This is a genomic window from Mesorhizobium album, from assembly GCF_033977205.1.
GTDB classification, from domain to species: Bacteria; Pseudomonadota; Alphaproteobacteria; order Rhizobiales; family Rhizobiaceae; genus Mesorhizobium; species Mesorhizobium album.
On the sequence record NZ_JAVIIW010000030.1, the window covers coordinates 1 to 81,011 of the forward strand.

An 81,011-nucleotide genomic window follows, 5' to 3' on the forward strand; every position below is an offset into this window, starting at 1 on the left:
CCCATCCCGTCTCCGTGCTGCCCCCTCATCAATGACGAACAAAACCTGTGGCAAAAGACATAGGGCGAAAAAACGTCATCCCTCATTCTTGACCACGGTCATAAGAGTTAGGCGCTTCCAATCGCAGCCGCTTCATCCTGCGATGCACTGTGGTGCGGTCGACGCCGAGACGCCGGGCGGCTTCGGAAATGTTCCAGCCTGCCGCCACAAGCGCGTTCAACAGCGCCTCTCGCTCTTCATCAGGCGAGGGCGGCCGCAGCGCAACGATCCTCGCCGGCACAGGCGATGTCGCCGCATGCGCGAAGTCGGGCAGGTCGGAGGGCTGGATCGTTCCGTCTTCGCAAAGCGCCACCGCCAGATCGATGGCGTTGACGAGCTCGCGGATATTGCCGGGCCAGTTGTGGCGGATCAGCGCCAGCCTCGCCGCCGGCGACAGCCGTGCCGGCCGCCTGGCAAGGCGCGCGCGCTCGTCCATCAGCCGGTCCAGCAGCCATTCGAAATCGGTGCGTTCGCGCAACGCCGGCAAGGTCAGCGAGGCGGCGTTCAGCCGATAGAACAGGTCCTCGCGGAAACGGCCCTCGGCAACCAGCTTGCGCAGGTCATGATGCGAGGCCGAGATGACCTTGATGTCGATCGCTCGCGGTTCAGTGCTGCCGACTGGGATCAATTCGCGCTCGGCGATCACTCTCAGGAGCCGCGATTGCAGCGCATAGGGCATATCGCCGATCTCGTCGAGGAAGAGCGTGCCGCTGTCGGCGCTCTCGATCAGCCCTTTGCGTCCTTTGGCCGAGGCGCCGGTGAAGGCGCCCGCGGTGTGGCCGAAAAGCTCGCTCTCGATCAGGTGTTCCGGGATGGCCGCGCAGTTGATGGCCACGAAGGGGCCGGTGCGCACGGAGCTGTCGTGGATCGCGCGGGCGAGAACCTCCTTGCCGGAGCCGGTCTCGCCATGGATCAGGATCGGAATTGACGTCCGCGCCAGCTTGGCGGCTTTGAGCTGCATCGCCGCCATTGCCGGGTCGCCGCCCGAAAGTTCGGCGATCGGCTTCGGCAGCAGTTCGACGGGAGCGCGACGTCCGCTCGCCGGCTGTGGTTCGATCGCGTGCGCAAAGAGGGCGCTGCCGTTGCGGCCGAACACCAGCCGCTCCTCGGTGGGGCGCCCGCGCGTCAGATTCGGCAGGTCGTCGATGCCCATGTCGAGATAGCGCGAGATCGGCTGGCCGATCGGCGATGGCGAATGCCTCCAGTCGATGCCGCCGGCTTGCGCCAGAAGCAGGGCCCCGCCGCGCGTCGTGCCGAGGATGCGACCGGAGGCATCGAGCGCGATCGCCGCGTCCGGATCGACGTCGAGGAACTCCGGCGAGCGGGAAAAGCGCAGCACCCATTCGGAGTGCATCTGCGCCATCAAATTGGCGAGCTCGATGCGTCGCGCGGAGGCCGTCACCAGGTGCAGCGCGAGGTTCTGGCTGACCTTCGGCTGCGGCGAACGCAGCAGCGAAATGTCGAGCACGGCGGTCAGTTCGCCCTTGGTATCGAAGATCGGCGCGGCGGTGCAGGAAAGCGGCGTGTGGGTGGTGTCGAAATGATCGGTCTGATGAATGGTCATCGCCTCGCCGGTGACGATGCAGGAACCGACGCCGCAGGTTCCGGTGCGGCTCTCCGACCATTCAGAGCCGAGGTAGAGCCCCGCCTTGCGCAACTGGTCCATGAACAGCGGATCGCCGAGAAAGTCGACGGTCACGCCCTTGGCGTCGGCAAGCAGCAACACGTAGTTCTGGCCCGCCACCTGCTTGAACAATGTCTCCAGGCCGCTGCGGGCGATCGCAATCAGCCGCTCCGATTGCTCGCGGTGCTCGCGCAACTGAGTGTCGGGAACAATGTAGGCCTCGGTCGGCCGGGCCGGATCGAGCCGGTGCGTGTCGACGCAGCGCAGCCAGGATTGAACCACGATGTCGTCGCGGGCCGACCGCGCGCCCGACAAGACCTGCTCGATTTCGCGGATATGCTCTCGTTCGCCAGCCATGCGTCCTCCTCGCAGCCAACGTCCTTTTGCAACCGCATAGTGGTTGCTCGGCGGCACCCGCTCAACTGTACTATGGTAGCGCGACTATCGTTCGCGCGCTGGCGCCGATTTTCACGGGCGGGTGAAATCGCGCGTCACCCCATTGACGAGCCCGCATTTTGGCCCTTATTGTCCGCGCCCATGAAAACAGCACTCATTCTCGTAGGCTGGCGCGTGGGCAAGGCGGTGTAACCGCCGGGCGAAAACCTCCCATGCGCATCCCACAGGCTCCCTCGGGGGCCTTTTTTATTGCCCAAAACCCAACTAAACGACCAGCAATCGCCAGGCGGCGAACAATACGGGACCCAAACCGATGAGCAGTGGACAGAACGAGCGGCGTGAAATGACGGGCGCCGAAATGGTGGTGCAGGCGCTGAAGGACAACGGCGTCAAGCACGTCTTCGGCTATCCGGGTGGCGCGGTTCTCCCAATCTACGATGAAATTTTCCAACAGGACGAGGTCGAGCACATTCTGGTCAGGCACGAGCAGGGCGCCGGGCACGCGGCGGAAGGCTATGCGCGCTCGACCGGCAAGGCCGGCGTGCTGTTGGTCACGTCCGGCCCCGGTGCCACCAATGCGGTGACGCCGCTGCAGGACGCGCTGATGGATTCCATTCCGCTGGTGTGTCTCACCGGCCAGGTGCCGACCTCGCTGATCGGCTCCGACGCCTTCCAGGAATGTGACACGGTCGGCATTACGCGGCCCTGCACCAAGCACAACTGGCTGGTGAAGGATGTCAACGATCTCGCTGCCACCATCCACGAAGCCTTCCATGTCGCGACCACCGGGCGTCCCGGCCCGGTCGTGGTCGACATTCCGAAGGACGTGCAGTTCGCCAAGGGCATCTACGTGCCGCCGCAGACGGCGCCGCGCACCAGCTACCAGCCCAAGGTCCAGGGCGACCTGGAGAAGGTGAAGGCAGCGGTCGAGCTGATGGCCTCCGCGAAGAAGCCGATTATCTATAGCGGCGGCGGCGTCATCAATTCGGGTCCGGAAGCCAGCCATCTGCTGCGAGAGCTGGTCGACCTCACCGGTTTCCCGATCACCTCGACGCTGATGGGTCTCGGCGCCTACCCGGCCTCGGGCAAGAACTGGGTCGGCATGCTTGGCATGCACGGCACCTACGAGGCCAACATGGCCATGCACGACTGCGACGTGATGGTCTGCATCGGCGCGCGTTTCGACGACCGCATCACCGGCCGGTTGACCGCCTTCTCGCCGAACTCGAAGAAGATCCACATCGACATCGATCCGTCCTCGATCAACAAGAACGTCCATGCGGACGTGCCGATCCTGGGCGATGTCGGCCGGGTGCTGGAGGATCTGGTGCGGCTGTGGCGGGCGACCGCCAAGGCCGACAAGAAGGCGCTCTATCCGTGGTGGGAGCAGATCGCGAAATGGCGCGCGCGGGACTCGCTCGCCTACAAGATGAACAGCGACGTGATCATGCCGCAATATGCGATCCAGCGGCTCTATGCGCTGACCAAGGATCTCGACACCTACATCACCACCGAGGTCGGCCAGCACCAGATGTGGGCGGCACAGCACTACCATTTCGACAAGCCGAACCGCTGGATGACTTCGGGCGGACTGGGAACGATGGGCTACGGCCTGCCGGCGGCGCTCGGCGTGCAGATCGCGCATCCCGATGCGCTGGTCATCGACATCGCCGGCGACGCCTCTGTCCAGATGACGATGCAGGAGATGAGCTCGGCGGTGCAGTACGAGGCGCCGATCAAGATCTTCATCCTCAACAACCAGTATATGGGCATGGTGCGCCAGTGGCAGCAGCTGCTGCATGGCAACCGGTTGTCGCATTCCTATACCGAGGCGATGCCGGACTTCGTCAAGCTGGCGGAAGCCTATGGCGGTCACGGGATACGCTGCGAGAAGCCGGACGAGCTGGATGACGCGATCCGCGAAATGATCTCGGTGAAGAAGCCGGTGCTCTTCGACTGCCGCGTGGCGACTTTAGCCAACTGCTTCCCGATGATCCCGTCGGGCAAGGCGCACAACGAGATGCTTCTGCCGGACGAGGCGACCGACGAAGCGGTGGCCAACGCCATCGACGCCAAGGGCAGGGAACTGGTGTAGCCGCGAGTTAACGTCGCGGCTGGAAAGCCGTGTGGAAACAGAGTGTTATATCCAAAAGATTGAAGTCGAGATTCACGTCATGAACGCACAGCTCCAGCCGACCGGCTCCGCCTATTTCATCGCCAAGGAAACCGAGAAGCCGGAAACGCACACGCTTTCCGTGCTGGTCGACAATGAGCCGGGCGTGCTTGCCCGCGTCATCGGCCTGTTCTCGGGACGCGGCTACAATATCGAAAGTCTCACGGTGTCCGAGACCGAGCACGAAAAACATCTGTCGCGCATCACCATCGTGACGCGCGGCACGCCGCATGTACTGGAGCAGATCAAGCACCAGCTCGAGCGCATCGTGCCGGTGCACCGCGTGGTCGACCTCACCGTGCGCTCGCATGAGCTCGGCCAGGAGCGGCCGCTGGAGCGCGAGCTTGCGCTGGTCAAGGTCGCCGGCACCGGTGACGCCCGCGTCGAGGCGCTGCGGCTCGCCGACGCCTTCCGCGCCTCGGTCATCGACGCCAACACCGAGCATTTCATCTTCGAGATCACCGGCAAGGGTTCCAAGCTCGACCAGTTCATCGCCATCATGAAGCCGCTCGGCCTGGTCGAGATCTGCCGCACTGGCGTGGCGGCCATGAACCGCGGCCCGCAGGGCATGTAAGCGCGGCGGGCACCGCTCGGGCTGCTTCAAATCCTTCTCTCTGGCCCGGCTGTCGCCTGTTCGTGGCTTTTGCGCGTCCGCTAGAAAAGGACAATAAGGCTGACGTATCTGGGAGGATATGATGTCCGTCGACGCGTTCCTTGCTTTGCTTGTCTATGCCTTCGTGACATCGATCACGCCGGGGCCGAACAATCTCATGCTGCTCGCATCCGGCGTCAATTTCGGCATCGTCCGAACGGTTCCGCATATGCTGGGCATCAGCATCGGCTTTCTTATCCTGCTGCTCGCCGTCGGCTTCGGCCTCGGCGCGGCGCTGACGGCGTTTCCGGCGCTGCACACGGCGCTGAAAGTCGCGGGCGCTGCCTATCTGCTCTACCTCGCCTGGAAGATCGCCATGTCGCGCTCGGTGAGCGACAAGAGCGGGGCGGAGGTGCAGCCGATGCGCTTCATCGACGCCGCCGCGTTCCAGTGGGTCAATCCCAAGGCCTGGGTGATGGCGATCACCGCCATGGCCGTCTACACCAACCCGAACCATCCGTTCGTCTCGGTGGCACTGATCTCGATCGCCTTCACCATCGTCAACCTGCCCAGCGTTTCCGTATGGGCCGGATTCGGAACGGCGCTGCGCGGCTTGCTGTCGGATCCCGTGCGCCTCAAATGGTTCAACATCGCCATGGGTTTGTTGCTGGCGGCGACACTCTGGCCAATGCTGCGTTGAGCTTATTTCGGGTCGATTAAGCATTCTCCCGAAAGTAGGAACCAGTTTCGAGACAAAGACATGCGTAAAATCAAAAACCTAAAGCGCAGGCAGCGAATCTGAACGATCGCGACGCGCTTTAGAAAGGCTGTCACGGCACATTTGCCGGCTGCACAGCATTGTGCACTGCACATTAAATCTTCGTAATGCCGCGGTTTGGCCCTTTTCCGCCAAAGCCTTGTCCTATCTATTCGGCGAAATTCACGGCGAAAGACCGTGAAGCGAGCTAAGATAGACCACCGGGATCGGCGTGTCGGGTAGAGGCTTGTTGTCGATGCGCGGAAAAATCGCCTTTGCAGTCGTTGCGCTGGCCTGCTTTGCGGGAGCCGGCCTTTATCTTTCGCCCACGACGATGAGCAAGGTCCAGCAGTTGATCTCGGGCCGGCAGGCCACCGCGGACGGCACGGACAAGACGGCCAAGGTATCGGACAATCCGAAGGGCGATGGCGGCAAGGGCAGTGGCGGCCCGCGTTCGGCCTCGATCGTCTCGGCAACAGCGACAACCGCCGACTTTCCGATCCGCCGCTATGCTATCGGCTTCGTCTCCTCGCCGGCGGTGGTCAGCATCAACGCCCGTGTGTCCAGCCAGATCGTGTCGATCGCCGTCAAGGACGGGCAGATGGTCAAGGCAGGCGACCTTCTCTTCTCGCTCGATGACCGCGCGTTGAAGGCCCAGCTCGCCAAGGACCAGGCGACGCTCGCCAAGGATCAGGCCCTGCTCGTCAGCGCCACCGCGGATCTTCAGCGCGCCAAGGATCTCGTCGCCAGGCAGGCCGGCACACAGCAGACCTACGATCAAGCGCTGGCGGCGCAGAAGTCCGCGGCCGCGACCATAGACGCCGACAAGGCGACGATCGATTTCGATACGGTCCAGCTCAGCTATGCAACGATCACGGCGCCAATCTCGGGCAGGCTCGGCGCCGTCAATGTTGCAGTCGGCGATCTGGTCACCACCAGCAACGGCAGCAGCAGCTCGACCCCGCTGGTAACGATCACGCAAGTGGATCCGCTGCAGGTCAACTTCAACCTGCCGGAAAGCAATCTGGCGCTGCTCCACAAGGCGCTCGCCAACCCGCAGCAAGGGGCGGTGACGCTGACCAAGGACGGCGACCCGACGCCGATCGGCAAGGGCACGCTCGACTTCGTCGATTCCAGCGTCGACACAGCATCGGGCACCATCGCCACGCGGGCGAGCATTCCGAATGCCGATCTTTCGCTTTGGCCTGGCCAGTATGTGAATGTCGCGCTCGACGCCGGCACGATGCCGCAAATGACGTCGGTTCCGACTGTCGCGGTGCAACCCAGTCAGAAGGGCCCGTTCGTCTATGTCGTCAAGCCGGACAATACGGTCGAGATGCGGCCGGTGCAGGTGGCGCTGACGGAAGGCGAAAACAGCGCCATCAGCCAAGGGCTGAAGGCCGGTGAAAAAGTGGTCGTCGAAGGCCAGACGAGGCTGAAGGACGGCGCCGCCGTCCACGAAGGCAAGACGGCTGGCAACGGCGCCGATCAGGCCGCTCCCAAGGTCGCGGAAGCCGACAAGGCCGGCGGGGCGCGGCCATGATTTCGGAATTCTGCATACGCAGGCCCGTTGCCACCCTCCTGATGTCGTTCGCGCTCGTTTTGGGCGGCATCTTTGCCTACAAGTTCCTGCCGGTGGCAGCGCTGCCGAGCGCCGAATTTCCGGTGGTCAACGTCTCGGCACAGCTGCCCGGCGCGTCACCGGAAACCATGGCGACATCGGTGGCGACGCCGCTGATCAAGCAGTTCTCCACCATCGCTGGCATCGATTCGATCTCGACGACCAACTCGCTTGGCCAGACCTCGATCGCCATCCAGTTCGTGCTCAACAGGGACATTGACGCCGCCGCGGCCGACGTCCAGGCCGCGATCGCGCGCACGCAGCGGCAACTGCCGCCACAGATGACCTCGCCGCCCAGCTACCGAAAGGTCAATCCCGCTGACGCGCCGATCCTTTTGATGTCACTGGTCAGCGACACGGTTCCGCTCACCGACCTCGATGCCTTCGCCGAGAACGTCATCTCGCCTTCGCTGTCGACGATCGACGGGGTGGCGCAGGTCTCGATCTTCGGCCAGCAGAAATATGCGGTGCGCATCCAGATCGATCCGACCGCGCTTGCCGCGCGCGGCATCTCGATCGATCAGCTGCAGACGGCCATCGCGTCGGCCAACAGCAACACGCCGCTCGGCGTTCTGCAGAACAACAAGCAGCAGCTCACAATCACGTCCAATACCCAGCTGACCAATGCGGCCGGCTTCTCCAACCTGATCATCGCCACCAAGAATGGTCATCCGGTACGATTGGGCGAGGTGACCCGCGTCATCGATTCCGTGCAGACCACGACGACGGCGAGCTGGTATGACGGCACGCGCGCCATCATCATGGCCGTGCAGCGTCAGCCCGACGCCAACACGGTCGACGTCGTCGACAAGGTCAAGGCGATGCTGCCGTCCTTCCAGGACCAGATGCCGAGCGCGGCCAGTATCAAGCTGCTCAACGACCGCTCGACCTCGATCCGCGCCGCCGTAGATGACGTGCAGTTCACGCTGCTCCTGACCATCGCCTTGGTGGTGATGGTGATCTTCGTGTTCCTGCGTCGCGTCACCGCAACGATCATTCCGGCCGTGGCGGTACCGATCTCGCTGATCGCAACGCTGGGCGCAATGTTCCTGTTCGGGTTCTCCATCGACAACATCTCACTGATGGGCCTCACGCTTGCAGTCGGCCTCGTCGTCGACGACGCCATCGTCATGCTGGAGAACATCTTCCGCCATATGGAGGAGGACGGCCTGTCGGCCTTCGAGGCATCGCTGAAGGGCGCGCGCGAGATCGGCTTCACCATCATTTCCATCTCCATCTCGCTGGTCGCGGTATTCATTCCCGTGCTTTTGATGGGCGGCGTGATCGGCCGCATCTTCAACGAATTCGCGGTCGTGGTGACGGTCGCCATCCTGGCTTCCATGTTCGTGTCGCTGACGCTGACGCCGATGCTGTGCTCGCGGCTCCTGTCGGTGACGAAGGCCGATCGCGAGGCGCATGGCGATGGCCACAGGCACGACATGTTCACGCGCGGCTATGACTGGCTCCTGACCTTCTGCCTCCGGCACACTTTCCTGGTGTTCCTCGTCTTCATCGGAACGGCGGCGGCGTCGGTCTGGCTGATCCAGGTCTCGCCGAAAGGGTTCTTCCCGCAGGAGGATATCGGCCAGATTTCGGTGACCACCATTGCCCGCCAGGACATTTCGTTCCCTGCCATGGCCAAGTTGCAAGGCCAGGTGGCCAATGTCTTTTCGCACTCGCCCTATGTTGACCATGTGGCATGGTCGGCGGGCAGCGGCAACAATGCGCTGAACCAAGGTCAGCTCTATGTTCAGCTGAAGGACAAGAGCCAGCGCCCCAACATCGAGAAGGTGCTTTCGGACCTGAGGCGGCAACTGGCCGGCGTCGCCGGCATCGAGACCTACATGCAGCCGGTGCAGAACCTGAGACTCGGCTCGCGGTCTTCCGCCAGCGCCTATCAGCTGGTCGTACAGGGCCTCGACACCAAGCAGACCGACATCTGGGCGCAGAAGCTGAACGACGCGATAGCCGCCGATCACACGACCTTCACCGACGTCACCAGCGATCTGCAGAACAACTCACTGCAGGCGACGCTGGTGGTCGACCGCGACAAGGCCGCCCAGCTCGGCATCGACACCGATACGCTGCGATCCAGCCTCTATGGCGGGTTCGGCACGGCGCAGGTCTCGACGATCTTCGGCTCGGCCGACAGCTACGAGGTTGTGATGGAGCTCGATCCGAAGATCGAGTGGTCGCCGGAGCGGATGCTGGCCATCCAGGTGCGAACGGCGGGCGGCAGCCTGGTGCCGCTTGGCGCCTTCGCCCGCGTCGATCGCACCGCCGGGGCGCTTACGGTCAATCAGCTCGGCCAGCTTCCGGCGGTCACCATATCATACAATCTGCCGCAGGGCGTGGCGCTCGGCGACAGCGTGGCCCGCATCAACCAGCTGAAGGAGCAGATCGGCATGCCGACGTCGATCGGCACGACCTTCGCCGGCACGGCCAAGACCTTCCAGGATTCGCTTGCCAACCAGGGCCTGCTGATCGGCGGCGCGATCCTGACGATCTATATCGTGCTCGGCATGCTCTATGAGAGCTTCATCCACCCGCTCACCATTCTCACCGGCCTGCCGTCGGCGGTGCTGGGAGCGCTGGTCGCGCTGCAGTTCGCGGGGATGGATCTGTCGGTCATCGCGGTGATCGGCATCCTGATGCTGATCGGCATCGTCAAGAAGAACGGCATCATGATGGTCGACGTCGCGCTGGAGCTCCGGCGCCAGGGCATGTCGGCGGTGGAGTCCATTCACAGGGCCTGCCTGATGCGTTTCCGGCCGATCATGATGACGACGCTGGCGGCGCTGATGGGCACGTTCCCGATCGCGCTCGGCACCGGCGCCAGCGCCGAACTTAGGCAGCCGCTCGGCGTTGCCGTGGTCGGCGGCCTGCTCGCCTCACAGGCGCTCACCCTGTTCGTCACGCCTGTCATCTATGTCTATTTCGAGCATTTCTCCGGTTGGCTGCTCGGCTTCTCCTTGAAGAAGAGCCGGCCGGAGTTGCATGCCGTCGAGCCGATTGAACAGCCTTCGCTGTTCGACTCGGAGGAAGAAGCCGAGCCGAAGAAGGTGGCCGCCGAATAGCCGGCCGGCGCTGGCCCAAGGCGTGGTGCTTGCGGCGGCGTGTCGGCGATCCTAGTCTGGCGCCATGTCCCATGATCATGACCACGAAAACGAGCTCGATCCGTTCGCCGCCCGTGTGCGGGCGCTGGAGACGATCCTCACCGAAAAAGGCCTGATCGACCCGGCGGCCATCGACGTCATCGTCGACACCTACGAGACGAAGATCGGCCCGCGCAACGGCGCCAGGGTGGTGGCGAAAGCCTGGAACGACCCCGCCTATGCCGAATGGCTGAAGCGCGACGCGACGGCGGCGATCGCCTCGCTGGGCTACAGCGGCCGCCAGGGCGAGCATATGCAGGCCGTCTTCAACACCGAGGAGACGCATAACCTCGTCGTCTGCACGCTCTGCTCCTGCTATCCGTGGTCGGTACTCGGGCTGCCGCCGGTCTGGTACAAGGCGCCGCCCTACCGGTCGCGGGCGGTGATCGACCCGCGCGGCGTGCTGGAAGAATTCGGGCTGACGTTGCCGGCGGACAAGAAGATCCGCGTCTGGGATTCGACGGCGGAGCTTCGCTACCTGGTGGTGCCGATGCGGCCGAAGGGCACCGAAGGCTGGAGCGAAGAGCAACTCGCCAGCTTGGTCAGCCGCGATGCGACGATCGGCACGGCGCTCGCCAAAGAGCCGGGATGGGGGGAGCCGGCATGAACGGGCCGCAGGATCTCGGCGGGCAAACGGGCTTCGGCCCGGTCGCACCCGAAAAAGATGAGCCCTATTTCCACGCCGAGTGGGAGAAGCGCGCGCTCGGCGTGACACTGACCGCCGGCGCCATGGGCGCCTGGAATATCGACGAGAGCCGGCACGCGCGGGAATCGCTGCATCCGGCCGACTATTATGCCTCGAGCTACTACCAGATCTGGATAAAGGCCCTGGAAGCGCTTTTGAAGCGCCACGGTTTCGTCACGGAGCGCGACCTTGCGGCCGGCAAGGCGGTCGATCCCGCCGTGACGCCCAAACGGGTGCTGAAGGCAGCGGACGTGCCGGCGGTACTTGCCAAAGGCGGTCCGTGCGACCGGCCGGTCGCCACGCCGGCGCGTTTCCGGGCCGGCGATCGCGTGCGGACGAAGAATTTCAATCCCACCGGCCATACGCGCCTGCCGCGCTATGCGCGCGGCAAGAACGGCAGGATCGAGGCCGTCCGCGACGGCTTCGTGTTCCCGGACAGCAACGCGCATGGCAAGGGCGAGAACCCGCAATGGGTCTACACTGTGGTTTTCGACGGAGCCGAGATCTGGGGCGAGGGCGCCGACCCGACGCTGAGCGTGTCGATCGATGCCTGGGAGAGCTATCTTGAGCCGGCATGAGACCGAACGGCCGGCGGTCTTCGATGACCCGGTGTTCTCCGAACCATGGCAGGCGCAGGCTTTCGCCATGACGGTCGCGCTGCACGGCAAGGGCCTGTTTTCGTGGAGCGAGTGGGCGGAAGCCCTGTCGGCGGAAGTGAAGAAGCCGGACGCTGCGAGCGACGGCCACGACTACTACGAGCATTGGCTGGCGGCGCTGGAAAAGCTGCTGTCGGCAAAGGGTGTTGCCGGCAGAAGTGAGGTCGACGCGCTGGCGGCCGCCTGGGAGCGCGCCGCGCATGCCACGCCGCACGGCAAGCCGATCCTGCTGGAAAACGATCCCGGACCTGGCAGATAGAACAAGTTTGTTCTCTTTACGTTCCGATTTTTGCCTGATAGCGTGTCGGGCTGGAAGCAAACTGAGATCGTCATCCGCGAAATCGCGGTAGGACGGTCAATCTTGTATTTCGCTCGCGAATCCGGTCTGTCGCGCTGATGGAATTCTCTCCTCAACAGGACGAGGCTTTGAAGGCGGTCGGGCGCTGGCTGAAGGCCGGCCGGCCGCAGATCTTCCGGCTGTTCGGCTATGCCGGCACCGGCAAGACGACGCTGGCGCGCTATTTCGCCGAGCATGTCGACGGGCAGGTGCAATTCGCCGCCTTCACCGGCAAGGCAGCCCAGGTGCTGCGCTCCAAGGGCGCCATCAATGCCCGCACCATTCATTCGCTGATCTACAGGCCGAAGGGCGAGGAGTCTGTCGAGGACGAGGTGACCGGCAAGACTTCGATCTCGCCGACCTTCGCGCTCAACCGGCAAAGCCCGATCGCGCGGGCCAAGCTGGTCGTCATCGACGAATGCTCGATGGTCGACGAGCAGCTCGGCCGCGACCTGATGAGCTTCGGCACGCCGATCCTGGTGCTTGGCGATCCGGCCCAGCTGCCGCCGATCTCGGGCGGCGGCTTCTTCACCGAACACGAGCCGGATGTGCTGCTCACCGAAATCCACCGCCAGGCGCAGGACAATCCGATCATCAGGCTGGCGCTCGACGTGCGCGAAGGCCGCGAGTTCATGCATGGCGACTATGGCACGGCGCAGGTGATCGGCAGGGAAGGGGTCACCCAGGACCTGGTGCTCAAGGCCGATCAGGTGCTGGTCGGCACCAACCGCACGCGGCGGCGCTACAACCATCGTCTGCGCGAATTGAAGGGCTTCTCCGCCGACTATCCGCAGGCCGGCGACAAGCTGGTCTGCCTGCGCAACGATCCGGCCAAGGGGCTGCTCAACGGCTCGCTGTGGAAGGTGATGACCTCCTCGCGCGAGACGGTGAAGCCCGGCATCAACCTGTTGGTCTCGCCGGAAGAGGATGATCCCGACCGCGGCGTCGCCAAGATCAAGCTCTTGAAGGCGGCGTTCGAGGATCCCGATGCCGAGATTCCCTGGCAGCAGAAGAAGCGCTTCGACGATTTCGACTATGGCTATGCGCTGACGGTCCACAAGGCACAGGGCTCGCAGTGGAACGACGTGGTGCTGTTCGACGAGAGCTGGGCGTTCAAGGAGACCCGGCAGCGCTGGCTCTACACCGCCATCACGCGCGCGGCCGAGCGGCTGACGATCGTGCGCTAGATCGGCCTGGCGCCGAGCCATTGCCAGGCGGAAGGTTCGTCGTCACTGTCGAAACGCCGGAACTGGAAAGGCAAGGGGCTCGGGAAGAAGTCGCGAACGAAGGACGCCCATTCAGGCTCGCCGATCGCCGCGCAGCGCACGACATGGTCAAGCGCATGGGCCGCGCCCTCCCGCAACGTGCTTTCCGAGATGTTTGCCCAATCGATGCTTTCGTGATCCGTCAATCTGACCAGCACGTCGATCCTTGGGTGCAGGGCATAGGCCGCTTCCAGCAGCCCGAACAGGTTCTCCGCATCCCTCGGCGATACGTTGCCGACGACGTCGATGGCAAAAAGTGCGTCGCGGTTGGTGTCGATGCGGCGTATCGCCGGCACGGCATCGAGATGATTCACTTGGCTCTTCCTCCGCTAGCCGCCTCGCTTTAAAGCGCGCCGCGCCGAAACGGATCGGGCGACGCGCTTTAAGTCTTTGTTTTGATGTATGTCGTTTTCCCAAAACCGCTGCACAATTTTGGGCGACATGCTTTAGTCATCTGGAACACCGGAAACCTCTATCTGTTCCCTTCAAAGGCGCTATAGATGCGCGCCAACACCAAAATGGATGCTGGATCATGCCCGCTAAGCTTTCGGTCAACCTCAACGCCGTCGCCATGCTGCGCAACCGCCGAGACCTGCCGTGGCCGAGCGTCACCGGACTCGGCCGCATCGCGCTGGCAGCCGGCGCGCACGGGCTGACGGTCCATCCGCGTCCCGACGAGCGGCATACCAGGCATTCCGACCTGCCGGAGATCAGGGCGCTGATCGACGACGAGTTCCCGAACGCGGAATTCAACATCGAAGGCTATCCGAACGAGGATTTCCTGGCGCTTGTCGAAAAGCATCAGCCGGAACAAGTGACGCTGGTACCCGACGACCCGGCGCAGGCGACATCGGACCATGGCTGGAACTTCGTCGCGCAGGCGGCGTTCCTGACGCCGATCGTCAAGCGGCTGAAAAAGGGCGGTTTTCGCGTGTCGCTGTTCTCCGACCCCGATCCGGCCGGGGTGAGTGCCGCGCGCGATACGGGCGCCGACCGGATCGAGCTCTACACCGGCCCGTATGGCAGTTGCCATTCCGATTCCGCCAAGGCTGCCAAGGAATTGGAAAAACTGGGAATAACCGCCGACGCGGCTTTCGCGGCAGGGCTTCAGGTCAATGCCGGACACGATCTGACCGTGAACAACCTGCCGGCACTCGCCAGGCGAATTCCGGCATTGGCCGAAGTATCGATCGGACACGGGTTGACAGCCGACGCGCTGGAGTATGGCATGGCCGGCACGGTTAAGCGGTTCTTGACGGCCTGCGGATGGTAGGGCGAGTCCTGCGTCGGCGGCATGGGAGCCCTAACGCCGCGGCACTTGATATTGCACCGCAGCAAGCGTAGAGCACCGCGCGTTTTATCGGAGTGTCGTCCATGGCCCTTGCCAATGGTGGTGCTGAGGCGGAAACCATCGACCCGTCGAGCCATCCGGAAATAGAGCAGCATAGCACCAAGGTGCTGATGCTGGGCGCGCTCGGCGTGGTCTATGGCGATATCGGCACGAGCCCGATCTACGCATTGCGCGAGGCGTTGCACGCCTCGTCCGGAGGCAACGTTGCCAATCGCGCCGATATTCTCGGCGTCCTGTCGCTGATCATCTGGTCGCTGACCATCACGGTCACCATCAAATACATCATGTTCGTGCTTCGCGCCGACAACCGCGGCGAAGGCGGCGTGCTGTCGCTGATGGCGCTGGCGCGCGGCAGCTTCCCGACGCGCACGGCGATCATCCTCGGCATCGGCATCGTCGGCGCCTCGCTCTTCTTCGGCGACGCGGTGATCACGCCGGCGATTTCGGTGCTTTCAGCGGTCGAGGGCATGAATGTCGTCACACCCGCTTTCCAGCCCTATGTGGTGCCGCTGACATTGCTCATTCTCGCGATCTTGTTCGCGGTTCAGCGGTTCGGCACGGGCGGCGTTGGCTTGGTATTCGGTCCGGTAACCGCCCTGTGGTTCCTCGCTATCGGGCTTTCCGGCCTCAATCACATCATTGCCGATCCCGAAATCCTTTGGGCGATCAGCCCGCACTACATCGTCGCCTTCCTGATCAATTCGCCCGACGTCTCCTTTGTGACCATCGGCGCCGTCTTCCTTGCCGTCACCGGCGCCGAGGCGCTCTATGCCGATCTCGGCCATTTCGGCCGCAAGCCGATCGTGCTCGCCTGGCTGGCGATAGTGTTCCCCTGCCTGCTGCTCAACTATGCGGGACAAGGGGCATTCGTGCTGGCCAATGGCGGCGTTGTCGGCCATCCGTTCTTCGAGATGAACGAACGCTGGGCGCTGGTGCCGATGGTGGTGCTGGCCACCGCTGCGACGGTGATCGCCAGCCAGGCGGTGATCTCCGGCGCCTATTCGCTGACCAGGCAGGCGGTGCAACTCAATATGCTGCCGCGGCTCGAGATCCTGCACACGTCCGAAAAGCAGTCAGGCCAGATCTATATGCCGCGCGTCAATCTGCTGCTGGCGTTGGTGGTGATGCTGCTGGTGGTCGGCTTCGGCGAATCCGGCAGGCTGGCTTCGGCCTACGGCATCTCCGTGACCGGCAATATGCTGGTGACGACAACCTTGCTTTTCGTCGTCATGACGCGAATTTGGAAATGGAACATCTGGCCGGCCGCCGCGCTGACTGCAGTGTTCGCGCTGATCGACACCGGTTTCTTTGCCGCCAACATCGTCAAGGTGTTTGAAGGCGGCTGGTCCTCGCTGGCGGTGGCCTTCGCCATCGTGCTGACCATGTGGACCTGGGTGAGGGGCAGTCGCTATCTGTTCGACAAGACCCGCCGCAACGAGATCCCGCTCGATTTCCTGGCGGCCAATCTGCTGAAGAAGAAGCCGCAGCTGGTTTCCGGCACCGCCGTGTTCCTGACCAGCGATCCGCTGAGCGCCCCGACGGCGCTGATGCACAGCCTCAAGCACTACAAGGTGCTGCATGAGAAAAACGTCATCCTGTCGGTGGTGACGGCGCCGCAGCCTGTGGTGCTGGACAGCGAGCGGGTGAAGCTGGAGGCGGTCAACGACCTGTTCATGCGGGTGACGTTGACCTTCGGCTACATGGAGCAGCCGAACATCCCACGCGCGCTCGCCATCTGCCGCAAGCAGGGCTGGAAGTTCGATATCATGACGACGTCCTTCTTCCTGTCACGGCGCTCGCTGAAGGCCTCGCCCAATTCCGGCATGCCGATCTGGCAGGACAGGCTGTTCATCGGCCTTGCGAAAACGGCGGCGGATGCGACAGAGTATTTCCAGATCCCCACGGGGCGCGTCGTCGAGATCGGCACCCAGGTCGCCATCTGAGGGCTGCGACGCGTAGAGGGACCGGGAGGCGGGCATGAGCGGCGAATTGGTGCTTGTGACCGGCGGGTCCGGCTTCCTCGGCGTTCACTGCATCCTCGCGCTTCTGAAGGCAGGCTACCGGGTACGCACCACCGTCCGCTCCTCCAGGCGCGAAGCCGATGTTCTGGCCATGGTGAAGGTCGGTGGCGTCGAGCCGGGCGATACGCTTTCCTTCGCCCGTGCGGATCTCACAGCCGATGCGGGCTGGCCGGAAGCGGCGGTGGGATGCCGGTATGTTCTTCACGTCGCTTCGCCGTTTCCGCCCGGCGTGCCCAAGCATGAGGACGAGCTGATCGTTCCGGCTCGCGAAGGGGCGCTGCGTGTGCTGCGGGCCGCGCGGGACGCGGGCGTCGAGCGGGTCGTGCTCACCTCATCCTTTGCCGCCATCGGCTATGGCCAGACGCCAATTCCAGGCCGTCCGTTCACGGAGGAGAACTGGACCGACCTTTCGGCCAAGGTAAGCGCCTATGTGAAGTCGAAGACGCTTGCCGAACGCGCCGCGTGGGATTTCGTTGCCGGCCAGGGCGGTGCATTGGAACTGGCGGTCGTCAACCCGGTCGGGATCTTCGGGCCGGTCCTGGGTCCGGATCATTCGACCTCGACCGAGTTCATCAGGCGCCTGCTGGACGGCGAGATGCCGGGTCTGCCGCGCATGGTGTTCGGGGTGGTCGACGTGCGGGACGTGGCGGAGCTGCATCTGCGCGCCATGACCAATCCTGCCGCCAAGGGCGAGCGTTTCCTGGCCATCAGCGGCGATTTCATGACGGTGCCGGAGATCGCACAAACGCTGAAAGCGCGGCTGGGCGATGCTGCCTCGCGCGTCACGACGAGAGTGCTGCCGGACTGGCTGGTGAGGTTCGTCGGATTGTTCGACAAAGAAGCCGCCCAGGTGGTGACGGAACTGGGCAAGGCCAGGAACGCAACCGGCGCCAAGGCCAAGCGCCTGCTCGGCTGGGCGTCGCGGTCGCGCGAAGAGGCGCTCGTTGCGACCGGCGAAAGCCTGATCCGGCTCGGGTTGCTTAAAAAGGCGAAGTAGCGCGCCCTGGACGAGACGTCCAAGGCGCGCTAGAGCAATTCAGCTTCAGATCGCTGAACTGCTCTAACTATCTGTTTTTACGCAATTCCTGACGGAAGACCGCTACGCAGTTCTCCTGGAATTGCTCTGGCTTCAGCCGAGCAAGGCGGTCTTGTTCGCTTCGAGGAACTGCTTCAGCGTTCGCGGCTTGCGGCCCGACAGCGTCTCGACCGCGTCGGTCACCATGGCGATACGGCCGGAGCGCGTATTGGCATCGAAGGAGACGATGATGCGGGCGAAATCCTCCGGAAGGCCTGCCGCCTTGACACCTTCGGTCAACGCCTCGTCCGGCACCTGGATAACCTCCAGCGGCTTGCCGGTGACGTCACTCACCATCGCGGCAATTTCGGTCGTCGTGTAAGCTTCAGGGCCGGTAAGCGTGTAGATTTGGCTTTCCTTCGAGCCGGAAGCGAGGCTTGCGGCAATCGCGGCAGCCATGTCGTCGCGGGCGACATGGGCAATGCGGCCATCGGCGGCCGAGGTGTACCACTTGCCGGAGGCAATGGCCTGCGGCAGCGCCAGGAACAGGTTCTCCTGATACCAGCCGTTGCGGAAGATCGTGTAAGGGATACCGCTCGCCTTGATCGCCTGCTCGGTGCCGTAGTGGTCGCCGGCAAACAGCACCGGTGAGGTCGGTTCCGGGTTGGGCATCGAGGTGTAGAGCAGATGCGAGACGCCGGCCGCCTTGGCCGCGGCGACCGCCGCCTTGTGCTGCCTTAGGCGCCGGTCGCTTTTCAAGTCGAGCTCGCCGGTCGAAATGATCAGCACCCGGTCAGCCCCCGTGAAGGCCTTCTCCAGCGAGGCTTGGTCATCGAAATCGGCCGCCCTGACGCTGACGCCGCGCGCTGCCAGGTCGGCGAGGTTTTCGGGATTGCGCGTGGTGGCGATGACGCTCGCCGGTGGGATTTTCTGCGCATCGAGCAGATGGTTGACGACGGCACGGCCGAGATGGCCGGAAGCGCCGGTGACGAGGAGGTTTTCGGTCATGGGAGGTTCCTGAAAATTGCGCCGAAGGGCGGGTGCGACCAGTAGTCTCAAAAAGAGACCAGCGCTAAAATAGGAATTGACCACAGGCCGTAAAGAAGGCAGTTTTTCGGGAGGTAGGCACAGCCAGGGAACCAACTATGGACGGCAAGGTCCTCAATCTGAAATCGAAGATCGAGATCTACAAAGCCATGACGGACGGCGCCAATTTCGCCGATTGCCCGGTTCGCGACGTGATCCAGGGCATCAATGGCAAATGGAGCCCTTTGCTGGTGATGGCGCTTGCCGAAAAGCCCTACCGTTTCGGCGAGTTGCGGCGGCTGGTCCCCGACATCTCACAGCGCATGCTCACCCAGACGCTGCACGAGCTGCAGCGCGACGGCTATGTGCATCGCAAGGTGTTCCCCACCAAGCCGCCAAGCGTCGAATACAGCCTCACCGATCTCGGGCGGTCGATGTTCGTTCCCCTCTATCAGCTCGTGCAATGGGCCGAACGCAACCATGATGCCGTGCGCGAGGCGCGCGCCGCATTCGATGACGCGCAGGCCTGAACCCCTTCCTCCCTCCCGATAAGCGTCAAAGCGCCAGCTTGATTTGGCGCCGTCCGTAAGGGACTGTCCGCGCGGTTCGGGCTTTGGGACAGCTCTGGGGGCAATGAGCAAGACTTACGAGATCGCAATTGCCGGCGCCGGGCCGTCCGGACTGGCCGCGGCGCTCTATCTCAAGCGGGCAGGGCACAAGGTCACTGTCTTCGAGCGCTTCGACGAGCCGAAGCCTGTCGGCTCGGGTCTGATGCTGCAGCCGACAGGGCTGACGGTGCTCGCCGATCTCGGCCTGCTTGACGAGATTCTTTCGCTGGGAAGCCGTATTGAACGGCTGCACGGCACCGATGCCAAAAGCGGGCGGACGGTGCTCGATATTCGCTACGACGCACGGCGTGGCCGCCGCTTCGGCCTTGCGGTGCATCGGGCGGCGCTGTTCGGCGTGCTCTATCGCGCGGCAAGGTGTGAAGCGATCGCGATCGAGACCAATGTCGAGATCGAGACGCTGGAGACGGGCGAGCATGCGAGGCCGGTCTGCGCCAATGGAAGGCGGCTGGGACCTTTCGATCTGGTCGTCGATGCCAGCGGCGGGCGTTCCAGGCTGCGACAGAGCCTTGGCCACGCCGCAGTGCCGCGCCCACTCGCCTATGGCGCCTTTTGGGCCTCGCTCGGCTGGCGCGACGGTTTTGACGAAAGCGCGCTGCTCCAGCGCTACCATAAGGCAAGCATCATGGTCGGCGTGTTGCCGATCGGCCGGCCGGAACCCGGTGCCGAAAGCATGGGTGCGTTCTTCCGGAGCCTGAAGCCGGCCGATGTCGAAGATGTGCGGGCCGAAGGCCTCGACGCCTGGAAGGAGCGGGTGGTCTCCGTTTGGCCGGATTGCGAGGCCTTCACCAGCCAGATCGACAGTTTTGAGCAGCTCTCTCTTGCCCGCTACGGTCATCACACGATGAAGCTGCCGGCGGGCCGACGACTGGCGGTGATCGGCGACGCCGCGCATTCGACCAGCCCGCAACTCGGGCAAGGCGCCAATATGGCGCTGCTCGACGCCGCGGCGCTCAGCCATGCGCTCACGCAAGCGGATGGCATCGACGACGCGCTGGAGACTTATGCAAGGGTGCGCCGCTGGCATGTGCGCGTCTTCCAGGCGCTGTCGTTGTCGCTAACACCGTTCTACCAGTCGGACTCTGTTGCGTTGCCGTTCGTGCGCGACCGGCTGGTGGCGATAGCGGCGAGGATTCCGTCAGGACCGCAATTCCTCGCCGCAATGATCGCCGGCACGGTGATCGACCCGTTCAGGCCGATCGGGCTTGCGGAATTTCAATGGCCTGCAACCGGATGATCTCGGACAGATAAGACTTCCTTGCCCGCAGGAAGGTGTGCAGCCGCTGTGGATAGTCGGCGCCGATCGCCCCCTTCACCGATCGCCGCTTGCTCAAAGCGTCGCGCCAGGCGTGGACGAGAGGCTTGCCATCGAGAATGCCGAAATCGCCGATGCCGTCGAAGGTGTCGAAGTAGCGGAAGATCGGCCCGTAGACGGCATCGACCAGCGAGAAGCGGTCGCCGGCGAACCACGGACCGCTCTGCCGAGCCGACAATTCCGCCTCCACTCGTGCGAACATTTGCGACAGAGCTTTGCTTTCATTGGAAAAAGCCGCTTCATCGGCAGCCGAATAGAAGCGGCCGATGGCGTTGAGGATGGCCGAGCCGAACTCGATCCAGGCGCGGTGCCGGGCGCGCTGCAGTGGGTCGGCCAGATGCAGCGCATTGGCCTCGGTCTCCTCGAGGAATTCGAGGATGACGGCGGATTCGAAAATCACCTCTTCTCCGCCGCCATGTCGGACGCGGAGCAACGGCACCTTGCCGAGCGGCGAGATGGCCTTGAACCAGTCGGGCTTGTCGGAAAGGTCGACGTTGACGCGCTCGAACGGCACGCCTTTCTCGGCAAGCGCAATCGCCGCGCGCTGGACGTAGGGGCAAAGGTGATGGCTGACGAGGGTGAGCCTTGTTGTCATCTCATTCTCCCCAGAAATAGTTCAGCGCGCCGTCCTCGACGCGGGTCGACAGGAACATCAGGCGCGAGCCTTTCGGTGCCGGGCCTTCCAGACGCTCACCGCTTTCCATGTCGAACTTGGCGCCGTGCCACTGACACACGAAGGCGCCGTCCTTGCAGTCCAGCGGTCCGCCGAAATGCAGGCAGGCATTGGCCGCGGCACGGATGCGCTCGCTGCTGCGCCAGACATGAACCTCGCGGCCGAAGAAAGGCACGACCATGCTGCCGGTCCGCGGGATGTCGGCCACTCTACAGATTTCATGCTTCATCGGAGATCTCCTTATCGATGCAATTGCATCTATATGAATGCATTTGCATCGATCGTCAAGCTTGATGCAATTGCATCTATTGGATAGGTTCCGTCCATGACGAAAAAATCTCCTGCGGCCGAGGCCGTCAAAGCCTGGGGCCGCTTGATGCGCGTCTCGCGCCAATTGGTCGAAAAGACAGAGGATGCGCTGAAGGCCGGCGGCCTGCCGCCGCTCGCCTGGTATGACGTGCTACATGAGCTCGCCGAGGCAGGCGAGGGCGGGTTGCGGCCTTTCGAGCTGGTCGACCGCGTCCTGCTGGCGCAGTACAACGTCTCGCGACTGCTGACCCGGCTGGATGTGGACGGCCTGGTGGAAAAGCTGCCTGTCTCGGACGATGGCCGCGGCCAGACCGTGCGCATCACGCCCGCCGGGCGCGAGACGCGCCGTCGCATCTGGGCGGTCTATGGCGCGTCCATCGCCGAACTGATGGGTGACAAGCTTTCCGCTGCTGAGTTGGAGATGCTGGCTGGTTTGCTTGGGCGGCTGCGCGACCCGCCGATCGGCGATTAGCCGCGAGGTTCTTCTTCGGACTTCGCCGTTTTGATTTTCGGCAATGGCCCCTTGCATCGGAAGCCGGAATGCGCAATAAGCCGAACCGTAACGTACGGTACGCCTCAGAAGCAGACCGAGAACGGAAAGTGCGTGTTGCAGACAGGCGGCGATATCGACAGCAGCGAGGCCTTGACCGAGCGGCAGCAAGCCGTTCTCGACGCAGCGCTGCGCCTGCTGGTCGAGGACGGCGACAGCCTCACTATGGCCGCGGTGGCGCGGCGGGCAAGCTGTTCCAAGGAAACGCTCTACAAATGGTTCGGTGACCGCGACGGGCTGTTGACGGCGACGGTGCAGTGGCAGGCCTCGAAGGTGCGCGTGGCGCCGGTTGACCGCAAAGGCCTCGACCTCGCCTCGCTGACTGCAAGCCTCGAGCGCTTCGCCTCCGACTGGCTGAGAGTGATCTCCAGCGATACGTCCATTGCGCTCAATCGCGTCGCGGTCGGCCATGCCGGTTCCGGGAAAGATGACCTTGGCGCGATCGTGCTGCAGAATGGGCGTTTCGCGTTGGCCAGGCGGCTGAAGCCGGTGCTGGAAGCCGGACGCGAGGCCGGGCTGCTCGACTTTGCCGACGCCGAGACGGCGTTCCGGACCTTTTTCGGGCTGGTCGCCCGCGACGTGCAGATCCGGCTTCTGCTCGGCGACCGGCTGCAATTGACCGAGGCGACGGTCGGCGGCGACGCCGCCCGCGCGACGCAGCAGTTTCTCGCTCTCTATGGGTCAAAGACCGGGGGAGCAAACAACCGGCCGCAAGGCCTCTGATCTTCAAACGGGAAGGAAGACGAAATGCGTGTTTATTACGATCGTGACGCCGATCTCAATCTGATCAAGGGCAAGAAGGTCGCCATCATCGGCTATGGCAGCCAGGGCCGGGCGCATGCGCTCAACCTCAAGGATTCCGGCGTCAAGGAGATCGCCATCGGTCTCAAGGCCGGCTCGGCGACCGCCAAGAAGGTCGAGGCCGATGGACTCAAGGTGATGAGCGTGGCGGATGCCGCCAAGTGGGCCGACCTGATGATGATGGCGACGCCCGACGAACTGCAGGCCGACATCTACAAAAACGAAATCGCGCCGAACATCCGCGATGGGGCGGCGATCGCCTTCGCGCACGGCCTCAACGTGCATTTCGGCCTGATCGAGCCGAAGGCCTCGGTCGACGTCGTCATGATTGCGCCGAAGGGGCCCGGCCATACGGTGCGCGGCGAATACCAGAAGGGCGGCGGCGTGCCGTGCCTGGTCGCCGTTAACCAGGACGCCTCGGGCAACGCGCTCGACCTCGCGCTCTCTTATGCCTGCGGCGTCGGCGGCGGCCGTTCCGGCATCATCGAGACCAACTTCCGCGAGGAATGCGAGACCGACCTGTTCGGCGAGCAGGTGGTGCTTTGCGGCGGCCTGGTCGAACTGATCCGTGCCGGCTTCGAGACGCTGGTGGAAGCCGGCTACGCGCCGGAGATGGCCTATTTCGAGTGCCTGCACGAGGTGAAGCTGATCGTCGACCTGATCTATGAGGGCGGCATCGCCAACATGAACTACTCGATCTCGAACACCGCCGAATGGGGCGAGTATGTCTCGGGCCCGCGCATCATCACCGCCGACACTAAGGCCGAGATGAAGCGTATCCTGAAGGACATCCAGACCGGCAAGTTCACCTCGGAATGGATGCAGGAGTATCGCGCCGGTCTGTCGCGCTTCAAGGGCATCCGCCGCATGAACGATGGCCACCAGATCGAAGAGGTCGGCGCCAAGCTGCGCGCAATGATGCCGTGGATCGCCAAGAACAAGCTCGTCGACAAGGCGAAGAACTAAGGCGATCCACGTTCCTTTGCCTTGCGCGTCCTCGGGCTCCCGCCCTGCGGTCGCGCGGTGATCGCCAAGAACAAGCTGGTCGACAAGGCGAAGAACTAAGGCGGCTCACGTTCCTTTGCTTGTGTGAAATGAAAGCCGGCGGAGCGATCCGCCGGCTTTTTCGCGCCCGACTGTCTCATTCCGATACGAACAGGCTGGCACACAATTCGCTACGCATGAGCCAGAACAGTTGTGGGAGACTGGCGATGGAAATGGCGGATAGTGGCGCTGCATTTGCCGGCGAACGCCGGATGGAGCGGCGCAGGCGTGTGCTCAGGGGCGCGACGTTGCGTTTCAACGGTGGCTTCGGCGCGGTGGAAGGATTCGTGCGCAACGAATCCGAGCATGGCGCCCAACTGCGCTTCGGCGACGCGACCGGCGTGCCGACCGGTTTCGAACTGGTGGTCAATGGCGCCAGTCGTGCCGCGCTCGTGCGCTGGCGCTCATCGAGGCTGGTCGGCGTTCAGTTCGTCGATTGAGGGGCGCGCTTCAACCAGAGATTGTGTGCGATTAACGCCGGGCTACATCCGCGCGGACAGTTTCCGCATAGCAAAGCGGGCCGCGCTGCGGCCCGCTTCATTCATCAACCCGCTGGCTCAGATATAGGGCGAAATGCACTGGCGACGCGGACCGTAATTGGGCTGGAACGTGTTGTCCCAGGCGCGATACGAGCGGTAGCGGTCGTAGCACCAGCGGACATGGGCCTCGGAAAGCCGCTCCGTTCGGTAGATGCGCCGCGGATGGTAGTAGCGCGGATAGGGACCATAGTAGTAGGGATTGTAATAGTTGTAGGCTAGGGCGCCTAAACCCAAGCCGAGGCCAAGCCCCAGAAGGGCATCACCGCCGTCGAAATCGCCGCCACAACAGTAATGGCGATGGTGGTGGCGGAAGCGCCAGTCGCCGCCGTCCCAGTCGCGGGAGAAATGGCGGCCGCGCCATCGGAAGTCGCCGCCGCGCCGCCAACGCCAGTCATACATTTGCGGTCGGTCGTTGCCGCCGGCCCATTCGTCGCGGACAGGTATGACGGTGGGTGCCGCCGTGCTGGTGGCGGCCGAGAGATCGGGCTGCAGGATCGGGCCGGCGATCGACGGCACCGTCAGACCCGTCATCAGGCCCAGGGACACCAGCCCGGAGCCGAGGGAAGACAAGAGCGGTTTCATTTCACTCTCCAAGGAGTAAAGGCCCCACGCCCAGAACACCCCGGGAAGAGGCCTATTGATGGGACTTTCCGTCTGAACGGAGGATGAACGGAAAGGTTCCGTCAACCATAGCGAGCATGCGCCTGGCTCTTGTCTTCGTCTTCGCTTGCGGGCAAAGGTCTCGGCCATGTCGCTGCGCCTTGCCACCTTCAACGTCGAGAACCTGATGCACAGGTTCGATTTCTCGGGCTATCGCAACCAGCTCAACGAGGACCGGACGCTGGCGCTGTTCGACATCCAGAACGAGGCCGAATACAGGCTGCTGGAACAGGCGCGCACAATCGCCCAGTCCGACGATACCCGCCAGCTCACCGCGCTTGCGATAGCAGCGACCCGCGCGGACATCATCTGCAGGCAGGAGGTCGACAATATCGAGGCGCTGAAGGCCTTCGAATACGGCTATCTCTTCAAGATGATCGGGCAGGGCTACCGCCAGAAATACACCACCGCCGGCAACGATGCCCGCGGCATCGATGTCGCGGTGATGATGCGCAGCGAGACCGCGCAGGGTCAGCCGATCGAGTTCGTGCGCATGACAAGCCACGCCCATGTCACGTTCGAGCAGTTCGACCTGCTCACGCCGGAGCTGGCGGCGCTTGGGTTCCTAGCCAACGAGCGCATCTTCCGGCGCGACTGCCTGGAAATCGACCTGACCCTGGGCGGCGTCCCGCTGACGCTCTATCTGGTGCATTTCAAATCGATGGGCCCGCCGCGCAACGGGCTCGACGGCCGCGAGGCGACGATGCCGCTGCGCATGGCCGAAGCGCAGGCCGTGCGCCGCATCATCGAGGAGCGTTTCGGCAAGGATCACGCGGCCGACAAGCGCTGGGCGATCTGCGGCGACATGAACGATTACCGGCAGCGCGTGAAAATCGAAGGAGACAGCTTCGACGGCTACCGCTTCGAGGTGGTCGACGAAGCCCTATCCTCGATCAACGTGCTCACCGCCGGCGGCTTCTGCGAGAACGTGGTCGAGCGGCGGCCGGAGATGGACCGCTGGAGCTTTTACCACACGCGCGGGCCAGAGGAGCGGCATCTGTGCCAACTCGACTATATCCTGCTGTCGAAATTGCTGGCCGCGAGGAATGCGACGGCGGTGCCTGACATCATCCGCAACGGTCAGCCCTGGCGTACTATCTTCCCGCCCGGACAGGAGGTCGAGCGTTTTCCGCGCGCCGGTTGGGATAGGCCGAAAGCCTCCGATCATTGCCCGGTGGTGATCAACCTGGACATGGCCTGAGCCAATGAGTTTCGACCTGCCGCGCAACGTCATCCTGCCAGTCGACGCGGTCGACGTACGACTCGATCCGGATCCTCACCCCTTCGAACGCGACAACCAGGTGGCGATCGCTGAAAACTGGCGGCGCGAGATGGAGGCGAAGCCGGCGCTGTACGACGGCACGGTGGTGCTGCTTTCGGCGCTCGCCTATCGGGATAGCCGACTGATCGGCCGCTGCCATGCGGTGAAGTACTCGACCTTCATGCTGTGGCGGAAAAATCGTGAGCGCAGCGGCGCCGAACACGCCTATGCGCATGCCCTGCTGGCGGCCGGCGACAATGCGCTGGTGGCGATCCGCATGGGGTCGCACACCGTGAATGCCGGCCGCGTCTATTTCGCCGCCGGCTCCTTCGAGCCGGTCGATTTCCGCGATGGCCTCGTCGATGTCGACTTCAACATGATCCGCGAGGTGGGCGAAGAGACCGGCATCGACCTGTCGGCGGCTGGGCGCGGACGGCGCTACCATGCGCTATCCACGCCGAGCGGCACGGTCATCTTCCGCCGCTACCGAGTTGCTGAATCCGCCGACGAGATCGCTAGGCGCATACGTGCGTTCGTTGCCGCCGAGACCGAACCGGAGATCGAGGGCCCGGTGATCATCCGCCATGCCGCCGATCTGCCGGACGGCCTGATGGGGCATATGAAGCCGCTCGTCGAATGGCATTTCGCGGGCAGCGACCAGGACCCCCACCTTTAATGTTGTAATGTCGCTTTGCAGAGGGCGCGCGAAAATTCTTCCGCACCGGCAACCCGTCGTTGTGCCGGCTGCCCGGACGAAAGCCGGATTATGGAAAGATTGGAAGCAGCGAGTCGTCCGGCGCGACCTCCCGTATGCCAGGCGCGCCCGCGAGGACAGTGGCTGGGCCGTCGTCCTTGTAATAGTAGCTGTAGCCGTTGATGGCCGGCGCGCCGCCGAGATGGGCGTAGAGAATTCTCGAGCCTTCGGGGAAGAAGCCTTTCCTGGTGAGATCGATCAGGCCCTGCATCGACTTTCCCTCATAGACCGGATCGGTGATCATCGCCTCGGTGCGGGCGGCCAGGCGGATCGCATCGTTCGTGGCCTGCGAGGGAACACCATAAGCCGGATAGGCATAGTCTGGATTGATCACGATTTCGTCGTCGCGGACGGCGCGGCCCAGCCCGACGAGGGCGGCGGTGTCATCGACGATGCGGCGAACCTGAGCCCGGGTCTGTTCGAGCGTCCCGGAGGCGTCGATGCCGATCACCCGGTCGGCACGATCTTGAGCGGCGAAGCCGACGATCATGCCGGCCTGCGTCGAGCCGGTCACGACACAGACGATGATATAGTCGAAGGTGAATCCGAGGTCGGCCTCCTGCCTGGCGACTTCCTCGGCAAAGCCGACATAGCCCAGCCCGCCGAACTTGTGCACCGAGGCACCGGCCGGGATCGGATAGGGCTTGCCGCCCGCGTCTTTGACCGACTGGATCGCGTCCTGCCAGCTCTTGCGGATGCCGATATCAAAACCGTCATCGACCAGCCGGCTGTCCGCGCCCATCAGGCGGGTCAGCAGGATGTTTCCGACCCGGTCGTAGACCGCATCATAGTGGGGCACCCATTTCTCCTGAATCACCAAGCATTTCATGCCGATCTTGGCCGCTGTCGCGGCTACCATGCGCGTATGGTTCGACTGGACGCCGCCGATCGACACCAGCGTGTCGGCGCCGGACGCGATCGCATCCGGCACGATATATTCGAGCTTGCGCAGCTTGTTCCCGCCCATGGCCAGACCGGAATTGCAATCGTCACGCTTTGCGTAGACTCGCACCTTCCCGCCCAAGGCCGCGCTCAGCCGCGGCAGATGCTCGATGGGCGTCGGTCCGAAGGTCAGCGGATAGCGTTCAAACTTTTCGAGAAGCGACATCGATCTGCCCTCCGCCGCAGCCGTTTTTCCATGCGTTTAGGGTAGGCCGAATCACGTGAAAGGTGCTCTCGAACTTGCATTCGAGATTTTCATAAAGTCACAAAAAGTATGCGATAGAGTTGGGATTAATCGTCCTTCAAGGTAATGAAAATGGAAGAATCTTCCACTTCACCTTTCGATCGTATCGACATCAAGATCCTGCGAGCCCTTCAGGCCGAGGGGCGGCTGACCAATTCGGAGCTGGCGGCGCGCGTGAGTGTCAGCGCCGCCACATGCCATCGGCGCACGCAGCGCCTGTTCGAAGAGGGCTACATCACCGGGGTCAGGGCAGAGATCGCGCCCGCCGCGGTAGGCCTCGGCGCGCTGGTGATGGTTGGTGTCGTGCTCGACCGCTCGACACCTGAAAGCTTCGCCGCCTTCGAGGAAGCCGTGCTGAAGCTCAAGGAGGTACTGGATTGCAATCTCGTGGCCGGCGACTTCGATTATCTGCTCAAGATAAGAGTTCGAGACATGGCGGATTTCAACAAGCTCCATGGGCAGAAGCTGATCGCGCTGCCAGGCGTTCGGCAAACCCGGACCTTCTTCGTCATGAAGGAGGTCAAGGAGAATGCGCGACTGCCGTTTTGACAGATTCTGAAACTCAAAGCCGCGGCAAAGGCTGCTGGGGCCTTATTCATGCCGCAGCGCGTCGATCGGGTCGAGCCTTGCGCCGCGCAGCGCCGGGAAGAAGCCGAAAACCATGCCGATCAGCGCCGAGAAGCCGACGGCAAGCAGGATGACCGCCGGGCTCGGCGCGAAGGGTATCGTCAAAGTCGCCGAGGCAAGGCCGGCGAGCGCGAGCCCGATCAGGATGCCGATGATGCCGCCGAGCAGCGACAGCACCGTAGCCTCGACCAGGAACTGGATGAGGATGTGCTTCTCATGCGCGCCGATCGCCAGCCTGATGCCGATCTCGCGCGTGCGCTCGGTGACCGACACCAGCATGATGTTCATGATGCCAATGCCGCCGACGAGCAGGCTGACGCCGGCGACGGCACCGAGCATGCCGGTCATGGTCGTGGTGGCGCTGGCCATGGCGTCGGCGATCTGGGTCATGTCGCGGATCGAGAAATCGGGATCGCGGTCCGGCGTGATGCGGCGTGTGTCGCGCAGGATGTCCTCGACGCGCGGCTGCAGTTCGGTGGTGGGCGTGCGATCGTCGGCGGCGATGTAGATCGAATCGATGTCGCGGTTTCCGGCGATGCGCCGCTGGTAGGCGGCAAGCGGCATCAGCACGACATTGTCCTGGTCCTGGCCGAAGCCGGTATAGCCCTTCGGCTCGAGCAGGCCGATGATCCTGCAGGAGGTGCGGTTGACGCGGATGATCTCGCCCTCGGGATCGCCGGCGCCGAAGAACTGCTGGCGCACCGTCTCGCCGATCAGGCAAACGCCGGCGCCGGCGCGGGTCTCCGAATCGCTGAACGGGCGGCCGGAAACCAGCTTCCAGTCGCGCGCGTCGAGATAGGCGCTGTCGGTGCCGGTGACGCCTGACGTCAGGCTCTCCGTGCCGAAGATGACGCGCACCTGCTTCTGCGAGGCCGGGGCGATGGCGCGTGCGCCGCTGAGATGGGCTACAAGGGCGGCAAGGTCCTTGGCGGCGAGGGGGCGGGTGGCCTGGTCGAGCCCGCCCGGTCCGCCGGGGCCGGCGGGGCGGCCTGAGCGCACGACAAGCAGATTGCTGCCGAGCTTCGCGATATCGCCCTTAACCTTCTCGGTGGTGCCGGAGCCGATGGTCAGCATGGCGATGACCGCGGCAACGCCGATGACGATGCCGAGCAGGGTCAGGAACGAGCGCAGCACGTTCCTGCGAATGGAGATCAGCGAAAGGCGGACGGTCTCCCAGATCATGCCGCCTCGGCTTTCTCGGTGTCGGAGGCGACATGGCCATCAAGGAAGCGCACGGTGCGCCCGGCATATCCCGCGACATCAGCCTCGTGCGTGACCATGACGATGGTGAGGCCGAGTTCGGCGTTGAGCCTGGTCAGCAATTCCATGATCTCATGCGTGCGCGCGGTATCGAGATTGCCCGTGGGTTCGTCGGCGACGAGCAGCATCGGTTTGGTGACGATGGCGCGCGCGATCGCAACGCGCTGCTGCTGGCCGCCCGAAAGCTCGGCCGGGGTGTGATGCTCGCGCCCGACAAGCCCGACCTCCGCCAGCGCCTGCATGGCGAGGTCGCGGCGCTCGCGGGCGGAAACGCCGCGATAGATCAGCGGCAGCTCGACATTTTCCGCCGCCGTTGTGCGGGGCAAAAGGTTGTAGCCCTGGAAGACGAAGCCGACATAGAGGTTGCGCAGCAGGGCGCGGCGGTTGCGGTCGAGCCGGCCGGCATCGACGCCCATGAAGCGGTAGGTGCCGGTCGTCGGTGTGTCGAGGCAGCCGATGATGTTCATCGCCGTCGACTTACCCGAGCCGGACGGTCCCATGATGGCGACGAACTCGCCGCGGCGGATCGCGAGATCGACGCCGGCAAGCGCGTGCACGCGCGCCTCGCCCTCGCCATAACTCTTCCAGACCTTGTCGAAGGTGATGAGCAGGGGGGCGGGCACCGTCAGCTCCGCTGCTGCGAGCCGGTGATGACCTCAGCGCCTTCGTCGAGGCCGGACGTGATCTCGGTCAGCTCGCCGTCGGTCGAGCCGATCCTGACGTTGACCGGACGCGGCCGGCCGTTCTCCAGCACGTAGAGCGTGCGCGAGCCGTCTGTCGGCGCTTTGGTTGCCTCGCGCTGCCGGTTGGGACGGCCCATGCGGCCGGTGAACAGGTCGCTCAGGCTCCAGCCCCGATCCGCTTGTTGCGCCGGGCGGTAACGGAAGGCGGTGGCAGGTACCGTGAGCACGTCCTTGGCCTGCGTGGTGACCACGGAGACGGTGGCGGTCATGCCGGGCCTGAGCAGGAGCTCACCGTTGTCGACTTCGAGCCGGGCATTGTAGGTGACGACGCCGTCGGTGGTGACCGAGGCGTAGGCGATGTCGCGGATCTCGGCGTCGAAGGGACGGTCGGGGAACGCATCGACTGTGAAACGCGCATGCTGGCCGGGCTTGACCTGGCCGATATCGGCCTCGTCGACCGCCGCCCGCAGCTCCATGTTCCGCAAGTCGGCGGCAATGACGAAGAGCACCGGCGCCTGCAGCGAGGAGGCGACCGTCTGACCGGGATCGACCGAGCGCGTGAGCACGATGCCGTCGATCGGCGCGTAGATGGTGCTCTTGGCAAGGTCGGTCTGCTGTGCCTTGAGATCGGCCTCGGCGATGGCGAGATTGGCTGCGGCGCTGTCGAGCGCCGCCTTGGAGCGGTTGCGCGTCGCGGTCGCCGCTTCCAGCGACTGGTCCGTCGCCATGCCGCGCTTGGTGAGCGCGCTCGCGCGGACCACCGCGTTCTCGTTTTCCTGCAACGTGACCTTGGCGTTCTCGACGGCTGCGGCTGCCGCCTTGGCCGAGGCGGTGGCGCGCTCGATCTGGACTTCGAGCTTGGCGGTATCAAGCCTCGCCAGCACGTCGCCCTTCTTCACCTGCTGGTTCTCGTTGACCGCGACGGAGCGGACGATGCCGGAAAGCTCGCTGGAAATGTCGACCTGGGTCAGCGGCTGCAGCGTGCCGGTCGCCGACACCTGGACGGTCAGGTCGGCGACCGTCGCCGGCGCGGTCATGTATTCGATCCGGGGCGGCGCGGCGGCGTTCCACCGGTAGGCGCCAATGGCGCCCGCCACGACCGCCAGCGCCAGCAGTGCATAGAGCCGGCCGCGACGGCGCTTCCTGTTCACGCCTTTGCGGTCAAGCCCGAGAGCGGCCTCGATGGAAGTATCGGATTCCGCCTTTGGCGGATTGACAACCTGGTCCACCCCGGACCCCTATAGCGAAAAATTGATGTCCCTATTCGTGCACAAATCATGCCTTAAGGTTCGAATTTCAAATTAAATTTCCCTCATGTTGGGATTGAGGCGGAAAATTCGGGACGAGGCGGAAGGTTTTCTCGATGGCACGCAGCTACTTGCTTTACGATGTGTTCACGACCGAGCGGCTGGCCGGCAATCCACTTGCCGTGGTGCTCGACAGCCAGGGGCTCGACAGCGCCGCCATGCAGGCGATCGCGCGCGAATTCAACCTGTCGGAGACGGTTTTCGTGCTGCCGCCCGACAATCCCAAGCACCGCAACCGTATCCGCATCTTCACACCCGACTATGAGATGCCGTTCGCCGGCCATCCGACGGTCGGCTCGGCGATCGCGCTGGCGGAACTGGCAGGCGAGGCGGCGGGCGTCTTCGTGCTGGAGGAAAATATCGGCCCGGTGCGCTGCGCGGTGAGCAAGCATGACGGCGCCATTTTCGCGGAGTTCGACCTGGCGAAGCTGCCGGAGCGTCTGGAACTCGCCGCCGACCCGGAAATGATCGGCGCGGCGCTCGCCCTCGGCCCGCACGAGATCGGCTTCGAGAATCACCGCGTCTCCTTCTGGTCGGCCGGCGTGCCCTATGTCGCCATTCCGGTCTCGGGTCTCGATGCGGCGGCAAAAGTCAGGCTGGACAACCAGGCCTGGTCGGAACTCGCGCCGCGCAAGAGCGAATGGGCCTTTGCCAGCCCGTACGTCTATTGCCGCGAAACGGTGCATCACGACAGCGCCTTCCATGTCCGCATGATCGTGCCCGGCAATCCTTCCTACGAGGACCCGGCGACCGGTTCGGCGGCGGCGGCCTTTGCCGGCGCGATCATGCATTTCGACGCTCCGACCGACGGAATCACGCAGCTCTGGATCGAGCAGGGGCTGGAAATGGGCAGGCCCTCGCGCATTCGCCTCGAGCTCAATGTCGACGGCGCAAAACTGGCCTCCGCGCGCATCGGCGGCCATGCAGTCAGGGTCGCGGAAGGCGGGCTCCTGGCCTGATGCCTGCGGCAATTCGGCGATTTGTCGGGAAATGATCCGGCAGGGCTGGACATCGCCGAAACCGGCGGCTATATGCGCCGCCGACGCTGGGTTTCCCGGCGGTGTGGGTGTGTAGCTCAGTTGGTAGAGCAGCTGACTCTTAATCAGCGGGTCCACAGTTCGATCCTGTGCACACCCACCATTTTCCTTGGTATTTCAGTCATCAGGGACGGCGGAGCCGGAGCTCCGCGAATGAAATCCTAAACGAAACTTTCCCGGCGACGTTAGTCGTAGGTACATCTTTTGAGATTTAGGCCGATAACATACTCTTCCCGCATCAATTTTGCGATTGAGGGTATGGGACCGAAACGTGAGGCGTGCCAGCTGCGAAATAGGCGACTTGATAGGATGGGAAGTAGATATCCAGACTGTTCTTGCCGAAACGAATGATTCGAAATCAGACCATTCTTCTATGCCCCTTTTCACCCAGTCCTCTTCAAGGCTGGACTATGGTGCCTGGTTGATGGCAGTGACGCCCAAATCTCTCCAGTCCGGGCTTGCGGCTGTTTAGACTCTGGTAGCATCACTAGGCCATGTCCTCTCGTCAATTGGCGACGAGAGGACGGTCGCCGTCACTTGTCAGACGAGGATGACCTTGCCCTCGCCAGCGCTCTTGCGCGCGATGGACAGGGCCATGCGGAAATCTTCGAGCTTGTAGCGGGCGATGACGGGCAGCTTCGATGGGTGATCGGCCAGCAAGGCCCAGCATTCGCGCAGGGCGGTCTCGAGCGTTTCCGGGCTTGCCCTGTTCAGCCAGCCGCTGATCCCGAAACCCTGCCAGCGGAGCGACTTGTAGAGTAGTGTCGAGGCCTTGATCTCGATTGGCCGGTCGTCGAGGATGCCGTAGGAAAACAGACTCCCGCCCGGAAGCATGCGTTCGATTAGCGCAAGCGTATTTGGGCCGCCAACAGGATCGAGAACGATATTGTAGGGAGCGGTCTTGGCGAGCGCTTCCGATACTGTGTCGCCCACGCCGAGTGTTTGATCCTCGCTATCCAGAAGTCGATAGCCGTTTTCGCTGCGCACCAGCCGCTCGACGACCATACCGCGCTTGTGGGCGAGGTGATAAGCGACGGCGGCGACGACCGATCGTGCCGCCGTGAGAAGAATGCGCTGCGCGGCTCCGCCGGGCGCAAGATCGAGTAGCCCCCAGGCCGTCAGCGGATTGAGCGCGAACTGGCAGACGACGTCGTCGGAAAGCTGCCTGGCCAGTTCAACGGGCACCCGATAGATCCGGTCCAGCGATGCCGTGGCATAGTCGGCCCAGGCGCCGGGACTGCGAAACGCGACGCGGCACCCAACCTCGAGGCCATGGACCTCCGAACCGATCTTTTCCACGACGCCCGCGCCGTCGAAGCCGGCAACCTGCGGATATGATGGCTTTACGGCGTATTGGCCGGCGATGAACAACCAATCCGCCGGCTGGATGACACGGGCGGTGACCCGAATCAACGCCTGCCGCGGCCCACATGCGGGAACAACTGCATCCTGATATTGCAGGACGTCTTCTACCGCGCCCGGTCGTTCAAAAACGATTGCCTTCACACGATATCTCCATGCCGCTGCTTTGCAACCTGGATAATCGCTTGCCAGGCTGATACCGTCAAAGACATGGTTCGACCGAGATCATACTTGTAAGGTATGAAATATGGAGATCAGGCACCTCAGGTATTTTGTCGCTGTTGCAGAGTGCGGGCTCGTAACCAAGGCAGCACAGCAGCTGCACGTCTCCCAGCCACCGCTCAGCCGCGCCATCAGGGAGTTCGAGGATGAACTTGGAGTCGATTTGTTCTCTCGCCACAAGCAGCGCCTGACGTTGACGATTGTCGGTGAGGTCCTGCTGGAGGAGGCGAAGACGATTCTCAGCCGGGTAAACGGCTTCAAACTGCGTGCAGAGGCATTGTCGCATGGCAAGCATGGCCGTATCCGGGTCGGATACGTTGATGGCGCAATGCAGGGCGGCATTCTATCGGCCCATCTTCGAGGTCTCAGTACGCGTTGCCCCTCTGTTCAGGTAGATCTCATGCCCCTAAGCACCGAAGCGCAGTTGAGGGCCCTTTCGGATGGGATGATCGACGTCGGGATCGTATACACACCGCGTTCGCAAGATCACGAAGTTGCGACGTACAAGCTTCTCTCCGACGATATGGTCCTTGCGTATTCCGTGCACGACGAACTGGCTGCAAATCCAGATATTCGTCCGGCGGATCTCGATGGCGGTGCCTGGATCGCGGTTTCGAGGGAGGGAGATTCTTCTTGGCGCGATCGTTTTGCCTCACGTTGTGCGGAAGCGGGGTTCCATCCGGATATCCGCTATGAGGTCACGCAGTTGTCTGCAATGCTCGGCCTCGTTGAAACAGGGGTCGGACGAGCATTTGTGCAGACCAGCGCGACACGCATGCAGGTCCCAGGCGTCGAATTTCGGCCCCTGCCTTGGTGGACAGATACCGTTGATTACTGGCTGGCTTGGCGCAAACGGCATCCCGTGCCTGTCGTGGAACAATTGCTGATCGCAAGCGGTATTCAGACCGCGTGACGGGCTCCCCGAGAAGGCAAACCCGCCATTTTCTTTTCGAATTTATTTATCCGACACACCGGCCTCGGCAAAGCTCGCCATCTTCGCGTGGCATTCGAGCGCCGAGCGGACGATGTTGACGGCAAGGCAGGCGCCCGAGCCTTCGCCGAGCCGCATGCCGAGGTCGAGCAGAGGCGGCAGACCGAGCGCTTCGAGCAGGCGCCGGTGGCCCGATTCGGCCGAGACATGGGCGGCGATCGTGTGGGCGAGGCCGGTCGGGTGCAGTCTGGCCAGCGGCGCCACGGCGGCGGTGCAGACGAAGCCGTCGAGCAGCACCGGGATGTTGTTGCGGCGCGCGGCAAGCGTGGCGCCGAAGATGGCGGCAAGCTCACGCCCGCCGAGCGCAGCCGCGATCTTCAACGGATCGGAGAGCGAATCGGCGTGGCGCTTGAGGCCGGCCTCGATCGCCGTGATCTTGCGGATCAGGCCTGCGTCGTCGACGCCGGTGCCGCGCCCGGTCCATTTTTCCGCGCCGCCGCCGAAGAGGGCGGCCGAGATCGCGGCCGCCGGCGTGGTGTTGCCGATGCCCATCTCGCCGAAGCAGACGAGGTCGAGGTCCTTGCTCACGGCGTCATAGCCGGCCGAGACCGCGGCGAGGAAGGCCTGTTCGTCCATGGCCGGCACTTGCGTGAAATCGCCCGTCGGATGATCGAGATCGAGCGGGATGACGTCGAGCTTGGCGCCGGCGATGCGGGCGAGCTGGTTGATGGCAGCACCTCCGCCGGCGAAGTTCGCCACCATCTGTACGGTGACTTCCGACGGATAGGCCGACACGCCCTGCGCGGTGACGCCGTGATTGCCGGCAAAGACGAACACCTTCACCGTATCGAGCTTAGGCATCTCGCGGCCCTGCCAGCGCCCCAGCCATGCGGCGATCGTTTCCAGCCGGCCGAGGCTGCCCCGCGGCTTGGTCAGCGTGTCCTGCCGGCGGGCGACGGCACCGGCGGCGGCGTCACTGCCGGCGGGAAGATCGAGGCAGGCGGCGCGAAGGTCTTCGAGCGATTTGAACGACATGGGGGCAATGTCTCCAATTAAGAGTTAGGGGGATAGGGAAACTGAGGCAACGAGCAGGACTGCGATTTCGCCGAGCTGCTGCAGCGCACCGATCGTGTCGCCGGTCTGGCCGCCGATCTGGCGGAGGCAAAGCGCGCGGAAGGCGGTGAACGAGAGGCCGAGCAGGACGAGCGCGGCAATCGCGCCGCCGAGACCGAGCGCCAGCAGCGCCACGGCACCGAGGGCGGCGCCGATGGCTGCGGTCTCGGCGCTGACGGTGCCCGCATTGGCGGAGAGGCCGTCGGAGCGGGCCGGCGGCAGAAAATGCATGAAGGCGCCGAACAGCCCGCGGGAGGCGGCATGCGCGGCAAGCAGGGCCAGGAAGACATGGCCCGGGCCGACCAGCTCGGACAGCGCGCTCCAGCGGACGAGCAGCGAGATGCCGAGGGCAGCGGCGCCATAGGCGCCGATGCGGCTGTCGCGCATGATCTCAAGCTTCCTCTCGCGGGTCTTGCCGCCGCCAAAGCCATCGGCGATGTCGGAAAACCCATCCTCATGCAGGCAGCCGGTGGCGAGCATCGTCGCTGCGAGTGTGAGCGCGGCGGCCGGACCGGTGGCTACGCCCAGCCCGGAAGCGACAGCGTAGACGAGCGCGCCGATGATGGCGACGGCGAGACCGGCAAAAGGTGCGGCCCAGATCGCGTCCGCAAGGCCGCGGCCGCCGAAATCGCTCGACGGAAGCCTCAACCTGGTGAAGAAGACGAGGCTGAGGCCGATATCGTCAAGCAATTGCCAAGGTGCGGAAGGGCCGCTCATGCGCCCCTCGCAATGGCATGGAAGAAGGTGCCGCTGACATGGCCGCGCCGATAGCCTGATGGGCCGAGCGGATTGCCCTGACCGTCGGCGAGGTCGGCCAGCGGCTCGTCATTGCCGGTGGAGGTCATCTGCGCGTAGTGGAACTCATGGCCGCGCACAAGCGTGCCTTCGCCGCCGAGCGGGCAGGCGGCGCGAAGGCGGGCTTCGCGGTAGCCGAGGTTCATCTTGCGCCTGGCGAAGCTGGTCGAATGGCCGAGCAGGCCAAGCATGTTGTGGCTTTGGCCGTCCGCGTCCTCCAGCGTCTCGCCCAGCACCATGAAGCCGCCGCACTCGCCATGCACGGGCTTCGTCGCGGCGAAGTGCGCCATTCCCGCCCGGAAGTTCGCCGCTGCCGCGAGCTTGCCGGCATGCAGCTCCGGATAGCCGCCGGGCAGCCAGCAGACGTCGCAGTCTTCGGCCGGCGCCTCGTCGGCGAGAGGGGAGAAGCGGACGATCTCGGCGCCCGCCTTGCGCCAATGCGCGGCGACATGCGGATAGAGGAAGGTGAAGGCCGCATCCTCGGCCAGTGCGATACGCTGTCCAGGTGGCTGTAGTGCATCGCCGAAGTCGCCGAACGATGGCTCGAGCGGGGTTGCCAGCGCGAGGATGGCGTCGATATCGAGCGACTTCTCGACCATATCGGCCAGCCGGTCGAGATGCGCCATCAGGTTTTCGTATTCGCCGGCTTGCACGAGGCCGAGATGCCGTTCCGGCAGGTTGAGCGTCGGATCGCGCATGATGGCGCCGACCACCGGCAGGCCGATCGCTTCGATCGCTTCGCCTGACAGTCGCCGGTGGCGTTCGCTGCCCAAGCGGTTGAGCACGACGCCGGCCATACGCACATCCGGATCGTATGTAGCAAAACCCTTGGCGACGACTGCCGCCGTGGTCGACTGACCGGAAACGTCGAGCACCAGAAGCACCGGCAGGCCATAGAGCCGCGCGAGATCTGCGGCCGAACCCGAACGGCCTTCAGGCGCGGGAATGCCGTCGAACAGGCCCATCGCGCTTTCGAGGATGACGTATTCGGCGTCATCTGCCGCCTGACTGGCCAGCGCGTTGAGCAAGGCAGGGGACATTGCCCAGCTATCGAGATTGACGCCGGACAGGCCGGTCGCCGCAGCGTGGAAGCCGGGATCGATATAGTCCGGTCCGGACTTCGCCCCGCGCACCTTCAGGCCGCGCCGAGCGAGCGCGCGCAGCAGCCCGATGGTGACGCTGGTCTTGCCCGAGCCGGAGCGCGGCGCGCCGATGATGATCGCGCGTGCCGTCATGTCTTGCCCGCCAGTGCCGAGCGCATGGTGACGATCTCGCCGACGACAATCAGCGCCGGCGAGGCGAGCCCGGCGGCCGCGGCCTCGTCGGCAATTGTCGCGAGCGTTGCGACGACGATGCGCTCTTGCGGCGTGGTCGCCGCGACGATCACAGCCGCAGGGGTCGAGGGCGCGAGGCCGCCGCCGAGCAGCTTTGCCGCTATCACCGGCAGGTTGGCCATGCCCATATAGACAACGACAGGCTGGCCGGTGCGCGCGATCGCGGCCCAGTCGACGTCGTCATCGGTGCCCGCGGCATGGCCGGTAGCAAGGATGACGGCCTTGTTGATGCCGCGCATGGTGGCTGGAATGCCGGTGGCCGCCAACGCGCTAAGACCGGAGGTCAGGCCCGAGAGCACCCGGAACGGAATGCCCTCCCGCGCCAGCGCCAAAGCTTCTTCGCCGCCGCGGCCGAAAATATAGGGATCGCCGCCCTTCAAGCGCACGACGCGCCGGCCCTCACGGGCAAGACGCACCAGCAGGGCGTTGATGTCGTCCTGCTTCATCGAGGGCTGGCCGCCGCGTTTGCCGGCGTAGAAGAATTCGGCGCCGTCAGCGACCGCCACCACATCGGGCGAGACCAACGCGTCATAGACCAGCGCGTCGCATTGTCCGAGGGCGGCCAGCACCTCCAGCGTCAGGCAGCCGGGATCGCCGGGGCCGGCGCCGGCCAGCCAGACATGGCCGGGCTCCAGCGTGCGCGGCTTGAAGTTCAGCCGCGCCAGCGCCTGCTCCACCGTGACCTGTCCGTTTCTGTTGGCGCTGTCGTTCACAATCCGTCCCGTCCGCGAAAACGCCTTTGGTAATGGGCGTCGTAGAGTGAGCTTTCGCCGAAATCCTGCGCGGCCAAGGCGCTGCCGACGAAGATGATCGCCGTGCGCTCCATCGGGTTTTCCGCCAGCTGCGCTTCGATCGTGCCCAGCGTGCCGGTCAGGATGCGTTCGTCCGGCCAGGAGGCCCGGAAGACGACCGCCACCGGGCACTCTGCGCCGTAAAGCGGCGTCAATTCGGCAACGATGCGGTCGATGGCATGGATGGCGAGGTGAATGGCGAGCGTGGCGCCGGTGCGGCCGAAGCCGGCAAGCGTCTCGCCGGGCGGCATTTTCGAGGCGCGGCCGGAGACTCGTGTCAGAACTAGGCTCTGGGCGAGCTCGGGAATGGTGAGCTCGCGCCGCAGCGCCGCCGCGGCCGCCGCGAAGGAGGGGACGCCCGGCGTCAGCGTGTAGGGGATGGCATGCTTTTCCAGCCGCCTGATCTGCTCGGCCACCGCGCTCCACACCGAAAGATCGCCGGAATGCAGGCGCGCGACGTCCTGGCCGGCCTTGTGGGCGGCAAGATATTCGGCCTCGATCTCGTCGAGCGACATCGGCGCGGTATCGACCAGTTTGGTGCCCGGCACGCAATGCTCGAGCAGTTCCGGCGCGACGATCGAGCCGGCATAGAGGCAGACCGGACAGGATGCCAGCAGCCGGCTGCCGCGCAAGGTGATGAGGTCGGCCGCGCCGGGGCCGGCGCCGATGAAATGGACAGTCATTCAGCACCTCCGCCAAGAGCGATGGCGCAGGTCACCGGGCCGAGCACGGTGCGCGGCCCGAGCAGTTTTGCGCCCTTTCCTGCTGCGGCCAGAGCCGAGGCTTCCGAAACCGACGGCGTGCCGGCATGCGCCTGCGACTCTTCGGATCGGCTGATCGTGCCTGCGGACGCGGCCTGCAATGCATCGTCGGCGACCACGATCACCGGAAGCGAGAGATCACGACCTGCGCGGAAGATCGCATGCTCTTCACGTTTGATTTCGCCGGTCGCCAGCGCCGAAAGCGCTGTCATTGCCAGACCATGCGCTTCGAGCGCGGTTTCGATCGCAGCGCGTACGTCGCGCGCCGTCACGCCCTTCCGGCTGCCGATGCCCGCGACCATCATGGCTTCACCCAGCTCCACTGCATGACCGGCATTGCCGGACGCCAGGCCTGCATGGATCCCACCGGCGCTGCGCGCGAGAGCGCGATGCGGGTGAGATCGCCGCCGCGCCTGTTGTGCTCGCCGAGAAGCAGTGCCTCCATCTCCAGCGTCACCGCGTTGGCGACCAGGCGGCCGCCGGTACGCAGCGCCTTGATCGCCTTGTCCAGCACCCCGGCATCGCTGCCGCCGCCGCCGATGAAGATGGCGTCGGGCGTCTCCAGTTTCGCCAGCGCCTTCGGCGCAGAGCCCTCGATCACGACAAGGCCGGGCACGCCGCAGTGGGACGCGTTGCGGCGGATACGGGCGGCGCGCTCCTTGTCGGCTTCGATGGCAATCGCCCGCATCGAAACATGCGCCAGCATCCATTCGATGCCGATGGAGCCCGAGCCGGCGCCGATGTCCCACAGCAGTTCCCCGCGCCGGGGCGCCAGCGCCGACAGCGTGATGGCGCGGATCTCGCGCTTGGTGATCTGGCCGTCATGCTCGAACAGATGGTCGGCAAGGCCGGTGGTCAAAGGCAGGATGCGCGCATCCGGTGTCGGTTCAATTTCGAGCGCCAGCACGTTGAGCGGGTTGATGTTTTTGAGATCGAAGGCATCGGCGCGAACAGTGCGGCGCGTTTCGTCGGAACCGCCGAGCGCTTCGAGGATCGTCAGCCGCGAAGGACCGAAGCCGAGTTCGTCGAGCAGTGCGGCGATGGCCGCCGGCGCCTCGCCGTCGGATGTGAGCGCCAGGATGCGCGCGCCAGGGTGGAGTGCCGGCCGGATCAGGTCGATCGGGTGGCCATGGAGCGAGATGGTCTCGACATCCTGCAGTGCCCAACCCAGGCGGGAGGCTGCCAGCGACAGCGACGACGGCGCCGGCAGGACCAGCATTTGGTCCGGCCTCACCTTGCGCGCCAGAGTGACGCCGACGCCATGGAAGAACGGGTCGCCGGAAGCAAGCACGCAGACGTTGCGGCCTTTCAACGCCAGCACATCGCGCATTTCGGCGTCGAATGGCGTCGGCCAGGCGCGGCTCTCGCCCTTGGCCAGGGATGAGACCAGCGCCAGGTGCCGCTTGCCGCCGAAGATGACTGCGGCCTCGGCGATCCTGCGCTTGGCCTCGTCGCCGAGACCCGCTACACCGTCCTCGCCGATGCCAACGATGGTCAGCCATTTTTGGGTGAGCTTGGCGCCGCGCGGACCCTTAGCAGGCATGATGACCCACCGTATCCTGATCCTTGGCGGAACGACGGAAGCCCGGCAACTGGCGGGCAAGCTGGCTCGTCGGGCGGATTTCTCGGTCACGCTGTCGCTTGCCGGCCGCACCGAAAGCCCTGTTGCGCAAGGCGTGCCGGTGCGCATGGGCGGCTTCGGCGGCGCGGAAGGGCTGGCTGCCTATCTCGGCCGGGAACACGTGCACCTGCTGATCGACGCCACGCATCCTTACGCGGCGCGCATCTCGGCCAACGCCGCTGAGGCGGCACGGCAAGCCGGCGTGCCGATCCTCGCCCTGCGTCGTCCCGGCTGGGAGCCTGTGGCGGGCGATCGCTGGACACTGGTCGACAATGTCGCTGAAGCGGCGAGGGCGCTTGGTGCGGCACCGCGACGTGTCTTCCTGGCGATCGGCCGGCAGGAGGCCGGCGCCTTCGAGGCAGCTCCGCAGCACTTGTACCTCATCCGCAGCGTCGATCCGGTCGAGCCGAAGCTCGCGGTGCCGGATGCGGTCTACCTGCTGGCGCGCGGGCCGTTTCCTGAGGCGGACGAACGGGCGCTGCTCGAAAAGCATGGCATCGATGCCGTTGTCTCGAAGAACAGCGGCGGCGAGGCGACCTATGGCAAGATCGCCGCGGCCCGGGCGCTCGGCATCGAGGTGGTGATGGTGCGCCGGCCGCCCTTGCCGGACGTTCCTTCGGCCGAGTCCGTCGATCAGCTGGCGGTAATCGTCGATCATTTTTTCGATCCCGTCGCCGAGCGCGGCGTGTAGACAAGCGTGGGCCGCTCGCCGCGCTTGATGATGCGGGTCTCGGGCGAGCCGATGATGATGCAGGTGGCCATGTCGGCCTTTTCCGCGTCGGCATCGGCCAGCAGATAAACCTCGATGCGCTCATCCGGCCGGCCCGCGGCGCGGCCGAAGATCACCGGCGTGGTGCCGGGCAGGATCGCTTTCAGGCATTCGAAAGCGCGGCCGAGCTGCCAGGGCCGCGCCTTGCTGATCGGGTTGTAGAGCGCGATGACGAAACCGGCGCCGGCGGCAGCAAGCAGGCGCAGCTCGATCAGATCCCACGGTTTCAGATTGTCGGAGAGCGAGATGGCGCAGAAATCATGACCGAGCGGCGCGCCGATGCGAGCGGCGACCGCAAGCATGGCGGTGACGCCGGGCACTACCGCGAGGTCGATCGCACGCCATTCTGCCGGTCCGGCTTCGATCGCCTCGCAGACGGCTGCCGCCATGGCGAACACCCCGGGATCGCCGCCGGAAACGACGGCGACATTGTGGCCTTCGGCGGCCTTGGCCAGCGCCTCGTTGGAGCGGGCGAGCTCCTCGCGGTTGTCAGAGGCGATGCGGATCTGGTCCTCTCGCAGCTCGAGCCGGTCGAGATAGGGCTTGTAGCCATAGAAGAAGGAAGCCTCGGCCACGGCACGGCTTGCCTCAGGCGTGACCTGGTCGGCGTTGCCGGGCCCGAGACCGATGACGGTGAGACGGCCGCTCATGGCTTTGCTCCGGGGGCTCCGGGACGGGCGGACCAGCCGGCGACCAGAACGATGGCGAAATAGGGCGCCTTGTCGTCCGGCTTTTCGGCGAGCCGCATGGAGACGCTGCCTGGCATGGTGCCGCGCTCGACATAGACCGCCTTCGCCAGCTTGCCGGTCGCTTCCAGTGCGCGCCGGATCTTTGGCAGGTTGCGGCCGACTTTCATGATCACGGCGGCATCGGTGTCGGCCAGCCGTCGCGTCAGCTCGAACTCGCTCATCGTGCCCGGCAGCACGGTCAGCACGTCGTCGCCCTGCACGATCGGCAGGCCGGTGGCCGACCAGCAGCCGGACATGGCGGTGATGCCGGGAATGACCTCGGTCGGGAAGCGGTGGGCCAACCGGACATGCAGATGCATGTAGGAGCCGTAGAAGAGCGGATCGCCTTCCGACAGCACCGCAACCATCCTGCCGGCGCTGAGATGCCCGGCGACCTGTTCGGCCGATTGCTCATAGAAATCCGTGATCTGCGAACGGTAGTCGTCGTGATCCTTGTCGATCTCCGTCGTCACCGGATAGAGCAGCGGCAGCTCGATCATATCCGGCCGGAAGCGCGCCTCGACGATCGCGCGCGCGTTGCTGTTGTTGCCGCGCTTGGCGAAATAGGCGACCACGTCGGCTTCGGCCAGCGCGCGCGCTGCCTTCAGCGTCAAAAGCTCCGGATCGCCGGGTCCGGTGCCGACGCCGACGAGGCGGCCTTTCACAATCGCGTTCACAGTCCCGGCCTCGCCAATGCGTTGAGCGCGGCGGCCGTCATGGCGCTGCCGCCCAGCCTGCCGCGCACGATGGCATAGGGCACGCCGTATGAATTCTCGGCCAGCGCATCCTTGGATTCGGCAGCCCCCACGAAACCGACCGGCATGCCGATGATCGCCGCCGGCTTCGGCGCGCCGTCGCGCAGCTTTTCGAGCAGATAGAAGAGCGCGGTCGGCGCATTGCCGATGGCGACGACCGATCCGGCCATGCGCTCGCCCCAGAGGTCGATCGCGGCGGCCGAGCGCGTGTTGCCGATTTCCTTGGCGATCTCGGTGGTGCGCGGGTCGCGCAGCGTGCAGATCACCTTGTTGCCGGCAGGCAGCCGAGCGCGCGTGACGCCGTGGGAGACCATCTCGGCATCGCAGAAGATCGGCGCGCCGGCGGCAAGGGCGGTCCGCGCAGCGGCAACGAAACCGCTGGAGAAGATGAAATGGCTGGCGGCCTCGACCTGGCCGCAGGCATGGATCATGCGGATCGCGACATCGGCTTCCGCCTCTGAAAAGCGCGACAGATCCGTCTCGGCGCGGATGATGGCGAAAGAGCGCTCGTAGATCGCCATCCCGTCATGGATATAGTCGTAGGCGGCCATTTTCAGTTCCGTCGATAGAGTTCAGCGATGTCGGCCGCGCCCAGCCTTGCCAAGCAGGCGGCGGCAGTCTCGCCGGGATGGCGTGCGTTGGCGATCGCCGCCGCAATACTGGCGACCCCGCGCGCGGCGTCATAGCCCGGCCTGTATCCGGCAGGAAGGGCCTTTGCCGTCCCGTCCACGACAAGTCCGGCTCCTTTTTCGTCGCCGACCAGGGTCAGCGCCGCCCGCCCAGGATGGGCGCAGCCCTTGGCGCAGCCGGAGATGTGCAGGGTGAGCGAGGTATCGAACAGGTCGGCGCTTTCCTTTGCGATCGCCTCCGCGATGGCGCGGGTGGCGATGCGGCCAGAAGCGCAGGCCGGCGCACCCGGGCAGGCGGCGATGCGGGTGCGTGGGTCGGCTGGGTCGGTGACCAAGCCGAGGGCGGATGCAGCGGCTTGGAGCGTCGGGCACGCGGAAGAGGAGAGGCCGAGGAAAAGCAGGGCGCGGCCGGGCGCGGGGCGGATTTCGGACGAGCCGAGGTTCGCGGCCTGTTTGGCAAGGTTGATAAGATTCTGCGCCGGCATGCTGCCGAAGGGCAGGCCGATGCCGAGAGCGTGGTTGTCCGCGAGACCGAAGGTGCCAATGGGATTTCTCGCAGGCCGGCGTTCCTGCGCACCCCCCTCTGTCCTGCCGGACATCTCCCCCGCAAGGGGGGAGATTGCTCCCTCATTTCGGCCTTCGCTAATCGCCAGCGACGCAAGAAAGGAGCCGTCGGCGGAACTGCCGATCTCCCCCCTTGCGGGGGAGATGTCCGGCAGGACAGAGGGGGGTGGGACGGAGTGCCAGCTTGCGAGCGAGTTGAGCTGTCTCTCCGACAAATGCCGCGTATGGACCTCACGGCCTTTTTCAGCAACCATCCGGAGTGCTGCAACAGTGATGTCCTGGGCAGCATCTTCTTCGACCACCGCGAGCGGCTTTGCACTGCGCTCATCGCCGGCAACCGACACGCTCCAGTGGACGCCCGCTGTGGCCCGCACCGCCTTCAGCCTCACATCGGCCGTCAGCGCATCCATGCCCAACTGCCCGCCGCCGTCGACAACCACCGACACCTTCGGCCCCAGTCGCGGCGTCAGCCCAGCCTCCTCGATCGCCGCCCTGACCCGCTCGGCCAGCGGGCGCGGGTCGGCGATCTCGCGCGGATCGATGCCCGCCAACGGTCCGATCTCGACAGGCACGCCCGTGCGCACCGCAATGCCAAGTGCATCCACCTCCGCCGCCAGCAGCCGCGCGCTTTCCGCCGTCAGGCCGCGGATCTGCAGGCTGCCGCGGGCGGTCACTTCCATGATGCCGTTGCCGTGGCGCAGGGCGGATTCGCAGAGTCCGATCAGCGACTTGGGCGAAAGTCCTCCAGCGACTGGATTGAGCCGCACCAGAAGCCCATCGCCGGTCTGCATCGGCGCACTGAGGGCAGGGCAGGCGCCGCGTCGGGAAAATGCGTTCATGCCGCCACTCCTTGCGCCTCGGCGATCAAGGCGGTGAGATCGTCGTCGATGGAGTTGCGAAGCGGATGCCAAAGCCCGCGCCGCCGCGCCGACAAGAACCGCTCGGCGATGACCTTCGCAGCGGCCGGGTTCTCGCGCAGCAGGAAGGCGCGGACTTCCGCGTCTCCGAGATAGGCGTTGTGCACGGCTTCGATCAGCGAGCCCGAAATGGCATGCGTGGTCTCGGCGAAGCCGATGAGACGGTCGACCGTCTCGGCGAATTCAGAGGCGCCGCGTGGACCGTGGCGCATCTGGCCAGCGATGAAGCGCGGGTTGACGGCGCGCGCTCGCACCACTCTGGCTACGGCCTCGCCGACCGAACGCGGCTTCGGCTTCTTCGGATCGGTCGTGTCGAGCACGATGACATCGGCATTCCTGCCGAGCGCGGCAAGCGCCGCCGAAAATCCGCCTATAAAGGCGACATCCGCCGAGCCTTCGAGGATGTCACGGCCGGGATCGTCGCCGGTGTGAACGAGGAGATCGGCTTCGGCGATGCGATCCTCGAAGGCGCCGGGGGCGGAAATCGCTTCGCCGTCGGCGCCGCCATAGGCGTGCGAGGTGGCCTCGAGATAGGCGCGGCCGATCTCCTCGCGCACGCCCCATTCGCCGCGCGACAGCAGATCCTCGACGCCGGCTCCATAGGTGCCGGGCGAGGTGCCGAAAATGCGCGGACCGACCTTGCCCGCGGCGCGGGTCGCGGCGGCGAGGGGATTTTCGGTATCATCCTCGTCACGGCTGGCAACCGCGCTGGCGGCGGCGTCGATCAGCGCGATCTGGGTCGGGAACATGTCGCGGAACAGGCCGGAAATGCGCCAGGTAACGTCGACGCGCGGGCGGCCGAGCGCTGCCGGCGGCAGCACCTCGATGCCGGTGACGCGCCCCGTCGCGGCATCCCACTGCGGTCGGCAGCCCATCAGCGCCAAGCCTTGCGCGATCTCTTCGCCGCCGGTGCGCAGCGAGGCCGAGCCCCAAAGGTCGATGACCAGCGAGCGCGGCCAGTCGCCATGGCTCTGCATATAGCTGCGCACGACTTCTTCCGCCGCTACCTGGCCGAGATCATAGGCGGTTGGTGTTGGCATGGTGCGCGGGTCGGAGGTGAAGAGGTTACGGCCGGTGGGCAGCACGTCGGAACGGCCGCGCGCCGGCGCGCCGGCCGGCCCGGCCTTGACGTGGCGGCCGTCGAGCGCGGCAAGCAGGGCAGCCTTTTCGGCCTCCGCGCTTTTCTTCCGCAGCGGATCGGCTTCGTCTTCCGGCGCGCGGCCGTAGACATGCAGCCCGTCCTTCACCGCGAAATCCTTGAGGTCGCAGAGCCAGGCGTCGATGCGGCGCAGCGCCTCGTCCGGCGCATCGGTGCCGGCAACGCCGGCTTCCGCTGCAAGTCCGGACTTCTGTGCGGTCTCGACGATCAGCTTGGCCAGGCGATCGCGGCGGCGGCGGTCGAGCCCATCGGCCTGCGCATATTCGTCGACCAGCCGCTCGAGCCTCTGTTGCGCCTCGTCGAGCCCGGCGCCGGTCAGTGGCGGCGGCAGATGACCGAGCGTGACGGCCGAAATGCGGCGCTTGGCCTGCGCGGCCTCGCCGGGATTGGAGACGATGAAAGGATAGATGACCGGCAACGAGCCGGTGACGATCTCGGGAAAGCAGGTGTCGGAAAGCGCGACCGTCTTGCCCGGCAGCCATTCGAGCGTGCCGTGGGCGCCGACATGGACGATGGCATCCACGCCGAGCGATTTCCGCAGCCAGAGGCCGAAGGCGATCAACTCGTGGCGGGGCGGCAGGGTCGGGTCATGGTAGTCGGCGCGGCGGTCGGCCGAGCGGCCGCGATCGGGGGCCAAGGCGACGGTGACGTTGCCGAAGGTGGCGGCGCGGAAGGGGAAAGTTGTCAAGGTCGCCGCTTGAACACCCCCCTCTGTCCTGCCGGACATCTCCCCCACAAGGGGGGAGATTGTGCTCTCATTTCTGCTTTCGCCAACCTCCACCGTTGCAAGGGCGAGCGGAGCGCTCGAGCTGCTAATCTCCCCCCTTGCGGGGGAGATGTCCGGGAGGACAGAGGGGGGTGCCTCGCGCAGCCCTGTCCCGTCTTCCGCCTTACCCCATGCCGCATCTACAGCATCGATAGCCGCCGTCGGCAATCCAGTTGCGAAGGAGAGGTAGTCGTCCAGGCTCAACTCGTGCTCAGCAACCTCCAACGCGTTCAGCAATTCACGCGGCGATTGCGGAATCTCTTCAACCGCATAGCCCTGTTCTTTCAGGTCATGCAGCATGGCGAGCACGCTCGACGGCACATCAAGCCCAACGGCATAGCCTGTACGCCCTGGCGCGCTCGGATAGTCGGGGATCAGGATCGCCAGCTTGCGCTCGGCTCGCGCCGTCTGCTGCAGGCGAATGGACGCCGCGATGCGCTTGGCGACCTGTGCGACACGGTCAGCCTCCGGCCGGTTGGCGAAGGCGCGGAAGGCCAGCGCGGGGTCGGTTTCAACCTCGCCCTTGAAGGAAATCGCGCCGGCGAGGATGCGGCCGTCGAGTTCGGGCAGAACGACATGCATGGCAAGGTCGGCGGGCGCCAGGCCGCGCTGGTTCTTCTCCCAGACCTCGCGCCTCGTCGTGGCGACGATGACCTGGAAGACCGGCACGCCGGCGCGGTCGAACAGGGTTTCCGAGCCAGGCTCGGCGCCGGAGGCAAAGGCGGTGGCGGTGATGACGGCGGCAGGGTTCAGCGATGCGAGGGCGGTTTCGACAAAGGCCAAGGACGCCGGATCCTTAAGGCTGGAAACGAAGATCGGCACTGGCTCCATGCCCTGCGAGCGTAGTGCGTCAACGAGTGCGTCGATTGGCGCAATATCTGCCGCGAGCAGCATCGAACGGTAGAACAGGATCGGGATGATAGGGGAGCCGAGATTGTCGGCGCCGAGTTCCTTCACACCCCCCTCTGGCCTGCCGGCCATCTCCCCCGCAAGGGGGGAGATTGAGTTGTCATTGATGCTTTCGCCAATCACAGACGTCGCAGGAGGTTTTGTCGTCGATTTTTCAGAAAAGGCGACGGAGCCGGTGACGGCTGATCTCCCCCCTTGCGGGGGAGATGTCCGGCAGGACAGAGGGGGGTGCGAAGGAACGCCGACGTTTGAAAGGTCCGGCCTCTCCACGACGCCCAGTCCAGCTTGATAGTACCCCGCCTTCGGCACTTCAACCGGCTCGGTCACCGCCGCGTCCGACCCCGCCAGCCGCGCCAACCTCTTCACCAGCGCGCTCATATTGGCCGGGCCGCCTTCGCGGAAATAGCCGAGCAGGGCGTCGAGCTCGGCGCGCGGCAGGGTCGAGCCTTCGATCAGTCGCTGGTCCTCGTTATGGCTTTCGCCCGGCAGCAGCGCCAGCTTGATGCCGCGCTCGCGCGCGACCGCCGCAAGCTGGTCGCAGCCGTAGCGCCACCAGTCGTAGCCGCCGAGGATGCGGACGAGAACGACTTTGGCATGGCGGGCGACGCTGTCGATCCAGAGATCGACCGACATCGGATGGCGCAGATCGCGCAACGCGGCCAGCCGCATCGACGGCAGCCGTTCGGCGTCAGTCTTCCAGGCTGCGGCCAGTCCGGCGAGATCGCTGTCGGTGAAGGACAGCGCCACGACATCCGCAGGCGTCTGCCTGAGATCGATCGGCTCGGCGAGATCGTCGAGCGAGGAGGATGTCGTGGTGAGGATATGCATCGCTTTTCGCGTTGGCCTCAGCCGGCAAGGATACGCTCGACCGCCGGGCGGTTCAGCCCCTTGAGCCCGATGACGACGAGCCGCGAGCGGCGGTCGTCCTCAGCCGTCCAGGCGCGGTCGTAATAGTGGTTGACGCGCGGGCCGACGGCCTGGAGCAGCAGCCGCATAGGCTTGTCCCCGACCTCGACGAAGCCTTTGACGCGCAGCACGTTTTCCTGCTCGGCGGCAAGGGCGACGCGCTTTGCCAGCTCGTCCGGATGCGAAATCGATGGGATATCGATAACGAAGGAGTCAAAATCGTCATGCTCGTGGTCGAGCTCGTCGTCGTGATGCGTCTTGCGGTTCTCGATATCGTCCTCGACGGCGAGGCCGAGGCCGAGCAGCACCGACGGATCGACCTTGCCGTGCGTGGTCGGCACGACCTTCACGGCGCGCGCTACATGCTCGCCGATGACGGCATTGGCACGGGCCGAGCCCGCCGCATCCATCAGGTCGCTCTTCGACAGGATGATCAGGTCGGCGCAGGCGATCTGGTCCTCGAACACCTCCTCGACCGGATCGTCATGGTCGAGCGAATCGTCCGCGGCGCGCTGCGCCTGCAGGGCGTCCATATCGGAGGCGACGCGGCCGTCGGCCAGTGCCGGGCCATCGACCACGGCGATGACGCCATCGACCGTCACGCGGCTCTTCACTGTCGGCCACTGGAAAGCCTGGACGAGCGGCTTCGGCAAAGCGAGGCCGGAGGTCTCGATCAGGATGTGGTCGACCTTCGGCGTGCGCGACAGGATCTGATCGAGCGCCGGCACGAAATCGTCGGCGACGGTGCAGCAGATGCAGCCATTGGCGAGCTCGACGATGTTTTCCTCCGGGCAGGTGTCGATGCCGCAGCCTTTCAGGATCTCGCCGTCGATGCCGACATCGCCGAACTCGTTTACGATGATCGCCAGCCGCTTGCCCTTGGAATTTTCGAGCAGGTTGCGGATCAGCGTCGTCTTGCCGGCGCCGAGAAAGCCGGTGACGACGGTGCAGGGAACACGGGAGAAGTTGCCGGACGAATCTGGGGCGTTCATGGTCAGTCTTTCAGCATGTCGAGGGGAGGGACGCGGGCAACCAGGCCACGCTTGAGGGAATCTGGCCGGCCACGCCAGGGAATGAGGCCGTCGGTCGAGGTAGCAAAGAGTTTTGCGCCGGCGACGAGATCTGGGCCGCTGGTCGTGTCCAAGTCGCCGAAGACGTAGCTCCAGCAGCCGTCGCGAAGCAGTGCGGCGCTCAGGCGGCGCTTGCAGTTGCCGAGGCATTCGACGGTGCGGATGCGGATCTCCTGGCCCGAAGCGGCGCGGCGTGCGTCCGCGGCAAGGAGTGTGCCTGCGCGCGGATGCGCGTCCGAGCCGGTTTCGTCGCGGCAAGAGGAGCAGACGATGACGGTTACTTCCGCCAACGCGTAGCCGGGCTCGGATGGAATGTCCGCGATATTAGCCGGAAGACTGTCGTTGCGATCCAAAACCAGGCTCCTTGCCCGGAAAACCCGCCGGACGATCGGATACTTAAAGTCTCAGACGGCAGGTCTCCTGGCTCGCGGGTCATCGCCTTGGCGCCGCCTTCCCGGGAATATCCCAGTGGCTTTCGGCTGAGGCTCATCGCTCACAGTTGCGGGGACAGCCGCGGATTTGGGCTTTTTGCCCGCACCGCATTCCCTCTTGGCTCCTCCCTTTGCCGGGAGAAGACCGTCTGTGGCGGATTTAGGCTTAGAGCTATCCGGCTGTCAACGCGCGGCTACGACACCGAAATGTCGGCCAGCGCCGGGCCGAGGTCGCCGGCCGGCGCGACTTCGATGCGCTCCAATCCAAGCCAGCCCTGCATCTGCTTCAGTTCCTCGACGAGCTGCGCGGCCGTCTCCGGCGGCGCTCCGGCCTCAGCATAGGCGGCGTGGACACGGAGAACACTTGCAGGGCGGTCGGCTCTCAGATCGACACGGGCGACGATCCGGTCGCCAAGGAGGAAGGGCAGCACGTAATAGCCATACTGGCGCTTTTCGGCCGGCGTATAGATCTCGATGCGGTAGCGGAAGCCGAACAGCTTTTCCGTCCGAGTGCGCTCGAAGACGACGGGATCGAAAGGAGCAAGCAGGGCACGCGCCGCGATCCGGCGCGGAAAGCGGGCATCCTTGTGGAGATAGGCGGTCTTATCCCAACCTTCGACGCGCACCGGCAGCAGCTCGCCCGCCTCGACCAGTTCCTCGATGCGGTCTTTGGTGTCGCCCGGCGCCAGGCGGAAATAGTCGCGCAGGTCGCCATACGTGGCGATGCCATGGGCGCGCGCGGACATGCGCAGCAATTCGCGGTGCGCGTCCTCGACGGAGGGCACGGGCAGATCCAGCACAGACTGTGGCAGAACACGCTCCGGCAGATCGTAATAGCGCTCGAAGCCGCGCCGGTAGGCGGTGGTGATGCGCCCGGCCCAGAACAGCCATTCGAAGGCATGCTTGGCCTCGCTCCACCCCCACCAGCCGCCGTTGCCCTTGTGGCCTTCGATGTCGGAGGCGGCGATCGGTCCGCGTTCGGCTACCTCTTTATAAATCTCGTCGATCATCTCCTTGCGCTCGCGGCCCCACTTGGCGAGGCCGAGATACATCTCCTCGCCGCGTTCGGCGCGCTGCATGCGCCAGCGCATCAGCGGATAGGTCTCAACCGGCAGGAAAGAGGCTTCATGCGCCCAATATTCGAAGACGGCGCGCTTGCGGGTGCGTGCGGCATTGTCGAGCAGCGCCAGCGGGTAAGGGCCGAGACGCGAATAGAGCGGCATGTAATGGGCGCGCACCACCGCGCTGACAGAATCGATCTGGAGCAGGCCGGTCCGGGAGAGCACGCGGGCGAGGTGCCGGCGGTTGGGCTCGCCGGCCGGGCGAGGGTCGGTGAAGCCCTGCGCACCGAGCGCGATGCGCCTGGCCATGGCGAGCGAAATCGTTTCCTTCATCAGGCTATCCCGTTACCCCTGATCCTTTGCCGGCATTTCCAGCGGGCGATTCATGTCATGCTAGCAGGCAAATGGCGGGAGATATGTCAGGAGAGAAAAGTGGAGTAAAAAACGAAGGAAATCAAACAGGAGCGGATCGGACCAGTTTCTTCGGATATGGCGCCCAGGGCCGGATTTTGAACAAGGTTTGACTTGCGTCGCTGAAACCGCTGCGCTAACCCTCGCCGCGTCGCAGCATAGGCCACCTAAAACGGTTCAGCGGTTAATCTGTCACGCTTCCGCATTAGAGTCCGTTGCTGTAATCAAAGTGAATTGGCCGCCAACGGAAAGCCGCCGCATGAGCGCACTCCTAAGTTCGTATCTGCCCATCGTCCTCTTCATCGCAGTGGCGATGGTCGTCGGTCTGGCGCTGATCATAGCGCCGTTCCTGGTGGCCTACCGCAGCCCCGACCCGGAAAAGCTTTCCGCCTATGAATGCGGGTTCAACTCGTTCGACGACGCCCGCATGAAATTCGACATCCGCTTCTATCTGGTGTCGATCCTGTTCATCATCTTCGATCTTGAGGTCGCCTTCCTGTTTCCGTGGGCGGTGTCCTTCTCCAAGGTCGGCATGCTCGGCTTCTGGTCAATGATGGTGTTCCTGGCGGTGCTGACCGTCGGCTTTGCCTATGAATGGAAAAAAGGAGCGCTGGAATGGGATTGAACGACAGTTCAGGCACCCTCGTCGCGCCGAAGCCCAAGGGCATCATCGACCCCAACACCGGCAGGCCGGTGGGGGAGGACGATCCCTTCTTCCTCGAAATCAACAATGAGCTGGCAGACAAGGGTTTCCTCGTCACCTCGACTGAAGCGCTGATCACCTGGGCGCGCAGCGGCTCGCTGATGTTCATGACTTTCGGTCTCGCCTGCTGCGCGGTCGAGATGATCCACACCTCGATGCCGCGCTACGACAGCGAGCGCTTCGGCGTCGCGCCGCGGGCGTCTCCGCGCCAGTCCGACATCATGATCGTCGCCGGCACGCTGACCAACAAGATGGCGCCGGCGCTGCGCAAGGTCTACGACCAGATGCCGGAGCCGCGCTACGTCATCTCGATGGGCTCTTGTGCCAATGGCGGCGGCTACTACCATTATTCCTATTCGGTGGTGCGCGGCTGCGACCGCATCGTACCGGTCGACATCTATGTACCCGGCTGCCCGCCGAGCGCGGAAGCGCTGCTCTACGGCATTCTTCTGTTGCAGAAGAAGATCCGCCGCACCGGCACGATCGAACGGTGAACCAATGGCCCTGGCGTTGAACGAACTCTCCACCTATCTCGGCGAGAAGCTGGCCGGCCGCATCGGCGAAACGGTGCTTGCCTATGGCGAGCTGACGGTTTCGATCGAGCCCGGCAACCTGATCGAGGTGGCGACCTTCCTGCGCGACGATCCGCGCTGCCAGTTCATCTCGATCATCGACGTCTGCGGCGCGGACTATCCGTCGCGGGCCAAGCGCTTCGATGTCGTGTATCACCTTCTGTCGCCGAAGCAGAATGGGCGCATCCGGCTCAAGGTTCAGGCTGACGAGGAGACGCTGGTGCCGTCGCTGACCGCCGTCTATCCCGGTGCCGACTGGTACGAGCGCGAAACCTACGATCTCTATGGCGTGCTCTTCTCCGGCCATCCGGATCTGCGCCGTATCCTCACCGACTACGGTTTTGACGGGCATCCGCTGCGTAAGGATTTCCCGCTGACCGGCTTCGTCGAAGTGCGCTACGACGACGAGGCCAAGCGGGTGATCTACGAGCCGGTCGAGCTCAAGCAGGAATTCCGCAATTTCGATTTTCTTTCTCCTTGGGAAGGGACGGACTACGTCCTACCGGGGGACGAAAAAGCCAAGACGAATTGAGGCGCCAGAATGGCTGAGACCTCCGTCCGCAATTTCAACATTAACTTTGGGCCTCAACACCCTGCAGCGCATGGCGTTTTGAGGTTGGTGCTTGAGCTCGACGGCGAGGTGGTCGACCGCGTCGATCCGCATATCGGCCTGCTCCATCGCGGCACCGAGAAGCTGATCGAGGCCAAGACCTATCTGCAGGCCGTGCCCTATCTCGACCGGCTCGACTATTGCGCGCCGATGAACCAGGAGCACGCCTTTGCTTTGGCCGCCGAGCGGCTGCTCGGCATCGAGGTGCCGAAGCGCGGCCAGCTGATCCGGGTGCTCTATTCCGAGATCGGCCGCATCATGTCGCACATCCTCAATGTGACGACGCAGGCGATGGACGTCGGCGCGCTGACCCCGCCGCTGTGGGGCTTCGTCGAGCGCGAAAAGCTGATGGTATTTTATGAGCGCGCCTCCGGCTCGCGCATGCATGCGGCCTATTTCCGGCCTGGCGGCGTGCACCAGGATCTGCCGCAGAAGCTGATCGAGGACATCGGCAAGTGGATCGACCCGTTCCTGAAGTCGATCGACGACCTCGACGCGCTGCTCACGCCCAACCGCATCTTCAAGCAGCGCAATGTCGACATCGGCACGGTGTCGCTGGCCGACGCCTGGGCCTGGGGCTTTTCGGGCGTGATGGTGCGCGGCTCGGGCGCTGCCTGGGACCTGCGCAAGGCGCAGCCCTATGAATGCTATTCCGAGATGGATTTCGACATCCCGATCGGCAAGAACGGCGACTGCTACGACCGCTATCTCGTGCGCATGGAAGAGATGCGCCAGTCGGCGAAGATCATGCGTCAGTGCGTCGATCTGTTGCTCGGCAAGGAAAGCACTGGCCCGGTATCGAACCTCGACGGCAAGGTGGTGCCGCCGAAGCGCGCGGCAATGAAGCGCTCCATGGAAGCGCTCATCCATCACTTCAAACTCTATACCGAGGGCTATCGTGTGCCGGCCGGCGAGGTCTATGCGGCCGTGGAAGCGCCCAAGGGCGAGTTCGGCGTCTATCTCGTCTCCGACGGCACTAACAAGCCCTATCGCTGCAAGCTGCGCGCGCCCGGTTTCGCGCATTTGCAGGCCATGGATTTCCTGTGCCGCGGCCACATGCTGGCCGACGTCACCGCCGTGCTTGGCTCCCTCGACATCGTGTTTGGTGAGGTCGATCGCTAAATGTCAGTCCGCCGTCTCGCAGATGCCAGCGTCCAGCCAGCCTCCTTCGCCTTCAACAAGGCGAATGCGGCGGCAGCCAAGCAGTGGATCAAGAAATATCCGAAGGGACGCGAGCAGTCGGCCATCATCCCGTTGCTGATGCTGGCGCAGGAACAGGAAGGCTGGGTGACGAAGGCGGCGATCGAGGCGATCTCCGACATGCTCGGCATGCCGCGCATCCGCGGCCTGGAGGTCGCGACCTTCTACACGCAATACCAGCTCAATCCGGTCGGCACCCGCGCTCATATCCAGGTCTGCGGCACCACGCCCTGCATGCTGCGCGGTTCGGAAGCGCTGATGGATGTCTGCCGCTCGAAGATCCATCAAGACCAGTTCCACACCAACGAGAAGGGCACGCTGTCGTGGGAGGAGGTCGAATGCCTCGGCGCCTGCGTCAACGCGCCGATGGTGATGATCTTCAAGGACACTTTCGAGGACCTGACACCAGAGCGGCTGGCCGAGATCATCGATCTCTATGAAGCCGGCAAGGGTGCCACGGTAAAGCCCGGGCCGCAGAATGGCCGCACCGGCTCGGAGCCAGCTTCGGGTCTTACGACGCTGAAGAGCGAGAAGGCGATCCTCAAGTCCACGCGCGATAAGGAAGCCAGGGCGGCGTCGAAGGCGGCCAGGGAAGCCGCCGCGGCTCCGGCCTCCGCATCAGCCGCCGCTGTATCGCAGGCACCTGCCGCGCCGGCGCCATCGGCCCCGATCGGGCCTTCGAAAACCAGCAAGCCGAAGACGGATGCGCCAGAAACCAGTCCGGCGCTGAAGACGCCGTCGCCGGTCAAAGTCTCGCCGGCCACCGAGAAGGCGGCCAGCGTCAGGGCGCCGCGGCATTCGGCCGCCAACGCCAACCAGGCTTCGCCGGAAGTCGAGGGGGTTTCGAAGCCGCGCAGCGGACCGATGGCCAAGGCCGAGCCGGCTTCCGCCTTCAAGTCGCCCGAAACCAAGCAGCCAGCGGCCAAGACGGCGAAGCCGTCGCTCGATGACAAGAACCGTCCGGCCGGCATCGAGCGCCCGACAGCGGTCGACGATCTCAAGCTGATCTCCGGCGTCGGGCCGAAGATCGAGACCACCTTGCATTCGATAGGCATCTACACCTTTGCCCAGGTCGCCGCGTGGAAGAAGGCCGAGCGCGAATGGGTCGATGGCTATCTCAATTTCCGTGGCCGCATCGAGCGCGACGACTGGGTGAAGCAGGCCAAGGCGCTCGCCAAGGGCGGCGTCGCCGAATACATCCGCGTCTTCGGCAAGAAGCCGGTCTGAGGGACGAACAATGCTTCAGGACAAAGACCGCATCTTCACCAACATCTACGGCCTCTTCGACAAGTCGCTGGCCGGAGCGCAGGCGCGCGGTATCTGGGACGACACGCCCGGCCTCATCGCCAAGGGGCGCGACTGGATCGTCAACGAGATGAAGGCGAGCGGCCTGCGCGGCCGCGGCGGCGCCGGCTTCCCGACCGGCCTGAAATGGTCGTTCATGCCCAAGCAGAGTGACGGCCGGCCGGCCTATCTGGTCATCAATGCCGACGAATCGGAGCCTGGCACCTGCAAGGACCGCGACATCTTGCGCAACGATCCGCACACGCTGGTCGAGGGCGCGCTGGTCGCTGGCTTCGCCATGGGCGCGGTCGCGGCCTACATCTATGTGCGCGGCGAGTTCATCCGCGAGCGCGAGGCGCTGCAGCGGGCCATTGACGAGGCCTATGCGGCCAAGCTCATCGGCAAGAACAACACGTCCGGCTACAACTTCGACGTCTATATGCACCATGGCGCCGGCGCCTATATCTGCGGCGAGGAGACGGCGCTGCTCGAAAGCCTCGAAGGCAAGAAGGGCCAGCCGCGGCTGAAGCCGCCGTTCCCGGCCAATGTCGGCCTCTATGGCTGTCCGACCACGGTCAACAACGTCGAATCGATCGCCGTGGCGCCGACCATCCTGCGCCGCGGTGCCGCCTGGTTCTCCTCCTTCGGCCGGCCGAACAATGCCGGAACCAAGCTGTTCTGCGTCTCCGGCCACGTCAACAATCCGTGCACCGTCGAAGAGGCGATGTCGATCCCGTTCCGCGAGCTGATCGAGACGCATTGCGGCGGCATTCGCGGCGGCTGGGACAATCTGCTCGCCGTCATCCCGGGCGGCGCCTCGGTGCCGCTGGTGCCGGCGGCGCAGATCATGGACGCACCGATGGATTTCGATGCGCTGCGCGATCTCAAATCCGGCCTCGGCACCGCGGCCGTCATCGTCATGGATAAGTCGACCGATGTCGTGAAGGCAATCGCCAGGCTTTCCTACTTCTACAAGCACGAGAGCTGCGGCCAGTGCACGCCGTGCCGCGAAGGCACCGGCTGGATGTGGCGGGTGATGGAGCGGCTGGTACGCGGCGAGGCGCAGAAGCGCGAGATCGACATGCTGCTCGACGTCACCAAGCAGGTCGAGGGTCACACGATCTGCGCGCTGGGTGACGCGGCGGCCTGGCCGATCCAGGGCCTGATGCGGCACTTCCGCGGCGAGGTGGAACGCCGCATCGACGAGTTTTCGCGCAACGCGCACCGGGTCGAGCCGGTGATGGTGGCCGCGGAATAGGATTTGGAAATACGGGCATTGCCCGGGACGAAAAAGCAGGGGCGGGGCGTACGAAGAAACGACCAGGAGATGTCTATGGCGCCGTATTCGATAGCCTACCCGCTGATGCCTTATTGGGACCAACTCGAGAAGATGAACCAGGACCTGACCAAGATGATGCCGAAGGAGATGGCCAGCGCCGTCAATCTTATGGCGCATCCTGTCGCGGGCGTGGCTGCGATGTCGGCGGTGGGCATCGGTCTTGCCAACCATGCCTTGGGTGTCTGGATGGGCGCGCTCTCCGGCGCCGTCGAGGCCTCGCAGCGCATGTTCCAGCCGTTTCTCGACGATCTCGAGGCGCGGACGGAAGCCGCCAACAATTCGTCCAAGGCGCGCAAGGCGACCGAGACGCTGATCGCCGAGGCGCAGACTTTCGCCAGGGACGTGACCGACATCGCGGCGAACGCCACCGAGAAGGCGCTCGACGCCACAGGTGCCGACACGGTTGCCGGAACGGCCGCGACCGGGCTGATGCCGGAAGATTTCAGGCAGCCCAAGGCGATCGACAAGCCGGCGAAACCGTCCGACCTGAAGGCGATTTCCGGCATCGGGCCGAAGCTCGAGAAGGTTCTGAACGGTCTTGGCATCTGGTCCTACGACCAGATCGCCGCCTGGACATCGGAAGAGATCGCCTGGGTGGAGGATTACCTGTCGCTCGCCGGCCGCATCGGCCGCGACGACTGGACTGCCCAAGCGGCGGCGCTCGCCGCGAAGAATTAAGATGAAAATGCCGGGCGCGGCATCGGTCGCGCCCGGAACGAGATTGCGGGAAATCCGCGAGGGTTTGAGGCGAATGGCAAAGCTTAAGGTCGACGGGAAAGAGATCACGGTACCCGACCACTATACGCTGCTGCAGGCGGCCGAGGACGCCGGCGCGGAAGTGCCGCGCTTCTGCTTCCATGAGCGGCTGTCGATCGCCGGCAATTGCCGCATGTGCCTGATCGAGGTGAAGGGCGGCCCGCCCAAGCCGCAGGCTTCCTGCGCCATGGGTGTGCGCGACCTGCGCCCCGGCCCGAATGGCGAGCCGCCGGAAATCTTCACCAACACGCCGATGGTCAAGAAGGCCCGCGAAGGCGTGATGGAATTCCTGCTGATCAACCATCCGCTCGATTGCCCGATCTGCGACCAGGGCGGCGAATGCGACCTGCAGGACCAGGCGATGGCCTTCGGCGTCGATTCCTCGCGCTATCACGAGAACAAGCGCGCGGTCGAAGACAAGTATATCGGCCCGCTGGTCAAGACGGTGATGAACCGCTGCATCCACTGCACGCGCTGCGTCCGCTTCACCACCGAGGTCGCAGGCATTTCCGAGCTCGGCCTGATCGGCCGCGGCGAGGATGCCGAGATCACCACCTATCTCGAGCAGGCGATGACGTCGGAGCTGCAGGGCAACGTCATCGATCTCTGCCCGGTCGGCGCGCTGACCTCCAAGCCGTTCGCCTTCCAGGCGCGGCCGTGGGAACTGACCAAGACGGAATCGATCGACGTCATGGACGCCGTCGGTTCGGCGATCCGCGTAGACTCGCGGGGCCGTGAAGTGATGCGCATCCTGCCGCGTGTCAACGAAGCGGTGAACGAGGAGTGGATTTCCGACAAGACCCGCTTCATCTGGGACGGCCTGCGCACGCAGCGCCTCGACCGCCCTTACGTGCGCAAGAACGGCAAGCTCGTTCCGGCAAGCTGGGCCGAGGCCTTCGCGGCGATCAAGGACGAGGTGTCGAAGACCGCGCCCGAGCGCATCGGGGCGATTGCCGGCGACCTCGCCGCGGTCGAGGAGATCTACGCGCTCAAGCTTCTGATGGGCGCGCTCGGCTCGAAGAACATCGATTGCCGCCAGGATGGCGCAGCGCTCGATCCGTCGCTCGGCCGCGCCAGCTACATCTTCAACCCGACCATCGAGGGCATCGAGCAGGCCGATGCGGTGCTAATCATAGGTGCCAATCCGCGCTTCGAGGCCTCGGTGCTCAACGCCCGAATCCGCAAGCGCTGGCGCGTCGGCAACCTGCCGATCGGCGTCATCGGCGAGATCGGCGACACGCGCTATGACTACGAGCTCATCGGTGCCGGCCCGGAATCCCTGAAGGATCTGGCCGACGGCAACGGCAAGTTCTTCGAAGTGCTGAAGAAGGCGACGCATCCGCTGATCATCGTCGGCCAGGGTGCGCTGGCGCGTTCGGACGGCGCGGCCGTGCTTGGCCAGGCGGCCAAGCTGGCGATCGCCGTCAATGCGGTTACGGCGGATTGGAATGGTTTTGCGGTGCTGCATGATGCCGCGGCCAGAGTCGGCGGCCTCGATGTCGGCTTCGTGCCGGGCGAAGGCGGCAAGAATGTTGCCGGCATGCTTGGCGAGACGGATCTTCTGTTCCTGCTTGGCGCAGACGAGATCGACATGGCCAAGACCGGCGGCGCCTTCGTCGTCTATATCGGTACGCATGGCGATGCCGGCGCGCACCGCGCCAACGTCATTCTGCCGGCCGCGGCCTACACCGAAAAGTCCGGCACTTATGTCAACACGGAAGGCCGCGTGCAGCAGACCAACCGCGCCGGCTTCGCGCCCGGCGAGGCGCGCGAGGACTGGGCGATCCTGCGGGCGCTGTCGGATGTGCTCGGCAAGAAGCTGCAGTTCGATTCACTGGCGCAACTGCGCGCCAAGCTCTATGGCGAGCATCCGCATCTCGCTCGCGTCGATCAGGTTCTGGCCGGCAGCGCCGATGACGTGGCCAGGGCGGCGAAGCTCGGCGGGCGATTGAACAAGGGCGCCTTCACCTCGTCGGTGAAGGATTTCTACCTGACCAACCCGATCGCGCGGGCCTCGGCCGTGATGGCTGAATGCTCGGCGCTGGCCAAGAGCGGCTTCAAGCAGGCGGCGGAATAAGCATGGACACCTTCTTCTCCTTCTACGTGCTGCCGGCGCTGCTGATCCTTCTGAAATCGGTGGTGCTGATCGTCGTTCTTTTGATCTTCGTCGCCTATGTGCTCTACGCCGATCGCAAGATCTGGGCGGCGGTTCAGCTGCGCCGCGGCCCGAACGTCGTCGGCCCATGGGGCACGCTGCAGGCCTTTGCCGACCTCTTGAAGTTCGTGCTCAAGGAACCGGTGATCCCGTCCGGCGCCAACAAGGGCGTCTTCCTGCTGGCGCCGCTGGTGTCGGCGGTGCTTGCGATCTCGGCCTGGGCCGTCATTCCGGTCAATCAGGGTTGGGCTATCGCCAACATCAATGTCGGCATCCTCTATGTCTTTGCCATCTCCTCGCTCGAGGTCTATGGCGTGATCATGGGCGGCTGGGCGTCGAACTCGAAATATCCGTTCCTCGGCGCGCTGCGCTCGGCCGCGCAGATGGTGTCCTATGAGGTCTCGATCGGCTTCGTCATCGTCACCGTGTTGCTCACCGTCGGCTCGCTCAACCTTTCCGACATCGTGCTGGCGCAGCAGGATGGCCTCGGCACGCGGCTCGGCCTGCCCAACACCTTCCTCGACTGGCACTGGCTGTCGCTGTTCCCGATGTTCATCGTGTTCTTCATCTCGGCGCTGGCCGAGACGAACCGGCCGCCTTTCGACCTCGTCGAGGCGGAATCGGAACTCGTTGCCGGCCACATGGTAGAATATTCGTCGACGCCGTTCCTGCTCTTCTTCCTGGGTGAGTATGTCGCCGTCGTCTTGATGTGCGCGTTGGCCACCATCCTGTTCCTCGGCGGCTGGTTGCCACCGTTCAACTTCGCGCCCTTCACCTGGGTACCGGGACTGATCTGGTTCGTGCTCAAGGTCTGCCTGGTGTTCTTCATGTTCTCGATGGTGAAGGCGTTCGTGCCGCGCTACCGCTACGACCAGCTGATGCGGCTGGGCTGGAAGGTGTTCCTGCCGATCTCGCTGTTCATGGTGGTCGCCACCGCCGCCTTCCTCAAGATCACGGGATTTGCGTGATGTCCGCTCTTGCCCAAGCCGCAAAGGCCCTGCTGCTGAAGGATTTCGTCAGCGCCTTCTTCCTGTCGATGCGCCAGTTCCTGGCGCCGAAGGAGACGATCAACTATCCGCATGAGAAGGGGCCGACCAGTCCGCGCTTCCGCGGCGAGCATGCGCTGCGCCGCTATCCCAACGGCGAGGAACGCTGCATCGCCTGCAAGCTTTGCGAGGCGATTTGCCCGGCGCAGGCGATCACCATCGAGGCCGGCCCGCGCCGCAACGACGGCACGCGGCGCACCGTGCGCTACGACATCGACATGGTGAAATGCATCTATTGCGGCTTCTGCCAGGAAGCCTGCCCGGTCGACGCCATTGTCGAAGGGCCGAATTTCGAATTCGCGACCGAGACGCGCGAGGAGCTCTACTACAACAAGGAAAAGCTGCTCGCGAACGGCGATCGCTGGGAGCGGGAACTGGCGCGAAACATCGCGCTGGACGCGCCCTATCGCTGACATTTGACACATGGACGGGGCAGCGCGCCTCGTCCAGAGGATGATCCCGAAAAGTTGCAGACTTTTCGGACAAGATCATCCTCCGGAATGAAAGAGGATGATCCCGAAAAGTTGCAGACTTTTTGGACAGGGCCATCCTCAGGAATGAAAGAGCGGCGCATTCTTTCGATCGGGGTCTTTGAACCCGAACGGAACATGCGCTAGGAACACGCGGCTTCGGCGCCGGAGGCGGAACGAAGCCAGAGATAACGGAGAGGACGAATGTCCGATCCGACAGGAACCCGGGGGAACCCATGCTGAGTGGATTAGAGGCGGTCTTTTTCTACCTCTTCGCCTTTATCGCCGTGGCGTCGGCCTTCATGGTCATTTCGTCGCGCAACCCCGTGCATTCGGTGCTGTTCCTGATCCTCACCTTCTTCAACGCCGCCGGGCTGTTCCTGCTCACCGGCGCCGAGTTCCTGGCCCTGATCCTGCTCGTCGTCTATGTCGGCGCGGTGATGGTGCTGTTCCTGTTCGTGGTGATGATGCTCGACGTCGACTTCGCGGAGATGAAGCAGGGCGCGCTGCAATATGCGCCGATCGGCGCGCTGGTCGGACTGATCCTGGCGGCGGAACTGATCGTCGTGCTTGGCGGCTACAGCTTCGCGCCGCAGCTTGCCTCGACGGTGGCGAAGCAGACGCCGGATATCGCCACGCGCTCCAACACGGCGGCGCTCGGCGACATCCTCTACACGGACTACCTCTATTACTTCCAGATCGCCGGCCTTGTGCTTCTGGTCGCCATGATCGGAGCCATCGTGCTGACGCTGCGCCACAAGCCCGGTGTCAAGCGGCAGTCGATCGCAGCCCAGGTCGGCCGCACGGCGGCGACGGGCATGGAAATCCGCAAGGTCAAGTCGGGCGAGGGTATCTGAGATGGTCGTCGGCATCGCGCATTATCTGACCGTATCGGCGATCCTGTTCACGCTCGGCGTGTTCGGCATCTTCCTCAATCGCCGCAACATCATCGTCATCCTGATGTCGATCGAGCTGATCCTGCTTGCGGTCAACATCAACTTCGTCGCCTTCTCGGCTGCGCTGCATGACCTCGTCGGACAGGTGTTCGCCCTGTTCGTGCTGACGGTGGCCGCGGCCGAGGCCGCGATCGGTCTTGCCATTCTTGTCGTCTTCTTCCGCAACCGCGGCTCGATCGCGGTCGAAGACGTGAGCCAGATGAAGGGTTGACGGGAACCACCATGTACCAGGCCATCGTCTTCCTTCCGCTGCTCGGCTTCCTGATTGTCGGCCTGTTCGGCAATTCGCTCGGCGCCAAGGCATCCGAATACATAACCTCCGGCTTCCTGGTGATCTCGGGGGTGCTGTCGTGGATCGCCTTCTTCACCGTCGGCTTCGGCCATGGCGAGGTATTCACCGTGCCGGTGCTGCGCTGGATCCAGGCCGGCGGGCTCGATGCCGCCTGGGCGCTCAGGATCGACACGCTCACGGCCGTGATGCTGGTCGTCGTCAACACGGTGTCGGCGCTGGTCCATATCTATTCGATCGGCTACATGCACCACGATCCGGACCGGCCGCGCTTCTTCGCCTATCTGTCGCTGTTCACCTTCGCGATGCTCATGCTGGTGACGGCCGACAACCTGGTGCAGATGTACTTCGGCTGGGAAGGCGTCGGCCTCGCCTCCTACCTGCTGATCGGCTTCTGGTACAAGAAGCCGTCCGCCAACGCCGCTGCGATCAAGGCCTTCGTCGTCAACCGCGTCGGCGACTTCGGCTTCGCGCTCGGCATCTTCGGCGTGTTCGTGCTGTTCGGCTCGGTCAATCTCGGCACGGTCTTTGCCAATGCAGCCTCCTTCCTTCCGGCCGAAGGCGCGCCGGAGGGGGCGGCCGTGCTCACCTTCCTCGGCCATGCGCTGGACAAGCATACGGCGCTGACGGTGGTCTGCCTGCTGCTCTTCATGGGCGCCATGGGCAAGTCGGCGCAGGTGCCGCTGCACACCTGGCTGCCCGACGCCATGGAAGGCCCGACGCCGGTCTCGGCGCTGATCCATGCCGCGACCATGGTGACCGCCGGCGTGTTCATGCTGGCCAGGCTGTCGCCGCTGTTCGAGCTGTCGCATTCGGCGCTGACCGTCGTCACCTTCATTGGCGCCTTCACCGCTTTCTTCGCGGCGACCGTCGGTCTGGTGCAGAACGACATCAAGCGCGTCATCGCCTATTCGACCTGCTCGCAGCTCGGCTACATGTTCGTGGCGCTCGGCGTCGGCGCCTATGGCGCGGCGATCTTCCACCTGTTCACCCATGCCTTCTTCAAGGCGCTGCTGTTCCTCGGCTCGGGTTCGGTCATCCACGCCGTTTCCGACGAGCAGGACATGCGCCTGATGGGCGGCTTACGAACGCTCATCCCCAAGACCTACTGGATGATGGTGATCGGCACGCTGGCGCTGACCGGCGTCGGCATCCCGGCGACGGTGATCGGCACCGCCGGCTTCTTCTCCAAGGACGCCATCATCGCGACGTCCTTCGCCAGCCACAACGCGGTCGCGGGCGTCGCCTTCGTGCTGCTCGTGATCGCCGCCTGCTTCACCAGCTTCTATTCTTGGCGGCTGATCTTCATGACCTTCCACGGCGAGCCGCGCGCCAGCCACGAGGTCATGCATCACGTGCATGAATCGCCGCCGGTGATGCTGGTGCCGCTCTATGTGCTGGCCGCCGGCGCCCTGTTTGCCGGCATCATCTTCCACGGCGCCTTCATCGGCGAGGGCTATGCCGAATTCTGGAGGGCATCGCTGTTCACGCTGCCGGACAACCAGATCCTGCACGAAATCCACGAGCTGCCGCTGTGGGTGGAACTGGCGCCCTTCATCGCCATGCTGATCGGCCTGGCGGTCGCCTGGAAGTTCTACATCCGCTCGCCGGAACTGCCCCGGAGCGTCGCCGCCAATCACCGCCTGCTCTATGCTTTCCTGCTCAACAAGTGGTACTTCGACGAGCTCTACGACTTCCTGTTCGTGCGGCCGGCGAAGCGCCTCGGCAGGTTCCTGTGGAAGACCGGCGACGGCGCCGTTATCGACGGGCTCGGCCCCGACGGCATCTCGGCGCGCGTTGTTGACGTCACCAACCGGGTCGTCAAGCTGCAGACCGGTTATCTCTACCACTATGCATTCGCCATGCTGATCGGCGTGGCCGCTCTCGTCACCTGGATGATGCTCTGATGACCGACTGGCCAATCCTCTCGCTGGTCACCTTCCTGCCGCTGGTTGGTGTTCTGCTCATTCTGCCGATCAGCGACGACAGCGAAAACGCGCGCCGCAACATCCGCTCGATCGCCTTCATCACGACCGCGTTCACCTTCGTGGTTTCGCTGTTCATCTGGAAGGGCTTCGACAATTCGCAGGCCGGCTTCCAGTTCGTCGAGAAGCACGCCTGGCTGGATTCAGGCATTTCCTATCATATGGGCGTCGATGGCATCTCGATGCTGTTCGTCATCCTGACCACCTTCCTGATGCCGCTCAGCATCCTGGCCTCGTGGGACGCGATCGAGAAGCGGGTCAAGGCTTATATGATCGCCTTCCTGATCCTCGAGACGCTTATGATCGGCGTGTTCTGCGCGCTCGACATCGTGCTCTTCTACGTTTTCTTCGAGGGCGGCCTGATCCCGATGTTCATCATCATCGGCGTCTGGGGCGGCAAGCGGCGCGTCTATGCCTCGTTCAAGTTCTTCCTCTATACACTGGCCGGCTCGGTGCTGATGCTGCTTGCCATCATGGCGATGTTCTTCCAGTCCGGCACGACCGACATCACCACACTGCTCACGCATAACTTCCCGGCCAACATGCAGACCTGGCTGTGGCTCGCCTTCTTCGCCTCCTTCGCGGTGAAGATGCCGATGTGGCCGGTGCACACCTGGCTGCCCGACGCGCATGTCGAGGCGCCGACCGCTGGCTCGGTCATCCTGGCTGCCATCCTGTTGAAGATGGGCGGATACGGCTTCCTGCGCTTCTCGCTGCCGATGTTCCCGCAGGCGTCGGAGATGTTCGCGCCGCTGATCTTCACGCTCTCCGTCGTCGCCATCATCTACACCTCGCTGGTGGCGCTGATGCAGGAGGATATGAAGAAGCTGATCGCCTATTCCTCGGTCGCCCATATGGGCTTCGTCACGATGGGCATCTTCGCCATGAACCAGGAGGGCGTGCAGGGCGCCATCTTCCAGATGCTCAGCCACGGCCTTGTCTCGGGCGCGCTGTTCCTGTGCGTCGGCGTCATCTACGATCGCATGCACACGCGCGAGATCGACGCCTATGGCGGCTTGGTCAACAACATGCCGAAATACGCCACTGTGTTCATGATCTTCACCCTGGCCAATGTCGGCCTGCCGGGAACCAGCGGCTTCATCGGCGAGTTCCTGACCATGCTCGGCGTGTTCCGGGTCAACACCTGGGTGGCCTTCTTCTCCGCCACCGGCGTCATCCTGTCGGCAGCTTATGCGCTGTGGCTCTACCGCCGCGTGATCTTCGGCGCGCTGACCAAGGAAAGCCTGAAGAACCTCTTGGATCTGTCGACGCGCGAGAAGGCGATCGTCTATCCGCTCGTGGTACTGGTCGTCTTCTATGGCGTTTATCCGGCGCCGGTCTTCGACGCGACGGCGGCTTCCGTCAAGGCGCTCGTCACCAACGTCACCGCATCCATCAATTCCGCGCAGACCGCGGCGGCGAACTGACTGGGGAAATACCATGACGCCGGACCTTCTCTCCAGCCTTTCGCTCTCCACGCCGGAGCTTATCCTTGCCATCGGCGCGCTGGCGCTTCTGATGGTGGGCGCCTATTCGCGCTCCAACAATACGATGACGGTGACCGGCCTTGCGGTCGCCGTGCTGGTGATCGCCGGCCTGTGGCTGGCCTTCTCCGGGGGACAGGGGGGCGCCTATGGCAGCGCCTTCGTCCAGGATTCCTTCGGCCGTTTCATGAAGACGCTGGCGCTGATCGGCTCGGCGGTGACGCTCGTCATGTCGATGCGCTTCGCCAGGCAGGAGCATTTCGACAAGTTCGAATATCCGGTGCTGATCGTGCTCTGCACGCTCGGCATGATGCTGATGATCTCGGCCAACGGCATGATCGGGCTCTATCTCGGCCTCGAGCTGCAGTCGCTGGCGATCTATGTGCTGGCGGCGATCAATCGCGACAATGTCCGTTCGACCGAGGCAGGCCTCAAATATTTCGTCCTCGGCGCGCTGTCCTCGGGCATGCTGCTCTACGGCATCTCGCTGGTCTACGGCTACACCGGCAACACCGGCTTCCACGAGATCGCGACCGCGCTGGGCGGCGGTGAGCGGCAGCTCGGCCTCGTCTTCGGCCTGGTCTTCGTGCTCGCCGGCCTCGCCTTCAAGATTTCGGCGGTGCCGTTCCACATGTGGACGCCGGACGTCTATGAAGGTGCGCCGACGCCGATCACCGCTTTCCTGGCCGCCGCGCCGAAGATGGCGGCGATGGCGCTGATCGTGCGCGTCACCATGGGTGCCTTCAAGCCGATCGCCGCCGACTGGCAGCAGATCGTCGTCTTCATCTCGATCGCCTCGATGGCGCTGGGTGCCTTCGCCGCGATCGGCCAGACCAACATCAAGCGCCTGATGGCCTATTCCTCGATCGGCCATATGGGCTACGCGCTGGTCGGCCTTGCCGCCAACAGCCAAGCCGGGGTGCGCGGCGTCGTCATCTACATGCTTATCTATCTGGTGATGACGCTCGGCACCTTCGCCTTCATCCTCGCCATGCGGCGCCAGGAAGGCAATGTCGAGCAGATCGGCGATCTCGCCGGCCTTGCCTCGACCAACCCGATCATGGCCACCATCCTCACCATCCTGATGTTCTCGCTGGCCGGCATTCCGCCGCTCGCCGGCTTTTGGGGGAAGTGGTACGTGTTCCTTGCCGCCATCAACGCGCATCTCTACGCGCTGGCGATCATCGGCGTGCTGGCCTCGGTGGTGGGCGCCTACTATTACCTGCGCATCATCAAGATCATGTGGTTCGACGAGCCGGTCGGCGGTTTCGTGCCGATGGCCAGCGAACTGCGCCTCGTGCTCGGCGTCAGCGGCGCCTTCGTGCTGTTCTATGTGCTGATCGGCGGGCCGATCGGCAGCTATGCCGAAGCCGCCGCAAAAACCTTCTTCTGACGGGATGGCATTTCGGCTGGCTCCAACCGCGGCGTCGGAGGGGTTCCGGCTCGAGGCCCATGACAGCGTCGGCTCGACCAACGCGCTGGCGCTGGAGCGTGCTCGCGCTGGCGATCCGGGCAAGCTCTGGATCGTCTCGAAGAAGCAGGAAAGCGGGCGAGGGCGGCGCGGCCGTGCCTGGGCGACGCCCGAGGGCAATCTGGCGGCAACGCTGCTGCTGGTTCCCGGCGGCGAGCTCAGGCTCGCCGCGACGCTCGGCTTCGTCGCCGGGCTTGCTCTCGCCGACGCGCTGGACGCCATCGTTCCGCAAGGCCGGATCGCCGTTGGCCTGGACGGAGCCAGCGAGGGTCGCAACCGCTTCGAGCTGAAATGGCCGAACGACGTTCTCGCCTCCGGCGCCAAGCTTGCCGGCATCCTGCTGGAATCGACCCTGCTCGAGGGCGACCGTTTCGCGGTTGCCGTCGGCATCGGCGTCAATGTCGTGGCTTATCCCGAGAATTTGCCCTATCCGGCGACATCGCTGCGGGCGCTCGGCGCCACTTGCGATGCCGAGACGCTGTTCCTGGCGCTTTCGGATGCCTGGAGCGAGAATGCCAGGCTGTGGGACGACGGGCGCGGGCTCTCAGCCATCAGGAAGCGTTGGCTGACGCGCGCCGCGGGGCTCGGCGGCAAGGTTGCTGTCAGAATTGGCGGCAATGTGGTGCGCGGCGTCTTCGAAACCATTGACGAGGACTGCCGTTTCGTGATCCGCGACGATGACGGATCGGTTCTGACGATCGCGGCCGGCGACGTGCATTTCGGCGCGGTCGCGTCGGCGCGGGTATAATTTTGCTTTTGCGCAATTCCGCACGGAAAACCGTGACACATTGGAATTGCGCGAGTGGCTTGGCCGACAGGCCAGGAAGGAAAGGAATTTATGGCGAATACTGAAAACGCCGAACTCGTCTTCGCGCCGCTTGGCGGCGTCGGCGAGATCGGCATGAACTTCGCCCTCTATGGCTATGGGCCCGCCGACACGCGCGAATGGATCGTCGTCGATGTCGGCGTTACCTTTCCCGATACCGCGCATCCGGGCGTCGATCTCATCCTGCCGGACACGCGCTTCATCGAGGAGAACCTCGACGGGCTGCGCGGCATCGTCATCACCCATGCGCATGAGGACCACTACGGCGCGTTGCTCGATGTCTGGCCGAAGCTGAAGGTTCCCGTCTGGATGACGCCTTTCACGGCCGGCCTGCTCGAGGCCAAGCGGCAGGGCGAACAGAACGCGCCGAAGATCCCGGCCACGATCTACCGGGCCGGCGAGAAGTTCACGATCGGACCGTTCGAGATCGAGGCTGTCCCGGTGGCCCACTCCATCCCCGAGCCGATGTCGCTCGCGATCACCTCGCCGGCCGGCACAGTGATCCACACGGGCGACTGGAAGATCGACCCGGCGCCAACGATCGGCCCGAAGACCGACGAGGCGCGCTTCCGCGCCTATGGCGACAAGGGCGTGTTGGCGCTGATCTGCGATTCCACCAATGCGCTGAGGGAAGGTGACTCGCCGTCGGAAGTGGCGGTGGGCGAGGGCCTCAAGGGCGTCATCGAGAAGGCCAAGGGCCGCGTCGCGGTCACCACCTTCTCCTCCAATGTCGGGCGCATCATCTCGATCGCCAAGGCGGCGCGCGATGCCGGCCGGCAATGCCTGGTGCTCGGCCGTTCGCTGAAGCGCGTCATCGATGTCGCGACCGAACTCGGCTATATGGACGGCCTGCCGGAATTCATCGCCGAGGAAGATTACGGCTACATCCCGCGCGAGAACCTGGTGGTCATCTGCACCGGCAGCCAGGGCGAGCCGCTGGCCGCACTTGCGAAGCTCTCGCGCGACGAAATGAAATCGGTGGCGCTGACGGCCGGCGACACGGTCGTCTTTTCCTCGCGCACCATTCCCGGCAACGAGAAGGCGATCCTCGAGATCAAGAACCGGCTGATCGACCTCGGCATGAAGATCATCGAGGACGGCGACGCGCTGGTGCATGTCTCAGGCCATCCGCGGCGCAGCGAGCTGCGCAAGATGTATGAATGGGTGCGGCCGCAGATCGGCGTGCCGGTGCATGGCGAGGCGGCGCATCTGGTGGCGCAGGGCTCGCTGATGTCGATGTCCGGCATCGGCCAGGTGGCGCAGGTGCGCGACGGCGACATGCTCAGGCTCTGGCCGGGTCCGGCGACGATCATCGACCAGGTGCCGTTTGGCCGCCTCTACAAGGATGGGTTTCTGATCGGCTCCGACCAGGCGATGGGCATACGCGACCGGCGCAAGCTGTCCTATGCCGGGCATGTCGCGGTCAACGTCGTGCTCGACGAGAAATACGAACTCGCGGGAGACCCAGACCTGGTGGCGATCGGCGTCGCCGAGACCGACGCCAGCGGCGAGCTGCTGGAGGACCTGATGGTCGATGCGGCAATCGGCGCGGTGGACTCCATCCCCCGCCAGCGCCGAAAAGACCTCGACCTTGTGCAGGAGGCCGTGCGCCGCGCCGTTCGCGGCGCCGCCAATGAAGCCTGGGGCAAGAAGCCGCTGGTGACTGTATTCGTCACGCGGTGACGAATAAGGGAATAGGGGAGTAAGGCAGTAGGGGAGTAGGGAAGAGCGAGCAGTTACTTTCTTCAGTCTTGTTTTTCCCCTACTCCCTTATTGCCCTACTCCCTTACTCCCTAAAAGCGGAGCGCTATATGCTCGGACGCCTGAACCATGTCGCGCTTGCCGTGCCGGATCTGGCCGCGGCGACGGCGACGTATCGCGATACGCTGGGCGCGCAGCTGAGCGCTCCGCAGGCGCTGCCTGAGCATGGCGTCACTGTCGTGTTCGTCGATGTCGGCAACACCAAGATCGAGCTGCTGGAGCCGCTGGGCGAGGCTTCGCCGATTGCCGCATTCCTGGAGAAGAATCCGTCGGGCGGCATGCACCACGTCTGTTACGAGGTCGACGATATCCTTGCCGCGCGCGACCATCTCAAGGCGAGCGGCGCGCGCGTGCTTGGCGACGGCAATCCCAAGCTAGGCGCCCACGGCAAGCCGGTACTATTCCTGCACCCCAAGGACTTCTTCGGCACGCTCGTCGAACTGGAGCAGGCATGAACTGGATTTCGTTTGTCGCGCTGTTCTTCGTCACCTGGTGGCTGGTGCTGTTTGCCGTGCTGCCGTTCAGCCTGCGCACGCAGGACGAGGACCATGACGTGACGCTCGGCACGGTTTCGAGTGCGCCGAAGGGACCGCATATGCTGCGCGCGGCAATCCGCACGACGATCGTCACCGCGATCGTGATCGGCACTTTCTACGGCCTGACGAGGGGGCTCGGCCTCAGCCTCGACGACATTCCGCACATCGTGCCGGACTTTAGTCATAGCGACGGCAGTCGTGGCGACGGCCACTAAAGTCCTCGGTACGGTTCCGCAAGTATTAAGCAACAGCCACGCGCGATGGTTGAAATCGGAAGCCGGCTTCCCATTTCAACGGCTGACGCAGCGTAATGCTGTTTGGCAGCTTGTCGTGCTAAGCAGATGATTGCACAAAAAAAATGCAAGGCACGAGGCCTTGCAATTTAAACGCGTCCGATCCGTTTCCGGTGTCCGGCGGCAGCGAGTTACCGCGCCTAGATCGCATCCTCCCAAGACTTTGACCGCGTAGGAGAGCAGATTTTTCTCCGCCCTCTCGGTTATCGGCGCACACTAGACCAAGGCAGGTGAAAATGTCACGAAGAATTTTGCCTTCAAACGGGCAATATCGTGCTGCAGTGCACAATAGTGCGGCAAGGCTTGCTTGTGAATCGATCAAAAGCCACAAGCGGCACTTTGGCGGCCAAACACTCCCTTCGATCAGGTGCGGAAGGCCCAACACTTTGGAGTGCTCGGGTTTCCATTCCGTCATGAAATGGCTATGAAGCCCGGGCAAGCAGCCTCGGTTGCGCCGATTCCGGCGCCGCCATCCTCACTTACGGAACGTTCCATGCGTTTGTCGCGCTATTTCCTGCCCATTCTCAAAGAAAACCCCCGCGAGGCGGAGATCGTCTCGCATCGGCTGATGCTGCGCGCCGGCATGATCCGCCAGCAGGGGCAGGGCAGCTTTTCCTGGCTGCCGCTCGGCAAGCGCGTGCTGGACAAGGTCTGCCAGATCATCCGTGAGGAGCAGAACCGGGCGGGTGCGCTGGAGATCCTGATGCCGACCGTCCAGTCGGCCGATCTGTGGCGCGAAAGCGGCCGCTATGACGACTACGGCAAGGAGATGCTGCGCATCAAGGACCGCCAGGACCGCGACATGCTCTACGGCCCCACCAACGAGGAGGTGGTGACCGAGATATTCCGCGCCTATGTCAAATCCTACAAGGACCTGCCGCTCAACCTCTACCACATCCAGTGGAAGTATCGCGACGAGGTGAGGCCGCGTTTCGGCGTGATGCGCAGCCGGGAGTTCCTGATGAAGGACGCCTATTCCTTCGACCTCGACTATGAGGGCGCCAAGGCCGCCTATAACCGCATGTTCGTCTCCTATCTCAGGACGTTCACGCGCATGGGGCTGCAGGCCATTCCGATGCGCGCCGACACCGGCCCGATCGGCGGCGACCTCAGCCATGAGTTCATCATCCTGGCCGAGACCGGCGAGAGCCAGGTATTCTGCGACCGCGAATATCTGTCGCTGGCGGTGCCGGGCGAGGACACCGATTTCTCCGACGATGCCGAGATCGGCGACATCGTGAAGGATTGGACGACGCCTTACGCGGCCACTGACGAAATGCATGACGAGGCGGCCTGGGCGAACGTGCGTGAAGGTGACCGTCTTTCCGCGCGCGGCATCGAGGTCGGCCATATCTTCCACTTCGGCGAGAAATATTCCAAGCCGATGAACGCCAAGGTGACTGGTCCCGACGGCAAGGACCATTTCGTCTCGGGCGGCTCCTACGGCATCGGCCCGACGCGGCTGATCGCGGCGATCATCGAGGCCAGCCATGACGAGAACGGCATCATCTGGCCGGAATCGGTGGCGCCCTTCGATATCGGCCTGATCAACATGAAGGTCGGCGACGCCGAATGCGACCGCGTCTGCGACGAGCTTTATGCTGCGCTGACCGCGGCTGGCAGGGACGTGCTTTATGATGACACCGACCAGCGGCCGGGCGGCAAGTTCGCCACCGCCGATCTGATCGGCCTGCCCTGGCAGGTGATCGTCGGCCCGCGCGGGGTTGCCAGCGGCGAGGTCGAGATCAAGAACCGCCGGAGCGGCGAGCGCGAGACGCTGCCGATCGCCGAAGCCAAGAAGCGCCTGGGTATCGCCTGATGAGCAAGGCGGCAGTAGCCAGATCACCAGCCGGCGCCTTTTCAGGCTTCGAGCGCATGGTGGCGTGGCGCTACCTGCGTTCGCGGCGCAAGGAGACGGTGATCTCGGTCATCGCTTCGATCTCCTTCCTCGGCATCATGCTGGGCGTCGCCACGCTGATCGTCGTCATGGCGGTGATGAACGGCTTTCGCGCTGAGCTGCTCACCCGCATCCTCGGCGTCAACGGTCATCTGATCGTGCAGCCGCTGGATTCGCCGCTGGAGGACTACGCGCAGGTTGCAAGCCGCATCAACGGCGTCTCCGGCGTCAAATACGCCATCCCGCTGATCGACGGGCAGGTGCTGGCGCAAGGCAATGTCGGCGGCGGCACCGGCGCGCTGGTGCGCGGCATCCGCGGCGAGGACTTGGGCAAGATCTCGATCGTTTCCAGCAACATCAAGCAGGGCACGCTCGACGGCTTCGACACCGGCGAGGGCGTGGCGATCGGCAAGCGAATGGCCGAGAATCTCGGGCTGGTGCTCGGCGACACCATCACGCTGATCTCGCCCGAGGGCGACGTGACCCCGCTCGGCACCACGCCGCGCATGAAGGGCTACAAAGTGACGGCGATCTTCGAGGTCGGCATGTCGGAATATGACAGCTCGATCGTCTACATGCCGTTCTCCGAGGCGCAGCTCTATTTCAACATGGACGGGCGGGCGCAAACCATCGAGATCTATGTCGACAATCCGGACAATGTCGATGCGCTGAAGCCGAAGGTGGAAAAGGCGGCGCAGCGGCCGATCGACCTTGTCGACTGGCGCCAGCGCAACGAGACCTTCTTCTCGGCCCTTCAGGTCGAGCGCAACGTCATGTTCATGATCCTGACTCTGATCGTGCTGGTGGCGGCGCTCAACATCATTTCCGGCCTGGTCATGCTGGTGAAGGACAAGGGGCACGACATCGCCATCCTGCGCACCATGGGCGCCTCGCGCGGCGCGATCCTGCGCATCTTCCTGATGACCGGTGCGGCGATCGGCGTCACCGGAACCATCGCCGGCGTGCTGCTCGGCGTCGTCATCTGCCTCAACATCGAATCGATCCGCCAGTTCTTCTCCTGGATGACGGGCAGGATCCTGTTCAACCCCGAGCTCTATTTCCTCAGCCAGTTGCCGGCCAAGATGGACCCGCGCGAGACAACCTATGTCGTCATCATGGCGCTCAGCCTGTCATTCCTGGCGACCGTGTTTCCGGCATGGCGGGCGGCGCGGCTCGATCCGGTCGAAGCCTTGAGGTACGAGTGATGGCCGAAGCCATTATCGAGCTGAAGGGCGTCGAGCGGCACTATCTGCAGGGGCCGCGCAAGCTCACCATCCTGAACGGCGCCGACTTTTCGCTCAGGCGCGGCGAGATGGTGGCGCTGGTGGCGCCATCGGGCAGCGGCAAGTCGACCCTACTGCATACGGCCGGCCTGCTCGAGCGGCCGGACGCCGGCGAAGTGATCCTTGCCGGCCGCGCCTGCGGCCGGCTCTCCGACGAGGAACGTACCGCGATCCGCCGCAACGATATCGGCTTCGTCTATCAGTTCCACCATCTGCTGCCGGAGTTCTCGGCGCTCGAGAACATCATGATGCCGCAGCTGATCAAGGGGCTTGGCCGCAAGGAAGCGTCCGAGCGGGCGGCGCAACTGCTCGACTACATGCAGATCGGCAAGCGCGCGCAGCACCGGCCGTCGGAGCTTTCCGGCGGCGAGCAGCAGCGGGTGGCCATAGCGCGCGCCGTCGCCAATGCGCCGCTGGTGCTTCTCGCCGACGAGCCAACCGGCAATCTCGATCCGGCGACCGCTTCCTACGTGTTCGATGCGCTTGAGGCGCTGGTCAGGCAATCGGGACTGGCGGCGCTGATCGCCACCCACAATCACGAGCTGGCCGCCCGCATGGACCGGCGCGTGACGCTGGCCGAGGGGAAAGTCGTGCCGCTGTAGGGCAGGTCGATATTCGGATGAGGCCTTCCGGCAGTCGCTTCGGCCAGAGGAAAAAACTGTCGAAGTCGGCGCCGCCCCTCATTGCCCTTCCGGGCATTTCTCCTCGTAAACGGGGAGAAGAGGCTGGCCGCAATGCCGGTTCTTTCCTGCAACATTTGCGATTGGCAAAACCAGCGATGAGAGCGCCCCTCTCCCCGGCACTATACGGGGAGAGGATGCCGGTAGGCAGGTGAGGGGCAGCGCAGACTCCCGAAAAAAAATTCAAACCACAAGCGATTGCCTTGCGGTAGAGGCCGGTCGGGCATCTCGTCCGTCAACCTTTCCTTAACCGTGCTCAAACGGGTCGCCGGATTCACTTGGCGCGCCGCTCTCTGATCGTTGACATTCGAACAAAATTAGAACAAATTACGAACATACTAACAACAGGAGAGAGTTATGGCCGATCTGGTTCAGGATGTCGTCTCGCTGGTCTGCATGAGCACCTTCCTCATTTCCATGGCGATCTGGATTGGCGCCATGTGAGCAGGCGGCTCGCCGCCGCTTCCTTGGGCGGGCGAAGGGTCCGCCCCGTTGTTAAGCTTTTCTTGGCCGCGCTGTCGCTAGGTTGGCTCCCAAAGACGGGGAGCAAGGGCAGTGTCGGTCATCGCCACGGTCACTCTCGTGGCCGGAAATCTCGGACTGATCTTTCTCTTGATGACGGCGCCGCTCGGGTTGCGCACGGTCAGCGTCAACCGCGTCATCAAGGCCGAGCGGAATCGCCTCTGGCAGGCGCTGTGGCCGCTCGCCAGCGATGCCGGCTGGTCGGGTGAAATCCTCTCCACCGAACCCCTGGACGGCGAGGGGATGGCGCTGATCAAACTGTCCTGGGAAGGGCGGGATGGGCGGCCGATCGAACGCAAGGCACGGTTCGACGATGTGGTGGAAGGCAGCCGCTTCTCGATGCGCGTCATCGAGGACACGGCGCTCGATCCATCCTTCTGGACCGACTATCGCGAAACCACCGAGCTCGCGCCAGAAGGCGGTGCGACGCGGGTCACGCTCACGCAAACCGACCGCTATCGCGGCGTCGCTTTCCTGATCTTCCGCTACTTCGCCATGCGCCGCGAGCTCGCCAAGCTGCAGGTCTGGGCGAGAACCGGCAAGTACCGCAAGGGCGGCTGGTTCGAGCATCCGGTGAGCCAGATCGGCTTTGCCGTGCTTTCGGCCTTCATCCTGTGGCCGTTCTTCGGCCTCAACCCCGGCGGGCTGGCGCTGGCCGCGATCCTGACCTCGGTGGTCGCCCTGCACGAGCTCGGTCATATGGCGGCATTCCGCCTGACCGGGCACCGCCGGGCGCGGATGATCTTCATCCCGCTGCTCGGCGGCATCGCCATCGGCGGCAGGCCCTATGACAGCCGTTTCGAGGTCGCCTTCGTGGCGCTGATGGGTGCGGGTTTCTCCGCCTTCCTGGTGCCGGTCCTGATCGCAGCCAGCGGCTTTGCCGGCAGCGCGGGGCATCATTTGGCCGCCGCGCTGCTGGCGACGCTTGCCGGCTGCGCGGCACTGTTCAACATCGCCAATCTGGTGCCGGTGTGGAAGTTCGACGGCGGCCAGGTGCTGCGTCAGATCTGCCCGGAGCCCCTCGCGCTCGCGCTGGCCTCTTTCCTGCTGCTGTCGGCCCTGCTGGCGCTCGGCTGGCGCGCCGGTTTCTCGCCCAGCTTCCTGCTCGTCGCCGGCGCGGTGTTCTCGATGCTGAGCCTGCTCACCGTGGGAAGCGGCGTGAAGCCGCGTCACGAGCTGAAGCCGATCCGTGCCTTCGACCGCCTGGCCATGGCCGGCGCGCTGCTGGCGGTCTTTTCAATCCACGGCTACGGCGTGCTCTGGGCCGCCGCGCAGCTGATGTAGGGTGTGTTGAGATTCTGGTGATGCCGGCCTGCAAACGTTGGGTTGCTGCGCTTCCGGCCTTCGCCGGCCAAAGCACTCATGAGTGGCCTAGCAGCTAAACTAAGGCCACGGCCGGCGTAGGCCGGTGCTCACGTACTTTAAGTACGCTCCGCTCCGGTTCTCGGAACCCACCTTGTTTGGTCGCTTCGCGCCCGTCTTCGACTCCGACTCGGCCTGACCTGATTCTCAGCACACCCTAGGCCGGAGCGGGGTTCAGCCTGCCTTGCGAGCCGGCTCGGCGAGCGGGACCGCGGCAGGCCCGAACACGCCCTCGAAGGCGGATTTCAGCGCGAGGTCGAGGTCGGCCATGGTGACGGGCAGGCCGAGGTCGACGAGGCTGGTGACGCCGTGGTCCGAGACGCCGCAGGGCACGATGCCGCCGAAATGGGAAAGCTCCGGCTCGACATTGATGGCAATGCCGTGAAAGCTCACCCAGCGCCTGAGCCTGATGCCGATGGCGGCGATCTTATCCTCGGCCGGCGAGCCGTCAGGCAGTGCAGGGCGATCCGGCCGCACCACCCAGACCCCGACTCGGTCTTCGCGCCGCTCGCCGCGCACGTTGAAGGCGGCGAGCGTGCCGATGATCCATTCTTCGAGCGCTGCGACGAAGGCGCGGACATCCTCGCGCCGGCGCTTCAAATCGAGCATCACATAGGCCACCCGTTGGCCGGGGCCGTGATAGGTGTATTCGCCGCCGCGGCCGGCGGCAAAGACCGGGAACCGGTCGGGCTCGATCAGGTCCTCGATTCGGGCACTGGTGCCGGCCGTGTAGAGCGGCGGGTGCTCGACCAGCCAGACCATCTCGCCGGCGGCACCACTGCGGATCGCCTCGGCGCGCGCTTCCATGATGGAGAGCGCGTCGGGATAGGCTGTGAGGCCGGGCTCGATCACCCATTCGACCGGCGCCGAACCGGGAAGGGGCAGGAACGACGTGGCGATCTGGCTGCGTTCTGTCATGGCGCGTCTCTTCTGAGGCGCGCCGGACCGGACCCCGAATCCCGGCGGGCTCAGATATCTGTTTGAGCCAGAAACCGGTCGGCGGCCTCGGGCGACATGCGATTGCCCATCATATGGCGGCAATCGACAAAAACGTCCAGTTCCGCCGGCCCGCGGCGAGGCTGTAGAGCGTTGTGCCGGCAGCTTTGTCTGATGCATGTCGTTCTCCGAAAACCGCTACGCACTATTGGGCGACACGCATTAGCGAATATTCCGCACGGCACCCTTGTTTCGCCGGAAACGATTTGCTACAGGCCCCGGGCCGGACGGTTCCGGCTCCTACCACGTGCGGTCGTGGCGGAATTGGTAGACGCGCAGCGTTGAGGTCGCTGTGGGGCAACCCGTGGAAGTTCGAGTCTTCTCGACCGCACCAAAACTCCCCGACAAGTTTCTTTTGACCGGCCGGTGAATTGAAGCGGCACACGAGCATCCGCTCTGTGTGGTTTTCTGGCGAGCCAAAACGGAAGCGGCCGGTCATAAAGACCGGCCGCCGCTTCAAGCTTTGCAGGTGCGTGCAGATTGCCTGATCGGAATCACGCCGCCTTCTTTGTCCGCGCCAGCGTCTCGGCCACGACCTCGCCGAAGGAGGCGGGCGTCGGCACGATGACGACGCCGGCGTCTTTCAGGATCTCGACCTTCTCCTGTGCCGATTCGCCGAAGGCCGAGATGATGGCGCCGGCATGGCCCATGCGCCGGCCTTTCGGCGCCGAAAGCCCGGCGATGTAGGCGATCAGCGGCTTGCGCATATTGTCGCGTGCCCAGATCGCGGCTTCGGCTTCCTGCGGCCCGCCGATCTCGCCGATCATCACCACGGCATCGGTCTCGTCGTCCTGCTCGAACAGTTTCAGGATGTCCTTGAAGGACGAGCCGTTGATCGGGTCGCCGCCGATGCCGACGCTGGTCGACACGCCGATGCCCAGCGCCTTCATCTGCGAGGCGGCCTCGTAGCCGAGCGTGCCGGAGCGGCCGACGATGCCAACGCGGCCGGGCAGATAGATGGAGCCCGGCATGATGCCCATCAGCGCCTGTCCGGGCGTGATGACGCCGGCGCAGTTCGGCCCGATCAGGCGCATGCGGTCCTCGAAGCGGTAGCGGCGCATGTAGCGCTTGACTTGCATCATGTCCTGCGAGGGGATGCCGTCGGTGATGCACACGCAAAGCTTGATGCCGGCATCCGCCGCCTCCATGATCGAATCGGCGGCGAAGGGCGGCGGCACGAAGACG

General features: G+C 64.4%; 75 protein-coding genes, 2 tRNA genes and 1 riboswitch. Of the genes, 49 read left to right on the forward strand and 28 right to left on the reverse strand.

Annotated features, from left to right (window positions below):
• Positions 1–82 precede the first annotated feature (82 nt).
• Positions 83–2,020 (reverse strand): sigma-54-dependent Fis family transcriptional regulator, encoded by a 1,938-nt coding sequence (locus RFN28_RS22870; RefSeq protein ID WP_320289490.1) that lies wholly within the window; start codon positions 2,018–2,020, stop codon positions 83–85.
• A 352-nt stretch (positions 2,021–2,372) separates the two neighbouring features.
• Between RFN28_RS22870 and RFN28_RS22875 the strand changes: the two genes are divergently transcribed.
• From RFN28_RS22875 to RFN28_RS22915, 9 genes are all read left to right on the forward strand, one after another.
• Positions 2,373–4,154 carry an acetolactate synthase 3 large subunit gene (locus RFN28_RS22875; protein ID WP_320289491.1) on the forward strand — a complete coding sequence of 594 codons (1,782 nt, stop codon included), beginning with the start codon at positions 2,373–2,375 and terminating at the stop codon, positions 4,152–4,154.
• Positions 4,155–4,233: 79 nt separating this feature from the next.
• Positions 4,234–4,806 (forward strand): acetolactate synthase small subunit, encoded by a 573-nt coding sequence (gene ilvN, locus RFN28_RS22880; protein WP_059185300.1) that lies wholly within the window; start codon positions 4,234–4,236, stop codon positions 4,804–4,806.
• A gap of 121 nt (positions 4,807–4,927) precedes the next feature.
• A complete protein-coding gene (locus RFN28_RS22885; protein ID WP_320289492.1) occupies positions 4,928–5,524 on the forward strand; it encodes a LysE family translocator in 597 nt (198 codons plus the stop codon).
• Positions 5,525–5,837: 313 nt separating this feature from the next.
• Complete coding sequence (locus tag RFN28_RS22890; RefSeq protein WP_320289493.1) at positions 5,838–7,124, forward strand: efflux RND transporter periplasmic adaptor subunit; 1,287 nt, start codon at positions 5,838–5,840, stop codon at positions 7,122–7,124.
• Positions 7,121–10,279: an efflux RND transporter permease subunit gene (locus tag RFN28_RS22895; protein WP_320289494.1), complete on the forward strand. Its 3,159-nt coding sequence runs from the start codon at positions 7,121–7,123 to the stop codon at positions 10,277–10,279. The genes RFN28_RS22890 and RFN28_RS22895 overlap by 4 nt, the downstream gene beginning before the upstream one ends.
• A gap of 64 nt (positions 10,280–10,343) precedes the next feature.
• Complete coding sequence (gene nthA, locus RFN28_RS22900; RefSeq protein WP_320289495.1) at positions 10,344–10,964, forward strand: nitrile hydratase subunit alpha; 621 nt, start codon at positions 10,344–10,346, stop codon at positions 10,962–10,964.
• Positions 10,961–11,620 (forward strand): nitrile hydratase subunit beta, encoded by a 660-nt coding sequence (gene nthB / locus RFN28_RS22905; protein ID WP_320289496.1) that lies wholly within the window; start codon positions 10,961–10,963, stop codon positions 11,618–11,620. The genes nthA and nthB overlap by 4 nt, the downstream gene beginning before the upstream one ends.
• A complete protein-coding gene (locus RFN28_RS22910; protein WP_320289497.1) occupies positions 11,607–11,957 on the forward strand; it encodes a nitrile hydratase accessory protein in 351 nt (116 codons plus the stop codon). The genes nthB and RFN28_RS22910 overlap by 14 nt, the downstream gene beginning before the upstream one ends.
• A gap of 137 nt (positions 11,958–12,094) precedes the next feature.
• Positions 12,095–13,222 carry an ATP-dependent DNA helicase gene (locus RFN28_RS22915; protein ID WP_320289498.1) on the forward strand — a complete coding sequence of 376 codons (1,128 nt, stop codon included), beginning with the start codon at positions 12,095–12,097 and terminating at the stop codon, positions 13,220–13,222.
• Here the strand turns inward: RFN28_RS22915 and RFN28_RS22920 are convergent.
• On the reverse strand, positions 13,219–13,614 hold the full coding sequence (locus RFN28_RS22920) for a SpoIIAA family protein (RefSeq protein ID WP_320289499.1): 396 nt from the start codon (positions 13,612–13,614) through the stop codon (positions 13,219–13,221). The genes RFN28_RS22915 and RFN28_RS22920 overlap by 4 nt on opposite strands.
• A 218-nt stretch (positions 13,615–13,832) precedes the next feature.
• On the opposite strand from RFN28_RS22920, the gene RFN28_RS22925 reads away from it, so the two are divergent.
• The 3 genes from RFN28_RS22925 (at position 13,833) to RFN28_RS22935 (ending at position 17,669) form a co-directional block, all read left to right on the forward strand.
• Positions 13,833–14,573 (forward strand): pyridoxine 5'-phosphate synthase, encoded by a 741-nt coding sequence (locus RFN28_RS22925; protein ID WP_320289500.1) that lies wholly within the window; start codon positions 13,833–13,835, stop codon positions 14,571–14,573.
• Positions 14,574–14,674: 101 nt separating this feature from the next.
• On the forward strand, positions 14,675–16,594 hold the full coding sequence (locus tag RFN28_RS22930; RefSeq protein WP_320289501.1) for a potassium transporter Kup: 1,920 nt from the start codon (positions 14,675–14,677) through the stop codon (positions 16,592–16,594).
• A 34-nt stretch (positions 16,595–16,628) separates the two neighbouring features.
• Positions 16,629–17,669: an SDR family oxidoreductase gene (locus RFN28_RS22935; RefSeq protein WP_320289502.1), complete on the forward strand. Its 1,041-nt coding sequence runs from the start codon at positions 16,629–16,631 to the stop codon at positions 17,667–17,669.
• A gap of 132 nt (positions 17,670–17,801) precedes the next feature.
• Here the strand turns inward: RFN28_RS22935 and RFN28_RS22940 are convergent, their stop codons facing one another.
• Entirely contained in the window at positions 17,802–18,695 is an 894-nt protein-coding gene (locus tag RFN28_RS22940) for an SDR family oxidoreductase (protein ID WP_320289503.1), read from the reverse strand.
• A gap of 137 nt (positions 18,696–18,832) precedes the next feature.
• Here RFN28_RS22940 and RFN28_RS22945 point away from each other — a divergent pair, with 137 nt between their 5' ends.
• Together RFN28_RS22945 and RFN28_RS22950 are read left to right on the forward strand one after the other, a co-directional pair.
• Complete coding sequence (locus RFN28_RS22945; protein WP_320289504.1) at positions 18,833–19,243, forward strand: winged helix-turn-helix transcriptional regulator; 411 nt, start codon at positions 18,833–18,835, stop codon at positions 19,241–19,243.
• A 103-nt stretch (positions 19,244–19,346) separates the two neighbouring features.
• Positions 19,347–20,576 (forward strand): FAD-dependent oxidoreductase, encoded by a 1,230-nt coding sequence (locus tag RFN28_RS22950; protein ID WP_320289505.1) that lies wholly within the window; start codon positions 19,347–19,349, stop codon positions 20,574–20,576.
• On the opposite strand, the gene RFN28_RS22955 is transcribed toward RFN28_RS22950, so the two are convergent.
• Positions 20,530–21,249 carry a glutathione S-transferase family protein gene (locus tag RFN28_RS22955; protein ID WP_320289506.1) on the reverse strand — a complete coding sequence of 240 codons (720 nt, stop codon included), beginning with the start codon at positions 21,247–21,249 and terminating at the stop codon, positions 20,530–20,532. The two genes, RFN28_RS22950 and RFN28_RS22955, sit on opposite strands and share 47 nt — an antisense overlap.
• 1 nt (position 21,250) lies before the next feature.
• Positions 21,251–21,556 (reverse strand): Rieske (2Fe-2S) protein, encoded by a 306-nt coding sequence (locus RFN28_RS22960; RefSeq protein WP_320289507.1) that lies wholly within the window; start codon positions 21,554–21,556, stop codon positions 21,251–21,253.
• 96 nt (positions 21,557–21,652) lie between these two features.
• Between RFN28_RS22960 and RFN28_RS22965 the strand changes: the two genes are divergently transcribed.
• From RFN28_RS22965 to RFN28_RS22980, 4 genes are all read left to right on the forward strand, one after another.
• Positions 21,653–22,108 (forward strand): MarR family winged helix-turn-helix transcriptional regulator, encoded by a 456-nt coding sequence (locus RFN28_RS22965; RefSeq protein ID WP_320289508.1) that lies wholly within the window; start codon positions 21,653–21,655, stop codon positions 22,106–22,108.
• Positions 22,109–22,240: 132 nt separating this feature from the next.
• Positions 22,241–22,909, forward strand: coding sequence for a TetR/AcrR family transcriptional regulator (locus RFN28_RS22970; protein WP_320289509.1), 669 nt, complete (start codon positions 22,241–22,243; stop codon positions 22,907–22,909).
• Between the two features lie 24 nt (positions 22,910–22,933).
• Positions 22,934–23,953, forward strand: coding sequence for a ketol-acid reductoisomerase (ilvC, locus tag RFN28_RS22975; RefSeq protein ID WP_320289510.1), 1,020 nt, complete (start codon positions 22,934–22,936; stop codon positions 23,951–23,953).
• Between the two features lie 245 nt (positions 23,954–24,198).
• Entirely contained in the window at positions 24,199–24,471 is a 273-nt protein-coding gene (locus tag RFN28_RS22980) for a PilZ domain-containing protein (protein ID WP_320289511.1), read from the forward strand.
• Positions 24,472–24,588: 117 nt separating this feature from the next.
• Here RFN28_RS22980 and RFN28_RS22985 read toward each other — a convergent pair whose 3' ends face one another.
• Positions 24,589–25,152: a BA14K family protein gene (locus RFN28_RS22985; protein ID WP_320289512.1), complete on the reverse strand. Its 564-nt coding sequence runs from the start codon at positions 25,150–25,152 to the stop codon at positions 24,589–24,591.
• A 166-nt stretch (positions 25,153–25,318) separates the two neighbouring features.
• Between RFN28_RS22985 and RFN28_RS22990 the strand changes: the two genes are divergently transcribed.
• Together RFN28_RS22990 and RFN28_RS22995 are read left to right on the forward strand one after the other, a co-directional pair.
• Positions 25,319–26,431, forward strand: a complete 1,113-nt coding sequence (locus tag RFN28_RS22990) for an endonuclease/exonuclease/phosphatase family protein (RefSeq protein ID WP_320289513.1) — start codon at positions 25,319–25,321, stop codon at positions 26,429–26,431.
• Between the two features lie 4 nt (positions 26,432–26,435).
• Entirely contained in the window at positions 26,436–27,167 is a 732-nt protein-coding gene (locus RFN28_RS22995) for a hypothetical protein (RefSeq protein ID WP_320289514.1), read from the forward strand.
• Between the two features lie 88 nt (positions 27,168–27,255).
• Here RFN28_RS22995 and RFN28_RS23000 read toward each other — a convergent pair whose 3' ends face one another.
• A complete protein-coding gene (locus RFN28_RS23000; RefSeq protein WP_320289515.1) occupies positions 27,256–28,353 on the reverse strand; it encodes a 1-aminocyclopropane-1-carboxylate deaminase in 1,098 nt (365 codons plus the stop codon).
• A 150-nt stretch (positions 28,354–28,503) separates the two neighbouring features.
• Between RFN28_RS23000 and RFN28_RS23005 the strand changes: the two genes are divergently transcribed.
• On the forward strand, positions 28,504–28,980 hold the full coding sequence (locus RFN28_RS23005) for an Lrp/AsnC family transcriptional regulator (RefSeq protein ID WP_320289516.1): 477 nt from the start codon (positions 28,504–28,506) through the stop codon (positions 28,978–28,980).
• Between the two features lie 42 nt (positions 28,981–29,022).
• Here RFN28_RS23005 and RFN28_RS23010 read toward each other — a convergent pair whose 3' ends face one another.
• The 3 genes from RFN28_RS23010 to RFN28_RS23020 are packed head-to-tail and all read right to left on the reverse strand — an operon-like array spanning position 29,023 to position 32,230.
• The gene (locus RFN28_RS23010) at positions 29,023–30,240 is read right to left on the reverse strand and encodes an ABC transporter permease (RefSeq protein WP_320289517.1); all 1,218 of its coding nucleotides are present in this window, start codon (positions 30,238–30,240) and stop codon (positions 29,023–29,025) included.
• Entirely contained in the window at positions 30,237–30,941 is a 705-nt protein-coding gene (locus tag RFN28_RS23015; RefSeq protein WP_430678660.1) for an ABC transporter ATP-binding protein, read from the reverse strand. The genes RFN28_RS23010 and RFN28_RS23015 overlap by 4 nt, the downstream gene beginning before the upstream one ends.
• A gap of 2 nt (positions 30,942–30,943) precedes the next feature.
• Positions 30,944–32,230 (reverse strand): efflux RND transporter periplasmic adaptor subunit, encoded by a 1,287-nt coding sequence (locus RFN28_RS23020; protein ID WP_320289518.1) that lies wholly within the window; start codon positions 32,228–32,230, stop codon positions 30,944–30,946.
• A 134-nt stretch (positions 32,231–32,364) separates the two neighbouring features.
• Here RFN28_RS23020 and RFN28_RS23025 point away from each other — a divergent pair, with 134 nt between their 5' ends.
• Both RFN28_RS23025 and RFN28_RS23030 read left to right on the forward strand, forming a co-directional pair.
• Positions 32,365–33,267, forward strand: a complete 903-nt coding sequence (locus RFN28_RS23025; protein WP_320289519.1) for a PhzF family phenazine biosynthesis protein — start codon at positions 32,365–32,367, stop codon at positions 33,265–33,267.
• Between the two features lie 105 nt (positions 33,268–33,372).
• Positions 33,373–33,448: transfer RNA gene (locus RFN28_RS23030), tRNA-Lys, on the forward strand.
• 437 nt (positions 33,449–33,885) lie between these two features.
• Here the strand turns inward: RFN28_RS23030 and RFN28_RS23035 are convergent.
• Positions 33,886–34,851, reverse strand: a complete 966-nt coding sequence (locus RFN28_RS23035; protein WP_320289520.1) for an alcohol dehydrogenase catalytic domain-containing protein — start codon at positions 34,849–34,851, stop codon at positions 33,886–33,888.
• Between the two features lie 103 nt (positions 34,852–34,954).
• Here RFN28_RS23035 and RFN28_RS23040 point away from each other — a divergent pair, with 103 nt between their 5' ends.
• On the forward strand, positions 34,955–35,842 hold the full coding sequence (locus tag RFN28_RS23040; protein WP_320289521.1) for a LysR family transcriptional regulator: 888 nt from the start codon (positions 34,955–34,957) through the stop codon (positions 35,840–35,842).
• 42 nt (positions 35,843–35,884) lie between these two features.
• Here the strand turns inward: RFN28_RS23040 and cobT are convergent, their stop codons facing one another.
• Genes cobT through cbiE form a run of 7 tightly spaced genes read right to left on the reverse strand, consistent with a single transcriptional unit; the run spans position 35,885 to position 42,197 of the window.
• The gene (gene cobT / locus RFN28_RS23045; RefSeq protein WP_320289522.1) at positions 35,885–36,895 is read right to left on the reverse strand and encodes a nicotinate-nucleotide--dimethylbenzimidazole phosphoribosyltransferase; all 1,011 of its coding nucleotides are present in this window, start codon (positions 36,893–36,895) and stop codon (positions 35,885–35,887) included.
• 24 nt (positions 36,896–36,919) lie between these two features.
• Positions 36,920–37,690 carry an adenosylcobinamide-GDP ribazoletransferase gene (locus tag RFN28_RS23050; protein WP_320289523.1) on the reverse strand — a complete coding sequence of 257 codons (771 nt, stop codon included), beginning with the start codon at positions 37,688–37,690 and terminating at the stop codon, positions 36,920–36,922.
• Complete coding sequence (locus tag RFN28_RS23055) at positions 37,687–39,003, reverse strand: cobyrinic acid a,c-diamide synthase CobB (RefSeq protein WP_320289524.1); 1,317 nt, start codon at positions 39,001–39,003, stop codon at positions 37,687–37,689. The genes RFN28_RS23050 and RFN28_RS23055 overlap by 4 nt, the downstream gene beginning before the upstream one ends.
• A complete protein-coding gene (gene cobA, locus RFN28_RS23060; RefSeq protein ID WP_430678664.1) occupies positions 39,000–39,815 on the reverse strand; it encodes a uroporphyrinogen-III C-methyltransferase in 816 nt (271 codons plus the stop codon). The genes RFN28_RS23055 and cobA overlap by 4 nt, the downstream gene beginning before the upstream one ends.
• Positions 39,812–40,576, reverse strand: a complete 765-nt coding sequence (gene cobM / locus RFN28_RS23065) for a precorrin-4 C(11)-methyltransferase (protein WP_320289525.1) — start codon at positions 40,574–40,576, stop codon at positions 39,812–39,814. The genes cobA and cobM overlap by 4 nt, the downstream gene beginning before the upstream one ends.
• Positions 40,573–40,959: a cobalamin biosynthesis protein gene (locus tag RFN28_RS23070; RefSeq protein WP_320289526.1), complete on the reverse strand. Its 387-nt coding sequence runs from the start codon at positions 40,957–40,959 to the stop codon at positions 40,573–40,575. Before RFN28_RS23070 ends, cobM begins: the two co-directional genes overlap by 4 nt.
• On the reverse strand, positions 40,956–42,197 hold the full coding sequence (gene cbiE, locus RFN28_RS23075; RefSeq protein WP_320289527.1) for a precorrin-6y C5,15-methyltransferase (decarboxylating) subunit CbiE: 1,242 nt from the start codon (positions 42,195–42,197) through the stop codon (positions 40,956–40,958). The genes RFN28_RS23070 and cbiE overlap by 4 nt, the downstream gene beginning before the upstream one ends.
• Before the next feature lies 1 nt (position 42,198).
• Here cbiE and RFN28_RS23080 point away from each other — a divergent pair, with 1 nt between their 5' ends.
• The gene (locus RFN28_RS23080; RefSeq protein WP_320289561.1) at positions 42,199–42,966 is read left to right on the forward strand and encodes a cobalt-precorrin-6A reductase; all 768 of its coding nucleotides are present in this window, start codon (positions 42,199–42,201) and stop codon (positions 42,964–42,966) included.
• Here RFN28_RS23080 and RFN28_RS23085 read toward each other — a convergent pair.
• From RFN28_RS23085 to RFN28_RS23120, 8 genes are all read right to left on the reverse strand, one after another.
• A complete protein-coding gene (locus RFN28_RS23085; protein ID WP_320289528.1) occupies positions 42,930–43,694 on the reverse strand; it encodes a precorrin-3B C(17)-methyltransferase in 765 nt (254 codons plus the stop codon). The two genes, RFN28_RS23080 and RFN28_RS23085, sit on opposite strands and share 37 nt — an antisense overlap.
• Complete coding sequence (locus RFN28_RS23090; protein ID WP_320289529.1) at positions 43,691–44,449, reverse strand: precorrin-2 C(20)-methyltransferase; 759 nt, start codon at positions 44,447–44,449, stop codon at positions 43,691–43,693. The genes RFN28_RS23085 and RFN28_RS23090 overlap by 4 nt, the downstream gene beginning before the upstream one ends.
• Positions 44,446–45,078 (reverse strand): precorrin-8X methylmutase, encoded by a 633-nt coding sequence (locus tag RFN28_RS23095; RefSeq protein WP_320289530.1) that lies wholly within the window; start codon positions 45,076–45,078, stop codon positions 44,446–44,448. The genes RFN28_RS23090 and RFN28_RS23095 overlap by 4 nt, the downstream gene beginning before the upstream one ends.
• 2 nt (positions 45,079–45,080) lie before the next feature.
• The gene (gene cobG, locus RFN28_RS23100; RefSeq protein ID WP_320289531.1) at positions 45,081–46,559 is read right to left on the reverse strand and encodes a precorrin-3B synthase; all 1,479 of its coding nucleotides are present in this window, start codon (positions 46,557–46,559) and stop codon (positions 45,081–45,083) included.
• Positions 46,556–50,299 carry a cobaltochelatase subunit CobN gene (cobN, locus tag RFN28_RS23105; protein ID WP_320289532.1) on the reverse strand — a complete coding sequence of 1,248 codons (3,744 nt, stop codon included), beginning with the start codon at positions 50,297–50,299 and terminating at the stop codon, positions 46,556–46,558. The genes cobG and cobN overlap by 4 nt, the downstream gene beginning before the upstream one ends.
• A gap of 17 nt (positions 50,300–50,316) precedes the next feature.
• Positions 50,317–51,369, reverse strand: coding sequence for a cobalamin biosynthesis protein CobW (cobW, locus tag RFN28_RS23110; RefSeq protein WP_320289533.1), 1,053 nt, complete (start codon positions 51,367–51,369; stop codon positions 50,317–50,319).
• 2 nt (positions 51,370–51,371) lie between these two features.
• Positions 51,372–51,800: a DUF1636 family protein gene (locus RFN28_RS23115; RefSeq protein ID WP_320289534.1), complete on the reverse strand. Its 429-nt coding sequence runs from the start codon at positions 51,798–51,800 to the stop codon at positions 51,372–51,374.
• Positions 51,801–51,840: 40 nt separating this feature from the next.
• Positions 51,841–52,043, reverse strand: a riboswitch (cobalamin riboswitch).
• Between the two features lie 29 nt (positions 52,044–52,072).
• Positions 52,073–53,272, reverse strand: a complete 1,200-nt coding sequence (locus tag RFN28_RS23120) for a winged helix-turn-helix domain-containing protein (RefSeq protein ID WP_320289535.1) — start codon at positions 53,270–53,272, stop codon at positions 52,073–52,075.
• A gap of 337 nt (positions 53,273–53,609) precedes the next feature.
• Here RFN28_RS23120 and RFN28_RS23125 point away from each other — a divergent pair, with 337 nt between their 5' ends.
• From RFN28_RS23125 to RFN28_RS23235, 23 genes are all read left to right on the forward strand, one after another.
• Positions 53,610–53,975 (forward strand): NADH-quinone oxidoreductase subunit A, encoded by a 366-nt coding sequence (locus tag RFN28_RS23125; RefSeq protein ID WP_320289536.1) that lies wholly within the window; start codon positions 53,610–53,612, stop codon positions 53,973–53,975.
• The gene (locus tag RFN28_RS23130) at positions 53,966–54,547 is read left to right on the forward strand and encodes a NuoB/complex I 20 kDa subunit family protein (protein ID WP_013531090.1); all 582 of its coding nucleotides are present in this window, start codon (positions 53,966–53,968) and stop codon (positions 54,545–54,547) included. The genes RFN28_RS23125 and RFN28_RS23130 overlap by 10 nt, the downstream gene beginning before the upstream one ends.
• 4 nt (positions 54,548–54,551) lie before the next feature.
• Positions 54,552–55,157 (forward strand): NADH-quinone oxidoreductase subunit C, encoded by a 606-nt coding sequence (locus RFN28_RS23135; RefSeq protein WP_320289537.1) that lies wholly within the window; start codon positions 54,552–54,554, stop codon positions 55,155–55,157.
• A 9-nt stretch (positions 55,158–55,166) separates the two neighbouring features.
• A complete protein-coding gene (locus tag RFN28_RS23140; RefSeq protein ID WP_320289538.1) occupies positions 55,167–56,357 on the forward strand; it encodes an NADH-quinone oxidoreductase subunit D in 1,191 nt (396 codons plus the stop codon).
• Entirely contained in the window at positions 56,358–57,662 is a 1,305-nt protein-coding gene (locus RFN28_RS23145; protein ID WP_320289539.1) for an NADH-quinone oxidoreductase subunit E, read from the forward strand.
• A 10-nt stretch (positions 57,663–57,672) separates the two neighbouring features.
• On the forward strand, positions 57,673–58,977 hold the full coding sequence (gene nuoF, locus RFN28_RS23150) for an NADH-quinone oxidoreductase subunit NuoF (protein WP_320289540.1): 1,305 nt from the start codon (positions 57,673–57,675) through the stop codon (positions 58,975–58,977).
• Between the two features lie 75 nt (positions 58,978–59,052).
• Positions 59,053–59,736 carry a helix-hairpin-helix domain-containing protein gene (locus RFN28_RS23155; protein ID WP_320289541.1) on the forward strand — a complete coding sequence of 228 codons (684 nt, stop codon included), beginning with the start codon at positions 59,053–59,055 and terminating at the stop codon, positions 59,734–59,736.
• A 73-nt stretch (positions 59,737–59,809) separates the two neighbouring features.
• Positions 59,810–61,891 carry an NADH-quinone oxidoreductase subunit NuoG gene (gene nuoG / locus RFN28_RS23160; RefSeq protein ID WP_320289542.1) on the forward strand — a complete coding sequence of 694 codons (2,082 nt, stop codon included), beginning with the start codon at positions 59,810–59,812 and terminating at the stop codon, positions 61,889–61,891.
• Positions 61,892–61,893: 2 nt separating this feature from the next.
• The gene (nuoH, locus tag RFN28_RS23165) at positions 61,894–62,937 is read left to right on the forward strand and encodes an NADH-quinone oxidoreductase subunit NuoH (RefSeq protein WP_320289543.1); all 1,044 of its coding nucleotides are present in this window, start codon (positions 61,894–61,896) and stop codon (positions 62,935–62,937) included.
• The gene (nuoI, locus tag RFN28_RS23170; RefSeq protein ID WP_320289544.1) at positions 62,937–63,428 is read left to right on the forward strand and encodes an NADH-quinone oxidoreductase subunit NuoI; all 492 of its coding nucleotides are present in this window, start codon (positions 62,937–62,939) and stop codon (positions 63,426–63,428) included. Before nuoH ends, nuoI begins: the two co-directional genes overlap by 1 nt.
• Before the next feature lie 293 nt (positions 63,429–63,721).
• A complete protein-coding gene (locus tag RFN28_RS23175) occupies positions 63,722–64,342 on the forward strand; it encodes an NADH-quinone oxidoreductase subunit J (RefSeq protein WP_320289545.1) in 621 nt (206 codons plus the stop codon).
• A gap of 1 nt (position 64,343) precedes the next feature.
• Positions 64,344–64,652, forward strand: coding sequence for an NADH-quinone oxidoreductase subunit NuoK (gene nuoK / locus RFN28_RS23180; protein ID WP_040969939.1), 309 nt, complete (start codon positions 64,344–64,346; stop codon positions 64,650–64,652).
• Positions 64,653–64,663: 11 nt separating this feature from the next.
• Positions 64,664–66,637 carry an NADH-quinone oxidoreductase subunit L gene (gene nuoL / locus RFN28_RS23185; protein WP_320289546.1) on the forward strand — a complete coding sequence of 658 codons (1,974 nt, stop codon included), beginning with the start codon at positions 64,664–64,666 and terminating at the stop codon, positions 66,635–66,637.
• Positions 66,637–68,142, forward strand: a complete 1,506-nt coding sequence (locus tag RFN28_RS23190; protein ID WP_320289547.1) for an NADH-quinone oxidoreductase subunit M — start codon at positions 66,637–66,639, stop codon at positions 68,140–68,142. The genes nuoL and RFN28_RS23190 overlap by 1 nt, the downstream gene beginning before the upstream one ends.
• 13 nt (positions 68,143–68,155) lie before the next feature.
• A complete protein-coding gene (gene nuoN / locus RFN28_RS23195) occupies positions 68,156–69,592 on the forward strand; it encodes an NADH-quinone oxidoreductase subunit NuoN (RefSeq protein WP_320289548.1) in 1,437 nt (478 codons plus the stop codon).
• Between the two features lie 4 nt (positions 69,593–69,596).
• Complete coding sequence (locus RFN28_RS23200; RefSeq protein ID WP_320289549.1) at positions 69,597–70,418, forward strand: biotin--[acetyl-CoA-carboxylase] ligase; 822 nt, start codon at positions 69,597–69,599, stop codon at positions 70,416–70,418.
• Positions 70,419–70,508: 90 nt separating this feature from the next.
• A complete protein-coding gene (locus RFN28_RS23205) occupies positions 70,509–72,179 on the forward strand; it encodes a ribonuclease J (protein WP_320289550.1) in 1,671 nt (556 codons plus the stop codon).
• Between the two features lie 128 nt (positions 72,180–72,307).
• Entirely contained in the window at positions 72,308–72,712 is a 405-nt protein-coding gene (gene mce / locus RFN28_RS23210; protein ID WP_320289551.1) for a methylmalonyl-CoA epimerase, read from the forward strand.
• Complete coding sequence (locus RFN28_RS23215; RefSeq protein ID WP_320289552.1) at positions 72,709–73,008, forward strand: DUF1467 family protein; 300 nt, start codon at positions 72,709–72,711, stop codon at positions 73,006–73,008. Before mce ends, RFN28_RS23215 begins: the two co-directional genes overlap by 4 nt.
• 571 nt (positions 73,009–73,579) lie before the next feature.
• Positions 73,580–74,905, forward strand: coding sequence for a proline--tRNA ligase (gene proS, locus RFN28_RS23220; protein WP_320289553.1), 1,326 nt, complete (start codon positions 73,580–73,582; stop codon positions 74,903–74,905).
• The gene (locus RFN28_RS23225; RefSeq protein WP_320289554.1) at positions 74,905–76,188 is read left to right on the forward strand and encodes a lipoprotein-releasing ABC transporter permease subunit; all 1,284 of its coding nucleotides are present in this window, start codon (positions 74,905–74,907) and stop codon (positions 76,186–76,188) included. Before proS ends, RFN28_RS23225 begins: the two co-directional genes overlap by 1 nt.
• The gene (locus tag RFN28_RS23230) at positions 76,185–76,868 is read left to right on the forward strand and encodes an ABC transporter ATP-binding protein (RefSeq protein WP_320289555.1); all 684 of its coding nucleotides are present in this window, start codon (positions 76,185–76,187) and stop codon (positions 76,866–76,868) included. The genes RFN28_RS23225 and RFN28_RS23230 overlap by 4 nt, the downstream gene beginning before the upstream one ends.
• Before the next feature lie 633 nt (positions 76,869–77,501).
• A complete protein-coding gene (locus RFN28_RS23235; protein ID WP_320289556.1) occupies positions 77,502–78,752 on the forward strand; it encodes a site-2 protease family protein in 1,251 nt (416 codons plus the stop codon).
• Positions 78,753–79,004: 252 nt separating this feature from the next.
• Here the strand turns inward: RFN28_RS23235 and lipB are convergent, their stop codons facing one another.
• A complete protein-coding gene (lipB, locus tag RFN28_RS23240; RefSeq protein WP_320289557.1) occupies positions 79,005–79,748 on the reverse strand; it encodes a lipoyl(octanoyl) transferase LipB in 744 nt (247 codons plus the stop codon).
• 327 nt (positions 79,749–80,075) lie between these two features.
• On the opposite strand from lipB, the gene RFN28_RS23245 reads away from it, so the two are divergent.
• Positions 80,076–80,160: transfer RNA gene (locus tag RFN28_RS23245), tRNA-Leu, on the forward strand.
• Positions 80,161–80,320: 160 nt separating this feature from the next.
• Here the strand turns inward: RFN28_RS23245 and RFN28_RS23250 are convergent.
• Positions 80,321–81,011, reverse strand: a 691-nt coding sequence (locus tag RFN28_RS23250; protein WP_320289558.1) for a succinate--CoA ligase subunit alpha, incomplete at its 5' end; no start/stop codon positions are given.

Bases quoted from the DNA above. Each gene is read 5' to 3' on its own strand.
- RFN28_RS22870 (WP_320289490.1), bottom strand. From the start codon at position 2,020: ATGGCTGGCGAACGAGAGCATATCCGCGAAATCGAGCAGGTCTTGTCG.
- RFN28_RS22875 (WP_320289491.1), top strand. From the start codon at position 2,373: ATGAGCAGTGGACAGAACGAGCGGCGTGAAATGACGGGCGCCGAAATG.
- ilvN (WP_059185300.1), top strand. From the start codon at position 4,234: ATGAACGCACAGCTCCAGCCGACCGGCTCCGCCTATTTCATCGCCAAG.
- RFN28_RS22885 (WP_320289492.1), top strand. From the start codon at position 4,928: ATGTCCGTCGACGCGTTCCTTGCTTTGCTTGTCTATGCCTTCGTGACA.
- RFN28_RS22890 (WP_320289493.1), top strand. From the start codon at position 5,838: ATGCGCGGAAAAATCGCCTTTGCAGTCGTTGCGCTGGCCTGCTTTGCG.
- RFN28_RS22895 (WP_320289494.1), top strand. From the start codon at position 7,121: ATGATTTCGGAATTCTGCATACGCAGGCCCGTTGCCACCCTCCTGATG.
- nthA (WP_320289495.1), top strand. From the start codon at position 10,344: ATGTCCCATGATCATGACCACGAAAACGAGCTCGATCCGTTCGCCGCC.
- nthB (WP_320289496.1), top strand. From the start codon at position 10,961: ATGAACGGGCCGCAGGATCTCGGCGGGCAAACGGGCTTCGGCCCGGTC.
- RFN28_RS22915 (WP_320289498.1), top strand. From the start codon at position 12,095: ATGGAATTCTCTCCTCAACAGGACGAGGCTTTGAAGGCGGTCGGGCGC.
- RFN28_RS22925 (WP_320289500.1), top strand. From the start codon at position 13,833: ATGCCCGCTAAGCTTTCGGTCAACCTCAACGCCGTCGCCATGCTGCGC.
- RFN28_RS22930 (WP_320289501.1), top strand. From the start codon at position 14,675: ATGGCCCTTGCCAATGGTGGTGCTGAGGCGGAAACCATCGACCCGTCG.
- RFN28_RS22935 (WP_320289502.1), top strand. From the start codon at position 16,629: ATGAGCGGCGAATTGGTGCTTGTGACCGGCGGGTCCGGCTTCCTCGGC.
- RFN28_RS22940 (WP_320289503.1), bottom strand. From the start codon at position 18,695: ATGACCGAAAACCTCCTCGTCACCGGCGCTTCCGGCCATCTCGGCCGT.
- RFN28_RS22945 (WP_320289504.1), top strand. From the start codon at position 18,833: ATGGACGGCAAGGTCCTCAATCTGAAATCGAAGATCGAGATCTACAAA.
- RFN28_RS22950 (WP_320289505.1), top strand. From the start codon at position 19,347: ATGAGCAAGACTTACGAGATCGCAATTGCCGGCGCCGGGCCGTCCGGA.
- RFN28_RS22955 (WP_320289506.1), bottom strand. From the start codon at position 21,249: ATGACAACAAGGCTCACCCTCGTCAGCCATCACCTTTGCCCCTACGTC.
- RFN28_RS22960 (WP_320289507.1), bottom strand. From the start codon at position 21,556: ATGAAGCATGAAATCTGTAGAGTGGCCGACATCCCGCGGACCGGCAGC.
- RFN28_RS22965 (WP_320289508.1), top strand. From the start codon at position 21,653: ATGACGAAAAAATCTCCTGCGGCCGAGGCCGTCAAAGCCTGGGGCCGC.
- ilvC (WP_320289510.1), top strand. From the start codon at position 22,934: ATGCGTGTTTATTACGATCGTGACGCCGATCTCAATCTGATCAAGGGC.
- RFN28_RS22980 (WP_320289511.1), top strand. From the start codon at position 24,199: ATGGAAATGGCGGATAGTGGCGCTGCATTTGCCGGCGAACGCCGGATG.
- RFN28_RS22985 (WP_320289512.1), bottom strand. From the start codon at position 25,152: ATGAAACCGCTCTTGTCTTCCCTCGGCTCCGGGCTGGTGTCCCTGGGC.
- RFN28_RS22990 (WP_320289513.1), top strand. From the start codon at position 25,319: ATGTCGCTGCGCCTTGCCACCTTCAACGTCGAGAACCTGATGCACAGG.
- RFN28_RS22995 (WP_320289514.1), top strand. From the start codon at position 26,436: ATGAGTTTCGACCTGCCGCGCAACGTCATCCTGCCAGTCGACGCGGTC.
- RFN28_RS23000 (WP_320289515.1), bottom strand. From the start codon at position 28,353: ATGTCGCTTCTCGAAAAGTTTGAACGCTATCCGCTGACCTTCGGACCG.
- RFN28_RS23005 (WP_320289516.1), top strand. From the start codon at position 28,504: ATGGAAGAATCTTCCACTTCACCTTTCGATCGTATCGACATCAAGATC.
- RFN28_RS23010 (WP_320289517.1), bottom strand. From the start codon at position 30,240: ATGATCTGGGAGACCGTCCGCCTTTCGCTGATCTCCATTCGCAGGAAC.
- RFN28_RS23025 (WP_320289519.1), top strand. From the start codon at position 32,365: ATGGCACGCAGCTACTTGCTTTACGATGTGTTCACGACCGAGCGGCTG.
- RFN28_RS23040 (WP_320289521.1), top strand. From the start codon at position 34,955: ATGGAGATCAGGCACCTCAGGTATTTTGTCGCTGTTGCAGAGTGCGGG.
- cobT (WP_320289522.1), bottom strand. From the start codon at position 36,895: ATGTCGTTCAAATCGCTCGAAGACCTTCGCGCCGCCTGCCTCGATCTT.
- RFN28_RS23050 (WP_320289523.1), bottom strand. From the start codon at position 37,690: ATGAGCGGCCCTTCCGCACCTTGGCAATTGCTTGACGATATCGGCCTC.
- RFN28_RS23055 (WP_320289524.1), bottom strand. From the start codon at position 39,003: ATGACGGCACGCGCGATCATCATCGGCGCGCCGCGCTCCGGCTCGGGC.
- cobM (WP_320289525.1), bottom strand. From the start codon at position 40,576: ATGACTGTCCATTTCATCGGCGCCGGCCCCGGCGCGGCCGACCTCATC.
- RFN28_RS23070 (WP_320289526.1), bottom strand. From the start codon at position 40,959: ATGATGGTCGCGGGCATCGGCAGCCGGAAGGGCGTGACGGCGCGCGAC.
- cbiE (WP_320289527.1), bottom strand. From the start codon at position 42,197: ATGCCTGCTAAGGGTCCGCGCGGCGCCAAGCTCACCCAAAAATGGCTG.
- RFN28_RS23080 (WP_320289561.1), top strand. From the start codon at position 42,199: ATGACCCACCGTATCCTGATCCTTGGCGGAACGACGGAAGCCCGGCAA.
- RFN28_RS23085 (WP_320289528.1), bottom strand. From the start codon at position 43,694: ATGAGCGGCCGTCTCACCGTCATCGGTCTCGGGCCCGGCAACGCCGAC.
- RFN28_RS23095 (WP_320289530.1), bottom strand. From the start codon at position 45,078: ATGGCCGCCTACGACTATATCCATGACGGGATGGCGATCTACGAGCGC.
- cobG (WP_320289531.1), bottom strand. From the start codon at position 46,559: ATGAACGCATTTTCCCGACGCGGCGCCTGCCCTGCCCTCAGTGCGCCG.
- cobN (WP_320289532.1), bottom strand. From the start codon at position 50,299: ATGCATATCCTCACCACGACATCCTCCTCGCTCGACGATCTCGCCGAG.
- cobW (WP_320289533.1), bottom strand. From the start codon at position 51,369: ATGAACGCCCCAGATTCGTCCGGCAACTTCTCCCGTGTTCCCTGCACC.
- RFN28_RS23120 (WP_320289535.1), bottom strand. From the start codon at position 53,272: ATGAAGGAAACGATTTCGCTCGCCATGGCCAGGCGCATCGCGCTCGGT.
- RFN28_RS23125 (WP_320289536.1), top strand. From the start codon at position 53,610: ATGAGCGCACTCCTAAGTTCGTATCTGCCCATCGTCCTCTTCATCGCA.
- RFN28_RS23130 (WP_013531090.1), top strand. From the start codon at position 53,966: ATGGGATTGAACGACAGTTCAGGCACCCTCGTCGCGCCGAAGCCCAAG.
- RFN28_RS23135 (WP_320289537.1), top strand. From the start codon at position 54,552: ATGGCCCTGGCGTTGAACGAACTCTCCACCTATCTCGGCGAGAAGCTG.
- RFN28_RS23140 (WP_320289538.1), top strand. From the start codon at position 55,167: ATGGCTGAGACCTCCGTCCGCAATTTCAACATTAACTTTGGGCCTCAA.
- RFN28_RS23145 (WP_320289539.1), top strand. From the start codon at position 56,358: ATGTCAGTCCGCCGTCTCGCAGATGCCAGCGTCCAGCCAGCCTCCTTC.
- nuoF (WP_320289540.1), top strand. From the start codon at position 57,673: ATGCTTCAGGACAAAGACCGCATCTTCACCAACATCTACGGCCTCTTC.
- RFN28_RS23155 (WP_320289541.1), top strand. From the start codon at position 59,053: ATGGCGCCGTATTCGATAGCCTACCCGCTGATGCCTTATTGGGACCAA.
- nuoG (WP_320289542.1), top strand. From the start codon at position 59,810: ATGGCAAAGCTTAAGGTCGACGGGAAAGAGATCACGGTACCCGACCAC.
- nuoH (WP_320289543.1), top strand. From the start codon at position 61,894: ATGGACACCTTCTTCTCCTTCTACGTGCTGCCGGCGCTGCTGATCCTT.
- nuoI (WP_320289544.1), top strand. From the start codon at position 62,937: ATGTCCGCTCTTGCCCAAGCCGCAAAGGCCCTGCTGCTGAAGGATTTC.
- RFN28_RS23175 (WP_320289545.1), top strand. From the start codon at position 63,722: ATGCTGAGTGGATTAGAGGCGGTCTTTTTCTACCTCTTCGCCTTTATC.
- nuoK (WP_040969939.1), top strand. From the start codon at position 64,344: ATGGTCGTCGGCATCGCGCATTATCTGACCGTATCGGCGATCCTGTTC.
- nuoL (WP_320289546.1), top strand. From the start codon at position 64,664: ATGTACCAGGCCATCGTCTTCCTTCCGCTGCTCGGCTTCCTGATTGTC.
- RFN28_RS23190 (WP_320289547.1), top strand. From the start codon at position 66,637: ATGACCGACTGGCCAATCCTCTCGCTGGTCACCTTCCTGCCGCTGGTT.
- nuoN (WP_320289548.1), top strand. From the start codon at position 68,156: ATGACGCCGGACCTTCTCTCCAGCCTTTCGCTCTCCACGCCGGAGCTT.
- RFN28_RS23200 (WP_320289549.1), top strand. From the start codon at position 69,597: ATGGCATTTCGGCTGGCTCCAACCGCGGCGTCGGAGGGGTTCCGGCTC.
- RFN28_RS23205 (WP_320289550.1), top strand. From the start codon at position 70,509: ATGGCGAATACTGAAAACGCCGAACTCGTCTTCGCGCCGCTTGGCGGC.
- mce (WP_320289551.1), top strand. From the start codon at position 72,308: ATGCTCGGACGCCTGAACCATGTCGCGCTTGCCGTGCCGGATCTGGCC.
- RFN28_RS23215 (WP_320289552.1), top strand. From the start codon at position 72,709: ATGAACTGGATTTCGTTTGTCGCGCTGTTCTTCGTCACCTGGTGGCTG.
- proS (WP_320289553.1), top strand. From the start codon at position 73,580: ATGCGTTTGTCGCGCTATTTCCTGCCCATTCTCAAAGAAAACCCCCGC.
- RFN28_RS23225 (WP_320289554.1), top strand. From the start codon at position 74,905: ATGAGCAAGGCGGCAGTAGCCAGATCACCAGCCGGCGCCTTTTCAGGC.
- lipB (WP_320289557.1), bottom strand. From the start codon at position 79,748: ATGACAGAACGCAGCCAGATCGCCACGTCGTTCCTGCCCCTTCCCGGT.